The following is a 113,685-nucleotide window of genomic DNA, read 5'->3' on the forward strand; positions in this document are numbered from 1 at the left end:
CAGATCGGCGAGGGCCTTTATGCCTTTACCGCCGAGGGAGACCCGAACACCGGCGTGATCATCGGCGATGACAGCGTGATGATCGTCGAGGCACAGGCCACCCCGCGCCTTGCACGCAAGGTGATCGAATGCGTGCGCTCGGTCACGGACAAACCGATCAGCCACGTCGTTCTGACCCATTATCACGCGGTGCGCGTTCTGGGGGCCTCGGCCTATGGCGCGCGGGAAATCATCATGTCCGACACCGCCGCCGCCATGGTCGAAGAGCGCGGCCAAGAAGATTGGGACAGCGAATTCGGTCGTTTCCCGCGCCTGTTCGAAGGGCATGAGGAAATCCCCGGCCTGACCCGCCCGACCACGACATTTAGCGACAGCATGACCGTCTACCTTGGTAAACGGCGCGTCGACATCATGAAACTGGGCCGTGCGCATACCGCCGGTGACGCGGTGATCTGGGTGCCGGACCAAGAGGTCATGTTCACCGGCGACATCGTCGAATACCACTCGGCCTGTTATTGCGGCGACGGGCATTTTGGCGACTGGGGGGAGACGCTGGCCAATATCGCGGCGTTTGAACCCAAATCAATCGCGCCCGGTCGCGGTGACGCGCTGGTCGGCGAAGAGATGGTCGCCGCCGCCATCGCCAACACCGCCGATTTCGTCGAGAGCACCTATAAACCCGTGGCCCGCATCGTCGCACGCGGCGGCACCTTGAAAGAGGCATGGGATGCGGTGCGCGCCGAGTGCGACCCGAAATTCGCCGACTATGCGATCTATGAACACTGTTTGCCGTTCAACGTCGCCCGCGCCTTTGACGAGGCCCGCGGCATCGACACACCGCGCGTTTGGACGGCTGAGCGGGATCAGGACATGTGGGCCGCCCTACAGGGCTAGCCACAGAACAAACGATTGGGAGGAGGACCCGCCGTGTTTCAGGACCGTTACACGTTGGCTTTCAAGCTGTACCCCTATGCCAAGAGCACGGATCAGGACGCGGACACCCCCGTCCACCATCCCGTGGTCGTTGTTGGCGGTGGCCCGATTGGTCTGGCGACGGCGCTGGACCTCGGGCGGCAGGGCATTCCGGTGGTCTTGCTGGACGATCACGAAGGTGTCGGCGTCGGCAGTCGCGCCATCTGTTTTTCCAAGCGCACGCTGGAAATCGCGGACCGCTACGGATGCGGCGCGCCGATGCTGGACAAGGGCGTGGTCTGGAACGTGGGCAAGGTGTTTCACGACGACCGACAGGTCTATGAGTTCAACCTCTTGCCCGAGGATGGCCACCGCAACCCGGCGTTTATCAACCTGCAACAGCCCTATTTCGAACGGTTCCTGTTTGAACAGATCTTGGCCGAGCAGAAGAACGGCGCGCCCATCGACATTCGCGGCAAGAACCGCGTGGATGCGATGGAGGATCAAGGCGATCATGTCACCCTGAACATCACCACGCCCGACGGCCCCTATACGATCACGGCGGATTGGCTGATTGCCTGCGACGGGGCCTCGTCGCCCCTGCGCGCGATGATGGGGTTGGATTTTGACGGGCGGGTGTTTCAGGACAGCTTCCTGATTGCCGACATCCGAATGACGTCGCAAAACTTTCCGACCGAGCGCTGGTTCTGGTTTGAGCCGTGGTTCAAATCCGGTGCCTCGACCCTTCTGCATAAACAGCCCGACGATGTGTGGCGCATCGATTTTCAAATCGGCTGGGATGTGGATCGCAAGGAGGAGTTGAAAGAGGACAACATCCGCGCGCGCATCGACGCGATGCTGGGCGATGACGTGGAATACGACATCGTCTGGTCCTCCATCTACACGTTCCAATGCCGCCGGATGAAAGAGTTCCGCCATGGCCGCGTGATCTTTGCCGGTGACGCCGCGCATCAGGTATCGCCCTTTGGCGCGCGGGGGGCGAATTCGGGGATGCAGGACGTGGATAACCTTGGTTGGAAACTGGGCCTTGTTCTGAAAGGCAAGGCACCCGAGACCTTGCTGGACAGCTATCACGAGGAACGGTCTTACGGCGCGGATGAAAACATCCTGAACTCGACCCGTTCAACCGATTTTATCACGCCCAAATCCAAGATCAGCCACATCTTTCGCAACGCGGTTCTGGATCTGGCCGAGCATCACGCCTTTGCCCGCCCGATCGTAAATTCGGGTCGTCTATCCCTGCCCTGCACCTATGACGGGTTGTCGTTGAACGGCGCGGATGACCTGACCGGCGGTCCCGCGCGCACCCGTCCGGGCAGTCCCTGCCCCGATGCACCGTTGGGCGACGGGTTCTTGCTGGATCATCTCGGGAACGACTTTGTTCTGTTGGCGATCAATGCCGACGTGCCGGCGCAGATCACCGAGGACGGCATCCCCATCCGTCGCGTGACCCTGTCAACACAGGACGACGCGACCGGTGCCTTGGCCGAACGCTATCTCGGTGCGGTGGCGTCTGCGGTTTACTTGATCCGGCCGGATCAGCACGTCGCGGCGCGCTGGGACCACTTTGACGAAACGACGGTGCGGCGCGCCCTGCGCACAGCGTGTGGAAAGGACTGATCCATGGCAGAGCTGAACCTCTCTCCGAACCTGACAGAACCAGATGAGTTCTACGCCGCCCTGATCGAGTCCCACACGGGCCTATCCGAGGACGAAAGCATGGCGCAAAACGCGCGCCTGATCCTGCTACTGGCCAATCACATCGGGGATTGCGACACGCTCAAACAGGCGATCACCCTAGCCCGCGCGCAGGCGAACGAGAACAGTTGATCAGGGAACCGCGCCCCGAACGCCCGAGGCGCAACCGGCGCCCTAAATCCCCTTTTCCATACGCTCGCGGCGGGGTGAGCTCAGCTTCATCTCCGGCTCACACAGGCGCTCCTTGGAGCCGGTCCACGCATAGGCCAACAGACAGGGCGTCAATTCCCCTGTGGTGATCCGATGCTCTAGCCCCGGTCGGTTCAGGATCAACGACCCCGGCGCATGGACCGCCGCGTCATTCTCGGACCACGCGCCCGCGACCGAGATATAGCTCTCCTCGATTTCGCGATGGCTGTGTTGGGGATAGGTCGTGCTGGGCGCGAACAAGACAAACCCCAGAACCAGCTTTTCAGACGGCACCGGCCCGCGCGGTCCGACAACCTCGCAATAGGCGTATTTCTTGATCAGGGCCTTTGGCACCTTTTCATAGCCGTATTCCCATGTGAGTTGGTCCGCCACACGCGACAGGGCCTGCGACATCCCCTGCACCGCACCACGTACGCCAAGGTCCAGAGCACGGCCCAAATGGACAGTCACCGGCTTTGGCTGTGGCGCGCGCGGAGTGATCGCGGGGTTGGCATAGATGATCGACGACAGGGCCTCGCGCACCCGTTTGCGATGCGCGCGGATCGGGCGACTGCCCCCAGCGGTGCCATGACGGTAGAGCGTATCGAATTCACGCAGCAGATAGAGCCAGTCGGGGCGATCATAGAGGCGGGTCTGCTCAAGAGGTTCGGACATCTGGTTCATTGCGATTTCACTCACACTGGATAGGGCGGCAGAGGGCCGCCAGACCAAGGAGCATAGCAAAACGCGCGCCAACCGTCATCGCTGGAAAACCGACACATCGGGGCACGACCAGCCGCGTCTGAGCACGGTTCGCGGGGCAGCCCTAGCCCGTGACCTCCTGCCCGCGCGCATAGTCATCCTCATAGCGGACGATGTCGTCCTCCCCCACGTAGGCGCCCGTCTGAACCTCGATCAGGACCATGGGAACCTTGCCGGGGTTTTCCATCCGGTGCCGAGAGCCAAGCGGCACATAGATCGACTGGTTCTCGGCGACGAGGGACACCTTGTCATCCACCGTTACCTTGGCGGTGCCTTCGACAACGATCCAGTGCTCGGATCGATGGAAATGGCTCTGCAGGCTTAGCGAGGCCCCGGGGTGGACGTGGATGCGTTTGACCTGAAACCGGTCCCCGAGGACAAGGCTCTCGAACCAGCCCCAAGGCCGGTGTTCAATCGGAAAATGGGTCGCCTGAACCGCCTCTTTGGACTTTAGCGCGCTGACCGCAAGTTTGACGTCCTGTGCGCGCGACATATCGGCGACCAGAACTGCATCGTTCATGGCAATGGCCATCACATTCTTCAGACCGATCCCCACCAGTTCCAACGCGCCGTTCTCTGAGCGCAACAGGCTGTTCTCGCATTCAATCGCGGTCGCCTCACCGCTTGTGACCGTGCCCGTGGCATCCGGCCCCGCCTCGCGCCAGACCGCGTCCCAGCCCCCAAGGTCAGACCATGCACCGCGAAAGGGCACGACGCTGAGGTTGCTGGCCTTTTCCATCACCGCATAGTCGATTGAGATATCCGCCGCATCGCACCACGGCGCGGGCGCAAGGCGCAAAAATCCGAGGTCCGGTTGCGCGTCATCGACGGCCTTGGACACGGGGTCCATTAGGTCAGGCGCGTGGGCCGAAAACGCTTCAATAATGTCCTTGGCGCGGAACAGGAAAATGCCCGCGTTCCACATGAAATTCCCTGCCGCCAGCATCTCTGTTGCGCGGGCCAGTTCGGGTTTCTCGACAAACCGGCGCAGGGCGACCGCGTGTCCGTCTTCGTCTGGCACCGCGCCAAGTTCCAGATAGCCATAGGCCGTTTCAGGATGTGTCGGCGCGATCCCAAAGGTCACCAATTGCCCGTCTTGCACGGACTCTAGGCCTGCGTTGATCGCCGCATGAAAGGCCCCCGTGTCGGGGATCAGCTGATCGGACGGCGCGACCAGCATGACCGCCTCGGGATCGGTTTTCGCCAGACAAAGCGCCGCCGCAAGAACCGCAGGACCGGTATTGCGCCCCTCGGGCTCAATCACGACCGCGCCGGGATCAATGCCGATGGCGGCCAGTTGCTCGGTCACAATAAACCGGAAATCCGAGTTGGTCAGAACAATCGGCGCGGCAAAATCCAGAACGCCGCCCGTCATCCGCAGGGCCGAGGATTGAAACAGGGTTTGCTCCCCAACCAGCGGCACGAACTGCTTGGGATAGGACTTGCGGCTAAGCGGCCAAAGCCGCGTCCCAGACCCGCCGCACAGGATCACCGGATGAATTTTCATGGGTTTGCGCCCTTGGTACTGCAAAGGCGAACATCGAAAAAAATAAACAAATCGGCCTCGCTTAACTTCAAAAAAATAAATGAAAAAATGCACCCCTATGGGCGCTTTAAAATGTTAATTGCCCCACTCGTTCCCGCAAAATTGCCAGCCCACGATCAAGCGCCTGCGCCGCTTCAGCGCGCCCACCCGCCTCGACATAGAGACGAAGTTCCGGCGCATTCCCCGAGGGACGCACATGAAACACGCGCCCGTCCCGCGTCCGCATTCTGACCCCGTCCGTCAGATCGCATTCGGCCTCTTTCGCCCCAAGATGTTCAAGGAAGGCCGCGCGCGCAGAGGCGTCCGCGCCAAGTTCGGCCACCAATGCGCGCATGGCCTCTTCGGGCAGGTTCTGCAACCGGTCCGCCGCGGTGAACCGCGCGGGTTCCTCTGCGACGCGGGTTGATACTTTGCCTGCACCTGCCTCGGCGAGGACGGCCAAGATCGGCAACACGGCATCACGGGTCACAAGGGGCGCAATCCTGCCCCGTGGCCCCTTGGCGTCAAAGCCCAACAGGAACCCGCCATTCGCCTCATAGCCGCAGACCTTGCCGCCCGCCTGTTCCATCGCGGCGATCACATAGGGCGATCCAATGCGGGTGCGCATCACTGTCGCAAAGCCCTTTTCCATCACCGCACTGTTGGACGAAATCGGCGTCACAACTGCCTCGGCACCAAGGGCGTCCGAGGTGATCTGGCCCAACACATCGCCCGGCACCACCTGCCCCGCTTCATCGGCCAATAGGGGCCGGTCGGCGTCCCCGTCTGTCGAAACAATCGCGTGCAGATCATGCTCTTTCGACCACGCCTTGAGCATCTCGCGCATCTCATCGCTGACCGCTTCGGTATCGACCGGAATAAACGTGTCAGACCGGCCCAGTTCGACGACCGACGCCCCGCAGCCCCGCAAAATCGCCATCAACGGGTCCCGTCCGACGGAACTATGGGCGTAGAGCCCGATGCGCCGCCCCGTCAACGTGCCCGCATAGGCCATCACATACCGCGCGATATACTCTGCCCCGACCCGCTCATTCCGCTGCACCGTGCCACGTGGCACCGCCGGAACAGTTTGCCCTAGCGCGGCGGTGATCTGCATCTCGTCCGCTTTGGAGATTTCGCCTTGGGGTGTGTAAAATTTCAGGCCATTGCGGTCGGACGGTATGTGGCTGCCGGTGATCATGATCGCACCCGCCTGTGCCGCCTGTGCACCAAGCGCAAGGGCCGGTGTCGGCACGGCGCCGACGCGCACCACGTCCTGACCGACGTCTAGGGCAGCGGCCTCAACCATCGCGGCGATGCTGGGCGACGACGGGCGCAGGTCCTCGCCAATCCACAGCGCGTGCCCCAGATCGCAACTGGCAGCAAAGGCTTGGACATGGGCGGTTACGACATCCTCGGTCAACTCAACCACCAGCCCGCGCAAGCCGCTGGTCCCGAACCTAGGCGGCATTCAAATCTCGGAAATTATACATTTGCGGCAAAGCCTTACGTTTCAATCTAAAAAATAAATTTCAATTCAACCGCGCCACGCCCCGGCAATATTTCGCGTCACGCAGATGGGCGATGAACCAGAATGGTGAACCCCTCCTCCTTGCTCGGGGGGACGAAATGTTTGGCAAATCGGTGGAACGTGTCGTCGGTGACCTGAAACGGGTGATCGCCCAATGCGTTGCGTGCATGCAGACGTTCCAGACAGACCGCATCCGGCGTCTCCAGAACGTGCATGATGTGATCGGCGCCCGTCTCTTCGATCAGACCACGCATCCACCTGCGGCTGTCGATCGTGTTGGCCTGAAAATCCAGAACCACGGTCACGCCCGCCTCCAACAAGGCCACGATATGCGGCCCCATGGCCATGCGCAGACGCCCCGAATAGTGCAGGAAATCCGCACCCGTCCGCATCTGATCGCCAAACAGCGGTTGCAGCCAGTCATCCTCAACCACCAGAACCGCGCCGTGTTCGGCCACCAATTGCCCAGCCAGCGTCGATTTCCCCGACGCGATCTTGCCACAGAGCATATGCAACGTGCCGCGTTTTACAGACATCCGATCCCCGCTGTTCCTTTGCTGCGCCCCATAAGGTGCAATCGACGCCAATCACTATGGTCAAAGATTGACTCACCCCACGCAGATTGCAACCTATAGGCGTAGATTGTGAGATTAAGGAAATTCGAATGCGCTTGTTGTTTACTCTTCCCGCTATGGGTTTGCTTGCGGGATGCCTCAACACCGGACTGAGCGATCAACAAGAAACCGATCTGGTCGACCTTTGCCTGATCTTAGAAGAAGTAACGGGGCAATATTGGATCGACCACAGCATCAACACCTCTAGCGATCCCGAACTCAACACCCCAAGCGTCCGCCCCATTACCCAGCTTGGCGGTACCCAACGCGGCGCAGACAAGATCAACGCCTGTATCGAACGTCAAATCGTGGCCGGTACGACGGCGTTCTTGCCTTGATAAATCCTGACTAACCGGTCAAAAAGAACGCAGTTCAAATTGATCTGTGTATTTCTATGTCTGACCCCACAATTGCGGCCGGGTTTGCGGCCGCGTTTTTCGATTATGCCATTGAAAAAGGCGCGCCGCGCGACGTCCTGTTGTCGGCTTCGGGCCTGACGCCCGAGGACCTTGGCGATCAGGATAACCGCATCCCCGTAACCGCCTATCAAACCATGATCGGCGCGGGGATTGCGGCCACGGGGGACACGGCCCTGTTGCTGCGTCACACGCTGGACACGAAACTGGAAATGATCAGCGTCGTTGGCCAGATCGTACACAGTTCGGCCTCGCTGCCCCATTCGATTGAACAGCTGAACCGCTATCTGCACCTGATGGCAGAGAGCGAGGCGATGGCGGGCCGTGACCGGTTCGAGTTGCTGCAACAGGACGGACAGGTCTGGATCGTCGATCATATGCCCGTCTCCGGTCCCGACTATATCGGGATTGAAGCGTCTTTCGCGCGGTTCATCAGTGAATTCCGCCGCTCCTTCCCTGATCAGGTGTTCGGGATCGAAATGCAGGTCACCTATCCCGCCCCGCCCCATGTGGACGAATACCCCGACCTGTTCCAATTGCCCGTGACGTTCAACGCCACCCGCAATGCCCTGCGCATCGATCCGGTCTGGATCAGCGTGGATACGGAATTCGAACCGGGCAACGAATATGTCTTTGGGGTGTTCACCCGTCACGCGGATGAACTGCTAGCGAAACTGGGGCGCAGTGACAGCATCCGCGCGCGGATTGAGGCCCTGATCCTGCCCGACCTGCATCAGGGGTCGCTGTCGATGGACAAGGTCGCCCGTGATTTGGGTATGAGCCGACAGACCCTCTATCGTCGCCTCAAGGACGAGGGCGCGACATTCGCCGAAATCCACGACGACCTGCGCCACAAGATGGCGTTGGACTATCTGACCGCGCGCAAGGTGACGGTGAACGAGGCGGCCTATCTCTTGGGCTTTTCCGAGGCCTCCTCATTCGTGCGCGCCTTTAAACGCTGGACCGGTCAAAGCCCCAGCGCCTTTCGCGACGGCGCGCGGTGACAAAACCGACCGCAGGTTTCATTTGGCACCAGATGTCAATTCAATGAAACCTGTGGTCATCCCGATCCGCGCCGCCACTGTCTATGTCCCTGTGCAAGAACAACACGCACAAAGGACCATAGAAATGAAACGTTCCGCATTTGCCCTGATCGCCTCTGCCGCTCTGGTGGCGGCCTGTGCCGATAGCGGCGCCAACTACACCCCGATCGTGGACGGCACCAAGAACGCCACCTTTAACAGCGACCTCAGCGCCTGCCGCACCCTTGCCAAGCACGAACTGGCCAATGGCGATGCGGCCATGGGCGGGGCCATCGTGGGCGCAGGGGCCGGCGCGGTTCTGGGCGGTCTAGACAAAGACACCACCGCCGGTGCGGGGGCGCTGGTCGGCGCGGTGACCGGTGCGATTGCCGGTTCGGTCGAGAACCAAGAGGCGCAACAGGCCGTCGTCATCAAATGCATGCAAGGTCGCGGCCACGCCGTGGTCGGCTAACCCATCTGCCAAAGGACACGTCATGACCGACATCCTGACCTACCGCCGCCACCGGTTCGACGCGCTCTATGCGCTGTTGACCGGCGAAGGCATGGGCACCCGCCCTCACCGTCCCCAGACCGAGGGCCGCCTGCGCCCATCCACATTTGCGCCTGCCGCATTTGTGTTCAAATATCGGACCTAGGAACGAGGTGCCCCCATGTCCCATGCCCAATACGCCCTGATCTATGCGACCCTTTGCGGCCTGCCTGTCATCATGCACATCGGGTTGATCGCGGGGCGGGCATGGGGCCGGTACACGATGGGCGGGCGGTATTCCGGCCGTCTGCCCGCACGGTTGCGCGTCGCCTCTGGCGCGCAGGCCGTGGTGCTGATCACGATGGCGATTGTGGTGCTGGACCATGGCGGGGTGATCGCCCTGCCCCTGCCCGCGCCCGCGTTCTGGGTCGTCTTGGCCCTGACCATCGTGACAAACGTCTTGAACATCATCACCCCGTCCGCGCCGGAACGCCGCCTATGGGGTCCCGTCACCACAGGGATGAGCGCGGCGATCCTCGCCCTCGCCCTGCTCTGACCCGTGAAAGGAGCCGCCATGAACACCGTCTTTATCGCCGGAGCCACGGGGTATCTGGGCCGTCACCTCTGCGCGGAATACAGCCGCCGCGGGTGGTACGTCACCGCGCTTGTGCGTGATAGATCCCGCGCGCGCGATCTGGCCGCCGACAGTCTGGTTGAGGCGCAGGCGACCGATCCAAACACCCTGCGCGGGGTGATGGCGGGCGCGGATCTGGTGGTCTCGGCCCTTGGGATCACGAAACAGAACGACGGCCTGAGCTATCGCGACGTCGATTATCAGGCGAACCTGAACCTGCTGCATGAGGCCCTGCGCGCCCATGTGCCCCAATTCGCCTATGCCCATGTCCTGAACGCCGCCGCGATGCGCGACGTGCCCTTGGTCGCTGCGAAATGCGATTTCGTGGACGCCCTGTTGGCCGCCGATATCGCGCATACGATCATGGCCCCGTCGGGGTATTTTTCAGACATGGGGGATTTCCTGAGCATGGCGCGCGGCGGGCGGGTCTGGCTGTTCGGGGACGGGCAGAACCGGATCAACCCGATCCACGGCTCGGACCTTGCCGCCGCCACCGTCGACGCGACCGAGGCCCGCCGCCCATGGGTCGATATCGGCGGCCCGGACGTGTTTACCCACAACGAACTGGCCGCCTTGGCCTTTGACGTTTTGGGACGTCCGGCACGGGTGACACACCTGCCCGACGCGGTCCGGCGCGGTGCGATCCAGATGCTGCGCCTTGGCATCCCGCGTCAGATCGCAGGCCCCGCGCGGTTCTTTCTGACGGCGATGGGCATGGACATGATCGGCGAATGCCATGGGAACCACCAGCTGCGAAATCACTTTCAAAACGCCGTATAGAGCGCTCAATTTATTCGTAATTATCAAAATGACACTCTCCCGCGCGGGTGGCATGGCCGCCCTCATTTGTGCCCTGACATATGTGATCGGAATGGCGGTTCTGCTGCTGATCCTTGTGCCTTTGGGCTATGTCGATACGCCGCTGGGCGAATTGCCTTTGGCGGTCCAAACCGTGCCTGGCGTTATGATCGCGTGGAACACGGTGATCTATATCGTGAACGCCTTGGCTCTGCTCGTTTTGGTCACCGCCCTGTCCGCGCGGATGCGTGAAGGGGCGCCCGCGATGGCCGCCGTGGCGCAGGGCGCGGGCCTGATCTGGGCCGCGCTGGTCCTTGGCGCGGGGATGATCGCCAACGTCGCCGTGGAAATGGCGACCGCCCACCCCGACACCGCCGCGCCCCTGTGGCATGTGTTGCACGCGGTTGAGCTTGGCCTTGGCGGGGGCAACGAAATCGCGGGCGGGTTTTGGATCACTCTGGTCAGTCTCGGCGCAGGACATTTCGGACGCGGCATCCGTTGGGTCGGTGCCTTAACGGGCCTGTCCTGCGTCGCAACGATCATCCCCGCCGCGGGCGATCCGGCGGGCGCAATCTTTGGCCTCGGGGCAATCCTATGGTTCCTTCTGATCGCGGTACGCCTATGGCGCGATGCACCTATCAGTGCGCCGATCAAATAACCCATCAAAACCCATGGCGCGTTGTTGAAATCGAAACGCTCTTCTTTAGGTTGATTTTCAAAAGCAGCGAGTCTGCCCGAAATATCGCGAAAATTCACACATCCGCCCGCGTTTTAGAAATCGGCGTTCGTGGTCAGAGCATACTCGCCACCCGCTGGCAGATACGCGGCGATCCAGGCCATAAAGACATCGTTAAACGCGGTCAGCAACGCCGCGCGGTCGGCGCGATCCCGCATCCATGTGATCACCGTCCCCGACCCACGCGTGCCCAGATCGGGATAGACATAGGCGCAGCCCAGATAAGTCCCGTGACCATCACGGGTCACCCACGCAAACGACCGCGAAGAGGTAAATTCCCGCTCATGCCACGCCAGATCAATTGCGTTTTCCGACAGGGTCAAACCGACCGGCCAATCATCCCCGAACAGCCCCTTCAAAACGGCGCTCGATCCCGTCACGACCGCGAAATCCTCGTCCACGACGGACGGGTCCAGCGGGGTCAGATGAAATGTCCCCAAGACCGCCGAACGCGGCGGACTTGAGGTCGCAAAATCGGGATGCGGATCCACGGGTTATTCCCCGGGCATCTTGGCTTCGCGCTTGAACGGGTTCTCTTCTGGCACCTCATAATCGGGCGTGAACAGGCCCTTATCCCGCGCCTCGGCCATATAGCGGAAGGCATGCAGAGACATGCGCATCAGGTGATCACCGGCCTTGGTCGGCGGATATTTTTCGATTGCCTCAGGGGTGCGGAATTTCTCAAGCGGCTCAATGATCGCGTGATAATCCAACCCAAAGAATAGCGGCGCCGAATACCGTTCTTTCCCAATATTAACAACGCGATGCTGGGTGGACTTAAAGCGCCCACCGGACCACGTTTCGAACACGTCCCCGATGTTCACCACGAAACATCCCTCTAGCGGCGGGGCCTCGATCCAGACGTCCTCGGCGTTCATCACCTGCAACCCCGGACCGCCTTGCAACAGGATGGTAAAGCATTCGAAATCGGAATGCGCGTCGATGCCGACGACCTCATCCGACTTGGGCATGTCATTCTCGATATAGCGCAACAGGCGCAGTTGAGAGGTCGGACAGGTGATGTGCTGGGTCAGTTCCTCGGTCGGAACACCCAGTTCCAGCGCCAGCGCATCCAGCATCCGCAAACCAAGGTTAAACACCGCGTCGTAATAGGTCGACACCGTGTCCTTCCACCCCGGAATGTCGGGCCAGACATTGGGGCCTGTCATCCGCCAGCCGGCAAGGTAATCGGGATGATCGGCGGGCGCCTCATAGGACATATCCCACGCCTCGTTAAAGTTAATCTTCTTGGGGAACTTGGTGCCGTTCTCCTCAAACGGAACATAGCCGCGATGGTTGGTCGTGAACCCGCACCAGTTCTTCATCTTGATACTGCGGGGTTGCTCGTGGAACTGCTTGGAAGCTGCGAACAGCGCGTCAATCAGGTCCTGTGGAATGCCATGGTTGCGGATATAAAAGAACCCCGAGGTGCGCGCAGCCGCGCCCAATTCGGACGCCACGCGGGCCTTGTCCTCATCCGATCCGGTAAACAGTCCGGACAAATCGATAACCGGTAGGGTGGCCTCTTCGACCGACAGGGCCGTTTGCGAGGGCGAGTCGCCGTGCAGCATGTCACTTCTCCTTTAGGTTGCGCATAAATCCTGCCCAGCGACAGCCCCCAAGTCACGCACGGGATGAAAAAGGGCGCATGGTCCGACCTAGGTGATTGAATTTTAATCATCCGATCAGGGCTGTGCCTTTTATTACGTCCACCGGCGGAACTGGGATTTGACCAAACGGCCCAATGGTCGGGACGCTGAGCAAATAACACCAACAACCGAACATACGACCGACTATGGGAGATCGTCACATGTCCACACTCAACCGACGCAGCCTACTAAAATCCGCCACCGGAATCGCGGGCCTTGGCCTAGGGGCAAGCGTCATCGGCACCCCGTTGATCGCCCAGACCCGCAGCCTGAAAATCGGCTCGTACGGCGGCTATTTCGAAGACAGCTTCAAGACCCACATCTACCCCGCCTTTACCGAGGCCACGGGGATCGCGGTCGAAAGCGTGACCCAGCCGAACTCGTCCGACTGGCTGATCACCATGCAGCAGGCGACCGCCGCCGGGTCCGTGCCCGCCGACATCTCCCTTTACGCGCGCGACACCATGATCAAGGCCAGCCGCATCGGCGGTCTGATTGCGCCGCTGGACCTGACCAAGATGCCCGCGACATCGAACCTGGACGAATATTTCGTCTTCCAAGGGGCCGAGGGTCCGCTTGGCGTCGGTGCCATGTCGTGGTTCACCTCGATGGTCATCAACCCTGATGAGGTTGAGGCCCCTGCCTCGTGGGCGGAATTCTGGGACACGGACAAGTTCGAGGCCAGCCTCGGCATCGCCCAGCGCTTTAACGCGCAATTCCTCGACATCACCGCCGCGACCTTCTTTGACGGCGAAGAGACCTTCAAAACCAAAGAGGGCATTCTGGCGATCATCGACAAGGTGGCCGAGTTGAAACCCAACGTCGCCCTGTGGTGGTCCGCCGAAAGCCAGATGGAACAGGCGATGAAGAACGGCGACGTGATCGGCGGTCAGTATTACCTTGATGTGTCGAACCTGATGGCGGCCGACGGTTTCCCGATCAAGCCGATCTTCCCCAAAGAGGGCAACCCGCAGGACTACGGCTCGTGGTGCCTGTCGTCGCTGTCCGAAAAGGGCGATGAGGCGGCTGAGTTCATGAACTTTACCTCTGATCCGGCCATTCAGGCCCTGATGTCGCGCATGATCGGCACCGCGCCCTTGGTCGACAAATCCAAGACCGACCTGACGGACGATGAATTCGCCTTTGTGTCGGGCACGCCCGCGATCAAACCCGCCTATGAGGCCTATCTGGATAACGAGACCTTTATCCAAGAGAACTGGAACAAGATGCTGGCAGGTGGGGCATAAGCCTCGTGGCCGGTTTACACCTAGAGGCCATCAGCAAAACCTTTGGCACCCAAACCGCGGTCGAGCGGATGGACCTCAGCTTTGGTGATGGCGAACTGACGGCCCTGTTGGGGCCGTCAGGATGCGGCAAAACCACCCTGTTGCGCATGATTGCGGGGCTGGAAACGCCATCGACGGGGCGCATCATGCTGGGCGACACGGACGTGACCGCCCACCCCGCGCACAAGCGCAAATTCGGCATGGTGTTTCAGAACTTTGCCCTGTTTCCGCATCTGAACGTGCGCGAAAACGTGGGCTATGCCCTGACCATTGCGGGCGTGTCGAAATCCGAGGCGGGCACGCGCGCGGATCGTCTGTTGGACCTTGTGCAACTGACCGGATTTGCCGACCGGCGCATCGGGCAACTGTCCGGTGGCCAGCGGCAGCGCGTCGCCATCGCCCGCGCCCTTGCGCAGGAACCGGATATCTTTTTGCTGGACGAACCGATGTCCGCGCTGGACGCCAAACTGCGCGAAGAGATGCAGGTCGAACTGCGCCTTCTGCAACAACGCCTTGGGATCACCACCATCGTCGTGACCCATGACCAGCGTGAGGCGATGACCATGGCCGATCAGATCGTGGTCATGTCCAAGGGCCGTCTGGAACAGGTCGCCCCGCCCGATCGGATTTACAACACCCCGGCCAACAGCTTTGTGGCCGAGTTCATCGGCAAGGCCAATTTCCTGCGCGGTACGGTGCGCGATGCGGGCGTCGTGATCGGCGACAGCTATCTGCCGATCTCGCCCCCGCCACGGTTCATCAACGGATCACCGGTTCAGGTCGTCTGCCGCCCCGAACAAATCACCCTGACCGACGCCGGTCCCCTGATGGGCGAGGTTGTCTTTGTCCGCGATTTGGGGGCCAGCCGCGAAATCCACCTGAACACGCCGATTGGCACTCTGGTGGCCGAACTTGCCGCGACGATGGCCCCGACCACCCTGAAAAAGGGCGACCGCGTGGGCGTGCATTTGCCGGTTGGGGCGCTGCAACTGTTTCCCGACGGCACCGCGCCAGACCAGACCGCGATGGCCGCCGAATGACGACGATAGACGACACCGCCTTTGCCGCCCCACCCGCGCGCAGCCGCCCCACTTGGGCCAGCGGCACGAACCTGATCCTGATGGCCATCGGGGTCGTTTTGGTCGTGTTCTGCATCGTGCCCTTTGGATTGGTCATCGCGATTTCCTTTGGCCAAAAAATCGAAGGCGCGGCGTGGGAATGGGCGTTTACGTTCGAGAATTACCAACGGTTTTTTGTCGGCGCGGAATGGCCAGACACGGTGACGTTTCTGTATCTGCAACGCCTTGGCTATGCCCTGTGGTATGCGGTGATCGCGTCGGTTCTGGCGGTGGCAAGCGCGCTGCCCTTTACCTATCTGATGACCCGCCTGTCGCGCGCGGCACAGGCGCGGTGGCTGGTGTTTCTGCTGGCCTCGCTGTCGCTGTCCGAAGTGTTCATCGTCATGGGCTGGGACATCCTGTTGTCCAACCGCTCGGGCCTGCCTGCGTTGTTCAAGGCGACGGGCCTGACCGCGTGGCTGAAGGACGTTGGGTGGTTCGACGTGTTGCGCGACTGGGGTCTTGCGAACCCGCGCAACGTCAAATTCAAACCGTCGCAATTCGCGACGATCCTGACCATGTCCTATCTGGTCTGGCCCTATGCGGTGATCCTGCTCTACCCCGCGCTATCGCGGCTGGATACGTCCCTGATCGAGGCCGCCCGCACGATGGGCGCGCGGCCATTTACGGTGGCGCGCACGGTGATCCTGCCCTCGGTGCGTCTGCCAGTAATCGGATCGACGTTTCTGTTGTTCGTCTTTCTATTGGGCACCTATGTGGCGATCACGGTTTTCGCCAATCCGGACAAGCACACCACAGCCGTCTCTATCTATCAAAGCGTCCGTGGCGCGTCCTTGAACGCCCCCTTTGGCGCCACGCAGGCGGTGATCCTGTTGATCACGGCGGCGGTGTTCCTTGGCCTTGGTCAGGCGCTGAACCGCGCCTCGGGGGGGGCACGGTGATGTTGCGGATCGTTGGACATCTGTTCATGGCCCTGTCGGCGGTTGTGCTGGCCCTGCCGATTGTGGTGGTGGCGGCCTCCGCGTTGAACAGCGGGCGCACCATGCTGTTCCCGCCCGAAGACCCGACACTAGACCGGTTCTGGGAATTCTTTGTGACCGAAACCGTCTGGACCACGGCCTTGCTGAACTCGATGATCATCGCGGTGGGCGCGGCGGTTCTGGCGGTGGTTCTGGCGTGGCCCTTGGCCTATGTCCTGTGGTCCTCCGGGTCCAAGGCGTCCAAGACCCTTGCCGCGCTGGGGTCCATGCCCTTTGCCCTGCCACCCATCGTGTTTGGCGTGGGCCTTGGGTTTTTCTGGGCATTTCTCGGCGCGCTTGGCACGATCGCGGCGGGGATTATCAGCCACGGCATCCTGTTTCTGGCCCTGCCTCTGGTGACGATTTCCATCGGCCTGCAATCCATCGACCGCGCCAATATCGAGGCCGCCGCGACCATGGGCGCGACCGAGGCGATGATCTTTCGCACCGTGATCCTGCCCCAGACCCTACCGTATACGATCTCGGGGTTCTTTTTCGCGCTGGTGCTGTCGTTCAACGAATTCATCGTGATGTTCTTCGTCTCGGCCTCAGCCTATGCGACGGTCACGCTGCAAATCTTCAACTCGCTGCGCAACGGCTATACGCCCACGATGGCCGTCGGCGCGATCACGTTCATCACAGTCTCTGTTCTGGTGTTTTCGGCGGTGGCCCGTTGGGGTGACCTGCCGCGCCTGATGGGGGCCGATCAATCCAAAACCTAAGGAGCACCCCCATGGCACGCCAACCCACTCTTGTCGGTCAACCGGTTCTGATGGTCATCGACATCCAGAAATCCGCCTTTATGGAGCACAAGGCCGGCATCCCCTGTATGCCCAAATACCGCGAGAACATGGAGCGCGCCCGCACCGTCATCGACGCCGCCCATGACGCGGGCATTCCGGTGATCTTTTTTCAGGAAATCCACCGCCGCAATCAGGTCGATTACGGGCGCGAACTGGACGGGAGCGAGGACATCCATTGCATGGAGGGCGAACCGGGCACGCCCGTCGCCGCCGAGGAAATGGACATGCGCGACACGGACTATTTCGTGCACAAGCGCCGCTATTCCTGTTTCTTCGGGACCGAGACCGAAATCCTGCTCAAGGGGCTCAAGGCGCAGACGCTGATCCTGATCGGGGGGATGACGGATGTCTGTGTGCATTACACATTCGCCGACGGGCATCAGCACGATTACTATTGCCGTGTGATTGGCGACTGCGTTGGCGGCACCTCGCCCGAGGCGCATCAGGCGTCCCTGAACGCGATGGAGTATCTGCAAGAGGGCGCCGTCCTAAGCGCATCTGACATCATCGCCGAATTGCAATCGACAAAAATGGCCGCCGAGTGAGCAGCGTGATCACCGCATCCGACCTACGCGGACATTGGCGGCGCGACTGGATCAAGACGCCCGACCGGTTCGATGACACCACCCGTGTGCATTGGCTACAGGGCGACGGGATCTATGCCGACATCCGTGTGCCGTTGCACCGCCCCGACCTTGGCGATGCGACCTGTCTGGCCGAGTTGCCCTCGCCCGTGCTGGCCGATCTGATGCAGGCCGAGGGGTTCGCGGGCGACATCACCGTTTCGGGCGGCGTCTGCACATGGGCGCGTCATATCAACCTGCACGGCCTGCCCGCGCCGGTGGATGCGGGCGCGATGTGGTTTCAGGACGATGGCGCGCTGATTGAGGACGGGGTGCATGCCACCTATCGCGAACGCTGGCACGGGGTGGCGACGCCGCCCCTGAACGCCTTGTCGGTTGAGATCGACGGGTTGCGCATCATCACCGTCTGGAACGCGCATGTGTTTCAGGTGGCCAGCGGTCCACTCCGCCACGCCGCCGACCCGCATCTGATCGACGTGCTGCGCGCAGGCACCGACGATCCCGCCACCCGTGCCGCCGGTTTCGCCGCGCAATATACCCTTGGCACATGGCAGGACGGGGTGGGCATGGCGACCCTTTCAACCAACCCCTTTGTCGAAAACGCCCCCGCCCTGCGCCACACCTCAAACGCCCTGATCTGGACGCGCACCGGATTTGACGGCACGCGCACCGACATCCCCTTGCCCGCCCCGCTACAGGAGCTTTCCGCATGACCCTACCCGTCGCAGACCACTGGTTCACCGCCACCAAGATCGACGCCGACACCACCCTGATCCTAGAGCCGCATATTCACGTTCTGGAACAGGCCAACATGTTTCTGGTTGAGGGCACGGAAAAGGACATGATCCTTGACACCGGCATGGGCGTGATCCCGTTCAAACCCTATCTGGACAGCCTGCGCAAAGACCCGTCCAAGCCGATCATCTGTGTCTCGTCCCACACCCATATCGACCACATCGGCGCGGTGCATGAATTCGACATCCGCCTTGTCCACCCCGCCGAGGCCGATGAGATGGCCGCGCCGTCGGGCCTGACAACCCTGTTTCGCCGCGACATGCCCGAGACCCTGTTGCAGACGTTTCTGGACGCGGGCTATCCCCCGATTGGCGAGCTGTTGATCGAGGCCCTGCCGTTCGCGGGCTATGACCCCGAGACCTATCGCCTGCAGGGTGCGCCGGCGACCGGACTGTTGAACCACGGGGATACGGTTGATCTGGGCAATCACGTTTATGAGGTGCTGCACCTGCCGGGCCATTCGCCGGGCGGGATCGGGCTATTTGAACGGGAAACTGGCGTCCTGTTCGGGGCCGATGCGATCTATGACGGCCCCCTGATTTTTGAAGGCCCGGGGATGAGCGTCGAGGACTACCGCGCCACCTTTGCCCTGCTGAAGACCCTGCCTGTCACCATCGTGCACGGCGGCCACGACCCCAGCTTTGATCGCGCGCGGATGCTAGAAATCATCGCCCATTATGAGGGTCTTTGGGATCAGCAAGACCGCGCGGATCAACGCCAATCGGGGTAAACTCCACGCGGACCTTGCCAATCCATCAAAGATGACGCCAAATGACGTTAAAACGTCAAAGGCATCACCATGGCAAACCGCCCGACAATCAAAGACGTCGCCCGCGCCGCAGGGGTTAGCGTGACCACCGTCGACCGTGCGATCAACGGTCGCCTGACGGTGCGCGAAGAGACCTTGCGCAAGATTGCCGAAGCCGCCCATCGCGTCGGCTATCACGGCAAGGGTGTTCTCAACCACAAGCTGGACGCCTCCGTCCCGAAACGACGCTTGGGTCTGGTGCTGGTCAAACGGCGGCAAGAGTTTTACCGCAATTTTGCGCGTGAGATCGAATTGGCCATGGCCGCACGCCGTGACTTTCGCGGCGAGGTGGTGATCCGGTTCGCGGCCTCGCAATCACCCGACGATTTCGCGCATGAAATTCGGACGCTCGGGGCCGAGGTTGACGCGCTGGCCTGTGTGGCGGTGAACCACCGCAAGGTGGATGAGGCCGTGAGCGAGCTGCAAGACAACGGCGTGCCGGTGTTCGCCCTGTTGAACGACACGGCACAAGGCATCCGCAAAACCTATTTGGGCCTTAATAATATGAAGGTTGGGCGCAGTGCCGCGTGGTTCATGACCCGCATCTCCCGCACGCCAGGCAAGCTGGCGGTGTTCGTTGGCGGCAACCGCTGGCATGGGCATGACCTGCGTGAGGTGGGATTTCGGTCCTTTATCCGCGCCGAGGCACCGGCGTTCACGGTGCTGGACACCTTGGTCAATCTGGAAACGCGCCAAGTGACTTATGAGGCGACGCTGGACCTGTTGACGCGGCACAGTGATCTGGCGGGGATTTATGTTGCGGGCGGCGGGATGGAGGGCGCGATTGCCGCCCTGCGCGAGGCGCGCCCGCCCAACAAGGTTACCCTGATTGTCAACGAACTGACCGATGAAAGCCGCGCCGCGCTGGCCGATGGCTATGTGCAGATGGTGAATTCCACCCCCCTGCCCGAACTGTGCCGCGACTTGGTCGACACGCTGGCCGCCGCCCTGTCCGAGGATGGCCTTTCAGATGCGGGACAGCGGTTTCTGGACCCCAAGGTCTATCTGCCCGAGATGCTGTAATGACGTTTTTCCGTCATTTTGCACCCACAGAAAAACGTCATAATTGACGCGAAACGCCTGCGGTCAAATTGACGGACACGGGTCTTTGCGCGCAACGTCCGGCCGACACATGGCCCCGAAGGCGCGGGCGACGGGGAGCATGATGAAAAAAGCGTTGAACCAGATGACCACCCCGCACCTCAGCTTTGCGGCATTTCTGGACCTTGCGCGCGCCTTGGGCTGTGTCGGGGTGGAGGCGCGCAATGATATGGATGCGCTGGGGCGTCCGTTGTTTGACGGGATGGACCCCACCGAGGCCGGTCAGATGATCCGCGATCACGGCCTGCGCCTTGTCGGCCTGTCACAGGTCTATCCGTTCAACGCGTGGGACGCGGCGCGCAAGGAGGAGGTCGCCGCCCTGATCGCCACGGCCAAGGCCGCAGGGGCCGAAACCATCAGTCTGATCCCCCGCAACGACGGCACCGGCGCGGGCAATGGCGAACGTCAGGCCAACCTGCGGATTGCTCTCAAGGACATCTACCCCATGCTGGTCGCGGCGGATATGGTCGCACTGGTGGAACCGCTGGGCTTTGGCCGGTCGTCCCTGCGCTCCAAGACAGAACTGGTCGACACGATTGTGGCCCTCGACATCGCGGATCGGGTCAAGCTGGTCCATGACACGTTCCATCACGCGCTGGCCGGTGGTGGGGATTTTTACCCCGCGCATACCGGCATCGTGCATATTTCGGCGGTGACCGACCCGTCACTGACCTTTGATGAAATGCAAGACGCGCACCGCGTTCTGGTCGGGCCGGACGATCGCCTTGGCACGGTCGACCAGATCGCCGCATTGCGGGCCGCGGGCTATGACGGGCCGGTGTCCTATGAATGCTTTTCGCCCGAGACACAGGCCCTGCGCGATCCGCTGCACGACATCGGTGCGTCCTTTGCCTACATTGAGGCGCAAATCGAGGCGTTTGTTTAAGCTATGACAACCATTCCCCATCACGACACATCGGCCCTGATCATTGGTGGCACCGAAGGTTTGGGCGCGGCGATTGCCGAGCAACTGATCGCAGGCGGCTGTACCCGCATGGTCATTGCCGGTCGCGACACCGCCAAGGGCGAGGCCGCCGCCGCCAAAATTGGCGCGACCTTTATGCCCGTCGATCTGGCCGACACAGAGGCCGTGGTCGCGCTGGTCGATGCAGCAGACGCGCATTTGGGCGGGCTGAACGCCTTGGCCGTGGCCGGTGCCACGACCGAGCGGGGCTCAATCCTGAACACCACGCCCGAGAGTTTTGATCGGGTGTTCACGATCAACACACGCTCGCCCTATTTCGCGCTGCAACGGTTTGCGCAGAACGCCGTGGCAGCGGGTCGGCCCGCGTCGGTGGTCAATATCCTGACCGTGTCGGCCTATGTCGGGCAGAGCTTTCTGTCCCCCTATGCCGCGTCCAAGGCCGCCCTGACCAACATCACGCGCAACGCCGCGCAGGCCCTGCGCAGCGACCATATCCGTGTGAACGGGATCAACTGCGGCTGGATGGACACGCCCGGTGAGGACCGCGTGCAACGCGCCTATCACGGGGCGGGCGACGATTGGCTGGCCCTTGCCGAAGCGGATCAGCCCATGGGCACCCTTGTAAAACCCGACAGCGTGGCGCGCCAAGCGTCGCTGATGCTGTCGCCTGTGTCGGGCGTGATGACGGGGGCGATCGTCGATTTCGATCAGCACGTCATCGGCGCCCTTCCCGAATGATTGGAGAGACGATGAAGCTTGGACTGGTTGGATATGGCCTTGGGGGGCGGGTGTTTCACGCGCCCTTCATTGAGGCCGCCGAGGGGGTCGAACTGGTGGGCGTCGTTGCGCGTTCGCCGGACAAGATCGCGGAACTTGCCCGCGACCTGCCCGGTGTCGCGGTGTTCCCCAGCCTGAGCGACATGATCGCGGCGGGCGGCATCGACATGGTGACCATCACCACCCCGCCCGAGACGCATAAACCGCTGGTGCTTGAGGCGATTGCCGCCGGTCTGCATGTGGTCTGTGACAAGCCGTTTGCGCCGAACTTGGCGGACTCGCTGGAAATGGTTGCGGCGGCCAAGGCCAAGGGCGTCTTGCTCAACGTGTTTCACAACCGCCGCTGGGACACCGATTTCCAGACGTTGAGAACCGTGATCGACGACGGCCACCTCGGCAAGGTTCAGCGCGCCTATAACCGCATGGACCTGAACGAACCGGACACCGTTGCCACGGGGCCCGGGGGCGGATTGCTGCGCGATTTGGGCAGTCACGTCCTTGATCAGATGCTGCTCTTGTTTGGCCCTGCCGTCGCGGTGGACGCGCAGATGAATTATGTCGATCTGCCCGAGGGTCGCACGGATGCAAGCTTTGCCGTTCATATCCAGCACGCATCGGGCACGCAGTCCTATTCCTCGGCGTCCAAGATCAATTTCTGCGAGGGTCGTGAATTCCGCATTTACGGCGACAAGGGGACATATGTGGCCAATGGTACCGATGTTCAGACGCGCCGCATCTTTGACGGCGACCACCCCAAGGATGATCCGGGTGGATGGGCCGTTGAACCCGAATACGCGTGGGGCACGCTGCATACCAAGGACGGCACGGTGACGATCCCCTCGGTACGATCCAACATCTCGGACCTCTACACGGCCTTTGCCGCCGCCGCGCGTTCGGGCGACATCGGCCCTGTCCCGCCCGTCGGCGCATTGCACACGATGCGGGTGCTGGACGCCGCGCGCGAGGCCGCTGAAACCGGTCACACCGTTGATATCACAGACTAACACGGGCCCCGCCCACCTATCCAAGAGACCAAGAGCATGATCCAATTCGGCACCAACCCCATCGCATGGGCCAATGACGACGACCAAACCATCGGGGCCAATATCCCGACCGCGCGCATTCTGGATGAGGCCGGTCGCCAGATCGGGTTCGACGGGATTGAGAACGGCCACCGCTGGCCCGAAGACCCTGTTGAGCTGCGCGAGATGTTGGGCAGCTATGGCCTAGCCTTCATCTCGGGGTGGTACTCGACCGAACTTTTGACCCGCTCGGTCGAGGACGAGATCAAGGCGTTCCAACCCCATCTGGCCAAGCTGCGCGAAAACGGGTGCAAGGTCTGTGTGACGTGCGAAACCTCGAACGCGATCCATTCGATGACGGACGTGCCGGTCAACGACAAGCCGTCCCTGTCACCCGAAGGCATGGCCGAATTCGGGGCCAAGATCGAAGAATTCGCCGCCTATATGGCGTCCCAAGGCATCCATTTGGCCTATCACCACCACATGGGAACGATTGTCGAAAGCGCCGAGGAAATCGATGCGTTTATGGCCGCGACCGGTCCGGCGACCAAGCTGCTGTTTGATGCGGGGCATTGTTTCTTTGGCGGCGGCGATCCGGCGACGGTTCTGGCGCGCCACATCGACCGCGTTGTCCATTTCCACGCGAAAAACGTGCGCCCCGAGGTGGCCAAGCGTGTGCGGGATGAGCGTCTGTCGTTCATTCAGGGCGTTCTGGCCGGTGCATTCACCGTGCCCGGTGACCAAGAGGGGGCCGTGGATTTCGCGCCTCTGCTGAAACAACTGGCCGATCATGGCTATGACGGCTGGATCGTCATTGAGGCCGAGCAAGACCCTGACGTGCGCAACCCGCTGCTCTATCAGACGCTTGGCCTTGCCACGTTGAAACGTCAGGCCCGCGAGGTCGGCCTGATCTAGGCCACAGGGCCGGCGGTGCCAGACGTGCGCCGCCGGTCATCCGGCAATCATGCTGACCCCGATCACGGCAACCGCCAACAACCAAACCGACAGCCCGCCCATCACGGCAAATGTCGGCCCGCAGGTGCGCAACAGTTTTCGCGGCGCACTACCAAGGCCAAGCGCCGCAACCGCCGTGATCAGCAACGCACCCGACACCGTGCGTGATGTGTCCGTCAGGGCGCTCGGCAGGGCCACGAACTGGTTCACCAGCATCAGCACCACAAACGCCACCACAAACCATGGCAGGTGGATGCGCCGCCCCGTCCCCGCCGCGCCGCCCGTGGGCACCATCAACAGGACCAAGGGCAACATCGACACCCGCGCCATTTTCGACAGGGTTGCGGTTTCGCCCGCCTCTTCGGACACGGAAAAGCCCGCGCCGATCACTTGGGCCACGTCATGGATGGATGCGCCTAGGATTAGCCCCTCCCGCGTGTGATCAAACCCCATCGCCCCAAGGATCAGCGGATAGAAAATCATCGCAATCGTCGACAGGGCGGTGGCGGACATGATGACGACCAATGTGTGATCCTCTTTGCCCTTGAAGGTCCGCGTGACCGAGGCAAGGGCCAGAGCCGCCGACGCCCCGCAAATCGCGACGGCCCCTGCGGCGATCACCGCGCGCGACCCGCCCCAGCCCATGGCGCGCCCGATCAACAGACCGATCAGAATGGTCGATCCACTGCCCAGAACCAGCACGACCAAAACGCCCGCCCCCAGATCGGCCAGAACGTCAAAGGACACCCGCAGCCCCATCAGGGCAACGCCCAGTTTCAAACCCGTGGACGCCATCACGCGGACCCCTTGGGCGATGCGGTCGTCCTCGGTCAGGAAGGACATCGCCATCCCCAGCAACAGCGCGAACAACATCACCGGCGCCTGATAGCGCGCCCCAATCGCATAGGCGGCCAAGCTGACCACAACCGCGACCGCGATGCCCGGCGCATAGGGATCAACCCGCTCGCGCAGACGGCGGGCCGTTGGGGGCACGTCGGCGGGTGTCATTCCTCGAGGCTTTCCAGATTGCGGATGACGATTTCGGTGCGGGTGATCTCCAGAACCCCCGCCGATTTCAACTTGTCCAGCGACTGTGTCACCCATTGCCGCGTGGCCCCGACCATCGCGGCGATCTGTTCATAGGTCAGGCTGCGGTCGATGACGATCGTGTCGCCCTCTTCGCGGCCATGGGCGTCGGCCAGAATGACCAGCAATTGGCGCAACCGTTCGGACACTGTCCGCGTGCCTAGCATCTGGATCAGCGCGCTATAGCTCTTGCCCTTGGCGACGAGGCCCTCGATCACGGCCAGCGCGACCTCGGGCACCTGTTGGACCAGCGTGCGCAGGCTACTGCCCGACAGGAACAACATCTGACAATCCTCCAGCGCATCGCCCGACCAGACATGCCGCCCCTTGCCAAAGACCTCGGGACCGCCGACGAAATGTCCTTGGCTCCAATAGGCCAGCGTAATCTCGCGCCCAGACGGGCCGGTGTAAAAGGTGCGCACGCGCCCCTCTTCGATGATCCAGACACCGGTGTGCGCGGCCCCTTGGTGAAAGATGCTCTCGCCCTTGGAAAAGGTGCAACGTTTGCCGTGTTTGCGCACGGTCTTGCGGTCCTCGTCCGACAGCGCGGCCAAAAACCCCGCGCCCTCATTCAGTTCAAGGAAATATTCGGACAGGTAGATCGCGCCGGGGCCGTCAAAATGCAGGTCGCTGTCGGTCATGATGGTCATTGTCGGGGCACCGTTGATAGGTAGGCGGCAATCGCCGCGATTTCATCGTCTTGGTCGGGCATCAGGGCGGCATGGGGCAGACATCCGTCGTGTGTGTCCCGCGCGCCGTCGCGGAAATCGCGCATCTGTTTTTCAAGGTATCCGGCGTGCTGGGACGTTAGGTGGGGCACGCCCAGATAATCCGCCGTGTCATCGTGACAGGTGCCACAGCCACGCGCGTCAAACGCGGCCTGACCGGTGGCGATATCGCCCTCGGGCACTGCGGGGGCTGGCGGGTCTTGGGTGGAAAACCATTCGACCACGACGGGGATTTCCTCGGGCAGGAGTTCGGACACAATCGCCACCATCTGTCCGCCGTCGTTATGGCGCGTACCGGCCAGAAAGGCGCGGATTTGCGCGTCGATATAGGTCGGGTCCTGCCCCGCGAGGTTGGGGAATTTCGCATTGGCCGAGACGCCGAACAACCCGTGACACAGGGCGCAGCGTTCATAGGGCGGATAGGCGGTCGCGTCGAAATCGGCCCGCGCTGTGACGCCGGTTGCGGCCCACAGGGCCAAGGCGATCAGACCCGCCCTAGGACCCATAGCCCAGCCGTTTCACCGGCGCGGTGACCTCGACCGTCTCACCATTGGCGAATTGCAGGGTCAGGGCGACCTCTTCCCCCTCGGTCAGGGGCGCGGCGGGATGCATCAGCATGATGTGCGTGCCGCCCTGTTCCAAGGTCACAGTCTGGCCCGCGCCGATCTCTAGCCCGTGCAGCACCGACATGGTGGCCACGCCGTTCTTCTCCTCGGAACTGTGCAGATGGGCCATGGCATAGCCGTCGGCCTGAACACCGATCAGGGTGCGGCTGCCCTGCCCCGTGTTGTGTAGCGTCAGATAGGCCGCATGCGTCATCACACCCGGCGGGGCCAAGGGCACGACGGCCTCTGTCGCGGTGATGTCTTGGGCCCAAAGGGCGGCGGGAAAACAGGCGGCCACAAGGCCCATCAGAACGTGTTTCATCACGATGCCTCACGCCGGTATTGGATTTGCAGCTGGCTCAGGAATTCGGCGGTTAGACCGGGATCGAACGGCGGCTGTAGCTTGGCGCGCAGGGTGCCATCGGGTGCGATCACGGACACGGATGAGCTGTGCTGCACCTCATAGTATCCATCCTCATCAGGGGCCATCAGGCGATAGAAACTGTCCGTCGCCTCAATCAAGGCATCAATGTCGGTGCGCGCGCCGGTAAAGCTCTGGAAATCGGGGTGAAAGAACTTGGCATAGGTGCTGATCAATTCGGCGTCGCGGTCGGGATCGACGGACAGGAACACCACCTTGGGCACGTTGTCGGGACGCACCCGCAGACCCATTTCGGCGATCGTGGCCTCAAGGTTGCCCATGGTAAACGGGCACACATCGGGGCAGGACAAAAAGCCGAACATCACGATGGTCCATTGATCCTGAAGCGTATCGGGATTGAACGTCTCACCAATCCCGTTTTCAAACGCAAAGGCGGGCAGTTCGACAGGTTCATCCAGTTTCACCCCCTGCACCTGTGCGGTGACGGGGGCGGCGGCGATCATCCAGAGCAGAAAGGCGACAAGCTGTTTCATGTGTTCTGGTTCTCGAATGCTTTGCGGCTTTCGGCCTTGATGATGTCGAGGCAGAATTGGCGCGCTTTGACGTATTCGGGGGTCGAGGCCATGTCGGTCGAGCGCGGACGCGGCAGATCGATGCGCACGTCCTCAATGATGCGCCCGGGGGCGGCGGACATGATCAGAACGCGGTCGGCAAGGAACACCGCCTCATCCACGTCATGGGTGACAAAGACCACGGTTGTGCCGAACTTGCGCCAGATCTCCAGCAGGCTTTCCTGCATCATCAGGCGGGTCTGGGCATCCAGCGCGCCAAACGGTTCATCCATCAGCAAGACCGACGGGTAATTGGCCAGTGCGCGGGCAATCCCCACCCGTTGCTGCATCCCGCCCGACAGTTCCGCCGGATAGCGATCCCCGAACTTCTTGAGCCCCACCAGTTCCAGAAACGTATTGGCGATAGAGCCCGATTCCGTGCGGCTGTGTCCTGCCATTTTGGGGCCAAAGGCGACGTTCTCATACACCGTCTTCCACGGCAGCAGCGAATACTGCTGAAACACCATCCCACGGTCGGGACCAGGTTTTTGAACGGTTTCGCCATCCACCGTCACCGCGCCCTCGGACGGTTTGACATATCCCGCGATGGCGTTCAGCAGGGTCGATTTCCCGCATCCCGACGGGCCAAGGATGCAGACGAATTCGCCCGCCTCGATCGTAACCTCGGTCTTGTCCACCGCCAGATGCGTATCCGCGCCCTTGCCGAACCGGATGACCACATCGTTGACGTCAATCCGGCCCTTGCCTTTGCCGGTGTCCTTGGTCGGGGATTTGAATTTCAGAACATCAAGCATTGCTGAGCGCTCCTTTGGGTTCGGCGGTCTGACGCGCGCGGCGCCATGCGAGGGTGAAAATCATCGCCACCAACAGGGCAAAACCGAAAATGGAAAACACGGGCCCAACCCGTTCGAGGGCAAGCGAGGACGACACCCCAAGGCCCAGCATCGCCAGACCGACGACCCATGTCGGCGTGGCGCAACAGACGACCCAGCTCATCGTGGCGTTGGTCATGGCGATCAACAACGCGCCCAATCCCGTGGCCGCGCGCATGGACCCCGATGCGGTGCGCGAACAGGTGTCCCCGCGCATCAATCCCAGACACAGGGCCATCATCGCCCCAAGGATGAACAGGACAAACAGGCGGGACGGGATGACGTTCAGCGACCATTCCGAAATGCCCGCGCCGTAGTCATAATTCATATGACCCACTTCCAGCAGCCACTCTTCCCAGATGATCGGGCCCATGTCCGACAAGGACGGGGTGGACCGGATGATGTGGATGACATTCCCGAACCAGTCATAGCCCGTCACGTAATTCGGCAGGGCCTGAAACCGGGCAATCAGCGCGACAAGCATGAACAGTTGAAACAGGGCCGCGACCAGAACACCGTTCAGGACCATCCGCGGCCAGCTCTGGCGGATCTCCGCCCCAATGACGCCCAGACCCCCCATCACCGCGTCCTCTTTTGCCACGCCAGCATCGGGCGGGTCATTAGACGCACAGCGGCGGTCGATCCGGTGCCAAGAAACCCGATCACCAACATGCCGACGACAATGTCCTGATAGTTGATCAGGCTATAGGCATCCCACGTGAAATAGCCGATCCCGTATTGGCCCGAGATGATCTCCCCCGCCAAGAGCGAGAACCAGCTGACCCCCATCCCGATGGCCAGACCTGCGGCGATGGACGGCAATGCCGCGGGAATAACGACCTGTGTGAACACGGCCGTGCGCGACGCCCCAAGGGACTGTGCGGCGCGCACCAGAACCTCGGGCGTTTGTTGCACCCCGTGCAGCGTGTTCAGAACAATGGGAAACAGCGCGCCCAGAAAGGTGATGTAGATGATCGAGCTTTCCTCGGTCGGCCACATCAAAATGGCCAACGGGATCCACGCAACCGCCGGAATGGGGCGCACGACCTCGATATAGGGCATGATAAACGCCCGCGCGATTTTGGACCGCCCCATCATCAATCCGATCCCGATGCCCAGCGCCGTCGAGATGGAAAAACTGATCAGGATTCGGCGCATCGACACGCCGATGTGGGTCCAGAAAATGCTGGTCTGGATATGACCGATAAAGGCCATAAACACCTTGGCAGGCGACGGGACATTTTCGAAATTGATAAAGAAATTCAGGTTGATCGCGGTCACGATATGCCAAAGCAAAACCCCGATCCCCAGAGATGCCGCGACGATCCCCAGATGTCCCCAATCCAAGGCCCGCAGGTGATGCGCCATCGTCGGGCGCGGGGGCGGTGTCATCGGGGGGCGCGGGGCCTCGGGCGCGGCTTTGGCGGCCTTGGGCGCAGGCGCGGCGGGTTTCACGGCGGTGGACATGGCGTGCCTCATCTTGGCTGGCGTGAACCGGGGCGCGGGTTGCGCGCGCCCCGGAGATTGGCATCAGAGAGGGTGATCAGCCTTCGACGACAAAGTCGGCGATCGCTTCGTCAAAGGTGATGACCGAGCCGCCATTGGCTGCGGCATAATCCTCGGCCTCGCCCTTGCGCAGGAAGGTGGCGTAGTCTTCGCCCGCTTTGACCCAGAACGCGGTCTTGCCGAACAGTTTCAGACCGGTTTCGATGTCGTAGACATAGGTGGCGTTCAGTTTCGCACCGGTGCCCTGCATCGCCGCAACAGCGGTCAGGAATTCGGGCATCGAGGGGTACGAGCTTACGCCATCACGCGCATGCCAGATTTCCATCGGCAGACCGGCGTTGGCCGTGGCGGGATCGACGATGGATGCCTTGTCGGCCTCATAGTCCAGCCCCATGTCGGCATAGGCGGTTTTGATGTAGTCCTCGGTGATCCATGCGTCGAAATCCAGCGGCGGGATCGCCTTTTCCTTGACCAGAACGCCGTGGTTAAACTTGAGCGCGTCAACCCATGTGTCCTTGATGGTCGGTTCCAGCGTCAGGTGACCGCCTTCGGAGAAGTAGAGATACAGAACCTCTTTTTCCACGCCGGTCCAGCCTTCCATCTCGGTCACGGCACGCATCGGGTCCTCACGGATCCAATCACCGGCCTCGATCACGGCCTTCAGGAAGGCGTTGACCACCTCGGGGTATTCTTCGGCAAAGTCCTGACGGACCACAACGCCGTGCAGGTACGGAACGCCGGTTTCCGAGCCGTCATAGATTTTGCGGCCCGTACCACGGAATTCCATGATTTCCGACCAAGGGCAGAAATCCGAGTGCGCGTCGATCTTACCGGCCGCGATATTGGCGGCGCCCACAGCGGGGCTTTGGTTTTTCAGGGCGTATTCGGCGGTCGGGATATCGTTGTCCTGCATCGCCTTCAGCAGCATCCCCCATGCGGCCGAGCCGACGGGCGTGGACACGTCTTTGCCCTTGAGCTGATCAATCGAATAGATGTCGCTCTCGACCGGAACAACAATCGCGTTGCCCGAGCCCTTTAGGTTATAGCCCGTACCCGCGACATAGATCGAACGCAGGCTGTCGGTTTCCTGAAACTTGGCGCCGTTCACGATCAGCGGGTAATCCCCCATTACCCCGATGTTCAACTTGTTCGCCAGCATCTGGTTGGTGATCGGACCGCCCGAGCTGTAGTCGGCCCAGACGACGTCATATTCGGCGTCAGCATATTTGCCTTCGGTCGGCAGATACTTTTCCAAAAGACCCAGTTCCTTGATCACGATACCTGCGGTGTAGGTGTCGGTGCACATGGACTGGTGTCCCACTGCGACGGTGATTTTTTCTGCGAACGCCGCTGAGGCCAGCGGCATCAGCGCGCTTGCCAGTACGGCGGTTTTTAGTAGTTGCTTCATAGCTCTTCTCCTGTCGGTTCGGGCGATTAGCTGTGTGACCCAAAGACAGTATCCCGCCTGAAAACCGCCCCTGTAAAAGGTCGTGACACAGGAAAAGGTGCAGATTCTCGACATGCGTAAAATTTGCGCGGCTTTCGGGGGGAATGTGTAAGTCCGCGCCATGATCCAGATCAAAAACCACCCGAATCGGATGATTTTTTATTATTTATTTTCAATGGCTTATGTGGTTTTTGCTGGACGCAAAATTGTCCCCCCGGCGAAATCCCAGGGAGACAATTCAAACTTTGTCACGGCCGGTTGAACGGCGTTCAGGCGGCGATACGGTCCATCGCCCAGCGCACGTTTTTACGCACATCAGGGTCGGTATCGTCGGCGTATTTTTCGAGGAATGGCAGCGTCTCTTTGACGGCCAGCTCGCCTAGAACGGCGGCGCATTCCTTGCGCAGATTGGGCACAGGAATGTCCATCATCGGCGCGATTTGCAGTGCCGCCTCGGTCGCGCCAAGCTTGCCCAGCGAGCGGACAGATTTCAGGCGCACCTGCCAGAAATCATCGTCCAGAACCGCGCGCAATGCGGGGATGCTGGAGGCATCACCGGATTTGGCAAGGGTCTCCGCCCCGGCCTCACGCACCATCCATTCGGGATCTTTCAACGCGGCCATGAGGGCCGTGCGCGCCGCATCCGATTTGGAAAAGCCCAGCGCGGCCACGGCGGTGCGCCGCACCTGTGTGTCGGGATCGGTCGCGGCCTTTTGCAAGGCGTCCAAAGACGTCTCATCCTGAAGCCAGCCGATAACGCCGACCGCCTGCATCCGCACGGCGGGCGCCGCATGCGACAGGGCCGCGATTGCGGGTTCCATCGCCTCGGGGCGGCGCAATTCCTTGATCCCCGCCAAGAGCGCGGTCAGACGGATTTCGTCCTGATCACCCAAATGGGGCAGGATCGCGTCGCCCGCTTCGGGCAGCTTCAACTCGGTCAGACTGATCGCTGCGGCCTCAATCACGGCCATATCGGTATCAGACAATGCCTGAACCAGCGCGGCCGCCGTTTCCGGACCGTCAAAATCGGTCAGGGCCTGCGCCGCCTGTTTGCGCACGCCCGCGTCGGGGTCCGCAATCGCGCGGGCCAGATAGGGGATCGCGGCGGGATCGGCGCTATCGGCCAGATCAATCACCGCCATGATGCGGGCACCGGCGGACGGGTCATCCAACCCCTCGGCCAGATCCGCGATATCGTCGAATTCTTCGAAAAGCGCACTCATACCGGCCTCACTTCAACAGATAGGGCAGATTGACGGTGACAGCGCCGGTGGGGCAGTCGGCCTCACACGGCATGCAATACCAGCATTCGTCGTATTTCATATACGCGGTTTTACTACCGTCCGCGGCCTCGGCGATGCGCAGGACGTCCAAGGGACAGACGTCGACGCAGACGGTACAGCCCTTGTCGGCGATGCACAGGTCATCGTTGACGGTGACGGGAACAGTTGTGGCGGTTTGGGCCAAAGGCATTTTGCGGCTCCGTTCTTATTCTGCTGCGACCGAGGGTTCGACGCGCTGTTTGTAGTAGGCGTCCTTTTCGTCCTCGGCGATTTCGACGACATAGGGTTTCACGTCCTGTTTGCGGTGGGCGGGTTTACCGTCCTCGCCTTTGGTCAGGATCGTGTGGCAGAACCAGTTCTCGTCGTCGCGTTCGTATTCGACGCGGTTGTGGTACAGGCCCCAGCGGCTCTCGGTCCGGTAAAGGGACGCGGCGGCGGCCATGTCGGCGCAATCAAGGATGGTCGAGGCCTCTAGCGCGCGCATCAATTCATGGCTGTCGCGGACATACATGCCCTGCTCCATGTCCTCGCGGACCTCTTCGAACCGTTTCTGGGCCAGCTCCATTTTGGCGGTGACCTTGGGCGGCTGCAGATAGTCGTTCACCAGACGGCGGGTTTTGTATTCGATCTGGTTGGGCGGAATGCCATCATCGCGCTTGGTCGGGGCCATTACGCGGGTGCGTTCGGCATCCACCGTGCCCATGTCGAAATCGGCAAAGTCCACATCCGCGATGAAATCGGCGGCATCCATGCCCGCAAAGGCCCCGTTGGTAAAGGCGCCCAGCATGTAGTTATGCGGCACGTTCGCCATGTCGCCCGCCGCATAGAGGCCGGGAATGGTGGTGCGCGCATGTTCGTCGACGAATACCCCGCTGGCCGAGTGGCCGGAACAGAACCCGATTTCCGAGATATGCATCTCGATCATCTGCTTGCGGTAATCGGTGCCGCGACCGGCGTGGAAATGACCACGGGTCGGACGTTCGACGATATGCAAAACGCGTTCGATCTCGGCAACGGTTTCTTCGGCAAGGTGGTTCAGCTTGAGGTAAACCGGACCTTTGCCGCCCTGCAGTTCGTCATAGAATTCCTGCATCATCTGACCCGACCAATAGTCGCATTCGATGAACCGCTCGCCCTTGGCGTTGGCGGTATAGCCGCCCATGGGACCGGCCACATAGGCACAGGCGGGACCGTTATAGTCCTTGATCAGCGGGTTGATCTGATAGCATTCGAGGTTCGCTAGACCCGCGCCTGCGTGATACGCCATCGCGTACCCCTCGCCCGAGTTCGAGGCGTTTTCATAGGTGCCGTAGAGATAGCCACTGGTCGGTAGGCCCAGACGCCCCGCCGCCCCAAGACCCATGATGACCGCCTTTGCGCGCACGACCAGAAACTCGGCCGTGCGGGTATTGACGCAGACCGCACCGGCAACACGGCCCTCGCCGGTCAACAGGCGGGTCGCCATATAGCGGTTGATGATGTTGATGCGCGCCTTGCGCAATTGGCGATACAGCGCCTTTTTCACCGTGTCCCCGTTGGGCATCGGCAGAACATAGGTCCCGATGTGGTGGACCTTTTTGACGTCATATTCGCCGTTCTGGTCCTTTTGGAACCGGATGCCGAAATCGTCGAGTTCGCGGATGATGCCATAGCATTCTTCGGCATAGCGCAGGACGGCTGCCTGATCGCAGATGCCGTCGTTGGCGATGGTGATTTCCTTGGTGTATTGTTCGGGCGTGGCATAACCCGGAATGACCGAGTTGTTCAGCCCGTCCATCCCCATCGAGATCGCACCGGACCGTTTGACGTTGGCCTTGTCCAACAAAACGACATTGGCCTTGGGGTTCTTTTTCTTGGCCTTTAGCGCGGCCATGGGGCCCGCGGTTCCCCCACCGATCACAAGGATATCGCAATCGATCTGTGTCAAACCGTCTAATATTTCGTCCATCGCTCGACTCCCATCTGGCTGCTGAATCTCAGTCTGTGCTGCGGCGCAGCAGACCAATGTCAATTAATTGTCGTGGCTCTCAGAAAGTTCGCGCAGATAGGGAAACGGGTAGATCGCCCTATCGTTGCCGTCCGAGAATTGGATGTTCACGCCGTTCGACCCGACCTGCACCAAGGCGGTGATCATCAGGTCTGCGGCGACGTCCACATCGCCCGTCGTTGCCCGTTGATATACAGACCCCGCATCGCGCGCGGCACGGCGCAACGTGGCCGCCGACAGCGTGCTCTGGCCCCCATCGGACCATTCTACGGTCAGGTGGGCCTGTGCGGTGTCGGTCGAAAGGGCGGTGATCATGGCGGGCTCCGTTGGTTGCTGGGTCGATCCAACCAAGGGGGCGAAAATGCCGATAGCAATTAATTGACGGACAGGGTGCGCTGCACTGCGGCAAGCAGACAGAAACGCGAACAAGGAGCCCTTTATGACCTATGTTGTCACCGAGAACTGTATCGCCTGCAAATACACCGATTGTGTGGATGTCTGCCCCGTGGATTGCTTTTACGAAGGCGAGAACATGTTGGTGATCCATCCCGATGAATGCATTGATTGCGGCGTGTGCGAACCCGAATGCCCCGCCGATGCGATCCGTGCGGACACCGAGGACAACATGCAGGAATGGGTCGAATTCAACCGCAAATATTCCGAAGCCTGGCCGGTGATTCTGTCGGCCAAGGATCCCCTACCCGAGGCGGATGAGATGGACGGCAAGTCGGATAAACTGACCACCGCCTTTTCCGAATCCCCCGCCATCCAAGCGGCATAAGGCGGAGCGCGACCATGACAGCCACCGCCAAAATCATGCCCGACGCCCAGACCGTCACCACGGTCAAGCATTGGACCGACAGCCTGTTTTCATTCCGCGTGACGCGCCCGCAATCCTTGCGGTTCCGGTCGGGGGAATTCGTGATGATCGGATTGCTCAAGGAGGACGGCAAACCACTGTTGCGCGCCTATTCGATCGCCAGCCCCTCGTGGGACGATGAGTTGGAGTTCTATTCGATCAAAGTGCAGGACGGCCCCCTGACCTCGCGCCTGCAAAAGATTACGGCGGGCGATCAGATCATCCTGCGCCCCAAACCGGTGGGAACGCTGGTTCTGGATGCGCTCTTGCCCGGAAAACGGTTGTGGATGATTTGCACGGGCACAGGCATTGCACCCTTTGCCGCGTTGCTGCGCGATCCCGAAACATGGGAGGCCTATGATCAGGTCATCGTCGCGCACACCTGCCGCACGCGCGATGAACTGCAATACGGGGCCGAAATCGTCGCCGCCCTGCCCGAAGATCCGCTGATCGGGGAGTTGGTTGGGGATAAGCTCCACTATTACCCGACCACGACCCGTGACCCCTCACCGATTGAGGGCCGGATCAGCGACCATATCCGCGACGGGCGCGTGTTTGACGCCCTTGGCCTGCCGGTCTGGAATGCGGATGAGGACCGCGTGATGGTCTGCGGGAACATGGCGTTGAACAAGGACATCATGGCCCTGTGTGCCGATCACGGGTTGCAAGAGGGCGCGAATTCCGACCCCAAGCATTTCGTCGTCGAAAAGGCGTTTATTGACTAAGCCACAGCTCGGCCAGTTCAGAGATATCGGACTGGCCGAACCGTACGCTGGTCGGGGTGATGAACGCAGGCGTGCCAAGCACCTGCAGGGCAATCGCCACATCGCGGTTATAGTCGATCCGCGCGGTGATTTCGGGCGCGTCCATCATCGCCGAAACCGCGTCGTAATCCACATCCGCCACCTTGGCGACCCGCGCAAAGACACCACCGTTCAACGCGCCCTTTACCTGCCACAACTGATCATGCACCCGTTCATAGGCCGCATCGCCCGCCACCATCCGCGTGGCCAGCGCAAAGCGTGCCGCGCGCTCGGATCCCGGCGACAGGATCGGCAAATGGCGCATCTCGATCCGCAAATCCGGCTGTTCGGCGGTCAGCGCCTTTAGGCCCGGATGCATCGCCTTGCAGGGCGCGCATTTGTAATCGAAAAACTCAACCACACGCACCGACGCATCCGCCGCGCCCATGCCGTGAACGGGCGGATCGGTGAACAGGTCGGGAAAGCCCGCGATGGTGCCCGCGACCGCCGCCTCGGCCTCTTTCGCGGCCAGCCGTTCAAGCGCCTCAAGAATGATTTCGGGGTTGTTCAGGATATAATCTCGCACGCGGGCGTCGAATTCGTCGACCTCGGCCGCTGCGCCGGTCGCAATTCCCATGGCGGCCACTGCCGCGCCGATCCAATGTCGCATGATGTTCGTCCCCGCGTTGCCTGCCCCAATCAAACCGCGCCCTGTTCACGCGGCACAAGCCGCCGCCCCACGCCAATCATCACACCCGCTTGAGATGCGCAAAATTCCGGCATTTTCCCCGCAGATGCCGGTTTCGCGGACATTGACCCGTCGCATCGGGCCGTTAGGCTGCGTGTGTTGAGCTAAGGGTTTTTAGGAGGTCAGACATGGTAGATATCACAGGCAGATGCGAATGCGGCAAAGTCCGGTTTTCCGTCGACGGCGCGCGCGACACGGTCACCGTGTGCCATTGCAGCCAATGCCGCCGCAACAGCGGCCACCTCTGGGCCTCGACCCAAGCGCCGTTTGACGCGGTGACGTTTGAAACGGATGAGGGCCTGACGTGGTTCGCGTCCTCGGCTTGGGCCAAGCGCGGGTTCTGCAGCGGCTGTGGTAGCACCCTGTTCTACCGTCTGAACGACGAAGACGGGATCGCCATCGCCGCCGGCTGTATCGACGATGCCAGCGCCCTGAAGGTCAGCAAACATATCTTTGTCGGCTCCAAGGGGCCCTATTACGAAATCGCCGACGGCCTACCCCAAATCGAGACGTTCTAAGGGACGAACCGATTCTCAGGCGCGGGGTGATTGTCCCGCGCCATCGCACAACCTCAGGGCATTCAGGACGGCACCGCCCCCCGTTGATGCGAATAAAAACACCGTCATGCCCCCACGGCGCCGGTTCGGAACAACGTTCCACATATTCACAAAACGCAAAACGTCGATTGGACCGCGCCGCATATGGGGCGAATTGCGGTTTGCGCGCGATCACGCCCGCGTGAGGTCGCGATCTTGATCCAAATCCGTCCCGTCCCCAAAACAAGGTCAAACGGATTAAGGATATTCACATGTTTGAATCTCTCGGCTTTGAAAACCTGACCGCGCCACAGGCGGCGGTGTGGTTTGGTGCCCTTTTGGGCCTCGCGTTCGGTGTTCTGGCGGAACTCAGCCGCTTTTGCTTTCGCCAATCGGTGATCGGCACGGGCGAAACGCGCAGCAACGCGCGCGGCACGTGGGCCATCGCCTTGGCCGTGGCAATCGTCGGCACACAGGCCGCCGTCTGGGCCGGTCTGGTGGATTTCGGCGATCATCGCCTGTTGACCGCCGACATTCCGGTGGTCTCCCTGATCGTGGGCGGCGTCCTGTTCGGGGTCGGTATGGTTCTGACCCGCGGCTGTGCCTCGCGCCTGTTGGTGCTGGGGGCAAGCGGCAACCTGCGCGCCCTGATCGTCATGGGCGTGTTTGCCGTGGTAGCGCATGCCGCGCTCAAGGGCGTTCTGGCCCCTGTGCGCCTGTGGCTGGGTTCGGCCACTGTTCCGGCGGCAAGCGGCGATCTGGCCGCCCTGCCCGGCGGTGCGGCGGTCTGGGGTGGTCTGTTGGTTCTGGCGGCCCTGTGGGTTGCGGTATCAAACCGTGCACGCCCCAGCCTGTTGATCGCAGGCGCGTTAATCGGCGCGCTGGTCCCACTGGGTTGGGTCGGGACGGGCTTTGTCCTTTATGACGACTTTGACCCCATTGCGCTGGAAACCCTGTCGTTCACCGCGCCCGTTGCCGACACCCTGTTCTGGGGGATCGCGTCGACCTCGATCTCGGCCAAGTTCGGCACGGGTCTGATCGGTGGCGTTCTGGCCGGTGCGTTCCTGTCGTCCCTGATCGGGCGCCGGTTCACCCTCGTCAGCTTCGAGAGCCCCGCGCAAACCCGTCGCTATGTCCTTGGTGGGGCGTTGATGGGCGCGGGCGGCGTGTTCGCGGGCGGCTGCACCATCGGGGCGGGCCTGTCGGGCATTCCGACCCTTGGCGTGTCGGGCCTGATCGCGCTGGCGGCCATTGCGGGGGGCGCGATTGTCGCCAACCGCGCCCTTGGGGTCATTCCATCGCGCGCCGTATCCGGTGCAGCCCAAGCCACACCCCAAGCACAACAAGCGGCGTAAGGATCGCCGTCATCATCCCCTTGGACAGGTCCAGCGCGCTGGCCACGGGATAGGCCATATAGGCCACAAGGTTGAGGGCATAGTAGCTGATCGCGACGACACTCAGGCCCTCAACCGTGCGCTGAAGTTGCAGTTGCAGGTCCGCGCGCCGGTCCATGCTTTCCAACAAGGCCTGGTTCTGGGCGGATCGGGACACATCCACCTGTGTCCGCAGCAATTCGCCCGCCCGCGTCGCGCGCATGGTCATGTCGTTCAACCGCCGCTCGGTCGCCTTGACCGTCCGCATCGCGGGATCAAAGCGGCGCATCATGAACTCGCGAAAGGTCTGACGTCCGCCAAACCGTTCCTCGCGCAGAACCTCGATCCGCTGATGCACGATCGCCTCATAGGCCCCCGTCGCGGAAAAGCGGAACGTGCCCTCGGTCAGCATGTTTTCCAACTCGGCCGAAATGCCCAACAACCCGTGCAACGTGTCCTCTGGGTTATGGCCCGGGCTGTTCAGGCTGCGCACCAGTTCGGACAGATCGGCGTCGATTTCGCCCATCCGCCCCGACAGGGTTTGCGAGCGCGGCAGACCCAGCATCGACATGGTTTTGTACATCTCGATTTCGGTCATACGCTGAACAATGCGGCCCACACGGCGCGCGCCGATCTCGGGACGGGCAAACAGGGCAAAGCGCAGGTGCCCCGCGCTATCGATGCGGAAATCGGTCGCCATCACCGCGCTGCGATCAAGGACGTGCGAACAGGCAAGGCTCTCGGGGACGAACCAATCGGCCATCTTGTCCTTGACCAAGGTCTCATCGCCCTCCCACAGCTCAACCCGGATCAGGGCCGAGGTGATGCGCACACCCGGCACCTCTTGTAGCCAGTCCTCGGGGAACACATCGAACGCCGCCGGATCGAACGGGCGCGCGGCCACGCCTTGGGAAAAGATCGTGTAGGTCACGAACTCCGTGTGGCTTTCCCATTTGATTTTGTGCCGCCCCAGATCGCCGAAATAATGCGTGGCACCGGGTTTGGGGTGCTGTGCCCCGAACCGGTCCAAGAGGTTCAACAGATGCGCGCGGTCCAAGGCCCGATCACGGTTGGCCGCGTCCTTGGGCTGTTTGATCGCCAGAAAAGCCGCATGACACGGCACCGTCAGCGCAGGGAACGGACGGGCATGCAGTTCATTGGCCAATTGATAGCGCAACGGGTGGTCTTGGATGTCGCTCATGTCGGGACCTTTGGGTGATTTGAACCTTGGTAGCCGAATTCGCGCGATGATCCAAAAGAAAAATTCAACGATTATATGGGGTTAGCTGCATACCATTGTGCACGAAGCGACCAGATCTGCAAAGTTCGTGACCACGTCCCCGCCCAAAGGCCCGAAATGAAAAACGCCCCGACACAGGGCGGGGCGTTTCAAACAGACAGGCAAAGGTGATCAAATCACTGAATTTTAACGACCTTCACCCAACGGTCCTTGGACCCCGTTGTCCATTTCTCCTCGACGATCAGGTTGTATTTGCCGAACACAACGGTCTTGTCGAAGGTTTCCGAGTCCGACGGGGTGTTCACCCGCGAGAGGTAGGTCTTACCGCCCTTCTGGGTTTGCTTGTAGTTGTAGACACCGTTGTATTTCGGGTTGCCGTTATAACGGTGTGCGCAGGTGCCGATCACCTGTTCACAGTTGAAGGGGGTATAGCGGACCGTGAAGCCGGAATAGCGGCGACGCTCCAGATGCCCTTCCTCGTTATAGTAGAGCTTGTAGTTGAAGTTATCGCCGACGATCTTGCGTTCGAGGACGTGGAACTTGCCCTTTTTGCCGATGTAGGTGTCCACCCATTCGTCACCGTCATAGGCCTCATAATAGATTTTCGTACCCACCGGCATCTGGCCGAATTGAACACCGAGGCTCTGTGCCGCCGCCATGACGGGGGCCAGAGCCAACACCAGCCCCAAAAGAAGTTTTTTCATTACGCTAATCCCAATTCCATTTCTCAACCCTAGGGTGACAAATCTGTGATCGGGATAAAAGGGTGAAGGGGCCTGATTGGCAAACTTGGTGACGCAAATGTAACTTGCACGACACTTAATTTTGAGCGCGCGCACCGAACAGTGCGGGCAAAAGAAAAACCCCGCACACTGGCGGGGTTTTCCGTGTCTATCGAGACGAAGATCAGGAGATCTTGGTCAGCAGATCGTCCAGCGACTTTTTCGCGTCGCCATAGAACATGCGGGTGTTCTCTTTGTAGAACAGCGGGTTTTCGATGCCCGAGTAACCGGTACCTTGGCCACGCTTGGACACGAACACCTGTTTCGCCTTCCACACTTCGAGAACCGGCATACCCGCGATGGGGCTGTTGGGGTCCTCTTGTGCGGCGGGGTTCACGATGTCGTTCGAGCCGATGACGATCACGACGTCCGTATCGGGGAAGTCGTCGTTGATCTCTTCCATCTCCAGCACGATGTCGTAAGGCACTTTGGCCTCGGCCAGCAGCACGTTCATGTGGCCCGGCAGACGACCCGCAACGGGGTGGATCGCAAAGCGGATGTTCTTGCCTTTGGCGCGCAGACGGCGGGTCAGTTCCGCCACGTTCTGCTGTGCCTGAGCAACCGCCATACCGTAACCCGGTACGATCACGACGCTGTCGGCCTCGTCCAGAGCGTTGGCAACACCGTCGGCGTCGATTGCGATCTGCTCACCCTCGACTTCCATCGCGGGACCGGAGGTGCCACCAAAGCCGCCAAGGATCACCGAGATGAACGAACGGTTCATCGCCTTACACATGATGTAGGACAGGATCGCACCCGACGAACCCACCAGAGCACCAACCACGATCAACAGGTCGTTGCCCAGCGAGAAACCAATCGCCGCAGCCGCCCAGCCCGAGTAGCTGTTCAGCATCGACACAACCACCGGCATGTCAGCGCCGCCGATGCCCATGATCAGGTGATAGCCGATGAACAGAGCAAACAGCGTCATCAGGAACAGCGGGAAGAACCCACCGGTGTTGAAGTACCAGATCAGACACAGCACCGACAGAACCGCCGCGCCCGCGTTCAGCATGTGACCGCCAGGCAGCTTGGTTGCCTTGGAGTTCACTTTGCCCGCCAGCTTGCCATAGGCGATGACCGAACCGGTAAAGGTCACGGCACCGATGAACACGCCAAGGAACAGTTCGACTTTGAGGATCGCCAGTTCAACCGAGGACTTGTGCGCCACCAGATCGGCGAATGCACCCTCGGCCCCACCGTTGGCCACAGCGGCCATGGTGAAATGCGCGTTATAGCCCACAAACACAGCCGCCAGACCGACCAGCGAGTGCATCGCGGCGACCAGTTCGGGCATTTGCGTCATCTGGACCTTGTTGGCCAGAACATAGCCGATCGCGCCGCCGCCAGCGATCAGGATGATCGACAGCCACCACAGACCCGAGCCCGGGCCGATCAGCGTTGCCAGCACCGCCAAGGCCATACCCGCGATGCCATACCAAACAGCGCGTTTCGCGCTTTCCTGACCGGACAGACCGCCCAGAGACAGGATGAACAGAACAGCCGCAACCACGTATGCGGCAATGGTAAATCCGAATTCCATTGTCCTGACCCCTTACGATTTCTGGAACATGGCGAGCATGCGCCGAGTAACAAGGAAGCCGCCAAAGATGTTGATGCCCGCCATAAAGACAGACAGCGCGGCCAGAAGGATCACGATGAACGAGCTCGACCCGATTTGCATCACGGCGCCCAGAATAATGATCGACGAAATCGCGTTGGTCACAGCCATCAGCGGCGTGTGCAGCGAGTGCGACACGTTCCAGATCACCTGGAAGCCGATGAAGACGGACAGAACGAACACGATAAAGTGCTGCATAAAGCTGGCCGGAGCAACAAGGCCCACACCCAGCAACAGAACGGCACCAACAACCAGCAAGGTCACTTGCTGTTTGGTCTGTGCCTTGAACGCCGCAACTTCGTTCGCACGAATTTCTTCGGGCGTCAGTTCCTTGGGCTTTTCTTTGGTCTGGGCCGCGATAGCCGCCACTTTGGGCGGGGGCGGCGGGAAGGTGATCTCACCCTCATAGGTGACCGTAGCACCACGGATGACGTCGTCTTCCATGTTGTGGTTGATCTGACCGTCTTTCTCGGGGGTCAGGTCGGTCATCATGTGACGGATGTTGGTCGCATAGAGCGACGACGACTGCGACGCCATGCGCGACGGGAAGTCGGTGTAGCCAACAATCGTCACGCCGTTCGGGGTCACGATTTTCTCGTCCTTGACGGTCAGCTTACAGTTGCCGCCCTTTTCGGCCGCAAGGTCAACAATGACCGAGCCCGGCTTCATGGCCTGCACCATGTCCTCGGTCCACAGTTCCGGCGCTTCGCGGTTGGGGATCAGGGCCGTGGTGATCACGATGTCCACTTCGGGCGCCAGTTCGCGGAACTTGGCCAGCTGGGCCTCGCGGAACTCGGGGCTGGACACAGAGGCGTAACCGCCGGTCGCTGCACCGTCCTGCTGTTCTTCTTCGAAGTCCAGATAGACGAATTCGGCGCCCATGGATTCGACCTGTTCTGCCACTTCGGGGCGCACGTCGAACGCATAGGTGATCGCACCCAGCGAGGTCGAGGTCCCGATGGCGGCGAGACCGGCCACACCGGCACCCACGACCAGAACCTTGGCGGGGGGCACTTTACCAGCAGCAGTCACCTGACCGGTGAAGAAGCGGCCAAAGTTGTTACCGGCCTCGATCACCGCACGGTAACCGGCGATGTTTGCCATGGACGACAGGGCGTCCATCTTCTGGGCGCGCGAGATACGCGGGACCATTTCCATGGCGATGACGTTTGCACCGCTGGCCTTGGCCTTTTCCATGCCCTCTTCGTTCCCGCCGGGATTGAAGAACGAAATCAGCGTCTGGCCCTTGCGCAGGCGCTTCATCTCGGTGTCGTTGGGCTGACGGACTTTGGCGACGATGTCGCACTCTTTCCACAGCGCGGCAGCGGTCTTGATGATTTCCACACCAGCAGCTTCGTACAGCGCGTCGGCAAAACCGGCGTTCACACCGGCCCCGCTCTCGATCGCGCACTCATACCCCAGCTTTTGCAGCTGAAGGGCAGACTCAGGGGTCATCGCGACGCGCGCTTCCCCTTCGTAAATTTCCTTCGGTGCCCCGATTTTCACGATTTCGTTTCCCTCTCTCTCGGCCCGCATATCTTCCCACTACGGGCGCGGACGTCATATCACTGAGCAATATTATTTCACAAGAACCCGCAAGACATTTCCAAATGGTGCAATGTCGCAGCCCCTACCAATGCCTATACCCATCTTCGGACCCGACCGGCGTATTCGGCATATCCCGTCTTGAATAGGTCTTTGTTCTTTTCCTCCTCAGGCAGGATGAACCTGCGTTGTATCACTGCCATGAACAGCGGAACCAGAAAAAGAGCCAGAACCGCATCCCATTTCAAGGCAAAACCGGTCAGAACCAACACATCCCCCAGATAGATGGGGTTGCGGGTCAGACCGAAAATACCCCCTGTTAACAGGGTGTTGGGCGTGTCGCGCGGGATCGGCGACGTGCGGGCGCGAAAAAATGCAAAAAGCGCCGCAAAGATGATGACCAGACCGGCACCAATAAGGAAAACACCTATCCACCGCAGAACGACGCCAACCTCGGGACCCGGCAGAACCGTCCCGATGATCCACGTCAGGCACAGCGCCCCAAACAGCCAAACGGGAGGCATATCAATCCAGTCTCGCAGGCTACGGTATGGCATTGTGAATTTTTCCCCTTTGACCAAAGTCTGATGCCAATTGCATATCGGTATGGCGTGTTTTGCACGCAATCACCGCCCCCAAAACAGTTCGTGAGCAGGATCGCGGCCCAAGTTACGCACATTTCGCACCAAAGGACGACAGATGTCTCAGAAAATCCGCATTCGTCCCGGACGCCCCCGTGATGCGGCGGCCTGTCTGGCGATTTTTCGCGCTGCGGTGCATGTCACGGCGGCGGCGACCTATACCAAAGAGGAACGCGACGCATGGGCCCCCGATGGCCCCCTGCCCGGCTGGTCCGAACGTCTGTTGGCGGGCACCTGTCTGGTCGCCACGACGTGGTGGGGGCGCCCCGTTGGGTTCATGACCATGGGGCGCGACGGACATATTGATTTCGCCTATGTACATCCTGACTACACCGGTCGCGGCGTGGCCAGCACCCTGTATCATCGCATCGAGAATATCGCGCAGGAACAGGGCATTAGCACACTTACAACCCAAAGCAGCCTCTCCGCCCTGTCCTTTTTTACGCGCCACGGCTGGACCCGCGAGGCACGCCAGAGCGTGATCCGTCACGGCGTAGCCCTGACCAACTACCGGATGTCCAAAAACCTGCGATAATTGAGCAACGGTGAACACTGTCCAATTTTTTTCACATTTTAAACACTTCCCGACCTAAAGTAGACAAAACCCCGCCTCATTCAAAAATTATAAACTAAAGGTGAGGCAACATATCCGCAGGCATAGCGCGACCACCACCGCGCGCCGTGGATTCGGGTAGACGGGCAGTACAGGTACATGGCGAATTACGACCTACGGTTTTACGACTACAATCCGGTTGGGGTGATTCCGACAGGAACGAACGATACGTTCACGTGGAATGGTCCCGAAAACCCGACGGGGACCGCATCCGTCACGGACGACGGCGTCGGCGCAGACGGCTACACGCTTGATGATAACATCCGCGACGAAAATGCCGTTGCAGACGTATCCATCAACGGTGTGACCTCTTCAGGGGCCGCCGTTGAAGCAGAACGCGCATGGTCCCTTTATGATCCGGTCACTGGTCAGACGTTTGAGGTTATCGAGTTTGAGGTCAACGGCGGTGCCGCCGGTGGCAGCTATACCGTTTCCGAAATCCCTCTTGTCCCCGGTCGTGAATATACCGTTGTGGACTATGACACCTCGCCGAACTTCAGTGCGGGCGAGGCGACATTCTCGGCACAGGACTATGAATCCGCAGACAACATCGTCAGCGGCGACGACACCGCCAACACGATCAACGCCTCGTACACCGGCGACCCCGACGGCGATCAGGTCGATGGCGGCTTTGGCACCGGTGCGGATGGCATGGGCGACGTAATCGACGCCGGTGGCGGCAATGACACCATTGCCGCAGGCGCGGGCGACGACCTGATCTATGGCGGAACGGGTGCCGATAGCATCTCGGGCGGCGGTGGCAATGACACCATCCTCGGCGATCAGGACCTGACCACGACGACCGAGTCGTTGAACTGGAGCGCACAGGGCGGCGACGAGGCGGACCTTGCCTCTGGCTTTACCCAGACCACCGGCGACATGAATGTCTCCGTGTCCTTTGCCAGCGACGGCAATAACGCCCCCACCTATCAGGTCGAAACCAGCGACGCGAACTACACCACTGGCGAAGATCCCTTTGCCACGAACTCAAGCGTTGAGCTGTTCGGTACAGGCGACGGCGCGACCTCGACCACGACGATTGATTTCTCGGCCGCCAACGGATCGGTCGGCGATGAGGTGACCGATGTCACCTTCCGCATCAACGACATCGACATGTCAGCGGGCAACCACATCGACCAACTGACCGTCACCGCCTATGACGCCGAAGGGAACGAGGTTCCCGTCACGCTCAGCACGACGGGCAATGACACGATCAACGGCAACACGGTCACGGCTGGCAACACGCTGGACACCTCTGCGGATGCGAACGGTTCGGTTCTGGTCGACATCGCGGGACCGGTTGCGCGGATCGAAATCAGCTACTCGAACGTCGAAACCAACATCACGGCGGCGGGCACCCACGGCGTCACCGTCACCGACATCTATTTCGACACCATGGCCGTGGGTGAGGCCGACACGATCGACGGCGGCGCAGGCAATGACCTGATCGACGCGGGCGATGGCGACGACCTGATCCAGTTCACCGACGGGTTCGGCAATGACACGGTCACGGGCGGCGAGACCGGCGAAAGTATCGGCGACATTCTGGATTTCTCCGCGCTCAGCGCGCCCGTCGATGGCGTCTACACCGGCGATGAGGCCGGCACCTTTACCAGCGGCACCAACTCGGTCGAGTTCAGCGAAATCGAGAACGCCATCCTGACCAGCGGCAATGACACGCTCGACGCATCGGCCAGCAATAGCGCGATTGGCATTGATGCCGGTGCGGGTGACGACAGTATCACGGGCGGTGCGGGCGACGATTATGTGATCGGCGGCACGGGCGATGATACGCTGACCGGCGGCGACGGCGCAAACTATCTGGAAGGCGGCGCAGGGGACGACACATTTGTCGCGGGCACCGGCGCGGACACGTTCGACGGCGGCTCTGGTCAGGACAACATCGACTACTCGGCCTCAAGTGGCGCGGTGAACGTCGAACTGGGTGCCTTCGGGAACGGCACCGCCGCCCTTAGCGGTGGCGACGCTGAAAATGACTCGGTCGCGGGCGGCGTGGATGGTGTTATCGGCTCGGCCTTTGACGACACGCTGATCGGTCACGACTTTTCAGGCACCGGCCCTGACGCCTATACCAACGAAATCTTTGGCGGCGACGGCAACGACTATATCGACGGCGCGGGCGCGGCGGATAGCCTTGCGGGTGATGCGGGCAACGACACGATCATTGGCGGCACCGGCGCGGATACAATCGACGGCGGCACGGGCGATGACACGATTTACGTGGCCCAAGGCGACACCGTCACCGGCGGCGACGGCGATGATACCTTCCTGCTGACCGACCTGAATGAGGCGGGTAGCGGCAACATCACCATCACCGGTGGCGAAGGTAGCGAGAGCGCGGGCGACACGCTGGATTTCCAAGGCCTGATCGGCTTTAAGGATATCACCTATACCAACACCGATGACGCGAACGGCGGGAACTCCGGTTTCGCGACCATGGCCGACGGCTCGGTCGTGAACTTTTCGGAAATCGAAAACGTCATCATCTGTTTCACTGCAGGCACCCGCGTTCTGACCCCGCAGGGTCAGCGCGATGTGGCCGACCTGCGCCCGGGCGATCCGGTTCTGACCGCCGACAATGGCGTGCAATCGGTCCGTTGGGTCGGGCGTCGCACGGTTCCGGCCATCGGCAACCTTGCCCCTGTGCGCATTGGCGCGGGTCTGTTCGGGAATGAACGTGAATTGCTGGTCTCGCCCCAGCACCGGATGCTGTTGACGGGTTGGCGCGCGCAACTCTTGTTCGGTGAGAGCGAGGTCCTGTCACCCGCAACCCATCTGGTCGATGACAGTCAGATCATCCGCCAAACGGGGGGTGAGGTGACCTATGTGCATATTGCATTCGACCGGCATGAAATCGTCTTTGCCGAAGGCGCGCCGAGCGAGAGCTTCCACCCCGGTCACGTGGGTCTGAAGGGGATCCTTGATCCCTGCCGCGAAGAGCTGTTCCGCATCTTCCCCGAGCTGCGCAGCAACATCGGCGCCTTTGGCCCGACGACGCGCCGCAGCCTGAAAAAGCATGAGGTTCACGCGCTGCGCGCTGCGTGAACCATAGCCGAAATCACATAGAAATCAGGCGTCGATCAGGCCCGCGCGGGCCTTGCGCCCCTCGGCCCAATCGGCCACCGCAACCCCGAATGCCTCAAACAAGGGGCGGGACACCGGATCACAGGCCGCGCGATATTCGGGATGCCATTGCACCGACATGGTGAACCCCGGTGCGTCCTTGATATAGATCGCCTCGGGCGTGCCATCGGGGGCCAGACCGTCCACGACGACCCGCTCGCCCGGTTCCTTGATCCCCTGCCCGTGTAGCGTGTTGGTCATCACCTCATCCGCGCCGAACAGACGGGCGAACGGCCCGTCCGGCGTGAATGTCACGGGATGGCGCAGGGCGAATTTTTCCTCAATCGTACCATCGGGCGGCATGCGGTGGTTCATCCGCCCCGGCAGATCGCGAATTTCGGGATACAGGGATCCACCCATCGCGACATTGACCTCTTGGAACCCGCGACAAATGCCCAAAAACGGCTGACCGCGTTCGACCAGCGCGCGGATCAGGGGTAGCGTAATCGCATCGCGCGCACGGTCGAAATCGCCGTGTGCCTCGGTTGCGGGTTCACCATATTCCTCGGGATGGACGTTGGGACGCCCGCCGGTGAACAGGAACCCGTCGCAGGTGTCCATCAATTCCTGAATATCGACATAGCGCGGATCAGAGGGCACCAGCAGGGGCAAGGCACCAGATACAAGCGCGACCGCCTCAGAGTTCATCGCGCCGCCGGCGTGCACCTCATAGGTGTCGTTGATAAAATGCTGATTGCCGATGATGCCGACGATGGGCCGTGCCATGAGTGTCCTCTTTGCGCTGTTCGGCTGACTATAGGCAAAGATTTTCTGTAGAAAAAGCGCCCCCGCACACAGTTAATGTGCGGAGGGCACCAAAGTATGAGGACGCGCCGCGCCCTGCCTTAGATTTCGGCAACCAGATTAGCCGCTTCAATCCCTGCTTGTCCGGCGATGGCGTCGTTGTCAGAGGTGTCGCCCGTGACACCGACCGCGCCCATGACGTTGCCACGCGCGTCTTTGACCAGAATGCCACCGGGCACGGGGATCATGGTACCCCCAAAGGCCGAGCGCGCCGCGTCGATGAAATAGGCCTGGGTTTCCGCGCGCGCCATTTGCGCCGTCCCCGCCATGCCCAGCATGACACAGCCATAGGCCTTGCCATGGGCAATCGCGAACCGGCCCGGTGCCGCGTTGTCGGCGCGTTCAAACGCGATGACGTTACCGCCCGCATCCAGAACCACAACCGACAAGGGTTTCAGGTCCATCTCACGGCCTTTTTCCATGGTTTTGCGAATGATGGTGCGCGCCTTGCGCAGGCTGATCGTGGCCATGTTCACTTATCCTTGTTGCGAAGCTTTGAGTTCCAGACGGCGCGCGTGCAGCACCGGTTCGGTATAGCCGGACGGCTGAACCGTGCCCTTGAACACCAGATCACAGGCCGCTTGGAACGCGATGCTGGTGAAATCGGGGGCCATCGGGATATAGGCGGGATCGTCCGCGTTCTGGCGGTCGACGACGGCGGCCATGCGCTGCATCGCGGCCATGACCTGTTCATCGGACACGACACCGTGGTGCAGCCAGTTCGCCATCGCCTGACTGGAAATCCGACAGGTCGCGCGGTCCTCCATCAGGCCGACATCGTGGATATCGGGCACCTTGGAGCAGCCGACCCCCTGATCGACCCAACGCACAACGTAACCCAAAATCCCTTGGGCGTTGTTGTTCAGTTCCTGCTCGATCTCATCCGCATTCCAGTTGACGCCCTTGGCCACCGGAATGGTCAAAAGGTCCTCAAGGCTACCACGGCGGCCCATCGCCTTGATCTCGTCCTGACGGGCAAGGACATCGACCTGATGGTAATGCGTTGCGTGCAGGGTTGCGGCGGTGGGGCTGGGCACCCATGCACAGGTCGCGCCGGATTTCGGGTGGCCGATCTTGGCCGACAGCATATCCGCCATCCGGTCGGGCATGGCCCACATGCCCTTGCCGATCTGCGCGCGCCCTTTCAGGCCGCATTCCAGACCGATATCGACGTTGCGGTCCTCATAGGACGCAATCCACGCGGCGTTTTTCATATCGCCCTTGCGGATCATCGGACCCGCTTCCATCGAGGTGTGAATCTCATCGCCCGTACGGTCAAGGAAACCGGTGTTGATGAAGGCCACGCGGTGCTTGGCGGCGCGGATACATTCCTTGAGGTTCGCACTTGTGCGGCGTTCCTCATCCATGATGCCCAGTTTAACCGTGTATTGCGGCAGGCCCAGCGCGCGCTCGACAAAGGTAAACACCTCATCGGCAAAGGCGACCTCTTCGGGGCCATGCATTTTGGGTTTCACCACATAGACCGAACCGGTGACCGAATTGCGCGCGCCATCGGTTTTTTGGAGGTCGTGCATCGCGATCATCGTGGTGACCATCGCGTCCATCAGACCCTCAAACGCCTCATCACCGTTCTTGTCCAGAATGGCGGGGTTGCGCATCAGGTGGCCAACATTGCGCACCAGCATCAGCGCGCGCCCCTTGAGCGAGGCAGGCGCCCCGTCCATCGCAGTGTAATCAAAATCGGGGTTCAGGCGACGCTCAACCGTGCGATCGCCCTTGGTCAGGGTTTCGACCAGATCACCGCGCATCAGGCCCAGCCAGTTGTAATAGGCCAGCGTCTTGTCCTCGCCATCCACGGCGGCGACCGAATCCTCACAGTCCATGATCGACGACAGCGCGGATTCAAGGATCACATCGGAAATGCCCGCCGGATCGGCCTGACCCACGGGGGTCGAGGCGTCGATTACCAGACGGATGTGCAGGTTGTTGTGTTTGAGAACGATTTGCGACGGCGCGGACGCATCGCCCACATAGCCAATACAGGCCGCCGGATCGGCCAGCGCGGGCACAAGCGAGCCATTCAGAATGCCGACCACATCGACATCGGCCCACGATCCCACCGCCAGAGGCACGGCGGTATCAAGGAACGATTTCGCCCATGCAATCACGCGCGCACCCCGCGCCGCGTCATAACCACCACCGGCGGGCAGATCGCCCATCGCGTCGGTGCCGTAAAGGGCGTCATAGAGGCTGCCCCAACGGGCGTTGGCCGCGTTCAGCGCATAGCGCGCGTTCATGATCGGAACCACCAATTGCGGCCCCGGTTGTTTCGCGAATTCGGGGTCGGTCGCGCCGGTCTCGATTTCAAACGCCTCGCCCTCGGGCAGGAGATAGCCGATCTCGGAGAGAAAATCGCGATAGGCCGCATCGTCGATGTCCGAGCCGCGGTTGGCCACATGCCATGCATCGATTTTCGATTGGATTTCGTCACGTTTGGCCAACAGCGCAGCGTTGCGCGGGCCGAAATCGTGGATCAACTCGGACAGAGACGCCCAAAACGCATCCACCGACACACCCGTCCCCGGCAGGGCTTGGGTCTCAATAAAATTGGCCAACTTGGCGTCGACCTGCAATCCGTTGCGGATTTCACGTGTCATGGCATCCCTCGTCTGTATCGCGCGCCATCGCGCAAAGGCAAACGAGAGATAGCCCCAAGTCCGGTCAGATGCAATATTTTGGTAAGTTAATTACACCAATTGTCGCGACTGACTTATTGTACGGCGCATTTTCCCTTGGCGCCGTTGGTGGTTTGGTAACCGGCCTGACCGTCAAGGTTCGAACTATACGTTCCGTTGCTGGTAAAGAAAACTGTCCTCAAGGACCAGCCGCTATCGAATTCAAAGTACAGCTTTACCTTTTTGCCGTCACGCACGACCTTGCCGGGACCATAGGTGCTGTCGACCACCTCATCGCCCTCGATGATATAGACCGTTTCTACGGGAAATGTCTGTTCGGCGTAAACCTTGTTCCGGAAGCCATTTCCGCTGAGATAATCACGCTCGCACACAAGCACCTCAGCAGAGGCCCCAGTGGCCGTCAGAACAGTTGCGATAGCGGCAATCGCCAATTTTTTCATACCCGTTTTCCCTATTGAACCCGCAAACACATTTTCGGCTTGCACGAAATTGTTAACAAGTACATCGCGCGCAATACAACCCATAATTGAGTTTGCTTCGATCACATTTTCGGCCCCCAGTCGCTTGCAGGACACCCGCGTTCGCGCCACATTGATCAAAAGAACAATGGAAGCCTTCATGCCCGACACCCCCAAAAGCGCCGCCGCCGAAACTATATACCTGCGGGATTATACCGCGTTCGGATGGACGGTGACGTCGGTCCACCTGACCTTTGACCTCGCCCCGAACGCCACGCGGGTCACGACGAAAATCGCCTTTGCCCCGAACCCCGATGCGCCCGCACAGCCCTTTACCCTGATGGGCGAGGACCTGACCCTGATCTCGGCGCGGATCGACGGGGTTACGGTGACGCCAACCCTGCACCCCGGCGGGTTGACCGTGGATGTGCCCGATGCCCCGTTCATCTGGGAGGCCGAGGTCGAAATCGACCCCGCCAGCAACACCGCGCTTGAAGGGCTCTATATGTCGAATGGCATGTATTGCACCCAATGCGAGGCCGAGGGGTTTCGCAAGATCACCTACTACCCCGACCGTCCCGATGTGATGGCACCCTATAGCGTGCGGGTGAATAGCGACCTGCCGGTGCTGCTGTCGAACGGCAACCCCGTGGCGCAGGGTGACGGGTTCGCCGAATGGGACGACCCATGGCCGAAACCGTCCTACCTGTTCGCGCTGGTCGCGGGTGATCTGGTCGCGCATTCGGACCGGATCACCACCATGTCGGGCCGCGAGGTCGCCCTGAACATCTGGGTCCGTCCAGGGGATGAGGACAAATGCGCCTATGCGATGGACGCGCTGAAACGGTCGATGATCTGGGACGAACAGGTCTATGGCCGCGAATACGACTTGGACGTTTTCAACATTGTGGCTGTAGATGACTTCAATATGGGCGCGATGGAGAACAAGGGCTTGAACATTTTCAACTCCAAGTTCGTTTTGGCCAGTGCCGAGACCGCGACCGACGCGGACTTTGCGCGGATCGAGTCAATCATCGCACACGAGTATTTCCACAACTGGACCGGCAACCGGATCACCTGTCGCGATTGGTTTCAGCTGTGCCTGAAAGAGGGCCTGACGGTCTATCGCGACCAACAGTTCTCGGGCGACATGCGCAGCCACGCGGTTCAGCGGATTGAGGATGTTCTGATGCTGCGCGCGCGTCAGTTCCGTGAGGACAACGGCCCGCTGGCTCATCCTGTGCGACCTGACCACTATGTTGAAATCAATAACTTTTACACCGCCACGGTCTATGAAAAAGGGGCCGAGGTAATCGGCATGCTGCGCACCCTTGTGGGCGAGGACGGGTATCGCGACGCGCTGAACCTGTACTTTGATCGCCATGACGGGGATGCGTCCACGATCGAGGATTGGTTGAAGGTGTTCGAGGACGCGACTGGCCGCGACCTTGGCCAGTTCAAACGCTGGTACACGCAATCGGGCACGCCGCGTCTGACGCTCAATGAACGCTTTAACGATGGCACATATGAAATTGATATAAAACAGGAAGTTCCTGAAACGAAAAACCAAGCCGATCCGCAACCGTTGCACATTCCGGTGGCGATTGGCCTGTTGTCCCCGAACGGGGATGAGGTGGTTCCGACGCAGATTCTGGAACTGACCGAGACGCAACAGACGTTCCGGTTCGATGGCTTGGGCGCCGCGCCGGTTGCATCGGTGTTGCGCAATTTCTCGGCCCCTGTGATCGTCAACCGCGCGGGTGGCGCGGATCAGAATGCGTTCCTGTTGGCCCATGACACCGACCCCTTCAACAAATGGGAGGCCGGTCGCGCCCTGTCGAAATCGGTTCTGCTGGACCTGTTGAACGGGGATGACGCGGGCGTCGCGGGCTATGTCGATGCCATGGCGCAGGTCATCACCGACGACGCGCTGGACCCGGCGTTCCGCGCGCTGACCCTTGGCCTGCCGTCCGAGGATGATCTGGCGCAATCCGTGTTCGACGGCGGCTGCACCCCCGATCCGATGGCGATCTACGACGCGCTTGGCATCTTGCGGGGCGCGATGGCGGCGGGGTTGGAAACACCCCTGCGCGCGATATACGCCGAGATGCACACGCCGGGCGCCTATTCGCCGGACGCGGGTCCCGCAGGGCGGCGGGCGCTGCGCGGGGCGGCTCTGGGCCTGTTGAGCCGCATTGATGGCGGCGCTTTGGCCCGCGCGCATTACGATGGTGCGGACAATATGACCGACAGTCTGGCCGCGCTGTCTGCCCTGTTGCGCATCGGTCAGGGGCAGGATCAGATCGACGCCTTCTATGCGAAATGGGCGGATGACCGGTTGGTTCTGGACAAGTGGTTCATGATGCAGGTCGCCCTTGCCCCGCCCGAAACCGCCGCCAAGATCGCGGAAAACCTGTCCCGACATCCGGCGTTCGACTGGAAAAACCCCAACCGGTTCCGGTCGCTGATCGGGGGGCTGACGTCGAACGCGGCGGGGTTCCATGCGGCGGACGGCGCGGGATACCGGTTTGTGGCGGAATGGCTGATGCGGCTCGACCCGAAAAACCCGCAGACGGCGGCGCGCATGTCGACCGCGTTTGAAACCTGGCGGCGATACGATGCGGATCGTCAGGACCTGATCCGTGAACAGTTGAACCGCATCGCCGCCATGACCCCGATCAGCCGCGATATGGGCGAAATGGTGGGTCGGATGTTAAACGCCTAGACCGCTTGTCATGGGAACGTCACCGAACTGTGGTGACGTTCCCCCATGAAGGACAGAATCGACCCCCTGATTGCGGAACGTGCGCCGTGGCTGTTTGGTGACGGCGCGCCGACCAAGCTTGCCCATGCCGCGCTGACGCGGATGTTGGGCTATGGCAAGACCGTCGCGATCGGCGAGGCGATTGAGCACCACCCAGCCCCCATGATCATGGACGAAATGGCCACGCTCCTGGCCAAGGACCTAAGCGTGACGGGGCTGGACAATATCCCGCGTCAGGGGCCCGCGTTGATCGTGGCGAACCACCCGACGGGCATTGCCGACGGGATCATGATGTGGTCGGCCCTATCCGCGATCCGGCCCGACCTGTTTTTCTATGCAAATAGCGACATCATCCGCGTCCTGCCCCAGATGGCGCAGATCATCGCCCCCGTCGAATGGCGTCCCGAAAAGCGCAGCCATGGCAAGACCCGCGAAACCATGGCCTATACGCGCAAGGCGATTTCCGAGGACCGTCTTGGGGTGATCTTTCCGTCCGGACGTCTGGCGAAACGGCGCGGGCTGCGCCTGTACGAACGGCCATGGATGTCCTCGGCGGCGATGATCGCGCGCAAGTTCGAGTTGCCCGTGATCCCCGTGAACATCCGCGCGCGCAACTCGGTCCTGTTTTACCTGTTCGACCTGATGCACCCGACGCTGCGCGACATCACCCTGTTTCACGAGACGCTGAACAAGGGGCGTCAGCCCTATGAGATCACGTTCGGCCCCGCCATTTCGCCCAGCGCCCTGCCCGCGAAATCGGACGACGGCATTGCCATGCTGCGCGAGGCGACGCTGGCCCTTGGCGGGCGGCACGCGCCGACGGTTAGCCTGTTGGACAGCACACGCAAACCCAAATGGGTGCGTGCGGCGCAACTGGGTTAACCCTATCGGTTCATCCTATGGTCGCAGGCACCGGTTGCGCAAACGGTCTTGCCCCGCCCAAATCCCGCCCGCATAAGGCCGCCCCGTGGGACCATGGGAGGCACAGATGAAGAAATTCGTAGCGGCAAAACTGCACGGTATCACCGTGACCGAGGCGGACCTGAACTATCACGGGTCGATCACGCTGGACCCCGACCATTGTGAGGCCGCGGGCATCCTGCCGATGGAATTCGTCGACATCTGGAACAAACAATCCGGCGCGCGGATTTCGACCTATGTGATCTATGGCACCCGCGGCGAACGTCAGTGCATCCTGAACGGGGCGGCGGCGCGCACCTGTCAGGTGGGGGATCAGTTGATCATCTGTTCCAACGATTTTCTGGACGCGGGTGCGGTCACCGAGATTGCGCCGACGGTTCTGACGTTCACGCCCGAGAACGAGGTGGACGAGATCCTGACCTACAAGGCGCAGCGCGATGAGGCAGGCAAACTGACCTTCGACATCCTGAAAGACGATCAGGCCCAGCCGATCCCCTATCGCGCCAAAACCGCCTGATTACTTCTGGCAATAGGGCTGAGTCCGGACCCAAGTGCGAATGTCCTCGCGCTTGGCCGAACTGTGGAACGGGCCCCAATCGGCGGCAAAGCCACGGCCACCTGCGGCCACAACCCCGTCGCGCGGTACCGTATGCGCGGCGATGCGGATCGCGCAGGACAGGTTCGCCGATCCGTCCTTCAGGGCATCGCCCGTCGTCGCCGCACATCCATATCCGCGCGCGGTGGCCGGTGCGATCTGGACCAGACCGAACCATTTGCCACCACCACCGACGGCCTGCGGGTTCCATGTGCTTTCGTGTTTGGCCAAGGACGACAGCATCCCCGCCCAGAACGCATCGCGTTGCGATTTGGGGGCGTCGGGATAGGCGGGGCACCATGCCTCAATATCCTCGGGGACCAGATCCGACAGGGCCTGACCATGCGCATCCAGCGCGGCCAGCGTCGCGCGGGTCCAGCGCGCCGCCTGTTCAGGTGCCCGCACCGTGTCCCAGCGCATCACCGGCAATGCTCCGAAATTCGCCCGTTCAACCGTTTCGGGCGCGCCGCCTGAACATCCTGCCAAAACAACGACCGCCGAAATCGCGGCCCACTTGCGCCAACCCATGGCCCAGAATCCTTGTGGTTTCACCGTCGGTCACGTTTTCCAGAAACACCGGATCGGGCAAGTCAATCGCGCGCCACCCGTCCAAATCGGCAATTCCCCGCCGCGGATCGGCGCGAAGTGACCGGAAATCGCGCCGATGGGGGTCGGCAACACTTGCCCCTAGGCCGCCCCTGTCCTAGAACGCAGGACGATCTTAGATGCACGCGGAATTGCTATGCTTGACCTCACCTATGAATCCCCGAAACCCAAAGTCATTGCCGGCGCCAAGCACGACTGGGAACTGGTCATTGGCCTTGAGGTGCACGCACAGGTGGCCAGCAAGGCCAAACTGTTTTCCGGTGCCTCGACCAAATTCGGTGCCGAACCCAACGCCAACGTGGCGTTTGTGGACGCGGCCATGCCCGGCATGTTGCCGGTGATTAACGAATTCTGTGTCGAACAGGCCGTGCGCACCGGTCTGGGTCTCAAGGCCGAGATTAATCTGGTCTCCGCCTTTGACCGTAAGAACTATTTCTACCCCGACTTGCCGCAGGGCTATCAGATTTCGCAGCTGTATCACCCCATCGTGGGCGAAGGCGAAGTCATCGTCGATATGGGACCCGGCGTGGCGCGCCGCGTGCGCATCGAACGCATCCACATCGAACAGGACGCCGGTAAATCCATCCACGACATGGACCCGCATATGTCCTTTGTCGACCTGAACCGGACCGGCGTTGCCCTGATGGAAATCGTCAGCCGCCCCGACATCCGTGGCCCCGAAGAGGCCGCCGCCTATGTCGGCAAACTGCGTCAGATCATGCGCTATCTGGGCACCTGTGACGGCAACATGCAAAACGGCAACCTGCGCGCCGACGTGAACGTGTCGATCTGCCGTCCGGGCGATTACGAGAAATTCATCGAAACCGGTGATTTCGGCGTTCTGGGCACGCGCTGCGAGATCAAGAACATGAACTCGATGCGCTTTATCCAGCAGGCCATCGAGTATGAGGCCCGCCGCCAGATCGCGATCGTCGAGGACGGTGGCAAGGTCGATCAGGAAACCCGCCTCTATGATCCGGACAAGGGCGAAACGCGCTCGATGCGGTCCAAGGAAGAGGCGCATGATTACCGCTACTTCCCCTGCCCCGATCTGTTGCCGCTGGAAATCGAGCAGGCATGGGTCGATGACATCGCCGCCAACCTGCCCGAACTGCCGGACGAGAAAAAGGCGCGCTTTGTCACCGAATTCGGCCTGACCGAATATGACGCCAACGTCCTGACCGCCGACACCGAGAACGCCGCGTTTTTTGAGGCCGTGGCCGAGGGCCGCGACGGCAAGCTGGCCGCGAACTGGGTCATCAACGAGTTGTTCGGTCGTCTGAAAAAGGACGACAAGGACATCGGTGACAGCCCCGTTTCGCCCGAGCAACTGGGCAAGATCATCGGCCTGATTTCGTCCGACGCCATCAGCGGCAAAATCGCCAAGGACCTGTTTGAAATCGTCTACACCGAAGGCGGCGACCCCGAGGCCATCGTCGAAGAACGTGGCATGAAGCAGGTCACCGACACCGGCGCGATTGAGGCGGCTGTGGATCAGATCATCGCGGACAACCCCGCGCAGGTTGAAAAGGCGAAACAGAACCCGAAACTGGCGGGCTGGTTTGTCGGTCAGGTGATGAAGGCCACGGGCGGCAAGGCCAACCCCAAGGCCGTAAACGAGATCATCTCGGCCAAGCTGGGCCTCTAAGGTCCGGCGCGTCGATCACAACTTTGGGGGTTGCCCCGTCCGGCCTTGGTCGGGGCGCCCGTATCTGGTACCTCCACCCCGCAAGGGACCCCTACCCACTAAGGGACGGTGAATGCACGTGAATTACGAATACAAAGTTGTACCCGCCCCCCATCGCGGGGAACGCGCCAAGGGCGTCAAAGGCACCGAGGCGCGGTTCGCCCTCAGCCTTGGCAACACGATCAACGCGCAGGCCGCCGAGGGTTGGGAATACGTGCGCGCCGAGACGTTACCCTGCGAAGAGCGCAGCGGCCTTACGGGCAAAACAACGACGTTCATGAACATGTTGGTGTTCCGCCGCGCGGTTGAAGTAGCCGCCCCTGCTGAGGTTCCGGTCGAAACGCCCGTAGTCGTCTCTGACGATGCGGAGACGGTCGAAGAACCGGTTATGAACGGCAGCGCGGACACCGAAACGCCCGCCGACACCGACCGCGCCAGCGCCTAAGCAAGCCCGAAACACCCGAAAATTGTGATGTGAAATTCACGGGTTTTTTGCCCGTGACCTCTTCTATCTGCGGCGTAAAACACTACAATCGTCGCTCCGAGTCGAAATGGTGGCAGATCATGCGAAAAAGCGATCCCTTCGGATTCGATATTTCTGTGTCCGCGGACAAGAAAAAACGCACGCGCGGCAAGCGCGGCATGTCCGGTGCGTTCGAGACATCCAAGCGGGTGTGCGAGCATCCGGGCTGTCAAGAGTCCGGACAATACCGCGCGCCCCGTTCGCCCGATCATCTGGATGAATACCTGTGGTTCTGTAAGGACCACGTGCGCGAATATAACCTCAAGTGGAACTTCTTTAACGGCACCACCGAAGAGGAAATGAACGCGCAGATCGACAAGGATCGCGTCTGGGAACGAGAAACAAAACCGTTCTCGCGCAGCACCGAGGAACAGCGCGCTTGGGCCCGTCTGGGTGTTGATGACCCGCATCAGGTGCTGGGCGACAATGCGACGCGCAACCCCGGCAAAACCGATCCCGGTGCGGCGACCCGCCGCCTGCCCCCCAAGGAACGCAAGGCGCTGGAAATTCTGGACGCGCGCGACCATTGGACCAAGGCCGAGATCCGCAAACAGTATAAATCGCTGGTCAAGGACCTGCACCCCGACATGAATGGCGGCAACCGCGCGGACGAGGATCGCCTGCAAGAGGTCGTCTGGGCATGGGATCAGATTAAGGACAGCCGCAGCTTTGCATAAGGGATGATCTGTTTGGTGTCGCTGCGTGATTTGACGCGGCTTCCCCTTGCACCCCCGCGCGATATGCTCCACTAAATCCACATGGCCTGCGCAATACTGCGCGGGAGAGGTTTGAATATGGCGGACGGACGTATGGAATTTAATGCGAAACCCACCGAAGAAGTTTCGGTTCGCGAGGTCTTTGGCATCGACAGTGACATGACTGTCAAAGGGTTTGCAGAAGGTTCGGACCGTGTGCCGGATCTGGATTCGACCTATAAATTCGATCCCGACACCACGCTGGCCATCCTCGCAGGCTTTAACCACAACCGTCGCGTGATGGTTCAGGGCTATCACGGGACAGGCAAATCGACCCACATCGAACAGGTCGCCGCGCGTCTCAACTGGCCCTGTGTGCGCGTCAACCTCGACAGCCACATCAGCCGGATCGACCTGATCGGTAAGGACGCGATCAAGCTGCGCGATGGCAAACAGGTCACCGAATTCCACGAAGGCATCCTGCCGTGGGCGCTGCGCAATCCGGTTGCGATTGTGTTCGACGAATACGATGCGGGCCGCGCGGACGTGATGTTCGTGATCCAGCGCGTTCTGGAACATGACGGCAAACTGACCCTGCTGGATCAGAACGAGATCATCACGCCGAACCCCTATTTCCGTCTGTTCGCGACGGCAAACACCGTGGGTCTGGGAGATACGACCGGCCTTTATCACGGCACCCAGCAGATCAACCAAGCCCAAATGGACCGCTGGTCGCTGGTGGCGACGTTGAACTATCTGTCGCATGACGCCGAGACGGCGATCGTGATTGCCAAGAACCCGACCTACAACACCGAAAAGGGCCGCAAGATCATCAGCCAGATGGTCACCGTTGCCGACCTGACCCGAACCGCGTTCATGAACGGCGATCTGTCGACGGTGATGAGCCCGCGGACCGTGATCGGCTGGGCCCAGAACGCGTCGATCTTCCGCGATGTGGGCTATGCGTTCCGCCTGACCTTCCTCAACAAATGTGATGAGCTTGAGCGTCAGACCGTCGCCGAGTTCTATCAACGTTGTTTCGACGAGGAACTGCCCGAAAGCGCGGCAAGCATGAGCCTCGGCTAAGATACTCCACCATAGAGAGCATGATTTAGCGGCGCCTTTGGGCGCCGTTTTTTGTTGCGTTAACGGGGCGTTACCGCACCGACGCAACGCAAAAAAAACTATCTTAACAATATTTTTTCAATATCTTTTGTATATACATTATTGACTGTAAACTTTTCTGTCATAGGATTGTTACATGACCAGAGTGTTTCGCATTTCCCTTTGCGGCGCGGCAGTTTCTGTTCTTATGGCTGCCTCGGCCCCGCCCTTTCCTGTAAGCGCGCATGCCCGCGCTGAGGTGTTTGCAACCTGCGCCGGACGTTTGGCGGCGCTGGCCACCAATCAGGCCTCTCTTGGCAATCCCGATCACAAACGCACCTCGCAGGCCCGCGATCTGTTCGACACCATGCTTGAGGCAACGATTCCCGCCGCGCTGGATGACGGGGTGCCGGATAACGTGCCCGGCCTGTGGCGATCAGCCGGATGGGCGGAAATCGCCAGCCTGCTGAACGACATGCACTACAGTCTGGACAACGGGCGATCCAACCGCGCGAAAAGCGCGATCGAGGCGCGGATCACCGATTGTGAGCGTCTGGTTCTGTAACTATTTTCAAAACGCCCTATAGATAATCGATAAATTCGCCGTAATGTTCATATTATGAGCGTTTTTAAAACACTGATCCTGTCAGCTGCGCTTGTCCTCGGTGTGACACCGGCGTTCGGCGCGTTTCCGTCCTCTCCCAGCGAACAGTTGCGGGTTTTCGCAACCTGTGCGGGCCGATTATCGGCGCTTGAGGAACATCAGCGCCTGTTCGATGGCCCAGCGTCGGAAAAGACGGCGGCGCAAAAACGGCTGTTTGATGATGTGATCAGCGCGCTGATCGACGACGCGGTGGCCTATGGCATGCCCCGCCCCCAAGCGTTGAACTGGCAGGTGCAGGCCAAGATGGCGCATGCCATGCTGCGTCAGCAGGTGACCTTTGGCACATCTCCCACACGTACCGAGGCCGCCGAGCGGGTGTTGCGCGTCGAGATTGAGGCCTGTAACGGATTGCTTCTGGGCGCTTGAGTTTCGCCGCAGTGCATGGTCATTTCCTGTGTAAGGGCCTATCAAGGTTCTGAAACAGAAATGATCCGGTTAAAGACGCGCAATGGCCTCTAACGACAACCCCGCCGATCCGTTCAAAAAAGCGCTGGCCGAAGCCACGCGCGTTCTGGCCGACGACCCCGATCTGGGCGTGACCTATTCGGTCGACCCGCCGGGCATGAACAACGATTCCGTGCGCCTGCCCCAGATCAGCCGCCGCATGACCCGCGATGAGGTCCTGATGGCGCGCGGCACGGCGGATGCCTATGCGCTGCGCCACCGGTTCCATGATGCGGCGATGCACAACCGCTATATGCCGCAGGGCGCGATGGCGCGTGATCTATACGACGCGATGGAGACCGCGCGGTGTGAGGCCGTCGGCGCCCGCGCCATGCCCGGCACTGCGGGCAATATCGACGCGATGATCGGGGCCGAGGCCACGCGCCGCGGCTATAAGGGCATCACAAACGCCGCCGATGCGCCGCTTGCGACGGCGGCGTCCTATCTGGTGCGCCATCTGGCCACCGGTCGCGACCTGCCGCCCGGTGCGCAGAACGTGATGGAACTCTGGCGCGGGTTCATCGAGGAACAGGCGGGCGACACCCTGAACGGTCTGGACGATGTTCTGGCCGATCAGGCGGCATTCGCCAAATTCGCGCGTCAGGTGATTTCCGATCTGGGTTACGGCGATCAGTTGGGCGATGACCCCGATCAGCCGGAAGAGGATCAGGACGACGAGAGCGTCGAGCAGGAAGAACAGGACGATCAGCCCGAAAGCACAGGGCAGGATGAGGATCAGTCCCAAGACGAAAACGAGGCCAGCCCCGAGCAATCCCAAGAGCAGACCCAAGAGGCAGCCGAGGCACAGGTCAGCATGGATGATCTCGCCGATATGGAGCTGTCCGAGGACACGGAACTGCCCGATGGCGATGCCCCTCTGGAGCCGCCGCCCCCGCCGCCCCATTCGGACGCGGACCCGAATTATTCGGTCTTCAGCACCGATTTCGACGAAGAAATCACCGCCGAGGAACTGGCCGACCCCGCCGAACTGGAACGGTTGCGCGCCTATCTGGATCAGCAACTGGAGCCCCTGAAAGGCGCGGTTAGCCGTCTGGCCAACAAGCTGCAGCGCCGGTTGCAGGCGCAACAAAACCGCAGTTGGGAGTTCGACCGCGAGGAGGGTATCCTTGACGCCGGTCGTCTGGCCCGTGTGGTGGCGAACCCGACGACGCCTCTGTCGTTCAAGGTCGAGAAAGACACCGAATTCCGCGACACGGTTGTGACGCTGTTGCTGGACAACTCGGGGTCCATGCGCGGGCGTCCGATTTCGATTGCCGCGATCTGTGCCGATGTTTTGGCCCGCACGTTGGAGCGGTGCAGCGTCAAGGTCGAGATTCTGGGCTTTACCACCCGTGCGTGGAAGGGCGGCCAGTCGCGTGAGCGGTGGCTGGGCGAAGGCCGCGCGCAACAGCCCGGTCGCCTGAACGATCTGCGCCACATCATCTATAAACACGCCGATGCCCCCATGCGCCGGACCCGTAACAATCTGGGTCTGATGATGAAAGAGGGGTTGTTGAAGGAAAACATCGACGGTGAGGCGCTTGAATGGGCGCATCGCCGGATGGCCGGTCGTCCCGAGGCGCGTAAGATCCTGATGGTGATTTCCGATGGTGCACCGGTGGATGACAGCACCCTATCGGTGAACCCCGCGAATTATCTGGAAAAGCACCTGCGCGACGTGATCGAGATGGTCGAGCGGCGTAAGTTGGTCGAGTTGATCGCAATCGGGATCGGCCATGATGTGACGCGCTATTACCAGCACGCGGTGACGATCACGGATGCCGAACAATTGGCCGGCGCCATGACCGAACAATTGGCCGGTCTGTTTGATCACGACCCGCGGGCACGTGCCCGTTTGCTTGGCCTGCGCAAGGCCGGTTGAGCCGTCAGGGGGCGCGAATTTTCCTCCGAAAATTCGCGGCGCCCTTGGCGGTGTTTGAAAGGACCCTTGGATGTTTCAGACCTTTGAAACGGTGAGTCAGCCCGAGACCGGCGCGGCGCGTTTGGCCGACTTGCGCGGGGCATTAGCGGACGCGGGCCTGTCGGGGTTTCTGGTGCCGCGTGCCGATATGTATCGCGGCGAATATGTGGCCTCGCATGACGACCGTCTGGCGTGGCTGACGGGGTTTACCGGATCGGCGGGGTTTTGCGCCGTTCTGCCCGAGCGCGCGGGGGTCTTCATCGACGGGCGCTATCGCGTTCAGGTGAAATCGCAAATCGATCTGGCCGTGTACGATCCCGTGCCGTGGCCCGAGACCAAGTTGCAGGATTGGCTGATCGAGAACCTGCCCGACGGAGGTGAGGTCGGGTTTGATCCGTGGCTGCACAGTTTTGCCGAGGTCGATACGATGGTTGCCCCCCTGCGCGAGGCGGGTATCCGGTTGGTGTCGGGGCCGAATTTCGTCGATCGCATCTGGGCCGACCAACCCGCGCCGCCCATGGGCCTGATCACCGCGCATCCCGATGATCTCGCCGGGGAGAGCAGCGCGTCCAAACGCGCCCGTCTGGCCGAGGTCCTGAGCCACGCGGGACAGTCGAGCACCGTGATCACCCTGCCCGATTCCATTGCGTGGCTGTTGAACATCCGTGGGCGCGATATTGCGCGCAATCCTGTGCCCCATTGTCTGGCCATTCTGCACGCGGATGAAACGGTCGATCTGTTCGCCCATCCGGGCAAAATCGACGATGACCTGCGCGCCCATCTGGGTGAGGACATCCGGATTGCCCCCATGGACGCCTTTGACAGCGCCCTGCGCGCGCTGAACGGGCCCGTCCGTCTGGACCGCGACAATGCGCCGTTCCGGTTAACCGAGATCCTGAACGAGGCGGGCATCGCGTTTGAATGGGGCGCCGATCCCTGCATCCTGCCCAAGGCGCAAAAGACCGCCGCCGAGATTGAGGGAGCGCGCACCGCCCATATCCGTGACGGGGCGGCGATGGTGGAATTCCTGACGTGGCTGGACGCCACCGCGCCCAGCGGGACCCTGACCGAGATCGACGTTGTGACCGAGCTTGAGTGCTGTCGCCGCGCCACGAACCGCCTGAAAGACATCAGTTTCGAGACCATCGCGGGCAGTGGCCCCAATGGCGCGATTGTCCATTACCGCGTGACGCGCGACACCAACCGCCCCGTGAAGACCGGCGAATTGCTGTTGGTCGACAGCGGCGGGCAATACGTCGACGGCACCACCGACATCACCCGCACGGTTGCCGTGGGGGATGTGGGGGCGGACGAGCGGCGCTGTTTCACGCGGGTGTTGCAGGGGATGATCGGGATTTCGCGTCTGCAATGGCCCGTGGGTCTGGCCGGTCGCGATCTGGACGCGATTGCGCGTGCGCCTCTGTGGATGGATGGTCTGGATTACAACCACGGCACCGGCCACGGGGTCGGGTCCTATCTGTGCGTGCATGAGGGGCCCCAGCGCCTGTCGCGGATCAGTGAACAGCCCCTGTTGACCGGTATGATCCTGTCAAACGAACCGGGGTATTACCGCGAAGGCGCGTTCGGCATCCGGATCGAGAACCTGATCGTTGTGACCCCAGCGCCTGAGGGCGCGGTTGAGGCCGGGCGCAGCATGCTGTGCTTTGAAACACTGACCTATGTGCCCATCGACCGGCGCCTGATTGAGGTGGATTTGCTGTCCAAGGCCGAGATCGCGTGGATCGATTCCTATCACGCCGAAGTCCTGTCGCGCATCGGTTCGCACGTCTCTGGACCCGCGCGCACATGGTTGCAGGCGGCCTGTGCGCCCCTGTGACAGTCTGGTGTCTGGCTTTCCTGTCGGGAAACTGTCATGAAGCCATGGCAGATAAGATGAGATGAGATGAGACATTAGGGGGGCGTTCGTACATGACGAGCCAAATTACTATCCACAAAGCCGGCGGAAAATGGGTTGTCCGCGCGGGCGGTGCTGTTCTGGCCGAGAGCGGAAACGCACTTGAGGTCATCACCACCGACGGCAAGGCCACGATCTATTTCCCGCGTGCAGATGTCGCCATGGCGTTTCTGGACCAATCCGATAATGGCAGCACCTGCCCCGACCGCGGTGCGGCCACGCATTACGCGATCGAAACCAAAAGCCAGACCATCGGCGACGCCGCATGGTCCTATGAAGCGCCCAAAGCGGGCTTTGAACAGATCGCCGGTTTTCTGGCGTTCCATAACTCCGACAAAGTCGCGGTTGAACAGCTGTAATTCTTCTGCAGCGTGACCGCTATGCGTGCTCTTCGGCGGCGGTGGCCGCCAAGGCACGGTTATAGGCCCCCAAAGCATCGACATGGAACAGCGCGCCCAACAGGGTCGGGTTCTGGCTATCGGCGGCGGGGGCAACGACCGGAATAAACGCGTGTCCGGTATCCTCAAACACCGGCAGGGCCTGTTCCAGCGTCGCCTCGGGGTCCAGAAACACCCCTTGCTCCATCAACGCCTGACAGGCCTCAATCGAGGCGGCACCGGGGCTGTCTTTGGCGCGCATGACCACCACCGCCTTATAGAGCGACAGCAAATAGGCCTGCGGACCGGCGGCCACGTGTTTTCCCGCGCGCTCTAGCTGGGTCAAAAAGAACGACCGATCCACAAGGCGCGAGGCTAGCGCGGTCGACAGAGACACCGCCACCATCACCGCCAGACCGGTTTGCCAGTCGCCGGTCAGTTCGAACACGATCAATGTCGTGGAAATCGGCGCGCCCAAAACGGCCGCCGCCACCGCGCCCATACCGGCCAGCGCATACAGGGTTTCAGACCCCGAAATATCGGGAAAGACCGAGGTCGCGACCATCCCGAACGCCAATCCGGTCAGCGCGCCCATCATCAAGGCGGGCGAAAACACCCCGCCCCCCATGCGCCCCGCCATGGTGATCGACACGGCCACGGCCTTGATGATCGCGAAAATCACCACGTCACGAAACACCATCTGCCCCGTCAGCGCGGCCGAGGTCGTTTCATACCCGACCCCGATGATATGCGGGAAAAAGATCGCGATCCCGCCCAGCAACGCCCCCGCAAACGCGGGCCGCAACACCCGTGGCAGGCGCAGCATCTGTTGCACCGCGTTGCCCACGTCATCGGCCAAAAAGATCGCCCGCATGAACGCCGTGGCGACCAGACCCGACACAATCCCCAACAACAAAAACGCCGGCAGTTCGACGTAAAACACCAGATCATTGCCCGAGAGCGAGAATTCGGTCACGTCCCCGAAGTTCCAGCGGCTGATGATGGTGCCCGTCACACTGGCGATCACAATCGGGGCGAAGGCGTGCACGGCGAAATGGCGCAACACGACCTCTAGTGCGAACAGGGCCCCCGCAATCGGCGCGTTGAACGAGGCCGACACCGCCGCCGCCACCGCACAGCCCAGCAATTCGCGCCCCGTGATTCCGTTGGCGTTGATCCGTTCGCTGACCCATGTGGCGATCAGCCCGCACAGGTGCACCACCGGTCCCTCCCGGCCTGTGGAGCCACCGGTGCTGAGCGTAATCAAACTGGCCAGACCCGAGGCCAGACCGGCGCGCCGTTCCACCCGCCCATCGTGCAGGGCCGCGCCCTCAATCACATCGGCGACCGAGCGCACGCGCCCGTCATCGGTAAACCGGTTCAGGATGATCCCCACCACCAGACCGCCGATGATCGGAAAAGTCAGGATGAAATACCACGGCAGGGTCTCGGCAAAGCTATGGAGCAGGCGCGGATCATCGACACCGTAGACTGTCGTTTGCAAAAAGTTGATCGCGTGGCGAAACGAGACCGTCACCAGACCGGCGGCAATCCCCACGGCCAACGCGATGAACCAGAACTGAACCTGCGACGGCCCTTTGCGCCGTAATACAGACCAACCGCTGCGCCATCCTTCACTCAGGTCTTGGCGGTACTTCTGCACCAATTGCTGCAGTGGTTTGTTCACGTCGGGCCGGTCCCTGTTCCTGACACGCGTCACATCCGTCGGGGGCTTTCCTGTGCCGCGCGTCTGGCATAGGAAAGGTCAACCTTCGCAATCGGACGGACAAAAACCATGCCACATGACACCGCACTGAACGCCCTTTCCCAACTATTAGGCGAACGGTTCTCCCTGTCCAAGTCCGATCTGGCCGCGCATGGCCAGAATGAAACCTATTTCGCGGATTGCCCACCCGAGGGCGTTGCCTATCCCGAAACCACCGCCGAGGTGTCCGAGATCGTCAAAATCTGCGCCGCCAACGATTGCCCCGTTGTGGCATGGGGTGCGGGCACGTCGCTTGAGGGGCACGCGCTTGCGATCAAGGGGGGGATCGTTCTGGATTTTTCACGCATGAACAAGGTTCTTAGCATTAACGCCGAGGACATGGATGCAGTCGTCCAACCGGGCATCACGCGTGAGGACCTGAATACCGAGTTGCGCACCACCGGCCTGTTCTTTCCGGTCGATCCGGGTGCGAATGCCTCGATCGGCGGGATGGCCGCCACGCGGGCCAGTGGCACCACCGCCGTGCGCTATGGCACGATGCGCGAAAACGTTCTGGCGCTTGAGGCGGTGTTGGCGGACGGAACCATCATCCGCACCGGCACCCGCGCGCGCAAATCCAGCGCGGGCTATGACCTGACGCATCTGTTGGTCGGGTCCGAGGGGACGCTGGCGATCATCACCGAACTGACTGTCCGCCTGCAGGGCCAGCCGGAATCGATTTCGGCCGCCGTCTGTGCCTTTGACGACATGGACACCGCCGTGAACACCGTTATGGCGACGATCCAGATGGGCATCCCCATTGCGCGGATCGAATTTCTGGACGCGGCCAGCGTCGCCGCCGTCAACGCCTATTCCAAGACCGATATGCCGGTGCAGCCGCATTTGATGGTGGAATTCCACGGCTCGGAAATGGGGGCCAAGGAACAAGTCGAACGGTTTGGCGAGTTGGTCGAAGATTTCGGCGGCCACGGGTTCAAATGGTCCGCCAAGACCGAGGAACGCAATGCCCTGTGGGACGCGCGGCACAAGGCCTATTGGGCGATCCTCGCCTCCCGCCCCGGATACAAGGCCGTGGTGACCGACATGTGCGTGCCGATCTCGCATCTGGCCGAGGCGGTCGCGGAGACCCAAAAGGACATCGCGGATGCGGGCCTGCAGGGGCCGATCTTGGGCCATGTGGGCGACGGGAATTTCCACGCGATCCTGTTGCTTGATCCCGCGAACCCCGATGACCTGACCCGCGCGAAAGAGGTCTCGCACCGGATGGCGGAACGCGCGCTGGCCCTTGGGGGCACGATCACGGGCGAACATGGGGTGGGCATGGGCAAACTGTCCTTGATGCCCGCCGAACATGGGGACGCGTGGGACGTGATGGGCGCGATCAAAACGGCGATGGACCCCAAGGGCATCCTGAACCCCGGTAAGGTCGTGCGCCCCGCCTAATCGTCCAGCAGGGCGCGCGCGGCTGCACGGGCCGGATCGGTGATCGTGTCGCCCGACACCATGCGGGCGATTTCGTCCACGCGCTCTTCGTCCGACAGGGGCACAACCCGCGACAGGGTCACGCCATCGGTGACGTTCTTTTCGACGCGCCAATGATGGGCCCCGCGCGCGGCAACCTGCGGCGAATGCGTCACGACCAAGACCTGACCGCCCTTGGCCAGCTCTTCTAACCGGCGCCCCACCGCATCGGCGGTCGCCCCGCCCACACCGCGGTCGATCTCGTCAAAGATCATCGTCAGGCCGCTGTCGTCCTTGGTCAAACAGACCTTCAGCGCCAACAGGAACCGGCTCAGCTCACCACCCGAGGCGATCTTGTTCAGCGGTCCCGCCGGTGCACCGGGGTTTGTCGCGACGCGGAATTGAACGGCGTCCACGCCCTCGGGCCCCGGATCGGCGGAGGTGATGTCGGTGGCGAACACCGCGCGCTCCATCTTGAGCGGGGCCAGTTCGGCGGCCATGGCGCGGTCCAGATCGGCGGCGGCCTGTTTGCGGCGCGCGGACAGATCACCGGCGGCGGCCTCATAGGCGGTCCACGCGCGGGCCTTTTCCTGTTTCAGCGCGGCAAGGTCCCCTGCCCCCGCATCCAGGCGGTTCAGGCGGGTGCGCAGACCTTCGGCAAATTCACCCAGATCATCGGGCAGGACACCGTGCTTGCGCGCCAGACCACGGATCGCAAACAGGCGCTCCTCGACCCGTTCCAATTCCGCCGGATCGAAATCCAGACGGTCCAGAAACGCCTCAACCCCTTGATGGGCGGCGGCCAGTTCATGCAACGCGCGGGTCAGCGTGTCGATGGTGTCGTCCAACCCGCCCTCGGATTGATCCGCAGCCCCTTCGAGCCAGCGCAGGGCGTTGCCCACCATGCCCTCGGCCCCGTCATAGGACAGCGCGTTCAGGGCCTTGGCCACGTCTTCGCGGATACGGTCGGCGGCCTGCATCATGCGGCGGCGGGTGTCTAACACCTGCTCCTCACCCGGTTCGGGGTTCAGCGCGTCCAATTCCCCAACGGCGTGGCGCAGAAATTCCTCTTCGGCCTGCATGGCCTGCAATTCGGCCTCGGCGGTTTCCAGTGCTTTGGTCGTGCGGGAAAACGCGGTCCATGCGGCACGGGTTGCGGTCAAACCGTCTGTAACACCCGCGAAATCGTCCAACATCGCGCGGTGCGCCCGCGGGTTCAGCAGGCCCTTGTCATCCTGTTGGCCGTGCAGTTCGACCAGCGTATCGGATAGCGCGCGCAGGACCTCGCCACTGACACGGCGATCGTTGACCCATGCGGTTTTGCGCCCGTCCACGGTGTTCACACGGCGCAGGATCAGTTCGTCGCCAGACGGCAAACCCGCGTCCGCCAGAACCTGATGCGCGGCATGCCCGTCGCGCAGATCAAAGACCGCTGTGACCTCGCCCTGATCGGCACCGGTACGGACCAATTCCGCCCGCCCGCGCCAGCCAAGGACGAACCCCAGCGAATCCAGCAAAATGGATTTCCCCGCGCCCGTTTCACCGGTCAGCACGTTCAAGCCGGGCTGAAGGCCCAGATCGAGATGGTCGATAATCAACAGATCCCGGATATCGAGACTGCGCAGCATCGCCTAAGCCCCCAAGCCCGCGAAAATCAGAGCCATTGCCCCTGAATCATCTGACGGTACACCGTCGCCAACCACCCCGTGCCAATCGCATCGGGTTCAAGGCCGCGACCCTGCAACAGGTTATAGCCGTCCTCGTACCAGTCGGTCGATTGGAAGTTATAGCCAAGGATTGCACCGGCAGTCTGGGCCTCTTGGTTCAGGCCCAGCGACAGGTAGGCCTCAATCAAACGATAAAGCGCCTCGGCGGTGTGGGTCGTGGTCTGGAAATCCTCGACCACAACACGGAACCGGTTGATCGCGGCGGTAAAGTTATCGCGGCGCAGGTAGTAACGCCCGATTTCCATTTCCTTGGCGGCCAGATGGTTGAACGCAAGATCGAACTTCAGAATCGACGAACGGGCGTATTCGCTATCAGGATAGCGTTCGATCACCGTGCGCAGGGCCTGTAGCGCCTGAAACGTCAGGCCCTGATCGCGGCCCACGAGGTCGATCTGGTCATAATAGCTGAGCGCCAGCAGATATTGCGCATAGGCCGCATCTTCGTCCGCAGGGTAGAAATCAATGTACCGCTGGGCGGCAGAACGGGCGGCCTCATAATCCTTGTCACGGTGATAGGCAAAGGCCTGCATGATCAAGGCGCGTTTGGCGAATTCCGAATAGGGGTACAGACGTTCAACATCCGCGAATTTGCGGGCGGCGTCATCGGCGCGGCGAGATGTCTCTAGTTCAAACTCAGCCTGTTTGAACAATTCCTCGGCGGTATAGCTTTCCAACGGGGGTTCTGTGTTCCCTCCGCAAGATGCCAGCACCATCACCGCAACAAGCGCCGAAACCAGCTGTGCGCGCGACCCGTATCCGACCATGAAAGCCCCACCTCGTCTTCTGCTGATGCGTCGGTTTTCCGACGACAGGCTTGTCCTAGCACAGAAAAATCCGGTGCAAAACGGCTTTGGTGCAAAATGCGCAGATCAGGCGACGGCGCGCAGGTCCGCAACCTTGACACCAACCCCCGGCAGATGCGCCGAAAGGGCCTGATCACAGGTCACCATGCGGAAGGCGTCGGGCGTATCAAACAGCGCCCGCAACAGTTTGTTGGTGATCGCATGGCCCGCGCGGTTACCCACGTAACGGCCCAGAATCGGTGCACCGGCAAGGTAAAGATCCCCCAGCGCGTCCAACATTTTATGGCGCACGGGTTCATCGCTGTGGCGCAGACCGCCGCGCGACAGAACCTGATCGCCGTCAAACACAACGGCGTTCACCTTGTTCACGATGTCCCCACCCAGGGCGAGGCCACGTTCCTGCATCACGTCGATATCAACCTTGCGACAGAAGGTGCGGCTGTCACACAATTCACGCACAAAGCTGCCGTTCGCCATGTTCAGATGCTTTTCCTGATGGCCGATTGCGGCATCGGGAAAGTCGATCTCGAACTGGATTTCCAGCGATTGCGCGGGCATCAAGGTCGCCTCGGCCTCGCCATCACGGAACGTCACAGGTTTCAGAATTTCAATCGCACGCACCGGCGCGTCCAGTTCCTGAAAACCGCGGTTGATGAACGCGCGGACATATTGCGCCGAACTGCCGTCCAATGCCGGAACCTCAGGCCCGTCGATTTCGACCAGAGCGTTGTGAATGCCACAGCCCGCCAGAGCAGCCATCAGGTGCTCAATGGTGGCCACGGTCACACCGTCGGCGTTTTCGATTTGCGTGCACAGAGTGGTAAAGCCAACCGCGTCCCAACGTGCGGGGATCATGTTGTCGCGGTCGTTGATATCCGTGCGTTGAAACCAGATGCCGTATTCGGCGGATGCGGGGCGGACCGTCATCGTGACAGGTTTGCCACTGTGCAGGCCTACACCGGTAAAGGTAACATGTGATTTCAACGTCGTTTGCAAAGTTCACCCGATTAGCAGAACCGGACATCCCCTATCCGGCACGAAACAGGTACGAACTGCTTAACGCAATCTCAACTCAATCTTTGCAACGTTATGAAACATACATGTAACGGTGATAGGCGGGATTCTGCCAACGCGATGCTGCGCCGCCGCAAGTCCATGTTTTGCAAAACAAAAAGGCCGGGCGAACCCGGCCTTTTCTTGCAAGATTTACGTCGGGTTAATTGGCCTGACGACGCAAAAATGCGGGAATTTCGATGCGCTCTTGTTCGGCATCCATCTCTTCGTCTTCGGCGTAACCTTGGACTTGAGGCTGTTGGCGGGTGCCCTGAGGCGCGCCGCGTGCGGGCTCTGCGCCCTGCCCCGACATCCGGTTGATCAGCGAGCCGATCCCGAAACGACCCTTATCAGCCGCAGCCGGACGGGCGGCGGGTTGGGGTGCCTCGGCCTGACGGCGGGGGGCCTTGCTGACTGCGGCCTGCAGACGGGCCATCGCCTCGGGCGAGGGCGTGCCGGGCTGACGCGGTTTGGGGGCGACAAACGCCTCATCCTGCGCCTCTTGCTCCAGCATGTGGGGCGCGGGTGCAGGGGCGGGTTCGGCAGGGCGATAGGCCGGCGGCGGCAGATCGTCCATCTCCGGTTCCATCGCGGTTTCGGCGGCCAGTTCTGCCTCAAACCCCGGGAACAGCGCGGGCTCTTCCGCGGTCGGGGCCTCGGCCACGACGGGTTCGGGGGTCGGCTCGGGCGCGGCTTCGGCGACCGGTGCGGGCTGCTCCACAGCGGGGGCCAGCGGCTCGGCCAGACGGCGGCGCGCAACGGGCACCTCGATCTCGGTTTCAACGGCGTCGATACCGGTGGCGACAACCGACACACGCATGTTGCCTTCCATGTCGGGGTCAAGCGTCGAACCAACGATGATGTTGGCGTCGGGATCGACCTCTTCGCGGATCCGGTTCGCGGCCTCGTCCAGTTCGAACAGGGTCAGATCGTAACCGCCGGTGATGTTGATCAGAACACCCTTGGCGCCGCGCAGGCTGATCTCATCCAGCAGCGGGTTCGCGATGGCCTTTTCGGCGGCTTGGATCGCGCGATCCTCGCCCTCGGCCTCGCCCGTGCCCATCATCGCCTTACCCATTTCGTCCATCACGGCGCGAACGTCGGCAAAGTCGAGGTTGATCAGGCCCGGACGAACCATCAGGTCGGTCACGCCTTTGACGCCTTGGTACAGAACGTCGTCGGCCATGCTGAACGCCTCGGTAAAGGTCGTGCGCTCGTTGGCCAGACGGAACAGGTTCTGGTTCGGGATGATGATCAGCGTATCAACAACCTTTTGCAGGGCTTCGACGCCTGCTTCGGCCTGACGCATACGCTTGGAGCCCTCGAACTGGAACGGCTTGGTCACGACCCCAACGGTCAGAACGCCCAGTTCACGTGCGGCCTGTGCGATGATCGGAGCAGCACCCGTCCCCGTGCCACCGCCCATACCAGCGGTGATAAAGCACATATGCGCACCGGCCAGATGGTCGACGATCTGCTCGATGCTTTCTTCGGCGGCTGCGGCACCGACAGAGGCACGCGCGCCTGCGCCCAGACCTTCGGTGACTTTGACACCCATCTGGATTTTCGCCGGAGCATCCGACTGCTGCAGGGCCTGTGCGTCGGTGTTCGCCGTAACGAATTCGACCCCCTCCAGCTGTTTTTCAATCATGTTGTTTACAGCGTTACCGCCAGCACCACCGACACCAAATACGGTAATCCGCGGCTTCAACTCTTCATGCTCGGGCATGGTGAGGTTCAATGTCATTGATCTGTCCGCCTGCTTTTGTTTGTTGGGTGGCGTCATGCGCCATCGCGACCATATTTCCACCGATTCTAACCCCAGCGCAGGCCGGGGTCATTAAAAAAACGCAAAAAACCCACAAAATCTGGATCAAATTTGATCCAGACCAGCGGTATTTCGCCAATTTCACAGGATATAGCGGTTACCAGTTATCCTTGAACCACCGGATCGCCCGTTTCAGGGACCGCGCGGGGTAACGTTCGGCGGGAATTTCAAAGTCCCACCATTCGTCTTGGGGGTGCGCCGCGAACAGGGACAGCCCAACAGCCGAGGCAAACGCAGGCCCCGTTGCCGCCTGTGGCAGGCCCTGAACGCGCAGGGGACGGCCCAGACGGACCTGTTGGCCCAGGATGCGACTGGCCAGCCCGTCAAGGCCGGGGATCTGGCTGCCGCCACCGGTCAGGACGATCTTCTGGCTGGGCAGATGGTCGAACCCAGCGGCGTCCAGACGCGCGCGGATTTCTTCCAGAATTTCTTCGACGCGGGGGCGCATGATACCGATCAACTCGGCGCGGCTAACGGTGCGGCGGTCGTGTTCGTAATCACCAGTGTCGCCCCCGATCTCGATCATCTCGCGGTCATCCATGCCGGTCGCGACCAGACCGCCGAACAGGGTCTTGATCCGTTCGGCGGTGGACAGGGACACTTGCAGGCCCTTGGAGATGTCCGAGGTCACGTGATCGCCACCCAGACGGACGCTGTCGGCATAGATCATGTGCTTTTTGATAAAGATCGACAGGCTGGTCGTGCCACCGCCCAGATCGACACAGGCCGCGCCCAGTTCCTGTTCGTCCTCAACCAAGGACGACACGCCCGACACATAAGGCGCGCTGGCCAGACCGGCCAGTTCAAGGTCGCAGCGTTTGATACAATAAAGCAGGTTCTGGATCACATGCGCATCAACGGTCAGCAGGTGCATATCACAGGCCAGCTTGTTCCCGATCTGACCACGCGGATCGGACAGGCCCGAGCGGTTGTCGAGCGCAAAGTTCACCGGCTGGGCATGCAGCACCTCGCGCCCTGCCCCGAAATCGGGCACGTCACAGGCGGCCAGAACGCGGGCGACGTCGTCTTCGCTGACGAAGTTTTCCTCCAGCTCGATCATCCCGTCCAGACCATAGGAACGCGGCTGGGCCCCGCTAAAGGCGGCAATAACGTGATCCACACGGACGTTCGCCATTTTCTGGGCGGCCTGCACGGCGGTGCGAATGGCGCGCTCGGTCTCTTGCATGGCGTCGATTTCACCGAACCGCACCCCGCGCGAACGGGTGGTCGCGGCGCCAATCACGCGAAAGCTGGACTGACCGGCCAAGGAGGTGATGCCCTCGGACGCCGAGAACTGTTCCGGCCCGTCAAAGCGCAGAACCAGACAGGCGATTTTCGAGGTCCCCACATCCAGAATGGCGACAACGCCCCGATCCATGGCCTGTTTCCGCATGCGCCGCATTGCGCGCTGAGACTGATACAGATCGGTCATCGGCTAAGCACTCCTGCCTCGATAATTTTTATTTGTTTATACTGTTCAAATGCGCCGTCGCTCATGCGCAGGGTCGGTCGGTCGCTTTGGCGCAGATCGACGGTCACCAGATCGCGGGCCAGCATTTCCTCGGCCTTGTCCATCGCGATCACGCGTTCCATCGCGCGCACGGCACCGGTTTCGGGCAGCATCACGCGCTGCCCACGATCCAGAACAACGTCCCAGCGGCGCGCGCCCACGCGGACCAAACCGCGAATGCGGTCTTCAATCGGGCTGGCGGCGGCAAGGATATCCAGTGCCTCAGGCACGCTTTCATAGGCGCCCTCGCCCGCGATCAACGGCAGATCGGGCCGGTCCGAGCGCGCCCCAAGGGCCGACACCCGCAACCCGTTCACGTCCAGCAACTCCAACCCGTCGCGCCCACGCCAGACAACGGCGGGCAGGCGTTCATCAATCGTAATCTGCAGCACGCCACCGGCGCGGATGTGCAGCTCGGCCCGCGCAACCGCGTCCAGACCGGAAATCGTGCGGCGCATGTCCTCTAGGTTCAGATCAAAGGAACTGATCGGGAAATCCAACGGCAGGATTTCGCGGATGTCATCGCCGACCTCTTGCGAGGCCCCGTCGATCGCCATCATCTCGACCATGAATTCGGGACGTTCCTGCAGGGTGCGGCGCACATCTTGGGCGAATGTCACCAGACCATCGCGGCGTCCCTCATCGGCCAGATACAGGCCCGTGCAAAAGATGATCAGAAACACCGGCAGACCGACATGCAGCATCGCGCGAAACAACGGCGTCAGCCACAGCCGGTTCATCCGATAGGCCAAACGCGTCGGCGCGGGATCGCGGCGCGGCGGGGTGTCGACGTCGGTGCGGCGTTCAATCCGCGGGGCGCGGCGGGTCATCTGTTGCATGACGCGTCCTCCACCATCCAGCGGCACAGCTGCGGGAATGTCTTGCCCACCTCGGCCGCGTGTTCGGGCGTCAGAGAGGTCGCGGTCATACCGGGTTGGGTGTTGGTTTCAAGGATGATCAACCCATCCAACCCCTTACGGTCGTCCCAACGGAAATCGGTCCGGCTGACCCCGCGACAGCCCAGTGCGTTGTGCGCGCGCAGGGCATACTCCAGACAGGCATCGAAAATCTCGGCCGGGACTTGGGCGGGCACCACATGGCGCGACCCACCGGGTTTGTATTTGGCGTCGTAGTCGTACCAGCCATCGGTCAGTATTTCGGTGACCGACATCGCGCGGTCCCCCATCACCGAACAGGTCAGTTCACGACCGGGCACAAATGCCTCAACCATCACGCGCGCGGGCATGTCGTCCGACACTTGGGGCGGCGCATCATCGGGCGACATCACAAGGTACACACCCACGGACGAGCCCTCGTTGTAGGGTTTCACGACATAGGGGGGCGTCATCACGTGACGCGCGCGCACCTCATCGGTGTCAAACAGGCCGCTGTCGGCAACGGGCAGACCGGCGGCGCGATAGGCGGCCTTGCTGCGTTCCTTGTCCATCGCCAAGGCCGAGGCCAGAACGCCCGAATGCGTATAGGGCAGACCCATCCATTCCAGAATGCCCTGCACACAGCCGTCTTCGCCCCACCGCCCGTGCAGCGCGTTAAAGACCACATCCGGTGCGGCCGCGTTCAACTGGTTATATAGGTCGGGGCCGGCGTCAATCATGACGACCTCATAGCCCTCTTCCCCAAGTGCGGTTGCGCATTCTTGACCAGACGCCAGAGACACTTCGCGCTCGGACGAAGGGCCACCATATATCACCGCCACTTTGGGGTTTGCCCTGCTCGACATACCCACCATCAGTGCCTCGTTACCGGGCCTTATTTTTGACCCTTGGACTTATTATTCTTCTGCGGCCGGTTCACCGACGCGCATGATTTCCCATACTAGTTCTATTCCGCTGTTTTGGAAAACCCTTTTTCGAACTTCTTCGCCAAGTGATTCCAGATCATGCGCCGTTGCGCCGCCGGTGTTGATCATAAAGTTCGAATGCATCTCCGACATCTGCGCGCCACCGATGGAAAAGCCGCGCAAACCCGCATCATCAATGACCTTCCACGCCTTTAGATCATGGACATCATCCGCGCGCCCTGTGGAACTGAACCCCGCCGGATTGCGAAAGGTCGATCCCGCACTGCGATCCTTGGTCGGTTGGGTCGCGTCGCGTTTATCAAGCTGTTCCTGCATCCGCGCGGCCAAGGCGTCGGGATCACCCGTTCCGCCCTGCAAGGTGACGTCGATAATCACCGCGCCCTCTGGGATGTTGGTCTGACGATAGGCAAACTCGATGTCATCGGCGGTGAGGGTCATCAACTCGCCCGTCCGCGTCACGATCCGCGCCGACACGAACACATCGCGCAGGTACGTCCCATAGCACCCCGCGTTCATCCGCAAGGCCCCGCCGAGACTGCCGGGAATTGTCCGCAGGAATGTCAGATCGACGCCCGCCTCGGCGGCCTTGCGCGCGACCATCGCGTCCAGCAATGCCGCACCGGCGGTCACGGTCGTGCCGTCAATGTCGACCCCGTTAAACCCGCGCCCCAGACGGATCACCACGCCGCGCACGCCCCCGTCCCGCACGATCAGGTTGCTGCCAACCCCCATCGGGAACACGGGCACATCGGCGGGCAATGCCGCCAGAAACGCCTGCAAATCCGCAACATCCGCCGGTTGGAACAGCCAATCCGCAGGTCCCCCAACCCGCAGCCACGTCAGATCGTTCAGCGGTCGATCCGCCGTCAGGGTTCCGCGTACGCTTGGCATCTCACCGGTCATCTGTTCCCGCCTTTGTTCCCACAAAATACATCAGGGCCACGATGCATCCACCCAAGACCCAAGGGATCGCCAGGCCCGTGCGGCTGATCACGCCCTCTCCGTTCAGCGCGATACCTGTCACAAATGTGACCAGAGAATAAAGAGAAAACAGGCCGATGGGCGCCATTATCCGCCTCTCAACCCCTGCCATCAGGGCGACATAGGCCAGAACCGGCAACACGCCCCACAACCCGTATGCGATCAGGACGCCCATCCCCGCCTAGCCGAACTGACGCCGCACCCAGCGCAGCGCGAAAACCAAGGGCCAGCGCAGAACCGACGCCGCCAGCGCCATGAACAACAGTGCCCACCAGATGCCTTCGGCCCAGATGACATAGGCGACCAGAGGCAGGCCAGCGCTCATCAACGCATAGGCGGCGGGCCAATGTTTCCGGCGGCTTGGGAACATCGCGATCACATTCGCCACGATCAGCCAAAGACAGCATAGAACGAATGCCAAATTCATAGGGTCCCCCAGACAAACGACAAAACCAACGCCCCCGCCGCGACCACCGCGCCGATGAGCGGCACAAAGGTTGGCACGCGGAACGGGGCCTCGGGCGTCACCCGTTTTAGACGCAGCAGCGCGAGGTTGATAATGACAAAAACGCCAAGAAGGACTGTCGACGTCACACTGGCCAAGGCCGACACCGGCAGGGCCAATGCCGCCCCGATCACCGCCGTGCCCACGACGATTGTGCCCGTGACCGGCGTGCCGAACCGCGCGGATGTATGTGCGAACAGGGTCAGTCCGGCCGTATCTCGCCCCATCCCGAACAACACACGCGACGCCATGACGATTTGCGCCAGCACCCCGTTCAACGCTGCCGCCACCGCAATCGCGGACAAAAACGCGGCCGATCCGCCGGTGCGTGCGCGCCAGACATCGACCAGCGGCTGGGTGCTGTGCGACAAATCAAACGGCGCAACCGCCCGCACCGCCGCCATCGACACCAGCGCATAGATCACCGAGGTCACGATCAGCGACAATATAATCGCGCGCGGCAGGGTCTTGGTGGGATTGCGCACTTCTTCGGCCATGTTGACGATGTCCTCAAACCCGATGAAGGCGAAAAACGCCAAAACCGCGCCGATGCCCAAACCGGTGATCGACACCGGCACGGGGGCCTGCCATGGCAGGGACGGCTCGGCGCTGAGCCCCGCCCAGATCACAAGGATCAGACCGGTTAGTTCGACCACCGTGAACAGGGCCGCGATGGCGAGGCTCTCCAACACACCGATCAAGGCCACACCGATCAGGAACACGCCCAACACCGCAATCAGAACCGGCTGTCCCAGCGGCACCAATCCGCCCAGATATCCCGCCCCGCCGCGCAACACGGCGGCGGCGGAAATCGTGCCCGCAACCACGATCCCGAACCCGATCACCAGCGCCAGCCACCGCAGGCCGAACGCCTGTTCGACATAGGCGGCCTCACCCGCGGCCTTGGGGATGCGGGTGGACAGTTCGGCATAGCTCAGGGCCGAGGGCGCGGCGATCAGACCGGCAATCAAAAAGGACAGAGGTGCCCAGACGCCCGCCGATCCCGCGACCGCACCGACAAGGACGTATATCCCCGCCCCCACCATGACGCCGACACCGTAGGCGGTCAGCAATCCCAGACCGATGCGGCGTTTCAGCGTCTCTGCCATGGCGGCACCTTTTTAGCTGTTGGACAACCGTGCGGGCAGACCGTTGGCCCAAGCGCTGATCGTGCCGGCCCCGAGGCAGACAACGATATCGCCCGGACGGGCCTGTTCACGCACCAGACGTTCCAGATCGTCCTCGGACGTGACGGCGCGGGCGTGGCGATGGCCGTGACGGATCAGACCCGCCACCAGATCGTCGCGCGTTGCGCCCTCGATCACCTGTTCACCTGCGGCGTAGACCTCGCCGATGCCGACCACATCCGCGTCGTTGAAACAGGTGCAAAAATCGTCAAACAGCGAATGCAGGCGGGTATAGCGGTGCGGCTGATGCACGGCGATCACGCGCCCCTCACTCGCCTGACGGGCGGCGCGCAGAACGGCGGCGATTTCGACGGGATGGTGGCCGTAATCGTCGATGATGGTGACGCCGTTCACCTCACCCACTTTGGTAAAGCGACGGTTCACGCCCCCGAACGCGGCAAGCGCGTCGCGGATCTGATCGCCCGTCATCCCGAGATGCAGCGACACCGCCACAGCGGCCAGCGCGTTGGACACGTTATGATCGCCCGGCATCGGTAGGACACAACCCTCAATCACACGATCATCGGCCTGTAGCGCGATGTCGAAATGGGCCTTACCGGCCTTATAATGCAGGTTGATCGCGCGCACGTCGGCCTGTGCGTTGAACCCGAAGGTCGTGATCCGGCGGTCGGTCACGCGACCGACCAGCGCCTGAACCTCGGGGTGATCGGTACAACAGACGGCCAGACCGTAGAACGGGATGTTGGACACGAAATCAAGAAAGCCCTGACGCAGGTTTTCGATCGTGCCCCAGTGCTCCATATGCTCGGGGTCGATGTTGGTGACGATGGCGATGGTGGCGGGCAGACGGTTAAAGGTGCCGTCGCTCTCATCGGCCTCGACGACCATCCACTCGCCCTCGCCCATGCGGGCGTTGGACCCATAGGCGTGAATGATGCCGCCGTTGATCACGGTCGGGTCGATCCCGCCCGCATCCAGCAGGGTCGCAACCATCGTGGTCGTGGTGGTTTTGCCATGGGTGCCCGCAACCGCGATGTTCGATTTCAGGCGCATCAGTTCGGCCAGCATTTCGGCCCGGCGCACAACCGGCATGCCTGTGGCGCGGGCGGCGTCCAGTTCGGGGTTGCCCGGTTTAATCGCGCTGGAAATCACGACGACCTCGGCCCCGTCAAGGTTCTCGGCGCGCTGGCCCTCAAACACGGTGGCGCCCAACTCCTCGAGCCGTTTGGTGATCTTGCTGGCCTTCAGGTCGCTGCCCTGCACGCGATAGCCAAGGTTCAACAGCACCTCGGCAATGCCCGACATCCCGATCCCGCCAATCCCGACAAAATGGATCGGCCCGACATCGGTGGGCAGTTTCGTGACAGCAGCAGCATTCATCAGGCGGTCCCCTCTTGGGCCAGATTTTCGACCATATCGGCCAGTTCGCGCGCGGCGTCCGGTTTGCCACAGGACAAGGCGGACATCGCCATCTGGATCGCCGCGGCGGGCTGTTCCAGAACCGTGCCTATTTGCGCGCAAAGGGATTGGGGATCAAGACGGGATTCGGGCACCATGATCGCCGCGCCCGCCTCGACCAGCCCGCGCGCATTGGCGGTCTGGTGATCACCGGCGGCGGCGGCAAAGGGGATCAGGATCGAGGGACGCCCGATCACCGAAATATCGGCAACCGAGGACGCGCCCGAGCGGCTGATGACCAATTGGGCCTCGCTGAGGCGACCGGGGATGTCGGCAAAGAACGGTTTGACCTCGGCGGCGATACCGGCGTTGGCATAGGCCGTAACGACGCGGTCGTGATCCTCGGGGCGGGCCTGATGGGCGACGCGCAACAGCGGGCGGATGTGATCGGGCATCATGCCCAGTGCGGCAGGCACCATATCGGACAGGATGCGCGCCCCTTGGGAGCCGCCGATGACCAGAATGCTCATCGGGTAGTCGCCCGGCGCGATATAGGGCGATGCGGCGCGGTCCAGAACGGCCCCGCGCACGGGATTGCCGATATGCGTGCCGGTCGCACCGTCGGGCAGGTCTGTGGGCCAGATACCGCAGGCAACCGCACTGACGCGTTTGGCAAAGACCTTGTTCACCTTGCCCAGAACGCCGTTTTGTTCGTGGATCATGCGCGGGCGGCGCAGGAGCGTCGCCGCCGCAATTGCCGGAAAGGACGGATAGCCGCCGAACCCCGCCACAACGGCGGGCTTGTCGCGCATCAGCTTGACGCTTGCGCCCATCACACCGGCCAACAGGCGGAACGGCACAACCAGTTTCGCCAAGACCCCGCCACGGGCAAAGGTCGCGCTGGAAATCTGTTCAATCTCAACCGCATCGGGGAAATTCCCCGCATAGCGCGCGCCCCGCGCATCGGTCGACAGTTTCACCCGCCAACCGCGTGCGATCATCTCTTCGGCCAAGGCCTGTGCCGGAAACATATGGCCGCCGGTCCCACCGGCCGCAATCACCAAAAGGGGGGCCATCAACGACCTCTTCGCATCAAAATATCACCGATTTCACCCTGCGGACGGGTGCGCGTCAGGGCCAACAACATGCCCATTAAAATACCGCCCGCGATGATGGAGGAACCGCCATAGCTGACAAACGGCAGGGTCATGCCCTTGGCGGGCAGCAAACGCACCGCCACGCCCATGTTGATAAAGGCCTGAACGCCGAAAATGCACGCCAGACCCGTGCCCGCCAGACGGATGAACGGGTCACGTTCGCGCATCAAGCGGTACAGGGACCGCACAACCACCACCGCATAGAGCGCGATAATCACAAGGACGAGGGCAAGGCCATATTCCTCGGCCGCGACGGCGATGATGAAATCCGTATGCGCATCCGGCAGGGATTGTTTCACCGTCCCCTCGCCCACGCCGACGCCGAAAAACCCGCCCTCGCGGATGGCGTTCGTGGCATAGCCAAGCTGGGTCCGCGGGTCGATTTCGGGCGACAGGAATCCGTCGATCCGACGCGCAAAATGTTCGGAATTATAATAGGCCACCGTGCCCGCCATCATGGTCAGACCCGCCATCCCGATCAACAGGATGAATGGCGCACCGGCGACGAAATACATCACGCCCCATGCAAACAGGATCAGGGCCGATTGGCCGAAATCGGGCTGCATCGCCAGAAAGGCCACGATGACCACGGCGATGGCGAAACTAAAGGATTTACCCGGCGGGCCACCGATTTCCTGACTGGCGGCCATCAGCCACGCGGCCAGAATGATGAACCCCGGCTTGAGGAACTCGGACGGCTGCACCGAGGCGAACCCAAGGCTGTACCAGCGCACCGCGCCCTTGCCGAAATCCGTGCCCAGCACCGGCAACAGGGCCAGCGCCACAAAGGCCGCAAAGAAACCCAGCACGCCCAGACGCCGGATCAGATCAGGCGAAAACATCGACGTGACCATCATCACACCCAGCGCGACAAAGCCGAAAAACGCTTGGCGTTCAACATAATGGAAAGGATCAAGCCCGTTGCGCGCGGCCAAGGGCGGTGAGGACGCAAGGCCCAGCAACAGGCCAATGCTAAACAGCAACAGAACGCTGGACAGGGTCCATTTGTCGATCGTGCGCCACCACCGAGGTAGAACAGGATCCCCCACGCGCATAGGCGCGGCGCCGTACACCATTTCCGTCATATTACCGCCTCGACTGCCTTTATCGTCCGGTTTGTCCGGATCTGATTTGCCCAGTCTAGCAAGGCCAAACGAATCACGCCAGCGTTAAGGCGAATCGCGCCTGCTCATCGGCGGAAAAAAGCACGCCCGCCCCGAGTGAACGGGACGGGCGTGCGGCATTACAAAGGGCGGTGCGATCAGATCGCGATCACATCCAGCGGCGGGAAACCGTTGAACCCGACCGACGCATAGGTCGAGGTATAGGCCCCACAGGCGCGGATGATGATCCGATCACCGGCACGCAGACCGACGGGCAGCTGCACAGGACGCTTTTCGTACAGAACATCAGCGCTATCGCAAGACGGACCGGCCAGAATGCAGGCACCGGTGTCTTCGTGGTCGCGGTCGGTGATGAACTGATAGCGGATGGCCTCATCCATGGTTTCGGCCAGACCCGAGAATTTACCGATGTCCAGATAGACCCAGCGATAGGTGTCCAGATCGGATTTCTTGGACACCAACAGAACCTCGGCGGCGATCATACCGGCCTCGGCCACCAGACCACGACCCGGCTCGGCCATGATGTGGGGGACGTCGCCAAAACGCTCGGCCACCAGTTCCATCACGCGGCGCGCATAGGTCGTGGGGTGGTCGATGTCTTCGCCATAGAACGCGGGGAAGCCACCGCCGATGTTCAGCAGGGTCAGTTCGATACCGGCCTCACGCACGGCGGCCCAAACGGCAGCCACCTGATCCAGAACGGGGGTCCACATCTCGGCGCGGCGGGTCTGGCTGCCGACGTGAAAGGACAGACCGATCGGGTTCAGGCCCAGTTCCACCGCCATTTTCGCCAGCGCGACCGCCTTGTCACGACCACAGCCGAACTTACGCGACAGCGGCCAGTCGGCCTCGGTCGCATCGACGATGATGCGGATATAGACGTTGGCACCGGGCGCGTGCTCGGCCAGCTTTTCAAGCTCTTCCTCGGCGTCGGCTGCAAACAGACGCACACCGGCGCGGTAGGCAAAGGCGATGTCGCTGGGGCGTTTGATGGTGTTGCCGAACGACACGGTTTCCGGTGCCGCACCCAGACCAAGGCAGAGTTCGATTTCGGCGCGCGATGCGGCGTCAAAGTGACCGCCCAGCGCGATCAGGGTCTCGATGACCTCGGGCGCGGGGTTTGCTTTGACGGCATAGTGGATGTCGGCGCGGCCCAGACCGGCGCGCAGGGCGCGGTACTGATGTGCGACCGCTTGGGTATCGATGACCAGCGTCGGGCGATCGAACGTGTTCGCGCGGATATAGTCCTCAACGCGGGAAACAGTGTTTACAGAGAATTCTCCGACGAAATCGGTAATCGTAGCGTTCATGGTCATCTCCAATAGACCCGGCCATATATGACCGCTCACTTCCAAGGGAGACGTTACCGTCGCTACGTAAACACGGAGTCAGGGACTCGGCCAGAGGCGCGTGCGTTGGCGTCTTGCGGGGGCACATAAAAGCACGTCTGAGTCGTTTCAAGAAAAATTCATCACAGACCCACATTTTTTTATCCGCCGATTTTTTCCACCCAAACGGGTGGCGGTGCTAGGGTGGGAATACGGGGGGATTGCAGTTGTAAATAAGGGGTTCGGGATGAAGGTTGCTATTATCGGAGCGGGCATGGTCGGCAGCGCGGCAGGGTTTTCCATCGCCAGCGCGGGCATCGCCCAAGAGATTGTATTCGTGGACAAATCCCCCGCCCTCGCCCGTGCGCAGGCCGAGGACATCGCCCATGCCGTACCGTTCGGGCCTGCCTGTGTGTTGCGCCACGGGGGTTATGATCAGGTGGCGGGGGCCGATCTGATCGTGATTGCGGCGGGTGTGGCCCAACAGCCCGGCGAAACGCGTCTGAACCTGCTGGCGCGCAATCGCGCGGTGTTTGCCGATGTCTGTGGCCAGATCACCCGATATGCGCCTGATGCGGTTCTGTTGGTGGCGACGAACCCCGTCGATATCATGACCCAGATCACACAGGACCTGACCGGATTTCCGGCACGCCGCGTGATCGGGTCGGGCACCATTCTGGACACCGCGCGGTTCCGCGCCCTGCTGGGAACGCATTTCGGCATCTCGCCGCAATCGGTGCATGCCTATGTGTTGGGCGAGCATGGCGACAGCGAGGTTCTGGCATGGTCCTCGGCGCGGGCGGGGTCCCTGCCCCTGACGACCTTTGCCGCCCAGATCGCCGCGCCCATCACCGCCACCGTGCGTGGCGAGGTCGACAGCGCGGTGCGCAACGCCGCCTATTCGATCATCAACGGCAAGGGTGCGACGTGGTTCGGGATCGGCGCGGGTCTGGCCGCGATTGCGCGCGCGGTGTTGCGCGATGAACAGACGGTGCTGTCCGTGTCCATGGTGACGCCCGACGTGGTGGGGGTGCGCGACGTGGCCCTGTCCCTGCCCCGCATCGTGGGGGCGGGCGGCATCCACGCCGATCTGATGCCGGACCTGTCACCGGATGAGGACCGCGCGCTGCATCACAGCGCGACGATCCTGCGCCGCACATGGGACGACTTAGGTAAGGCGACCGCTTAGGTGCGGTCGGCGTCTTCGGGGATGGAATAGGTCTGGATCACTTTGCCCTGCGCCATGAAGAACGCGAAGATCGCGATGGTCAGGCCAAAGGTTTTAAAGTTGACCCACGCATCCGTCGACATGGTGCGCCAGATGATTTCATTGAGCACCGCAAGGCCCGCGAAAAACAGCGCCAAGCGGCGGGTCAGGATCATCCAGCCCTCATGCTGGAGGGGCATCATTTCCTCCATCACAAAGCGCAGATAGGATTGCCCCCGCAACAGGCCATAGCCCAGCACACCGGCAAACAGGGTGTAGATCATCGTCGGCTTCATCTTGAAAAACCGGTCATCGTTCAGCCAGACCGACAACCCGCCGAACACCACGACCAGAACCACCGTGGCGATCTGCATCTTGGACAGGTGGCCGGTCAGTTTCCACAGGATCAGGGTCGTCACCACGATCAACGGGATGAACAGCGCGGTTGCGACGATAAACCCGTCATAGGCCTGACCGCCGATGTCAAATGTCCGGTCGCGCAGACGGGTGTAGGCGAGAAAGAACAGGACGATCGGCCCCAGTTCCAGCGCCATTTTCAGCATCGGGTTGATCTTTTTCTGTTCGGCCATGGGGGTTCCGTTTCGGTTAGGCGTCGAGACCGGCAAGGGCCTTGGCGAAATCTTCGGGGTCGAAGGGGGACAGATCGTCAATCTGTTCGCCCACGCCAATCGCGTGGATCGGCAGACCGAATTTATCGGCCAGCGCGACCAGAACACCGCCCTTGGCCGTGCCGTCGAGTTTCGTCATCACAAGGCCCGAGACATCGGCCAGTTTCTGAAACGTCTCGACCTGATTGATCGCGTTCTGACCCGTCGTCGCGTCCAGAACCAACAGGGTGTTATGCGGGGCCTCGGGGTCTTTTTTGCGGATGACGCGCACGATTTTGGCCAGCTCTTCCATCAGGTCCTGACGATTTTGCAGACGGCCCGCCGTGTCGATCATCAACAGGTCTGCGCCGTCCTCTTGCGCCTTGGTCATCGCGTCATAGGCCAAAGAGGCCGGATCGCTGCCCTCGGGTGCGGTCAGGACGGGGACGCCCGCGCGGGTGCCCCAGACCTGAAGCTGTTCAACAGCCGCCGCGCGGAAGGTATCGCCAGCGGCAATCACCACGGATTTGCCCGCGGCGCGAAATTGGCTGGCCAGTTTGCCGATGGTCGTGGTTTTGCCCGAGCCATTGACGCCCACGACCAGAACCACCTGCGGGCGGGACGGGTAAAGGGGCATCGGCTTGGCGACCGGTTCCATGATGCGGGCGATTTCCGAGGCCAGCAGGGATTTGATTTCCTCAACGCTGAGACGTTTGCCAAAGCGGCCTTCGGCCATATTGGCGGTCACGCGCAGGGCCGTATCGACGCCCATATCGGCGGTGATGAGCAGCTCTTCGAGTTGCTCAAGCATGTCGTCATCGAGCGTGCGGCGTTTGACCGGCGCGGCCTCACCGCGGCCCATGATCCGGCCAAGGATGCCGGTTTTCGCGGGTTCGGGCGTCTCATCGGGGGAACTGTCGCCGCCCCCCGCATCGAGCGGGGCGGCGTCGACCGCGCCCAGATCGACCGGCGTCACAGGCGGCAGCGGTTCGGCAACGGGCGCGGGTTCGGGTGTCGTTTCGGGTGCCTCTGCGCCCTCATCCACGATGGCCTCAAGCCCCTCTTCGATCTTGGTCGAAGATTTGAACAGCCGATCCTTGAGCTTTTTGAAAATTGCCATGTGTGCCTCCGGTTAGAGATCACTTAATGGCAATTGGCCAGTGATGGAAGGCCCCGTTGCCGCAGGCGGTGCAATCGGCACTAGAACCCGTGCGGGGGATGGGTCATCTTGGGCACGCAATGGACACAACAGCCGCGCCCAAAGGCCCCTCAATGGCCCTGTTTTCCGCGATCACCCTGATGCCTGTGGGGTTGATCGTTCTGGGGGCATGGGCCGGTGGGATCTGGGTCTGGGCCGCGTTGATCTATCTGACCTTGCTGACCTTTCTGATGGATCAGTTGATCGCCTATGTCACCCCGAACGCGCCAGAGGGGGCCGAGTTTCCCGGCGCGGACCCGTTGTCCGTGGCGCTTGCCCTCGGGCATTTTGCCGTTCTGATCAGCGCGGTCGCGGGCGTATCGGGGCATGGCCCCCTAAGCGCGCCCGAGCGTATCGCCCTGTTCTTTGCCGCCGGTCTGTTCATGGGACAGGTCAGCAACGCCAATGCGCATGAGTTGATCCACCGGTCGCGGCGCGGTTTGTTCCGGTTGGGGATGTGGGTCTATATTTCGCTGTTCTACGGGCATCACACCTCGGCGCATCGCCTAATCCACCACCGGTTTGTCGCCACCCCCGATGATCCAAACAGCGCGCCCTTGGGCCAGAGCTATTACCGCTTTGCACCGCGTGCATGGATCGGGTCGTTTCGCGCAGGCCTGAGCGCCGAGCGCGCACGGGCGGCGGCGTGGTGGCGCAACCCCTATGTCCTCTACGTGGGAGGCGCGGCGGGGTGCTTGTTGGCCAGCGGTCTGATCTTTGGCGTGGCGGGCGCGATTGCGCATATCGCCCTTGCGACCTATGCCACCGCGCAATTGATCCTGTCGGATTATGTGCAACATTATGGCCTACGCCGCGCGACGGTTAATGGACGGCCCGAGCCGGTGGATCAGCGCCATTCGTGGGACGCGCCGCAATGGTTCACCAGCTATCTGATGTTGAACGCGCCGCGCCATTCCGACCACCACGCCCATCCCGCGCGCCCCTACCCCGCGTTGCGCCTTGGTGAGCGGGGCAGCGGCCCGCGCCTGCCCCTCAGCCTGCCCGCGATGGCGACCGTCGCCCTGTTCCCGACCCTGTGGCGGCGGGTGATGGACAAACGCGTGGCGCGCTGGATGCCCGAGGAAACCGGCGCAGAGTAACGCGACTGTCACCTCGACCTGTAAACATTCCGTGCTAGGGTTGCCTCATGCGCCTGATACATCTGATCCTTGCCCTATGCCTCTCTGCGCCGATGGCCATGGCCGTCCCGATTGATGACGGCGAGATTTTCGATGCCCTGACCCAAGGCAAAACGATCTACTTCCGATCCGAGGGGGAACTTTACGGGGCCGAACAATACCTGCCGGATCATCGCGTCATCTGGAGCTTTATGGACGGGGAATGCAGCGAGGGACGGTGGTTTGCCCGCGCCGGTCGCATCTGTTTTGTCTATGAGCACGATCCGTTGAACCAACAATGCTGGATCTTTGATCAGGGGGCCAGCGGTCTGCGCGCGGAATTTGACGCCCCCGACGGTCAGGGTCGGGTTCTGGAACAGATGGGCGTTAGCGAAAAACCCTTGACCTGTGGCACGCCTTGGACGGGCGTATAACGGCGCGGTTTAGAACAGGCTACCCTGTTCGGGCGTGTCCGGTTTGGGCTTTGGTTTCGCCTTGGGCTTGGGTTTGGGGGCCGGTTTCGGGGCCGCAGGCGCGGGGGGCACAGGCGCGCCGCCCTCACCCACCGACATCTTGCCATCCGCGAACTGGATCTGCAGATCGGACGCCTCAGCCGCGCGTGCGGCGGTGGTGACGACCGCGTCGCCATCCCACACCACGGCATAGCCGCGCTTCAACGTTTCCTCATACCCCAGACTGTTGCGCATCCGGTTCAGCGTCTCCAGACGCGCGCGCAGGCGGTCGTTGTTCACCGTGCCCACGCGCGTCAACCGGTCGCTGAGACGGTTCAGATCTGTGCGCTTGCGCGTGACGTCACGGGTGATGACCTCGGGCGTCAGGCGTGTCTTGAGACGGTCCTGACGTTGGCGCGCTTCGGCCACATTTCGACGCAGCGAGGCGGGGCGCAAACTGCCCGATAGGGTCGACAGATGCACGCGGCGTTTCTGGGTCACACCGATCAACGCGGGGGCCAAGCGGTGGCCGACAAAATCCAGCCGTTGCCGCGCGGGGTCCAGCAACTGTTCCGGTCGGGGCAGCGCACGAGACAGATCGCGCAGCCGCTGGGCGCGGCGCGTCACCCCCTGGGTCAGGGCATGGGTCAACCGCCCGCCCTGTTGATCCACCCAGGACAATAGTTCCAATCGCACCGGCACGGCCAGTTCCGCCGCCGCCGTCGGCGTGGGTGCGCGTTTGTCCGAGACAAAGTCGATCAGCGTCGTGTCCGTTTCGTGCCCCACGGCGGAAATCAGCGGAATGTCGGATGCCGCCACCGCGCGGGCGACGATTTCCTCGTTAAAGCCCCACAGATCCTCAATCGAGCCACCGCCGCGCGCCACGATAATCAGATCGGGACGGGGCAGCGCGCCACCGGGCGTCAAGGCATTGAACCCACGGATCGCATTGGCGACCTCGGGCGCACAGTTCTGCCCCTGAACCGCCACGGGCCAGATCAGAACCTTGCGCGGGAACCGGTCGCGCAGCCGGTGCAAAATATCGCGGATCACCGCGCCCGAAGGCGAGGTCACAACGCCGATGATTTCCGGCAGATAGGGGATCGGACGTTTGCGCGCCTCGTCAAACAGACCCTCAGCCGCCAGCGCCTTTTTGCGTTTTTCCAGCATGGCCATCAAGGCACCCTCGCCCGCGACGACCACTTCTTCGACGTTCATGTTGTATTTCGACTGAGCCCCGAACGCGGTCAGCTTGCCGGTGACAATCACCTCCATCCCCTCTTCGGGGAGAACGGAGAGGCGCGCGGCCTGTCCCTTCCACGTGGTGCAGGACAACACGTTATTGTCGTCCTTGATGTCGTAATAAAGATGCCCCGAACGCGCACGGAACACGCGCCCCACCTCACCGCGCACCCGAATCCGGTCAAACGCGCCCTCAATCGTGCGTTTGACCGCGCCCGAGATCTCGGAAACGGTGAATTCTGGCGCGTTTGCCCCCGGGATCGGGTCATCAATCAGGTCGGACATCTCTGCTCGCTTGTCATGGCACGGCTCTCAGCTTAGAACGCCGCAAACCGAAGGCCAAGCGGGGGCACCATGAATATTCTGATTTTGGGAAGTGGCGGGCGTGAACATGCGCTGGCATGGGCGATTCAACAAAACCCGAAATGCGACCGCCTGATCGCGGCCCCGGGCAATGCGGGCATGGCCGAGATCGCCGAATGCGCGGCATTGAACATCGAGGACGGCGCGGCCGTTGTCACCTTTGCCGAGGAAAACGCGATTTCCTTTGTGGTGATCGGCCCCGAGGCCCCCTTGGCCGCCGGTGTGGCCGATGATCTGCGCGCCGCCGGTATCCCCGTGTTCGGCCCGTCCAAGGCCGCTGCGCGTCTGGAGGCCAGCAAAGGCTTTACCAAAGAAATCTGCGACGCCTGTGGCGCACCGACCGCCGGTTACGCGCGGTTTGACAATGCCGCCGACGCCCGCGCCTATGTGACCGAGCAAGGCGCGCCGATTGTGGTCAAGGCCGACGGTCTGGCCGCCGGTAAAGGCGTGATCGTGGCGATGGACGTGGACACCGCCCTGTCGGCGATCGACGACATGTTCGGCGGCGAATTCGGGGCCGCGGGCGCCGAGGTCGTGATCGAGGAATTCATGGAGGGCGAAGAGGCCAGCTTCTTCATCCTGTGCGATGGCGAAAACGTTCTGCCCGTCGGCACCGCCCAAGACCACAAGCGCGTGGGCGATGGCGACACCGGCCCCAACACCGGCGGCATGGGCGCCTACAGCCCCGCGCCGATCATGACCGATACGGTCACGGAAAAGGCCCTGAACGAGATCGTCAAACCGACCGTCGCCGAAATGGCCAAACGCGGCACCCCCTATCAGGGCGTTCTCTATGCCGGCTTCATGATCAAGGACGGCCAGCCCCGTCTGGTCGAATACAACGTCCGCTTTGGCGATCCCGAATGTCAGGCCCTGATGATGCGTCTGGGTGCTCAGGTTCTGGACATCCTGCTGGCCTGTGCCGAGGGGCGTCTGGATGAGGTTCAGGTGAACTGGGCTGACGATCACGCGATGACCGTTGTGATGGCCGCGAACGGCTATCCGGGCAGCTATGCCAAGGGCACCGAGATCAAGGGGCTTGCCGATCTGCCGTCCGACAGCAAGAACATGGTGTTCCACGCGGGCACCAAGGCCGACGGGGACAAGGTTCTGGCCAATGGCGGGCGCGTTCTGAACGTCACCGCGCGGGGCGCAACCCTGCAAGAGGCCCGCGATCGCGCCTATGAGATGGCCGCGAAAATCGACTGGCCCGACGGGTTCTATCGCAAGGACATCGGCTGGCGCGCACTCTGATCGCCGCCGGTTTGACCGGATCGGGGGACGGCCACGCGCCGTCCCTTTTCTTTTGGCCTAGTCGCAGATCAGGGCGTTCGCCAAGCTCTCTGCCCCGCGATAGGGATCGCCGCGTTTGGTGCGCAATGCGCCATCCTCCAGCGTCGTGAATTGAACGAACGACCAATTCGCATCCGCCGTGACGATCTGGGGCACCTCACCCGGACAGGACCGGATGCCGCCCTCAATCACCTCATCCCCAATGCGGTGGTTCGTCAGCCCCGCCAGTTCAGCCACGGGCGACAACGCCCCCACCCCGTCATAGCGCCACACGCGCAGGGTCTTGGCCAGATGCGGCCGGTCGATATAGGCCAGTTCCACCACGCCATCCCCGTCCAGATCCGCCGCGCCAATCCGCGACAACCACCGGAACCGCGTACCGATAAACGGGGTCGCCACGTCCAGACGAACAACCTCCCCATCGACGCGGTAGATGGCCATACGCGCCCCCTGACGCGCGTGGCTTTCGGTCACGATGATTTCCGGCGCGCCGCCCCCGTCCACATCGGCCAACAGGGGAACGGTATCTTCAAACACCACGTCCCGCGCCCAGTGGACCGACACTTCGGTGCCGCTGTCCATCGTCACGGTCAGGGTGGTGAATTCAACGTCATCGCCCAAGGCGCCATGGGGATAACGGGTGGTCGGCCCGTCGAAACGGGCGGCGACCGCAACGGGCTCGGCTACGGCAGGCATCCCCGCCCCCACAAGCACCGCCATAACCGCCGCGCCGCGTGCGGTACGCCCCCATGGGCGCAACCGGTGACGCGGCGCTTGGCGCGACATTAGATCTGTTTCTCGGGCAGATTGACGACCAGACCGTCCATCTCGTCCGTGACCTTCAACTGACAGGTCAGGCGCGAGCGGGCCGGATCGGGCTGATAGGCAAAGTCCAGCATGTCTTCTTCCATCGCTTCCATCGCGGGCAGCTTTTCGACCCAATCGGGTGCGATATAGGCGTGGCAAGTCGAACAGGCACAAGCGCCCCCGCAATCGGCGTCGATGCCGGGAATGTTGTTGTCGCGTGCACCTTCCATCACGGTCAGGCCACTGGCCACGTCTACGGTGTGTTCGGTGCCGTTGTGTTCGACATAGGTGATCTTCGCCATCTCATACTCTCATTCTAAAACCCTGTGCCCCAGTGACATAAGGCAGGCGCGTGATTTTTGCCAGCCCCTCGCGCAGGGCTTGTCGCTGCGTCACACTGTTCTATATTTGTTCTCACCATGACGCTTGATCTGTCCACCTTTCAGGGGCCGCGCTGTACCCCCAATGACCGCCTGCCCTATACGCCAGTTGGCGGACGGGTGACGATTGCCGGTCTGGTTCTGGTGCGCCAACGTCCCGGCACGGCCAAGGGCGTGGTCTTCCTGACGCTTGAGGATGAAACCGGCACCGCGAATGTGGTCGTCTGGGCCAAGATGTTCGAACAATACCGCCGCGCGGTGATCTCGGGGCGGCTGTTGCGGGTGACGGGGCGGTTGCAACGGGACTCGGGCGTGAACCATGTGGTGGCCGAGCGGATTGAGGACATATCGCCCATGCTGGATCTGCTCTTGCACCCTGAGTTCGACAGGCTGGTGGCGCAACAGGCCCAAACGCGCTAAACTGTGCCCAACAAGGGCCCAAGCCCGTCCTAGTCGAGCAGACCAACCGATGAAACCATTCCTTGGGATATTGCCCGTTGTGGCGATCTGTGCGGCGTGCAGCACGACCGCGCCCGGTGCCGATGTGACCCGCGTCTCGGCCGATGGCCAGACGCCCGCGCCGCCGGGTGCCGCACCAGGCACGTGTTGGTCCAAACGCACCGAACCCGCCGTGATCGAAACCGTGACACAACAGAACCTTGTGCAACCGGCCGAAATTCTGGACGACGGCACGGTGATCTCGCCCGCCCTTTACCGGACCGAAACGTTACAGAGGATCGTGCGCGAGCGGCGCGAGACGTGGTTCGAAACCCCCTGCCCCGAGGTTCAGGATAGCGAATTCCTTGCCTCGCTCCAACGCGCGCTCAAGGCGCGGGGATATCATGTGGGGCCGGTGACGGGGACCTATGATTGGCTGACGCGGCGCGCGGTGCAGACCTATCAAAAGGAACAGGGGCTGGACAGCGCGACCCTATCGCTGGCGGCGGCGCGGCAATTGGGTCTGGTCGCCTATGATCCCAGTTTGATCCCGCCCACACCTGACATTTGATCCGCCCTTTGGCGGGCGACTGACCTAAATGAAAAACGCCCCGGCCTGCGGCACGGGGCGTTTTAGGTTTTTTGGTATGTTCGCCTTATTCCAGCGTCAGCGCCACAAAGCGCGGGTCGCCCCCACGGCGCAGCAGCAGCAGGATGGATTTGCGACCGGCCTCTGTGGCCTCATCAAGACGGGCCTGCAGATCGGCGGGTTCCAGTACCTTTTTCTGGCCCGCCTCGGTGATCACGTCACCGGCGCGCAGGCCTTTTTCATAGGCCTCGGACGCCTCATCCACGTTGGTGACGACCAGACCTTCGACCGTGCCGCCAAGGCCCAGCTCATCGCGCATCTCATCGCCAAGCGGCATCACCGTCAGACCCAGCACGATCATCTCGGCGGGTTCTTCGGGGGCGGCTTGTTCGGCGACCGCAGGTACGGCGTTTTCAGCGGTCTCACGACGACCCAGAACGACCTTGAGCGTCTGGGTCGCGCCATCGCGGAACACCACCACGCGGACGGTTGCACCGACCGGTGCGTTGCCGACCATACGGACCAGTTCGCGAGTATCCACGACGTCCTTGCCGTCAAACGAGATGATCACGTCACCGGCCTCAATCCCGGCCTCGGACGACGGACCCTCGGGCACATCGGTGACCAGTGCACCGGCAGCGGCCTCAAGACCAATCGCCTCGGCCACATCGGGGCCAACGTCCTGAATACGGACACCCAGCCAGCCACGGCGGGTTTCGCCGAATTCCTGCAACTGACCCACGACGTTCGTGACAACGTTCGAGGCCATTGAGAAGCCAATCCCGATCGAGCCGCCGTTGGGCGACAGGATTGCGGTGTTCACGCCAATCACCTGACCGTCCATATTGAACAGGGGACCACCCGAGTTACCGCGGTTAATCGCGGCATCGGTTTGGATATAGTCGTCATAGGTGCCGGTCAGGGCGCGATTGCGGGCCGAGACGATACCGGCGGAGACCGAGAAGCCTTGGCCAAGCGGGTTGCCCACGGCCATGACCCAGTCGCCAACGCGCATCGCGTCACTGTCACCAAAGGGCACAAACGGCAGGGCCTCGTCGCTCTCGACCTTCAGAAGGGCGATGTCGGTGTTCGGATCGGTCCCGATAACGATGGCATCCAGCGTCTTGCCCGAGAAGAATTCGATCTCGATCTCATCGGCCTGTTCGATGACGTGGTTATTGGTAACGATGAACCCGTCCTCGGAAATCACAAAGCCCGAGCCCAGCGCCTGACCACGGCGTTGACGCGGGGCGCCATCGCCATTGGGATTGCCGAATTCACGAAAGAAATCTTCAAACGGGGAACCCTCGGGGACCACGGGACCGGGGCCAGTGTTGGCCTCAATCGTGGTCGAGGTGGTGATGTTCACCACGGCCGGACTGACCTGATCGGCCAGATCGGCGAAACTTTCAGGGGCGCCGCGCGCCTCGGCGGCGATGGTTTGCGCCATCACCAAAGCCAACCCCATGATCAGGGCCATCACGGCCTGTGCGGCGCGATTGGGGGCTGTTCTGGTTGCTACGATTGCCTGTCGCTTCACGTGACATCCTCCACAGATGATCTGTTCGATTTGGGAAACGGTGTCGTCTGCCCGGTTCCATTACTATTTAGATAGGTAGGCAATTGGGCAACACCAACAATAAAAACCTGCGTCACGGCCACGTGACCCCTTGAACGGATCAACCGGCAAAAACCCGCGCAAGCCAGATCAAACCGACGCCAAGTGCCAGTGTACTTAGGCCAAGGGTGCGCCGCGTGCCCACGGGCAATTCCGCCAGTTGGCGCAACAGGTCCTGAAAACGCGAAGGGGCCAGTGCGAACACCAGCCCCTCAATTACGCAGACAAGTCCGATTGCCAGTAGCAGGTCGGACATTATTGGGCGTCCGCCCCGCGCAGATAGTCAAAGAATTCCCCCTCGGGCGTCAGAACCATCGTCGAGGTCTGACCGGTCAGGGCGCGTTCATAGGCCTGAAGCGACCGGTAGAAGGCAAAGAATTCCGCATCCGCACCGTATGCATCGGCATAGATTTCGTTGGCGCGCGCATCGGCCTCACCACGAATGATCTGCGCCTCACGCTCGGCCTCGGACAAGGTTTCAACCACGGTACGGTCGGCCAGAGCGCGCACACGCTGGGCGGCCTCGTTACCACGGGCGATTTCGTCGGCGGCTTCGCGTTCACGCTCGGCTTTCATCCGTTCAAACGTCGCGTTCAAGTTCTGCGACGGCAGGTTGGTCTGTTTCAGACGCACGTCGACCACGTCGATGCCCAGTGCGGCCGCACTGATCCGGGCTTGATCACGGATACGCAGCATCAGATCGCCGCGTTCCTCGGACAGGATCGTGTCCGAGGTCACCTGATCGGCACCCAGAACTTCGCGGATACGCGAGTTCAGGATCGCGCCCAGACGGTCCTCGGCGGCACGCACACCGCCCGCACCTACGGCCTGACGGAAGCGCACCACATCGGCAATCCGGTAACGGGCAAACGCGTCCACCACCAGACGGCGGTCATCGGACGGGGTCACCTCAATCTCGGTGGTGTCCAGCGACAGGATACGGTCGTCATAGCGCACGACCTCTTGGATCAGCGGAATTTTGAACGCCAGACCGGGTTCTTCCTTCACGGCCTTGATCTGACCAAATTGCAGCACCAGCGCCTTTTCGCGTTCATCCACAACGAACAGCGAGGACAGCGCCAGCACAACGGCGACCACCAGAACCGGCAGAATATAAGTCGTCTTTTTCATGGCTTAGTTCCCCCCGTTCGAGCGCGTCAGTTCGTTCAGCGGCAGATAGGGCACAACGCCCCCTGCCCCGTCCGAACCCGTCAGCGACGGATCAAGGATCATCTTGTCCACGTCGCCCAGAACGCGTTCCATCGTTTCAAGGTAGAGACGTTTGCGGATCACGTCCGGCGCTTGGGAATATTCCTCGAGCACAGCGCTAAAGCGGCTGGCCTCACCCAAGGCTTCGTTCACGACCTGCGCGCGGTAACCTTCGGCCTCTTCCAAGGTCTGTGCGGATTCACCACGGGCACGGGCCAGTTCGCGGTTCGCATAGGCGTCTGCCGTACGTTCCAGACGGTCACGTTCCTGTTCGGCGGCCTGCACCTGACGGAAGCTGTCGATGACCTCGGCGGGCGGGTCAGCCTTCAAGAGGTTCACACGAACGATGCTGATACCAGCCTCGTATTCGTTAAGGGTCGCCTGAATACGTTCCTGTGCGTCGATCGCGATGGCCTCACGGTCACGGTTCAGGATCGGCGCAAGGTTGCTGGCCGCGATGATCTCACGCATGACCGATTCCGACACGGCCTGAACCGTCAGACGGGCGTCGGCCACGTTGAAAAGATAGTTCGCGGGGTTGTTGATGTTCCAGACCACTTGGAAATCGATATCAACGATGTTCGCATCCGTGGTCAGCATCAGACCGGTTTGCGAGCGCGAGTTCGTCGCGACACCGATGTCTTCGGTGCGTTCCGTCGTCACCGGAATCACGTCGACGGTCACAAAGGGCCACCACGCAAAGTGCGGGCCGTTGTCCGTCGTACGGAAATATTCCCCAAGCAGCAGTTCAACGCCCTGCTCTTCGGGTTTGACGGTGTAAAAGGACGAGAACAGGTAAAGGCCAACCGCCGCAATCGCGCCCAGACCAACCATGCCTTTGGTGATACCGGGGCCGCCATCGCCGCCACCGCCACCGGGACGTCCGCCGCCATTGCGACCGCCGCGTCCGCCCATCAGGACCTTGAGTTGTTCCTGACCTTTGCGCATCAGGTCGTCAATCTCGGGAATTTGGGGACCGTCGTTAGGACCAGCGGGGCGCCGATCGTCATCGCGATTGCCGCCCCCTTTGTTCGAACCACCGCTCCCCCACGGGCCGCCATTATTTCCAGACATCTAGGTTGTCATCCCTTTCATAATCACTGGTGCACATAAGGTGGTGGTGCGCTTGGAGAAATCAAGCGCTGCGCACGGGTGCTTTCATTGTCACCAATTCTTCGGACATTGTGGGGTGAACCGCAACCGTCCGGTCGAAATCTTCTTTGGTGGCGCCCATTTTGACCGCGATGGCGGCCATCTGGATCAACTCGCCCGCGCCCTCGGACACGATGTGCACGCCCAGAACCTTGCGGGTTTCCTGACTGACGATCAGTTTCATCATCACACGGTCCGGACGACCGGCGAACAGCGACTGCATCGGACGGAAGGAGGTCGCGTAGACCTCAATCGGCTCTTGCTCGCGCGCTTGTTCTTCGGTCAGGCCGACACAGCCCAGTTCGGGCTGGGTGAAGACGGCGCTTGCGACCAGTTCGTGATCGGGCTTGGTCGGGCGACCGTGGAACACGGTTTCGACAAAAGCCGCTCCTTCGCGGATCGCGACCGGGGTCAGGTTGATACGGTCGGTCACATCGCCCACCGCATAGATCGACGGGACCGAGGTCTGCGAATACTCATCCACGATGATTTCGCCGTTGCGACCGGTTTTCACGCCCGCCTTGTCCAGACCAAGGTTCGCGGTGTTGGGACGACGACCAGTGGCATACATCACCTTTTCATAGACGCCTTCCTTGCCGTCTGCGGATTTGACCCACAGACCGCCGTCGACCTTTTTCATCTCCAGAACATCGGTGCCGACATGCAGGTTCACCCCGCCTTCGCGCATCAGTTCGGCAACATGGCCGCGGGCCTCCCCGTCGAAACCGCGCAGGATCTGTTCGCCACGGTAATATTGGGTCACCTCAACGCCCATCCCGTTCAGGATGCAGGCGAATTCACAGGCGATAAACCCGCCACCCACAATCAGGATGTTCTTGGGCAGTTTTTCCAGATGGAAGATTTCGTTCGAGGTCAGGATCTCATCCGCGACGTCGAATTCCGGCACATAGGGCCAGCCGCCCACGGCCACCAAGATGTGCTTGGCGGTAAAGGTGCGCCCGTCGCCCAGACGCACGGTATGGGCGTCCTCAAGCGTGGCGCGGGCATCAAACACCTCAACGCCCGCGTTGTTCAGGGTGTTGCCATAAAGGCCCTCAAGGCGGTCCAGTTCGGCGTGCAGCTTCGGCTTGAACGTGTTCCAGTCGAACGACCCGATCTGCGCCTCCCAGCCATAGGCCTGTGCATCCTCAACCAGACGCGGATAGCCCGATGCGAACACCATCAGTTTCTTGGGCACACAGCCACGGATCACACAGGTGCCGCCCAGACGGTATTCCTCGGCTAGGCCGACTTTGGCCCCTGCCTCACCTGCGGCCAGACGCGCGGCGCGCACCCCACCAGAACCGCCACCGATGACGAAAAGATCAAAGTCAAAAGCCATGTTTCTTCCAATATCCTCAGAGGTCGACGAAGAGATTATCGTTTTCCAAGAAATCGATTTTGTCTTCCTCGACAGTGCCCGCGTTGATGTCGCGTACCTCGACCTTGCCATCGCCGTGGCCGATCACGACGACATCGCAGATATCGATGAATAGACCGTTTTCAACCACCCCGGGGATCTGGTTGACCACAAGGGCCAGTTGGCGCGCATTGCCGATCCGGCCCAGATGCATGTCCACGATATAGTTGCCTTCGTCCGTGACAAAGGGTGCATCGCCGTTCATGCGCAGGGTGGTATCCTGCCCCAAAACATCAAGATTAATAAGGGTTTCCTCAATCAGACCCTTGGTCGTTTGCCAACCGAACGGGATCACCTCAACCGGCAGCGGGAAGGCCCCCAGTTGGCCGACGCCCTTGGCCGCGTCGGCGATCACAATCATCTGATCAGAGGCGGTCGCGACGATCTTTTCCTGCAACAGGGCACCACCGCCCCCTTTGATCAGGTTCAGATCGGCGTCGAATTCATCGGCCCCGTCGATGGTCAGGTCCAGCCACTTGGCCTCATCCAGAGAGATCACTTCGATGCCGCATTCACGGGCCAGCTCGGCTGTGCGGGTCGAGGTCGGCACGCCGCGCACCTTGATCCCGTCGTTGCGCACCATTTCACCCAGACAGCGCACCATCCATGCCGCCGTAGACCCGGTCCCCAGACCCACGCGCATACCGTCTTCGATATAGTCCACCGCGCGTTTGGCGGCTGCGAATTTTGCCTTGTCGATTGGCGAAAGCTGTCCACTCATCCGGGTCTCTCCTGTGTCGCTTGGGGACCTTATAGGGAATGCGGACCATCTCTGCGAGACGAAATCGGCCATAACCTTGCGCCAAAGCAGCGCAATGTTACCTAAGCGCCCAGTTGCGCAACAAAGCGGCGCCATTCGCCGGGCCGGATCAGGGTGCGGGCGGGGGCGGGCGTTGCGTCCGCGCCAAAGGCATCGGGCATCAACCGGCGCACCTCGGCGCGCTGATGCGGGCGCAGTGCCTTTAGGGCCATGGGGCCGGGATACATGGTTTCGCTGCGAATGCCGTTGGCGAACACCACGTCATGCTGTTCCAGCAGGATATGATAATAGGCCACATGCAACCGCGGCGCAGAGCGGATACCGCGTTGGCCGATCAGGGCCTTGGCCGGCAGCAGGATTTCGTCGCGCGCGGGCGTCTGAAACCCCATCGACGGCGTCACCAACATCCGGTGCTGGGACGAGACCCAGAGGTCCGCCTCATTTCCCAGACTGCCCGCAGGGATGTGAACCGGTGCATGGCCACGGATGCCGGTGCGATGCTGGCACCCGACCCACAGGATTTGCCGCACGCCGTTGTCCGATGTCAGAACCAGATCACCGGCACGCAGGGTTTCAATCGGGCGCGCGCCAGATGGCGTCGCAATCATCGTCCTCGCCGCGAAACAGATGGTCAGGTCGGCATAGGCCACGGTCGGATCGTCCGAGCCACCGGGGATGATTTCGTATTCCTGCCCCTGAACAATCTTGCCGTCAGAGGCGATCGCAACGGCATTGCCCGCGACTTCGACCACATAGATCGTAAAGTTATCGGCAGGGTCCAAAGACCCCTTTGGCCGGATCACATAGCTGTATTCGGTTTCAACAGAGGTCCATTCCCCATAAGACGAGCCGTTGATCGTGGTCAGGGCATCGCCCAGAACCTGACCGCTGTCTGCGTCCTCATAGGTGGGGTCATCGTCGCGAATGGTGATCGCAATAGGAGTAGAGCCCTCGGCCACGGTAATCGTCGCGGTGCCGATGGCATTGTCGTTTTGCAGGTTGTTCGACTGAAACGGGTCCTCGGTCCCCGTAAACGACACATCGTCGAACTGGTATATATAAACAACGTTATCAGCCAAGGACGCCCTCGCAGATCACTCGCACCACCACCACAGAACAGGTAACGGCGCGCCCTTTCTGCAATTTAGGGACCACCCCATAGACCCATGTCCCAAATGGTGATTAGAGTGTCGCTCTGTGCATTCGAATTCCCTTTGTCTGGGGCACGATACCCCAGACCAGCGAAGGACCCCTGACATGTCGAACACGACCGACCGCGTGCTTTTGGGCATTGCCTTGATGATCGGATTCAGCCTGTTGGCACCGGTGATGGATGCCTTTGCCAAGGCGTCATCGGCCTATGTGCCGGTCGGCGAAACCATCGCGTTCCGGTTCGGCATACAGACGGTTCTGTTGTTGCCACTGGTTCTGCGGATAACCGTTTTGCGCCGCCCCACTTTGGGGGAATGGGCGTTGCACCTGTTGCGCGCGTCGATGATCCTGTTTGCGACAGCCGCGTTTTTCACCGCGCTTAGCGTTATGCCCATGGCCGATAGTATCGCGATCTTCTTTGTCGAGCCGTTCATCCTGACCCTGCTGGGCGCGCTGTTTCTGGGCGAGAGCATCGGCTGGCGGCGCCTTGTGGCCTGTGCGGTGGGATTTGGCGGGGCGCTGTTGATTATCCGCCCCAGCTTTAGCGACTTTGGACCTGTCGCGTTTCTGCCGCTGCTGACCGCGCTGTTCTTTGCGCTTTACATGGTGCTGACGCGCAAGATGGCCCCGCGCCAGCATCCCGTCGCCCTGCAATTCTGGACGGCGGTTGCGGCCTGCGTCTGGATTTTCCCCGCCTTGGCGATCTTTAACGGCACCGGCTTTGCGCCGCTTGATCCGGTGATACCGCCGGGGCCGAGTTGGTGGTTGCTTGTCGGTGTGGGTGTCGCCGCGACCGTGTCGCACCTGTTCATTACTTATGCGCTGCGCTTTGCGCCAGCGGCGGTGATTGCGCCACTACAGTATATCGAAATCATCTCGGCGGTCGGGATTGGATATCTGGTGTTCAACGACATCCCCGATTTCCAGTCGTTCATCGGCATCGCGATTATCGTCGGCTCGGGCCTCTATGTGTTTATCCGCGAGCGGTCCCTGACGCGGCACAAACTGCCCCAGCCGCCCGCCTGATCACAACACGGCCAGAACCGCATCCAGATGTTTGCGCGGCAGGATCAACAGGGCATGCCCGCGCTCGACCTCAACCCGCACAGTTGGCGCGGTTGTGATGTTCGACGTCCCGACCATCCCGCCAGGTGATAGGGGCAGCCCGTCCAGCGGCCAGTTCAAACCATCTGACCGCGCCGCGACCTCGGACATGGGAAAGACCGAAAACCGCGTCCCGACCGGCAGGGTCAGGGTGATCGCGTCCGGCGCGCGCAGGATCACGTCCTCCGCACCCAATAGGATCACCGGCATCGCGGCGCGCTGGACCAGAACCGAAAACACCGCCAGTTCGTGGTCAATCCGCCCGCCGGTGAACCCCACCCCGATGACAAAGGGGGCGGAGATATTGCGCAGGGCCTTGTCGAAATCCGTGCTGTCCTGATCGGCGACGGGATGAATGCGGTCTGCGGGGATCTGCGCCCGCGCATCGTCCGACAAGGAGTCCAGATCGCCGATCACCCGATCCGGCACCACCCCCGCCGCCAGCGCCCGCTCCGCGCCCCCATCGGCGGCCACCAAAACCGGCGCGATGGTTAATGCGTGAATCACATCGGCAGCATTTACCGAACCACCACCGATTAGGGTCACTGCGCGCTCAGATTGTAGAAACAAGGCCGAATTCCCCGAAAAAACTGCTCAAAAGGGCAAAAAACCACATTCTGGCCATGATTAATCCCCCCAATTTTCCCAGTTCTGTTCGAGAACGGGAAACAGCCTATGGTAAAAATGGCATCGTGAGATCGAGAGAAGTGAGCAGAACATGGTTGGTGCGAGTAAGATCCTAACAGTCTCTTATGGCACATTTTCGTGCACATTGGAGGGTTTTGACGATTCTTTCGGAACGATGAAAGCCATCGCCGAGTATTTCCGCGACCTTGCGGCGGACGACCGGTATTTCGGGGCGGAACCCCCGACGCCGGACGCCGATATGCTGCAACGGATTGCGGAACGCGAAATCCGCCGTCGTGTGGATGCGCATGTGGATGGGGAAAAGGTTGTGCTGCGCGCCGATGCCGGTGCCGACACTGCGCCCGAACCCACCGCCCTGCGCGCGCCGGAGCCGACACCTGAACCCGCCCCCGAACCGCAGGCCCCTGCCGCCCCTGCGCCGGTCGCGGCGGAACCAGAGGTCGAACCGGCCCCGCAACCCGCGCCCCTTGCGGAGCCTGAGCCCGAACCCGAACTGCACGCCGAACCCGAGGCCCCTGCCCCCGTATCCGACCCTGCGCCCGCTGCTCCGGCCGCATCGGATGAGGACAGCGTCGCCGCGAAACTGGCCCGCATTCGTGCCGTGGTTCAGACCGCCCGTTCGGCCCCTGCCGAAGAGGATGAGGGCGACAGTTCCTTTATCGAGGATGAGCACGCCGCCGCACCTGCCAGTGCGCCGGAGGCCCAGCCCGCCGACCTGCCAGTCGACGAGATGGAGGATGCTGTCGAGGTTGCGGAAGATGTGACCGAGACCGACGAGCCCCCCGTTGAGCAAGAGGTCGCCGCCGAGATCGAAGAGACCGAAGAACCTGTCGAAGACGGTGTTGATGACAGTGTCGACGACACCGCAGAAGAGGTCGACGAGATTGAAGCCTCTGCCGATGAGGACATCCAAGACGACTATGTCGAGGACACAGCCGAGGTTGAGGATGATCAGCCGCTGGACATCTCTGCCCTCGCCGCCCGTCTGAGCGCCGAGAAAGAAGCCCTGCGCGCCGAAGCCGAGGCCGAAGTTGAGCCTGAGGCGGAAGAGATCGAAGAGCCCGTCGAGGTCGCCTTTGACGAGACCGCACAGGACGAAATCACCGAAGAAACCGCCGATTTCACCGAGCAGGAGATGCTTGAGGAAATCCAAGAGGTTCCCGAAGAACACCCCGTTGCCGTTCTGGATGAGGTCGCGCCGGAAGAGGTGGCCGAGGCCGACGCAGACGAGACCGAAGAGGTCGATCCCGCGCAGGCCCGCCGCGCCGAACGCCGCGCCCGTCGTGCCGCACGCCGCGCACAACAGGAACGCCAGCCGCGCAATGAGGGCGACGCGCGTGACGCCGCCGCCCGCGCCCGTGCCCGCGTCATGAAGGTCAAGCGCGACGAGCTTGAGGATATGCGCGCCAGCCTGATCGAAAGCGACCTTATCCCCGGTGCCAAAGCGGACGCCGAAGACGCGCCCAAGGCCGAGGCCGAACCCGTCACTGAGGACGCCCCGACCGAGGAACCCGCCCGCATCCGCCCGCTGCGCGTTTTGAAACGGGCCCGCAAGGACGTCGAACCCGAGGGTGAACCTGAGGCAGAGGCCGACATCGAGGCCGACCTGCAGGACGAGATTACCGATGAACTCGACGACACGCAGATCATGGCCGACGCCGAGGATAATCTGGACGGCGACGATTTGGACGGCGACGAAGCTCTGGGCCTCAGCCCCGAAGACGAGGCCGACCTAATGGCCGAACTGGCCGAGGTTGAACGCGACACCGCACCCGCAACGCCGGTCGCACCTACCGAGGACACCAAGGCCAAAGCGCCCGCCGGTGGCGTGACCGACGTGTCGCGCCTGGTCGACGAAGTGAACACCAAAATGGAAGGCACCGAGCACAAGCGCCGCCGCTCGGCCATCGCGCATCTCAAGGCCGCCGTTGCCGCCACCGTGGCCGAGCGTGGTCTGGGCCGCAACCGTGACCGCGAAACCGAGGCCGAGGTGCAACGCACCCCCTATCGCGCCGACCTAAGCGCCGTTGTTCGTCCCGCCGCCAAGCCCGAAACCAAGGCGAAAATGCCGCCGCTGATGCTGGTGTCTGAACAGCGTATCGACCGCCCCAAGGCCCAAGCCACGCAACGCAGCACCGGCAATCTGGCCCTGCGCGCGGTGGAAAACGACACGCTGGACGATGACGATCAGGACCAGACGGACGATCAGGGCAACATCTTTGCCGATGACGATACCTTTGCCGATTTCGCAGAACGCCACGGCGCGCATGCCCTGCCCGATATCCTTGAATGCGCCGCCGCCTATCTGGCGCGGGTCGAGGGGCAGGACAGCTTTACCCGCCCCGAGGTCATGAACACCGTCGCCGAGTTCATGGGCGCCGACAAGTTCCAGCGCGAAGACGGTCTGCGGGCGTTCGGCCAGTTGCTACGCGAGGGACCGCTGGAACGTCAGGGCCGCGGTGCCTTTACCATCGCCGCCACATCTCGATTTATGAGTGCCTGATCCCGCCGCAAAAACCGGTCGGGATGAACGGTTTTGGTGATCAGTAATCAAAAAAGGGCCCTCTCGCGGGGCCGTTTTTTTTTTAATCGCGGTGTAGATAATCAGACGCAAGGCAAATACGTCGACGACCGCTGTGTCCCCAATCCCCGAACCGGCGCCTTGCCGCAATGGTATCTTTTTTACACTGTAAAACAGGACCTTACTTGTCGGAAAAGTCGTGAGGGGTGCCAAGACCAAGCCCAAGTCGGCAATATACATTTAAGCACGGTTGATATAGAAACTGTTGAATAAGCCGATCATGAGAAGTCAATGCTAAAAACCGTCCTTGGAATCACCGGCGCAATAACGCTTGGCGTAATCAGTGTGGCTATACTCTTACAAGAATATCCGAAACAGCTTGCGTGTGAGGTCATTCAGAATGGCGTCTGGGCACCCAACGGTGCGGTGTGCATTACCGAAAGCTGCTATGAAACCGGGACATGCAGAGTACACACTTTCCCCGCCGCAAGTTGCGGGGATGTCAGAATAGGGGATCGAGTATCTCGGGTCGTTTTGCATCTGGGTGAGCCGATGCATTCGGAAGAGAACCGGCTTTACTGGCATTGGGACAAGACCTCACCCAGCGTCGGTGTTGAAGCGCTTTTTAAGGATGACTATCTGATCTCACTAGATTGCAAGGCTTTCCCATTTACAAACCAGTGACATTTACGCACTTGTCTCAGTGCCTCAAATGTCAGCTCTTCACGACGCTTTGAAAGTGGTCATTCGCGCGCTGCGGCGAAAGTTCAAATTGTACGCTAGGCCGGCCATCGGGCTGGATAGCTTTAGAAAATTGAACAATCCGAGTTCAAGCCATGATGCAGCTGGGCCAAGGCGCTCAGATCCCCCGAAATGAAAAGGGCCCTACGAGGGGCCCTTTCGCGCATCGCGGCATAGACGAATAAAGTTAAGCCAGTTTTTTCACGACGACCTTGCGCTCTTCACACCTATTGTGCGTTGAAGGCTGCCATTGGCTATGCCAGCTTTGGTTTCATGATGGACTTGTATTTGACCGAGCCTGATTTTGAGGCCGAGATCACGATCCTAACCGCAGAACAAAAAGGGCGCGAGACGCCTGTGTTCAACTATATTCGCTGGGATTTCGGCTATGCCGAGGACAACCCTCTCGAGCCAGAGCGTAATCTGAATGCGACCCTCTACATGATCTGGCCCAATTTCTTGGATGACGAAGACGTGCCTATTGCGAAGGGCATTCCGCTTGTCGGGACATATAAGGCTCGGATGCATATCCTCGTCCGAGAAATGGTGGCCTACCACCAGAAACGGTTATCAGTCGGCCTGCATTTCAATTGTCATGAAGGGGCGCGGATCGTGGCGAGAGGCGTCGTGACAAAGCTTCGAGCCATTTCGCACGGCCGCAGCTAGGTCCCCAAGCCGACCTGCCGAATGCTGCACTACGCCTGGACCGCCACAAGCGAACCGTAGCCAAAGCTTCGGGTGCAGCCTCTTCCGGGATGAGTGGCACCATCAGGAAGATTTCTACACTGCATGATGCTTTGCATGCATCTCAGGTCCGCTAAGGCACTTATTGCACAACGGAATTTACTGACGCGCAAACCAGGTCCATGCATCTTCGGCGATCTTCGGCCCGGCGTCATAAAACCAATGCGTATGGTTTGGGATGAGATGAAGCTCCACTGGGTGCCCATTTGCCGCCAGCGCATGCGCAACAGACCGCGCGGGATCCGTGTGGAAAATATGGTCACGCGTTCCCAAGTATAAACGAAACGGCTTTGGATGTTCTGGAATAATCGCTGAATCCGCAACACCGAACCCCGCATGAACAGCTGCGGCACGCCAAGGGCCTTTCGCTCTATTTAGCAGGTTCTGCACATATCTCGCGCCGTTCGAATGCCCGAACAGGAAAATGCGTTCCCGGTCAATAGGTGCAACCTCTTCCGCCTCTGAAAGGATGTCGTGTAGTATTGTCGGAAAAATCGCTTCTGTAGGCCAATTTTGATCTTTGCCATCCAGAGCGATCAGAAATAGCCCATACCGATCTGCCGTGTCGCGCCACATATCAATCATTGAAAGACCATTACGGCCAGCGCCATGGAACAACATGATCACGGGAGACGGGCCATGTTTCGCGTCAGGGTGATAGGAATACCACCGACGCTCGCCGATCCAGTGGATCGTCGCCTCTCGGGCAGTATGTTCAGGCACAGAGTATTCGAATTTTCCGCTATGTGGCACGAAGAGATCGTCTCGCCTCTCTTCAATCAGGGTACCGACATGCGTGGGTGCCTCCAGTGCAGGCATGCGAAACTGATCGTCCTCTGAAACAGAAACGCCAGACTTTCAAAATAAAGGTATCCAATACCCAAAAGGACAAAACAGAAAAGTACATTTCTCATCGCTGCGGCTCCGTGAGGACCTGTATCCTTGGTCTTGACTGGATCAGACCAAGGAAAGCAGCGATCTATAACAATTACGAAGTCAGCAGTATTCTCGGCAGACTGGTTTAACAGGGCTCCCGGGCAAGGGACCGCGGGCCCCTGAGCCCACAAATTTCACCGGGTTGTCTGCTTTTTCCGTTGCGATCTTTCTGGCTAAGTTTGCCTCCGATACCCGGTCCATTTGGCTGGTGCCGAGTATGCCCTTGGCGCTTGAGAATGCCTTGGTCCGGGTATCGGTGGCTGGTATCCGTCGGTCTATGCCGTGAGCAGCACCTTCAGCGCACCCTCTTCGGCTGCATTGCCGAAGACTTCGTAAGCTTGCAGGATTTCACTCAGATCAAAACGATGGGTGATAAGGCGAGACGGGTCGATCTGGCCGGCCTCCACCGAGCGCATGAGCTGTTGCATGGTATCCGTGTTCACGAGACCAGTGGAAATCGTAATGTTCTGTATCCAGAGCCGCTCTAGCGCGAGATCCACCTTCGTGCCATGCACGCCGATATTGGCGATACGTCCCCCTGGCGCGATGATGTCCTGGCACATCTCGAAGGTTTTGGGGATGCCAACCGCCTCCATAGCCACATCGACGCCAACGCCATCCGTCATCTCCATGATCTCCTCTGCGGCATTGCCCTCAGAAACGTCGATGGCGTCCGTCGCGCCGAACTGGCGCGCCAGTGCGAGACGTTTCTTGTCCATGTCGACCATGATGATCTTGGAAGGTGAATAGAAGCCAGCAGTCAAAAGCGCTGCCATGCCGACGGGTCCCGCCCCAACGATCGCCACAGTATCGCCGGGGGAAACCTTGCCGGAGAGCACGCCGATCTCGAAACCGGTGGGCAGGATATCGGACAGCATCACAAGCGCTTCTTCGTCCATGCCTTCTGGAATGCGGTGAAGGCTGAAATCGCCATGCGGGATGCGGACGTATTCCGCCTGTGTACCGTCGATAAGGTGACCCAATTGCCAGCCACCTTCGTTTAGGCAATGCGAATGCATACCCTTGCGGCAATTCCGGCACGACCCGCAGGCCGTGATGCAGGCGATGAGAACGCGGTCACCGGGCTTAAACCCTTGGATGCCGGCACCAACGTCTTCGACAATGCCAACGCCTTCATGACCCAGCGTGATCCCTGGCGCGACGGTCGGCACATCGCCCTTGAGAATATGCAGATCAGTGCCGCAGATCGTCGTTGCGGTGACCTTTACGATCACGTCTGTGGGTGCCTCGATCGTGGGCATAGGCTTGTCGACCCATTCCTTCTGACCGACACCGTTGTAAATCAAAGCCTTCATAGTCCCGTCCTCCCTTGAATGCGGTTCAGGCAGGCTAAAAGGCCCACTGCGCCTTGGTCTTGAACGTTTCTACGGGCCCTTTTGAAGGTTTCTGCACCCTGCCTGTTTTGTTCAAAGCTCTGTGCTGGATCGTTCAATACCTACGCGCCGAGCCCCCGTTAGCCTCAATCCCCAGCACCGGCCCCGCGACGGAGGAGGTCGCGCCCGGTTGCAATTGAAACCGAAAGGGAGAGAGACATGACCCAGAAGATTGATGCCCTCGTGATCGGCGCAGGGGTGGCGGGGCTCTATCAGCTTCACCAACTGCGCGAGATGGGAATGAACGCGCATGGCGTCGAGGCGGGCACAGATGTGGGCGGGACGTGGTACTGGAACCGCTATCCGGGCGCCAAGTTCGACAGCGAGAGCTACATCTACCAATATTTGTTCGACGAGAAGCTCTACAAGGACTGGACGTGGTCCGAGCGTTTTCCGGCACAGCCCGAGATCGAACGCTGGATGCATTACGTGGTGGACCGGCTGGACCTGCGCAAAGACATCACCTTTTCGTCCAAGGTGACGCAGGCGGTGTTCGATGAGGCCACGGGGCGCTGGACGGTCGAGACCGACAATGGCGACACCTATGACACGCAGTTTCTGATCGGCTGTACGGGTATGCTTTCTGCGCCGCTGACCGATCGCTTTAACGGACAGGAGACCTTCAAGGGGCAGATCGTGCATACGGGCCGCTATCCCAAGGGTGGGCTGGACCTTGAGGGCAAACGCGTCGGCGTGATCGGCATTGGCGCGACGGGTATTCAGGTCATTCAGACCATCGCGCCCGTCGTCGGCTCCATGACGGTTTTCGTGCGCACACCGCAATACGTGCTGCCGATGAAAAACCCGAAATACGGACCCAGTGAGGCCGCCGCCTATAAGGCGCGTTGGGACGAACTGACCAGCAACCTGCCGCACACATTCACCGGTTTCGAGTATGATTTTGAGCACACATGGGCGGGCTGCACCCCCGAACAGCGCCGCGCGATCCTCGAAGAAATCCACGCCGACGGGTCGTTGAAGCTCTGGCTGGCGTCCTTTGCGGAAATGTTCTTTGACGAGGCGGTGTCCGAAGAGATCAGCCAGTTCGTGCGCGAAAAGATGACGGCCCGCCTGAAGGACCCCAAGCTGATCGACATCCTTGTGCCCAAGAAAGGCGATTACGGTTTTGGCACCCATCGCGTACCCTTGGAGACGAACTATCTTGAGGTCTATCTGCAGGACAATGTCGAGGCCGTTTCCGTCAAAGAGAACCCGATTGCGGAAATCGTTGCCGAGGGCGTGAAGCTTGCGGATGGGACGGTCTATCCGTTGGACGTAATTATCATGGCTGTGGGTTTCGATGCGGGCAGTGGCGCCTTGTCGCGGATCGACATTCGTGGCCGCGATGGCATGACGTTGAAGGGCGAGTGGGAAAAGGATATCCGCACAACACTCGGCCTGCAGAAATACGGTTTCCCGAACTTGTTCATGACCGGCGCGCCGCTGGCCCCGTCGGCGGCGCTATGTAACATGACCACCTGCCTGCAACAGCAGACCGAGTGGATCACCGAATGCATCAAGGCCATGCGCGACAAGGGCGCGACCGTCTGTGAACCCACCGCCGAGGGCGAAGACGCATGGGTCAAGCATCACGACGAGACGGCGAATGCCACCCTGATTGCCAAAACGAACAGTTGGTACACCGGCTCGAACGTGCCGGGCAAACCGCGGCGTGTCCTGTCCTACACCGGTGGCGTAGGCACCTATCGCGCCAAATGTCAGGAGATCGCCGACAATGGCTATGAGGGCTTTGCAATGACCGGTGCGCCTGAACTGGCGGAACCCGCGGAATAACGACTTAGATCAAGTGCGTTACTGTGCGACCCAGCTGAGGTCGTGAGAAAAACCTACTGCGCCTGCCGTCGAAAGACGGCTGGCGTTTCCTCAAAGGCCGCGCGGAACATGCGCGTCAAATGCGCCTGATCTGAAAAACCACAATCCAAGGCGATGCCTTTGATCGGTTCCGAGGTGGTCGCAAGAAGCTTGCGCGCGCGCTCCAGCCGCTGTGCCGTGACATAGGCGTAAGGTGGTCTGCCGAAACTGCGCCGGAACTGTCGGGCAAAGAGGCAGGGCGTCAGGCCGAGCACATCCGCCATGCATTTAAGGTCCATTTGGCTGGCCAGATTGGCGTCGATAAACTCGGTAATGATACGTTCTTGGGCACGTGTCAAAGCGCCCTCGTTGCGGGCCTCTGGCGCGCGGATTTCTGCATAGCGGCGCAGGAGATGGATGATAAGGCCGCGCGCAATACTGTCGACATAGAGCGCCCCGCCAAGGCCAGCCGCCCGCGCCTCGTTCGAAATCATCTCCATGGCCTGGGTCATGACCGGATCATCGGTGCGCAGTACATCGGCCAAGGCCACGTCCGACACGCTGCAATCCAGCACCTCGCTTGCCACCTCGGCCACTAACGCGCCGGTAA

114 protein-coding genes (2 of these 114 cut by a window edge) are annotated in these 113,685 nt (G+C 61.3%); 52 read left to right on the top strand and 62 right to left on the bottom strand.

The features are described from left to right. The 3 genes in view from R1W00_RS01640 to R1W00_RS01650 are tightly spaced (at most 33 nt apart) and all read left to right on the top strand, a layout consistent with a single transcriptional unit that may run on beyond the window. Positions 1 to 894 carry the 3' portion of an MBL fold metallo-hydrolase gene (locus tag R1W00_RS01640; RefSeq protein WP_317260968.1) on the top strand. 57 nt of this gene lie to the left of the window's left edge, so 894 of the gene's 951 nt are visible here — the last part of the coding sequence; its start codon lies beyond the left edge, outside the window; its stop codon occupies positions 892 to 894. Positions 895 to 927: 33 nt separating this feature from the next. Then, entirely contained in the window at positions 928 to 2,553 is a 1,626-nt protein-coding gene (locus R1W00_RS01645) for an FAD-dependent oxidoreductase (RefSeq protein WP_317260969.1), read from the top strand. Positions 2,554 to 2,556: 3 nt separating this feature from the next. Next, positions 2,557 to 2,763, top strand: coding sequence for a DUF2783 domain-containing protein (locus R1W00_RS01650; RefSeq protein WP_317260970.1), 207 nt, complete (start codon positions 2,557 to 2,559; stop codon positions 2,761 to 2,763). A 42-nt stretch (positions 2,764 to 2,805) separates the two neighbouring features. Here the strand turns inward: R1W00_RS01650 and R1W00_RS01655 are convergent, their stop codons facing one another. From R1W00_RS01655 to R1W00_RS01670, 4 genes are all read right to left on the bottom strand, one after another. Next, a complete protein-coding gene (locus tag R1W00_RS01655; RefSeq protein WP_317260971.1) occupies positions 2,806 to 3,504 on the bottom strand; it encodes a dimethylsulfonioproprionate lyase family protein in 699 nt (232 codons plus the stop codon). A 142-nt stretch (positions 3,505 to 3,646) separates the two neighbouring features. Further along, positions 3,647 to 5,089 carry a mannose-1-phosphate guanylyltransferase/mannose-6-phosphate isomerase gene (locus R1W00_RS01660; protein ID WP_317260972.1) on the bottom strand — a complete coding sequence of 481 codons (1,443 nt, stop codon included), beginning with the start codon at positions 5,087 to 5,089 and terminating at the stop codon, positions 3,647 to 3,649. Positions 5,090 to 5,195: 106 nt separating this feature from the next. After that, on the bottom strand, positions 5,196 to 6,578 hold the full coding sequence (locus R1W00_RS01665; protein ID WP_317260973.1) for a phosphomannomutase: 1,383 nt from the start codon (positions 6,576 to 6,578) through the stop codon (positions 5,196 to 5,198). A gap of 98 nt (positions 6,579 to 6,676) precedes the next feature. Beyond that, a complete protein-coding gene (locus R1W00_RS01670; RefSeq protein ID WP_317260974.1) occupies positions 6,677 to 7,174 on the bottom strand; it encodes an ATP-binding protein in 498 nt (165 codons plus the stop codon). Positions 7,175 to 7,302: 128 nt separating this feature from the next. Here R1W00_RS01670 and R1W00_RS01675 point away from each other — a divergent pair, with 128 nt between their 5' ends. The 7 genes from R1W00_RS01675 to R1W00_RS01705 all read left to right on the top strand — a co-directional run bounded on the left by R1W00_RS01675 (position 7,303) and on the right by R1W00_RS01705 (position 11,270). Then, on the top strand, positions 7,303 to 7,590 hold the full coding sequence (locus tag R1W00_RS01675) for a hypothetical protein (RefSeq protein WP_317260975.1): 288 nt from the start codon (positions 7,303 to 7,305) through the stop codon (positions 7,588 to 7,590). 56 nt (positions 7,591 to 7,646) lie between these two features. Then, positions 7,647 to 8,672: an AraC family transcriptional regulator gene (locus R1W00_RS01680; RefSeq protein WP_317260976.1), complete on the top strand. Its 1,026-nt coding sequence runs from the start codon at positions 7,647 to 7,649 to the stop codon at positions 8,670 to 8,672. Positions 8,673 to 8,796: 124 nt separating this feature from the next. Next, entirely contained in the window at positions 8,797 to 9,162 is a 366-nt protein-coding gene (locus tag R1W00_RS01685; protein ID WP_317260977.1) for a glycine zipper family protein, read from the top strand. Between the two features lie 22 nt (positions 9,163 to 9,184). Next, entirely contained in the window at positions 9,185 to 9,346 is a 162-nt protein-coding gene (locus R1W00_RS01690) for a hypothetical protein (RefSeq protein WP_317260978.1), read from the top strand. A gap of 15 nt (positions 9,347 to 9,361) precedes the next feature. Continuing rightward, positions 9,362 to 9,736, top strand: coding sequence for a hypothetical protein (locus R1W00_RS01695; protein WP_317260979.1), 375 nt, complete (start codon positions 9,362 to 9,364; stop codon positions 9,734 to 9,736). 18 nt (positions 9,737 to 9,754) lie between these two features. Beyond that, on the top strand, positions 9,755 to 10,594 hold the full coding sequence (locus R1W00_RS01700; protein ID WP_317260980.1) for an SDR family oxidoreductase: 840 nt from the start codon (positions 9,755 to 9,757) through the stop codon (positions 10,592 to 10,594). Positions 10,595 to 10,646: 52 nt separating this feature from the next. After that, positions 10,647 to 11,270 carry a hypothetical protein gene (locus tag R1W00_RS01705; RefSeq protein WP_317260981.1) on the top strand — a complete coding sequence of 208 codons (624 nt, stop codon included), beginning with the start codon at positions 10,647 to 10,649 and terminating at the stop codon, positions 11,268 to 11,270. A gap of 113 nt (positions 11,271 to 11,383) precedes the next feature. Here the strand turns inward: R1W00_RS01705 and R1W00_RS01710 are convergent, their stop codons facing one another. Next, entirely contained in the window at positions 11,384 to 11,839 is a 456-nt protein-coding gene (locus R1W00_RS01710) for a hypothetical protein (protein ID WP_317260982.1), read from the bottom strand. 3 nt (positions 11,840 to 11,842) lie between these two features. After that, complete coding sequence (locus tag R1W00_RS01715; protein ID WP_317260983.1) at positions 11,843 to 12,919, bottom strand: isopenicillin N synthase family dioxygenase; 1,077 nt, start codon at positions 12,917 to 12,919, stop codon at positions 11,843 to 11,845. A 239-nt stretch (positions 12,920 to 13,158) separates the two neighbouring features. Here R1W00_RS01715 and R1W00_RS01720 point away from each other — a divergent pair, with 239 nt between their 5' ends. The 12 genes from R1W00_RS01720 (at position 13,159) to iolE (ending at position 24,111) form a co-directional block, all read left to right on the top strand. After that, on the top strand, positions 13,159 to 14,244 hold the full coding sequence (locus tag R1W00_RS01720; protein ID WP_317260984.1) for a PotD/PotF family extracellular solute-binding protein: 1,086 nt from the start codon (positions 13,159 to 13,161) through the stop codon (positions 14,242 to 14,244). A gap of 5 nt (positions 14,245 to 14,249) precedes the next feature. Beyond that, positions 14,250 to 15,323 (top strand): ABC transporter ATP-binding protein, encoded by a 1,074-nt coding sequence (locus R1W00_RS01725; protein WP_317260985.1) that lies wholly within the window; start codon positions 14,250 to 14,252, stop codon positions 15,321 to 15,323. Beyond that, positions 15,320 to 16,303: a hypothetical protein gene (locus R1W00_RS01730; protein ID WP_317260986.1), complete on the top strand. Its 984-nt coding sequence runs from the start codon at positions 15,320 to 15,322 to the stop codon at positions 16,301 to 16,303. The genes R1W00_RS01725 and R1W00_RS01730 overlap by 4 nt, the downstream gene beginning before the upstream one ends. Then, positions 16,303 to 17,103 (top strand): ABC transporter permease, encoded by an 801-nt coding sequence (locus R1W00_RS01735; RefSeq protein WP_317260987.1) that lies wholly within the window; start codon positions 16,303 to 16,305, stop codon positions 17,101 to 17,103. The genes R1W00_RS01730 and R1W00_RS01735 overlap by 1 nt, the downstream gene beginning before the upstream one ends. Before the next feature lie 11 nt (positions 17,104 to 17,114). After that, positions 17,115 to 17,729 (top strand): cysteine hydrolase, encoded by a 615-nt coding sequence (locus R1W00_RS01740; protein WP_317260988.1) that lies wholly within the window; start codon positions 17,115 to 17,117, stop codon positions 17,727 to 17,729. Then, positions 17,726 to 18,481, top strand: a complete 756-nt coding sequence (locus R1W00_RS01745) for a hypothetical protein (RefSeq protein ID WP_317260989.1) — start codon at positions 17,726 to 17,728, stop codon at positions 18,479 to 18,481. The genes R1W00_RS01740 and R1W00_RS01745 overlap by 4 nt, the downstream gene beginning before the upstream one ends. After that, positions 18,478 to 19,293 carry an MBL fold metallo-hydrolase gene (locus R1W00_RS01750; protein ID WP_317260990.1) on the top strand — a complete coding sequence of 272 codons (816 nt, stop codon included), beginning with the start codon at positions 18,478 to 18,480 and terminating at the stop codon, positions 19,291 to 19,293. The genes R1W00_RS01745 and R1W00_RS01750 overlap by 4 nt, the downstream gene beginning before the upstream one ends. Before the next feature lie 69 nt (positions 19,294 to 19,362). Further along, positions 19,363 to 20,394: a LacI family DNA-binding transcriptional regulator gene (locus R1W00_RS01755; protein WP_317260991.1), complete on the top strand. Its 1,032-nt coding sequence runs from the start codon at positions 19,363 to 19,365 to the stop codon at positions 20,392 to 20,394. A 142-nt stretch (positions 20,395 to 20,536) separates the two neighbouring features. Next, the gene (locus R1W00_RS01760; RefSeq protein ID WP_317260992.1) at positions 20,537 to 21,358 is read left to right on the top strand and encodes a TIM barrel protein; all 822 of its coding nucleotides are present in this window, start codon (positions 20,537 to 20,539) and stop codon (positions 21,356 to 21,358) included. A gap of 3 nt (positions 21,359 to 21,361) precedes the next feature. After that, positions 21,362 to 22,135 (top strand): SDR family oxidoreductase, encoded by a 774-nt coding sequence (locus R1W00_RS01765; protein WP_317260993.1) that lies wholly within the window; start codon positions 21,362 to 21,364, stop codon positions 22,133 to 22,135. A gap of 11 nt (positions 22,136 to 22,146) precedes the next feature. Continuing rightward, positions 22,147 to 23,178: a Gfo/Idh/MocA family oxidoreductase gene (locus tag R1W00_RS01770; protein ID WP_317260994.1), complete on the top strand. Its 1,032-nt coding sequence runs from the start codon at positions 22,147 to 22,149 to the stop codon at positions 23,176 to 23,178. Between the two features lie 36 nt (positions 23,179 to 23,214). Continuing rightward, entirely contained in the window at positions 23,215 to 24,111 is an 897-nt protein-coding gene (gene iolE / locus R1W00_RS01775) for a myo-inosose-2 dehydratase (RefSeq protein WP_317260995.1), read from the top strand. Positions 24,112 to 24,147: 36 nt separating this feature from the next. Here iolE and R1W00_RS01780 read toward each other — a convergent pair whose 3' ends face one another. The 13 genes from R1W00_RS01780 to R1W00_RS01840 form a co-directional block, all read right to left on the bottom strand. After that, positions 24,148 to 25,158 (bottom strand): YeiH family protein, encoded by a 1,011-nt coding sequence (locus R1W00_RS01780; protein WP_317260996.1) that lies wholly within the window; start codon positions 25,156 to 25,158, stop codon positions 24,148 to 24,150. After that, complete coding sequence (locus R1W00_RS01785; protein ID WP_317260997.1) at positions 25,155 to 25,886, bottom strand: Crp/Fnr family transcriptional regulator; 732 nt, start codon at positions 25,884 to 25,886, stop codon at positions 25,155 to 25,157. The genes R1W00_RS01780 and R1W00_RS01785 overlap by 4 nt, the downstream gene beginning before the upstream one ends. Beyond that, the gene (locus tag R1W00_RS01790) at positions 25,883 to 26,470 is read right to left on the bottom strand and encodes a c-type cytochrome (protein WP_317260998.1); all 588 of its coding nucleotides are present in this window, start codon (positions 26,468 to 26,470) and stop codon (positions 25,883 to 25,885) included. Before R1W00_RS01790 ends, R1W00_RS01785 begins: the two co-directional genes overlap by 4 nt. Then, complete coding sequence (locus R1W00_RS01795; RefSeq protein ID WP_317260999.1) at positions 26,460 to 26,891, bottom strand: copper chaperone PCu(A)C; 432 nt, start codon at positions 26,889 to 26,891, stop codon at positions 26,460 to 26,462. The genes R1W00_RS01790 and R1W00_RS01795 overlap by 11 nt, the downstream gene beginning before the upstream one ends. Continuing rightward, a complete protein-coding gene (locus R1W00_RS01800; protein ID WP_317261000.1) occupies positions 26,891 to 27,484 on the bottom strand; it encodes an SCO family protein in 594 nt (197 codons plus the stop codon). The genes R1W00_RS01795 and R1W00_RS01800 overlap by 1 nt, the downstream gene beginning before the upstream one ends. Beyond that, a complete protein-coding gene (locus R1W00_RS01805) occupies positions 27,481 to 28,317 on the bottom strand; it encodes an ABC transporter ATP-binding protein (RefSeq protein ID WP_317261001.1) in 837 nt (278 codons plus the stop codon). The genes R1W00_RS01800 and R1W00_RS01805 overlap by 4 nt, the downstream gene beginning before the upstream one ends. Next, positions 28,310 to 28,975: a hypothetical protein gene (locus tag R1W00_RS01810; protein ID WP_317261002.1), complete on the bottom strand. Its 666-nt coding sequence runs from the start codon at positions 28,973 to 28,975 to the stop codon at positions 28,310 to 28,312. The genes R1W00_RS01805 and R1W00_RS01810 overlap by 8 nt, the downstream gene beginning before the upstream one ends. Then, a complete protein-coding gene (locus R1W00_RS01815) occupies positions 28,975 to 29,862 on the bottom strand; it encodes an ABC transporter permease (RefSeq protein WP_317261003.1) in 888 nt (295 codons plus the stop codon). The genes R1W00_RS01810 and R1W00_RS01815 overlap by 1 nt, the downstream gene beginning before the upstream one ends. 76 nt (positions 29,863 to 29,938) lie before the next feature. Then, the gene (locus tag R1W00_RS01820; RefSeq protein ID WP_317261004.1) at positions 29,939 to 31,309 is read right to left on the bottom strand and encodes an ABC transporter substrate-binding protein; all 1,371 of its coding nucleotides are present in this window, start codon (positions 31,307 to 31,309) and stop codon (positions 29,939 to 29,941) included. Between the two features lie 308 nt (positions 31,310 to 31,617). Next, positions 31,618 to 32,571, bottom strand: coding sequence for a HEAT repeat domain-containing protein (locus tag R1W00_RS01825; RefSeq protein WP_317261005.1), 954 nt, complete (start codon positions 32,569 to 32,571; stop codon positions 31,618 to 31,620). A gap of 7 nt (positions 32,572 to 32,578) precedes the next feature. Continuing rightward, positions 32,579 to 32,821: a ferredoxin family protein gene (locus tag R1W00_RS01830; RefSeq protein ID WP_317261006.1), complete on the bottom strand. Its 243-nt coding sequence runs from the start codon at positions 32,819 to 32,821 to the stop codon at positions 32,579 to 32,581. 15 nt (positions 32,822 to 32,836) lie between these two features. Continuing rightward, positions 32,837 to 34,579 carry a fumarate reductase/succinate dehydrogenase flavoprotein subunit gene (locus R1W00_RS01835; protein ID WP_317261007.1) on the bottom strand — a complete coding sequence of 581 codons (1,743 nt, stop codon included), beginning with the start codon at positions 34,577 to 34,579 and terminating at the stop codon, positions 32,837 to 32,839. Positions 34,580 to 34,642: 63 nt separating this feature from the next. Next, a complete protein-coding gene (locus tag R1W00_RS01840) occupies positions 34,643 to 34,933 on the bottom strand; it encodes a DUF971 domain-containing protein (RefSeq protein WP_317261008.1) in 291 nt (96 codons plus the stop codon). Between the two features lie 124 nt (positions 34,934 to 35,057). On the opposite strand from R1W00_RS01840, the gene fdxA reads away from it, so the two are divergent. Next, positions 35,058 to 35,399, top strand: coding sequence for a ferredoxin FdxA (fdxA, locus tag R1W00_RS01845; RefSeq protein ID WP_317261009.1), 342 nt, complete (start codon positions 35,058 to 35,060; stop codon positions 35,397 to 35,399). 14 nt (positions 35,400 to 35,413) lie between these two features. Continuing rightward, a complete protein-coding gene (locus R1W00_RS01850; RefSeq protein WP_317261010.1) occupies positions 35,414 to 36,202 on the top strand; it encodes a ferredoxin--NADP reductase in 789 nt (262 codons plus the stop codon). Here the strand turns inward: R1W00_RS01850 and R1W00_RS01855 are convergent. Continuing rightward, the gene (locus R1W00_RS01855) at positions 36,192 to 36,890 is read right to left on the bottom strand and encodes a DsbA family protein (RefSeq protein ID WP_317261011.1); all 699 of its coding nucleotides are present in this window, start codon (positions 36,888 to 36,890) and stop codon (positions 36,192 to 36,194) included. The two genes, R1W00_RS01850 and R1W00_RS01855, sit on opposite strands and share 11 nt — an antisense overlap. Positions 36,891 to 37,096: 206 nt before the next feature. Here R1W00_RS01855 and R1W00_RS01860 point away from each other — a divergent pair, with 206 nt between their 5' ends. Both R1W00_RS01860 and R1W00_RS01865 read left to right on the top strand, forming a co-directional pair. After that, positions 37,097 to 37,486 carry a GFA family protein gene (locus R1W00_RS01860; protein WP_317261012.1) on the top strand — a complete coding sequence of 130 codons (390 nt, stop codon included), beginning with the start codon at positions 37,097 to 37,099 and terminating at the stop codon, positions 37,484 to 37,486. A 290-nt stretch (positions 37,487 to 37,776) separates the two neighbouring features. Continuing rightward, positions 37,777 to 38,859 (top strand): YeeE/YedE family protein, encoded by a 1,083-nt coding sequence (locus tag R1W00_RS01865; protein ID WP_317261013.1) that lies wholly within the window; start codon positions 37,777 to 37,779, stop codon positions 38,857 to 38,859. Here the strand turns inward: R1W00_RS01865 and R1W00_RS01870 are convergent. The 5 genes from R1W00_RS01870 to R1W00_RS01890 form a co-directional block, all read right to left on the bottom strand. Next, positions 38,795 to 40,078 (bottom strand): DUF3422 domain-containing protein, encoded by a 1,284-nt coding sequence (locus tag R1W00_RS01870; RefSeq protein ID WP_317261014.1) that lies wholly within the window; start codon positions 40,076 to 40,078, stop codon positions 38,795 to 38,797. The two genes, R1W00_RS01865 and R1W00_RS01870, sit on opposite strands and share 65 nt — an antisense overlap. A 215-nt stretch (positions 40,079 to 40,293) precedes the next feature. Beyond that, the gene (locus R1W00_RS01875) at positions 40,294 to 40,821 is read right to left on the bottom strand and encodes a hypothetical protein (protein ID WP_317261015.1); all 528 of its coding nucleotides are present in this window, start codon (positions 40,819 to 40,821) and stop codon (positions 40,294 to 40,296) included. A gap of 202 nt (positions 40,822 to 41,023) precedes the next feature. Continuing rightward, positions 41,024 to 42,442: an NAD(P)(+) transhydrogenase (Re/Si-specific) subunit beta gene (locus tag R1W00_RS01880; RefSeq protein ID WP_317261016.1), complete on the bottom strand. Its 1,419-nt coding sequence runs from the start codon at positions 42,440 to 42,442 to the stop codon at positions 41,024 to 41,026. Between the two features lie 12 nt (positions 42,443 to 42,454). Continuing rightward, positions 42,455 to 44,026 (bottom strand): Re/Si-specific NAD(P)(+) transhydrogenase subunit alpha, encoded by a 1,572-nt coding sequence (locus R1W00_RS01885; protein ID WP_317261017.1) that lies wholly within the window; start codon positions 44,024 to 44,026, stop codon positions 42,455 to 42,457. 134 nt (positions 44,027 to 44,160) lie between these two features. After that, positions 44,161 to 44,622, bottom strand: a complete 462-nt coding sequence (locus tag R1W00_RS01890) for an isoprenylcysteine carboxylmethyltransferase family protein (RefSeq protein ID WP_317261018.1) — start codon at positions 44,620 to 44,622, stop codon at positions 44,161 to 44,163. Positions 44,623 to 44,764: 142 nt separating this feature from the next. On the opposite strand from R1W00_RS01890, the gene R1W00_RS01895 reads away from it, so the two are divergent. Together R1W00_RS01895 and R1W00_RS01900 are read left to right on the top strand one after the other, a co-directional pair. Further along, the gene (locus R1W00_RS01895) at positions 44,765 to 45,241 is read left to right on the top strand and encodes a GNAT family N-acetyltransferase (protein ID WP_317261019.1); all 477 of its coding nucleotides are present in this window, start codon (positions 44,765 to 44,767) and stop codon (positions 45,239 to 45,241) included. A 177-nt stretch (positions 45,242 to 45,418) separates the two neighbouring features. Beyond that, on the top strand, positions 45,419 to 48,385 hold the full coding sequence (locus R1W00_RS01900) for a Hint domain-containing protein (protein ID WP_317261020.1): 2,967 nt from the start codon (positions 45,419 to 45,421) through the stop codon (positions 48,383 to 48,385). Positions 48,386 to 48,409: 24 nt separating this feature from the next. Here the strand turns inward: R1W00_RS01900 and R1W00_RS01905 are convergent, their stop codons facing one another. From R1W00_RS01905 to R1W00_RS01920, 4 genes are all read right to left on the bottom strand, one after another. Beyond that, positions 48,410 to 49,189, bottom strand: coding sequence for a gamma-glutamyl-gamma-aminobutyrate hydrolase family protein (locus R1W00_RS01905; protein ID WP_317261021.1), 780 nt, complete (start codon positions 49,187 to 49,189; stop codon positions 48,410 to 48,412). Positions 49,190 to 49,308: 119 nt separating this feature from the next. Beyond that, positions 49,309 to 49,737: a GlcG/HbpS family heme-binding protein gene (locus tag R1W00_RS01910; RefSeq protein WP_317261022.1), complete on the bottom strand. Its 429-nt coding sequence runs from the start codon at positions 49,735 to 49,737 to the stop codon at positions 49,309 to 49,311. Between the two features lie 6 nt (positions 49,738 to 49,743). Next, positions 49,744 to 51,885 (bottom strand): malate synthase G, encoded by a 2,142-nt coding sequence (locus tag R1W00_RS01915; protein WP_317261023.1) that lies wholly within the window; start codon positions 51,883 to 51,885, stop codon positions 49,744 to 49,746. Between the two features lie 113 nt (positions 51,886 to 51,998). Continuing rightward, positions 51,999 to 52,544, bottom strand: a complete 546-nt coding sequence (locus R1W00_RS01920) for a hypothetical protein (protein ID WP_317261024.1) — start codon at positions 52,542 to 52,544, stop codon at positions 51,999 to 52,001. Here R1W00_RS01920 and pepN point away from each other — a divergent pair. From pepN to panD, 3 genes are all read left to right on the top strand, one after another. Next, a complete protein-coding gene (gene pepN / locus R1W00_RS01925; protein WP_317261025.1) occupies positions 52,543 to 55,107 on the top strand; it encodes an aminopeptidase N in 2,565 nt (854 codons plus the stop codon). The genes R1W00_RS01920 and pepN overlap by 2 nt on opposite strands. 45 nt (positions 55,108 to 55,152) lie before the next feature. Next, positions 55,153 to 56,028: a lysophospholipid acyltransferase family protein gene (locus R1W00_RS01930; protein WP_317261026.1), complete on the top strand. Its 876-nt coding sequence runs from the start codon at positions 55,153 to 55,155 to the stop codon at positions 56,026 to 56,028. A gap of 106 nt (positions 56,029 to 56,134) precedes the next feature. Continuing rightward, positions 56,135 to 56,584 (top strand): aspartate 1-decarboxylase, encoded by a 450-nt coding sequence (gene panD, locus R1W00_RS01935; protein WP_317261027.1) that lies wholly within the window; start codon positions 56,135 to 56,137, stop codon positions 56,582 to 56,584. Here panD and R1W00_RS01940 read toward each other — a convergent pair whose 3' ends face one another. Beyond that, on the bottom strand, positions 56,585 to 57,190 hold the full coding sequence (locus R1W00_RS01940; RefSeq protein ID WP_317261028.1) for a transglycosylase SLT domain-containing protein: 606 nt from the start codon (positions 57,188 to 57,190) through the stop codon (positions 56,585 to 56,587). A gap of 214 nt (positions 57,191 to 57,404) precedes the next feature. Between R1W00_RS01940 and gatB the strand changes: the two genes are divergently transcribed. The 9 genes from gatB to R1W00_RS01985 all read left to right on the top strand — a co-directional run bounded on the left by gatB (position 57,405) and on the right by R1W00_RS01985 (position 66,580). After that, positions 57,405 to 58,916 carry an Asp-tRNA(Asn)/Glu-tRNA(Gln) amidotransferase subunit GatB gene (gatB, locus tag R1W00_RS01945; protein ID WP_317261029.1) on the top strand — a complete coding sequence of 504 codons (1,512 nt, stop codon included), beginning with the start codon at positions 57,405 to 57,407 and terminating at the stop codon, positions 58,914 to 58,916. Positions 58,917 to 59,028: 112 nt separating this feature from the next. After that, complete coding sequence (locus R1W00_RS01950) at positions 59,029 to 59,400, top strand: DUF4177 domain-containing protein (RefSeq protein ID WP_317261030.1); 372 nt, start codon at positions 59,029 to 59,031, stop codon at positions 59,398 to 59,400. 119 nt (positions 59,401 to 59,519) lie between these two features. Beyond that, a complete protein-coding gene (locus tag R1W00_RS01955) occupies positions 59,520 to 60,155 on the top strand; it encodes a J domain-containing protein (RefSeq protein WP_317261031.1) in 636 nt (211 codons plus the stop codon). Positions 60,156 to 60,272: 117 nt separating this feature from the next. Then, positions 60,273 to 61,259, top strand: a complete 987-nt coding sequence (gene cobS / locus R1W00_RS01960; protein WP_317261032.1) for a cobaltochelatase subunit CobS — start codon at positions 60,273 to 60,275, stop codon at positions 61,257 to 61,259. Positions 61,260 to 61,434: 175 nt separating this feature from the next. After that, positions 61,435 to 61,842 carry a hypothetical protein gene (locus R1W00_RS01965; RefSeq protein ID WP_317261033.1) on the top strand — a complete coding sequence of 136 codons (408 nt, stop codon included), beginning with the start codon at positions 61,435 to 61,437 and terminating at the stop codon, positions 61,840 to 61,842. Positions 61,843 to 61,896: 54 nt separating this feature from the next. Continuing rightward, on the top strand, positions 61,897 to 62,307 hold the full coding sequence (locus R1W00_RS01970) for a hypothetical protein (RefSeq protein ID WP_317261034.1): 411 nt from the start codon (positions 61,897 to 61,899) through the stop codon (positions 62,305 to 62,307). A gap of 82 nt (positions 62,308 to 62,389) precedes the next feature. Further along, the gene (cobT, locus tag R1W00_RS01975) at positions 62,390 to 64,267 is read left to right on the top strand and encodes a cobaltochelatase subunit CobT (protein ID WP_317261035.1); all 1,878 of its coding nucleotides are present in this window, start codon (positions 62,390 to 62,392) and stop codon (positions 64,265 to 64,267) included. A 70-nt stretch (positions 64,268 to 64,337) separates the two neighbouring features. Continuing rightward, positions 64,338 to 66,143 carry an aminopeptidase P family protein gene (locus tag R1W00_RS01980; RefSeq protein WP_317261036.1) on the top strand — a complete coding sequence of 602 codons (1,806 nt, stop codon included), beginning with the start codon at positions 64,338 to 64,340 and terminating at the stop codon, positions 66,141 to 66,143. Between the two features lie 92 nt (positions 66,144 to 66,235). Beyond that, positions 66,236 to 66,580, top strand: a complete 345-nt coding sequence (locus R1W00_RS01985; RefSeq protein WP_317261037.1) for a DUF427 domain-containing protein — start codon at positions 66,236 to 66,238, stop codon at positions 66,578 to 66,580. Positions 66,581 to 66,599: 19 nt separating this feature from the next. Here R1W00_RS01985 and R1W00_RS01990 read toward each other — a convergent pair whose 3' ends face one another. Continuing rightward, the gene (locus R1W00_RS01990) at positions 66,600 to 68,285 is read right to left on the bottom strand and encodes a chloride channel protein (RefSeq protein ID WP_410901512.1); all 1,686 of its coding nucleotides are present in this window, start codon (positions 68,283 to 68,285) and stop codon (positions 66,600 to 66,602) included. A 108-nt stretch (positions 68,286 to 68,393) separates the two neighbouring features. Here R1W00_RS01990 and R1W00_RS01995 point away from each other — a divergent pair, with 108 nt between their 5' ends. Next, a complete protein-coding gene (locus tag R1W00_RS01995) occupies positions 68,394 to 69,767 on the top strand; it encodes an FAD-binding oxidoreductase (RefSeq protein WP_317261038.1) in 1,374 nt (457 codons plus the stop codon). Here R1W00_RS01995 and recN read toward each other — a convergent pair. The 15 genes from recN to R1W00_RS02070 form a co-directional block, all read right to left on the bottom strand. Further along, positions 69,764 to 71,413 carry a DNA repair protein RecN gene (gene recN, locus R1W00_RS02000; RefSeq protein WP_317261039.1) on the bottom strand — a complete coding sequence of 550 codons (1,650 nt, stop codon included), beginning with the start codon at positions 71,411 to 71,413 and terminating at the stop codon, positions 69,764 to 69,766. The genes R1W00_RS01995 and recN overlap by 4 nt on opposite strands. A gap of 26 nt (positions 71,414 to 71,439) precedes the next feature. Then, positions 71,440 to 72,276, bottom strand: a complete 837-nt coding sequence (locus R1W00_RS02005; RefSeq protein ID WP_317261040.1) for an outer membrane protein assembly factor BamD — start codon at positions 72,274 to 72,276, stop codon at positions 71,440 to 71,442. Positions 72,277 to 72,381: 105 nt separating this feature from the next. Next, on the bottom strand, positions 72,382 to 73,311 hold the full coding sequence (lpxC, locus tag R1W00_RS02010; protein ID WP_317261041.1) for a UDP-3-O-acyl-N-acetylglucosamine deacetylase: 930 nt from the start codon (positions 73,309 to 73,311) through the stop codon (positions 72,382 to 72,384). A gap of 220 nt (positions 73,312 to 73,531) precedes the next feature. Then, positions 73,532 to 75,115 (bottom strand): cell division protein FtsZ, encoded by a 1,584-nt coding sequence (gene ftsZ, locus R1W00_RS02015; RefSeq protein ID WP_317261042.1) that lies wholly within the window; start codon positions 75,113 to 75,115, stop codon positions 73,532 to 73,534. Between the two features lie 178 nt (positions 75,116 to 75,293). Beyond that, entirely contained in the window at positions 75,294 to 76,628 is a 1,335-nt protein-coding gene (gene ftsA / locus R1W00_RS02020; RefSeq protein ID WP_317261043.1) for a cell division protein FtsA, read from the bottom strand. Beyond that, entirely contained in the window at positions 76,625 to 77,545 is a 921-nt protein-coding gene (locus tag R1W00_RS02025) for a cell division protein FtsQ/DivIB (protein ID WP_317261044.1), read from the bottom strand. The genes ftsA and R1W00_RS02025 overlap by 4 nt, the downstream gene beginning before the upstream one ends. Next, on the bottom strand, positions 77,533 to 78,456 hold the full coding sequence (locus R1W00_RS02030; RefSeq protein WP_317261045.1) for a D-alanine--D-alanine ligase: 924 nt from the start codon (positions 78,454 to 78,456) through the stop codon (positions 77,533 to 77,535). Before R1W00_RS02030 ends, R1W00_RS02025 begins: the two co-directional genes overlap by 13 nt. Before the next feature lie 42 nt (positions 78,457 to 78,498). Next, a complete protein-coding gene (gene murB / locus R1W00_RS02035) occupies positions 78,499 to 79,431 on the bottom strand; it encodes a UDP-N-acetylmuramate dehydrogenase (protein ID WP_317261046.1) in 933 nt (310 codons plus the stop codon). Continuing rightward, entirely contained in the window at positions 79,421 to 79,597 is a 177-nt protein-coding gene (locus R1W00_RS02040) for a hypothetical protein (RefSeq protein ID WP_317261047.1), read from the bottom strand. Before R1W00_RS02040 ends, murB begins: the two co-directional genes overlap by 11 nt. 93 nt (positions 79,598 to 79,690) lie before the next feature. Then, on the bottom strand, positions 79,691 to 79,936 hold the full coding sequence (locus R1W00_RS02045) for a DUF2484 family protein (protein ID WP_317261048.1): 246 nt from the start codon (positions 79,934 to 79,936) through the stop codon (positions 79,691 to 79,693). Next, positions 79,933 to 81,123, bottom strand: coding sequence for an APC family permease (locus R1W00_RS02050; RefSeq protein WP_317261049.1), 1,191 nt, complete (start codon positions 81,121 to 81,123; stop codon positions 79,933 to 79,935). The genes R1W00_RS02045 and R1W00_RS02050 overlap by 4 nt, the downstream gene beginning before the upstream one ends. A gap of 12 nt (positions 81,124 to 81,135) precedes the next feature. After that, complete coding sequence (murC, locus tag R1W00_RS02055) at positions 81,136 to 82,542, bottom strand: UDP-N-acetylmuramate--L-alanine ligase (protein ID WP_317261050.1); 1,407 nt, start codon at positions 82,540 to 82,542, stop codon at positions 81,136 to 81,138. Continuing rightward, positions 82,542 to 83,639: a UDP-N-acetylglucosamine--N-acetylmuramyl-(pentapeptide) pyrophosphoryl-undecaprenol N-acetylglucosamine transferase gene (locus tag R1W00_RS02060; protein ID WP_317261051.1), complete on the bottom strand. Its 1,098-nt coding sequence runs from the start codon at positions 83,637 to 83,639 to the stop codon at positions 82,542 to 82,544. Before R1W00_RS02060 ends, murC begins: the two co-directional genes overlap by 1 nt. After that, the gene (ftsW, locus tag R1W00_RS02065) at positions 83,636 to 84,802 is read right to left on the bottom strand and encodes a putative lipid II flippase FtsW (RefSeq protein WP_317261052.1); all 1,167 of its coding nucleotides are present in this window, start codon (positions 84,800 to 84,802) and stop codon (positions 83,636 to 83,638) included. Before ftsW ends, R1W00_RS02060 begins: the two co-directional genes overlap by 4 nt. Before the next feature lie 176 nt (positions 84,803 to 84,978). Further along, positions 84,979 to 86,151, bottom strand: a complete 1,173-nt coding sequence (locus R1W00_RS02070; protein WP_317261053.1) for a type III PLP-dependent enzyme — start codon at positions 86,149 to 86,151, stop codon at positions 84,979 to 84,981. 265 nt (positions 86,152 to 86,416) lie between these two features. On the opposite strand from R1W00_RS02070, the gene R1W00_RS02075 reads away from it, so the two are divergent. Beyond that, complete coding sequence (locus R1W00_RS02075; RefSeq protein WP_317261054.1) at positions 86,417 to 87,358, top strand: L-lactate dehydrogenase; 942 nt, start codon at positions 86,417 to 86,419, stop codon at positions 87,356 to 87,358. Here R1W00_RS02075 and R1W00_RS02080 read toward each other — a convergent pair. Further along, positions 87,355 to 87,966, bottom strand: a complete 612-nt coding sequence (locus tag R1W00_RS02080; protein WP_317261055.1) for an inner membrane-spanning protein YciB — start codon at positions 87,964 to 87,966, stop codon at positions 87,355 to 87,357. The genes R1W00_RS02075 and R1W00_RS02080 overlap by 4 nt on opposite strands. A gap of 16 nt (positions 87,967 to 87,982) precedes the next feature. Further along, the gene (ftsY, locus tag R1W00_RS02085; protein ID WP_317261056.1) at positions 87,983 to 89,104 is read right to left on the bottom strand and encodes a signal recognition particle-docking protein FtsY; all 1,122 of its coding nucleotides are present in this window, start codon (positions 89,102 to 89,104) and stop codon (positions 87,983 to 87,985) included. A gap of 119 nt (positions 89,105 to 89,223) precedes the next feature. Here ftsY and R1W00_RS02090 point away from each other — a divergent pair, with 119 nt between their 5' ends. Both R1W00_RS02090 and R1W00_RS02095 read left to right on the top strand, forming a co-directional pair. Further along, positions 89,224 to 90,282, top strand: coding sequence for an alkane 1-monooxygenase (locus R1W00_RS02090; protein ID WP_317261057.1), 1,059 nt, complete (start codon positions 89,224 to 89,226; stop codon positions 90,280 to 90,282). A 47-nt stretch (positions 90,283 to 90,329) separates the two neighbouring features. Beyond that, positions 90,330 to 90,734, top strand: coding sequence for a hypothetical protein (locus tag R1W00_RS02095; protein ID WP_317261058.1), 405 nt, complete (start codon positions 90,330 to 90,332; stop codon positions 90,732 to 90,734). Between the two features lie 9 nt (positions 90,735 to 90,743). Here the strand turns inward: R1W00_RS02095 and xseA are convergent, their stop codons facing one another. Next, positions 90,744 to 92,279: an exodeoxyribonuclease VII large subunit gene (gene xseA, locus R1W00_RS02100; RefSeq protein WP_317261059.1), complete on the bottom strand. Its 1,536-nt coding sequence runs from the start codon at positions 92,277 to 92,279 to the stop codon at positions 90,744 to 90,746. Between the two features lie 69 nt (positions 92,280 to 92,348). On the opposite strand from xseA, the gene purD reads away from it, so the two are divergent. Continuing rightward, on the top strand, positions 92,349 to 93,611 hold the full coding sequence (gene purD / locus R1W00_RS02105) for a phosphoribosylamine--glycine ligase (RefSeq protein WP_317261060.1): 1,263 nt from the start codon (positions 92,349 to 92,351) through the stop codon (positions 93,609 to 93,611). 57 nt (positions 93,612 to 93,668) lie between these two features. On the opposite strand, the gene R1W00_RS02110 is transcribed toward purD, so the two are convergent. Both R1W00_RS02110 and R1W00_RS02115 read right to left on the bottom strand, forming a co-directional pair. Next, complete coding sequence (locus R1W00_RS02110; RefSeq protein WP_317261061.1) at positions 93,669 to 94,436, bottom strand: VCBS repeat-containing protein; 768 nt, start codon at positions 94,434 to 94,436, stop codon at positions 93,669 to 93,671. Continuing rightward, entirely contained in the window at positions 94,436 to 94,759 is a 324-nt protein-coding gene (locus R1W00_RS02115; RefSeq protein ID WP_317261062.1) for a 2Fe-2S iron-sulfur cluster-binding protein, read from the bottom strand. The genes R1W00_RS02110 and R1W00_RS02115 overlap by 1 nt, the downstream gene beginning before the upstream one ends. A gap of 117 nt (positions 94,760 to 94,876) precedes the next feature. Here R1W00_RS02115 and R1W00_RS02120 point away from each other — a divergent pair, with 117 nt between their 5' ends. After that, on the top strand, positions 94,877 to 95,257 hold the full coding sequence (locus R1W00_RS02120) for an OB-fold nucleic acid binding domain-containing protein (RefSeq protein ID WP_317261063.1): 381 nt from the start codon (positions 94,877 to 94,879) through the stop codon (positions 95,255 to 95,257). Between the two features lie 49 nt (positions 95,258 to 95,306). Then, on the top strand, positions 95,307 to 95,846 hold the full coding sequence (locus R1W00_RS02125) for a peptidoglycan-binding domain-containing protein (RefSeq protein ID WP_317261064.1): 540 nt from the start codon (positions 95,307 to 95,309) through the stop codon (positions 95,844 to 95,846). Between the two features lie 85 nt (positions 95,847 to 95,931). Here R1W00_RS02125 and R1W00_RS02130 read toward each other — a convergent pair whose 3' ends face one another. The 7 genes from R1W00_RS02130 to R1W00_RS02160 form a co-directional block, all read right to left on the bottom strand. Further along, positions 95,932 to 97,344, bottom strand: coding sequence for a Do family serine endopeptidase (locus R1W00_RS02130; RefSeq protein WP_317261592.1), 1,413 nt, complete (start codon positions 97,342 to 97,344; stop codon positions 95,932 to 95,934). A gap of 199 nt (positions 97,345 to 97,543) precedes the next feature. Further along, entirely contained in the window at positions 97,544 to 97,738 is a 195-nt protein-coding gene (locus R1W00_RS02135; RefSeq protein WP_317261065.1) for a DUF2065 domain-containing protein, read from the bottom strand. Then, positions 97,738 to 98,613 carry a protease modulator HflC gene (locus R1W00_RS02140; RefSeq protein WP_317261066.1) on the bottom strand — a complete coding sequence of 292 codons (876 nt, stop codon included), beginning with the start codon at positions 98,611 to 98,613 and terminating at the stop codon, positions 97,738 to 97,740. Before R1W00_RS02140 ends, R1W00_RS02135 begins: the two co-directional genes overlap by 1 nt. 3 nt (positions 98,614 to 98,616) lie before the next feature. After that, positions 98,617 to 99,765, bottom strand: a complete 1,149-nt coding sequence (hflK, locus tag R1W00_RS02145) for an FtsH protease activity modulator HflK (RefSeq protein ID WP_317261067.1) — start codon at positions 99,763 to 99,765, stop codon at positions 98,617 to 98,619. 61 nt (positions 99,766 to 99,826) lie between these two features. Further along, positions 99,827 to 101,185 (bottom strand): glutathione-disulfide reductase, encoded by a 1,359-nt coding sequence (gor, locus tag R1W00_RS02150; protein ID WP_317261068.1) that lies wholly within the window; start codon positions 101,183 to 101,185, stop codon positions 99,827 to 99,829. Between the two features lie 16 nt (positions 101,186 to 101,201). Further along, a complete protein-coding gene (gene rpiA / locus R1W00_RS02155; RefSeq protein WP_317261069.1) occupies positions 101,202 to 101,984 on the bottom strand; it encodes a ribose-5-phosphate isomerase RpiA in 783 nt (260 codons plus the stop codon). Between the two features lie 101 nt (positions 101,985 to 102,085). Further along, entirely contained in the window at positions 102,086 to 103,102 is a 1,017-nt protein-coding gene (locus tag R1W00_RS02160; RefSeq protein ID WP_317261070.1) for a Hint domain-containing protein, read from the bottom strand. A 178-nt stretch (positions 103,103 to 103,280) separates the two neighbouring features. On the opposite strand from R1W00_RS02160, the gene R1W00_RS02165 reads away from it, so the two are divergent. Next, on the top strand, positions 103,281 to 104,201 hold the full coding sequence (locus tag R1W00_RS02165) for a DMT family transporter (protein ID WP_317261071.1): 921 nt from the start codon (positions 103,281 to 103,283) through the stop codon (positions 104,199 to 104,201). Here R1W00_RS02165 and R1W00_RS02170 read toward each other — a convergent pair whose 3' ends face one another. Continuing rightward, positions 104,202 to 104,825: a thiamine diphosphokinase gene (locus tag R1W00_RS02170; RefSeq protein WP_317261072.1), complete on the bottom strand. Its 624-nt coding sequence runs from the start codon at positions 104,823 to 104,825 to the stop codon at positions 104,202 to 104,204. Positions 104,826 to 105,081: 256 nt separating this feature from the next. On the opposite strand from R1W00_RS02170, the gene R1W00_RS02175 reads away from it, so the two are divergent. The 3 genes from R1W00_RS02175 to R1W00_RS02185 all read left to right on the top strand — a co-directional run bounded on the left by R1W00_RS02175 (position 105,082) and on the right by R1W00_RS02185 (position 108,855). Next, positions 105,082 to 107,430: a hypothetical protein gene (locus R1W00_RS02175; RefSeq protein WP_317261073.1), complete on the top strand. Its 2,349-nt coding sequence runs from the start codon at positions 105,082 to 105,084 to the stop codon at positions 107,428 to 107,430. 309 nt (positions 107,431 to 107,739) lie between these two features. Next, complete coding sequence (locus R1W00_RS02180; RefSeq protein WP_317261074.1) at positions 107,740 to 108,132, top strand: hypothetical protein; 393 nt, start codon at positions 107,740 to 107,742, stop codon at positions 108,130 to 108,132. A 345-nt stretch (positions 108,133 to 108,477) separates the two neighbouring features. Continuing rightward, a complete protein-coding gene (locus R1W00_RS02185) occupies positions 108,478 to 108,855 on the top strand; it encodes a hypothetical protein (RefSeq protein ID WP_317261075.1) in 378 nt (125 codons plus the stop codon). 177 nt (positions 108,856 to 109,032) lie between these two features. Here R1W00_RS02185 and R1W00_RS02190 read toward each other — a convergent pair whose 3' ends face one another. Further along, complete coding sequence (locus tag R1W00_RS02190; protein ID WP_317261076.1) at positions 109,033 to 109,752, bottom strand: dienelactone hydrolase family protein; 720 nt, start codon at positions 109,750 to 109,752, stop codon at positions 109,033 to 109,035. Positions 109,753 to 110,144: 392 nt separating this feature from the next. Beyond that, the gene (locus tag R1W00_RS02195) at positions 110,145 to 111,185 is read right to left on the bottom strand and encodes a zinc-dependent alcohol dehydrogenase family protein (protein WP_317261077.1); all 1,041 of its coding nucleotides are present in this window, start codon (positions 111,183 to 111,185) and stop codon (positions 110,145 to 110,147) included. A gap of 237 nt (positions 111,186 to 111,422) precedes the next feature. On the opposite strand from R1W00_RS02195, the gene R1W00_RS02200 reads away from it, so the two are divergent. Next, positions 111,423 to 113,057 carry an NAD(P)/FAD-dependent oxidoreductase gene (locus R1W00_RS02200; protein ID WP_317261078.1) on the top strand — a complete coding sequence of 545 codons (1,635 nt, stop codon included), beginning with the start codon at positions 111,423 to 111,425 and terminating at the stop codon, positions 113,055 to 113,057. 53 nt (positions 113,058 to 113,110) lie between these two features. Here the strand turns inward: R1W00_RS02200 and R1W00_RS02205 are convergent, their stop codons facing one another. Further along, positions 113,111 to 113,685 carry the 3' portion of an AraC family transcriptional regulator gene (locus R1W00_RS02205; protein WP_317261079.1) on the bottom strand. 310 nt of this gene lie beyond the right edge of the window, so only the last 575 of its 885 coding nucleotides appear in the window; the start codon falls outside the window, past its right edge — the gene reads right to left on this strand; its stop codon occupies positions 113,111 to 113,113.

The organism is Rhodovulum sp. FJ3 (assembly GCF_032918305.1).
Classification (GTDB): domain Bacteria; phylum Pseudomonadota; class Alphaproteobacteria; order Rhodobacterales; family Rhodobacteraceae; genus SAT37.

Excerpts from the sequence above, each read along its gene's own strand:
- R1W00_RS01650 (WP_317260970.1), top strand. The coding sequence starts at position 2,557 with ATGGCAGAGCTGAACCTCTCTCCGAACCTGACAGAACCAGATGAGTTC.
- R1W00_RS01655 (WP_317260971.1), bottom strand. The coding sequence starts at position 3,504 with ATGAACCAGATGTCCGAACCTCTTGAGCAGACCCGCCTCTATGATCGC.
- R1W00_RS01660 (WP_317260972.1), bottom strand. The coding sequence starts at position 5,089 with ATGAAAATTCATCCGGTGATCCTGTGCGGCGGGTCTGGGACGCGGCTT.
- R1W00_RS01665 (WP_317260973.1), bottom strand. The coding sequence starts at position 6,578 with ATGCCGCCTAGGTTCGGGACCAGCGGCTTGCGCGGGCTGGTGGTTGAG.
- R1W00_RS01670 (WP_317260974.1), bottom strand. The coding sequence starts at position 7,174 with ATGTCTGTAAAACGCGGCACGTTGCATATGCTCTGTGGCAAGATCGCG.
- R1W00_RS01675 (WP_317260975.1), top strand. The coding sequence starts at position 7,303 with ATGCGCTTGTTGTTTACTCTTCCCGCTATGGGTTTGCTTGCGGGATGC.
- R1W00_RS01680 (WP_317260976.1), top strand. The coding sequence starts at position 7,647 with ATGTCTGACCCCACAATTGCGGCCGGGTTTGCGGCCGCGTTTTTCGAT.
- R1W00_RS01685 (WP_317260977.1), top strand. The coding sequence starts at position 8,797 with ATGAAACGTTCCGCATTTGCCCTGATCGCCTCTGCCGCTCTGGTGGCG.
- R1W00_RS01690 (WP_317260978.1), top strand. The coding sequence starts at position 9,185 with ATGACCGACATCCTGACCTACCGCCGCCACCGGTTCGACGCGCTCTAT.
- R1W00_RS01695 (WP_317260979.1), top strand. The coding sequence starts at position 9,362 with ATGTCCCATGCCCAATACGCCCTGATCTATGCGACCCTTTGCGGCCTG.
- R1W00_RS01700 (WP_317260980.1), top strand. The coding sequence starts at position 9,755 with ATGAACACCGTCTTTATCGCCGGAGCCACGGGGTATCTGGGCCGTCAC.
- R1W00_RS01705 (WP_317260981.1), top strand. The coding sequence starts at position 10,647 with ATGGCCGCCCTCATTTGTGCCCTGACATATGTGATCGGAATGGCGGTT.
- R1W00_RS01715 (WP_317260983.1), bottom strand. The coding sequence starts at position 12,919 with ATGCTGCACGGCGACTCGCCCTCGCAAACGGCCCTGTCGGTCGAAGAG.
- R1W00_RS01720 (WP_317260984.1), top strand. The coding sequence starts at position 13,159 with ATGTCCACACTCAACCGACGCAGCCTACTAAAATCCGCCACCGGAATC.
- R1W00_RS01730 (WP_317260986.1), top strand. The coding sequence starts at position 15,320 with ATGACGACGATAGACGACACCGCCTTTGCCGCCCCACCCGCGCGCAGC.
- R1W00_RS01735 (WP_317260987.1), top strand. The coding sequence starts at position 16,303 with ATGTTGCGGATCGTTGGACATCTGTTCATGGCCCTGTCGGCGGTTGTG.
- R1W00_RS01740 (WP_317260988.1), top strand. The coding sequence starts at position 17,115 with ATGGCACGCCAACCCACTCTTGTCGGTCAACCGGTTCTGATGGTCATC.
- R1W00_RS01750 (WP_317260990.1), top strand. The coding sequence starts at position 18,478 with ATGACCCTACCCGTCGCAGACCACTGGTTCACCGCCACCAAGATCGAC.
- R1W00_RS01755 (WP_317260991.1), top strand. The coding sequence starts at position 19,363 with ATGGCAAACCGCCCGACAATCAAAGACGTCGCCCGCGCCGCAGGGGTT.
- R1W00_RS01760 (WP_317260992.1), top strand. The coding sequence starts at position 20,537 with ATGAAAAAAGCGTTGAACCAGATGACCACCCCGCACCTCAGCTTTGCG.
- R1W00_RS01765 (WP_317260993.1), top strand. The coding sequence starts at position 21,362 with ATGACAACCATTCCCCATCACGACACATCGGCCCTGATCATTGGTGGC.
- R1W00_RS01770 (WP_317260994.1), top strand. The coding sequence starts at position 22,147 with ATGAAGCTTGGACTGGTTGGATATGGCCTTGGGGGGCGGGTGTTTCAC.
- iolE (WP_317260995.1), top strand. The coding sequence starts at position 23,215 with ATGATCCAATTCGGCACCAACCCCATCGCATGGGCCAATGACGACGAC.
- R1W00_RS01780 (WP_317260996.1), bottom strand. The coding sequence starts at position 25,158 with ATGACACCCGCCGACGTGCCCCCAACGGCCCGCCGTCTGCGCGAGCGG.
- R1W00_RS01785 (WP_317260997.1), bottom strand. The coding sequence starts at position 25,886 with ATGACCATCATGACCGACAGCGACCTGCATTTTGACGGCCCCGGCGCG.
- R1W00_RS01790 (WP_317260998.1), bottom strand. The coding sequence starts at position 26,470 with ATGGGTCCTAGGGCGGGTCTGATCGCCTTGGCCCTGTGGGCCGCAACC.
- R1W00_RS01795 (WP_317260999.1), bottom strand. The coding sequence starts at position 26,891 with ATGAAACACGTTCTGATGGGCCTTGTGGCCGCCTGTTTTCCCGCCGCC.
- R1W00_RS01800 (WP_317261000.1), bottom strand. The coding sequence starts at position 27,484 with ATGAAACAGCTTGTCGCCTTTCTGCTCTGGATGATCGCCGCCGCCCCC.
- R1W00_RS01805 (WP_317261001.1), bottom strand. The coding sequence starts at position 28,317 with ATGCTTGATGTTCTGAAATTCAAATCCCCGACCAAGGACACCGGCAAA.
- R1W00_RS01810 (WP_317261002.1), bottom strand. The coding sequence starts at position 28,975 with ATGGGGGGTCTGGGCGTCATTGGGGCGGAGATCCGCCAGAGCTGGCCG.
- R1W00_RS01815 (WP_317261003.1), bottom strand. The coding sequence starts at position 29,862 with ATGTCCACCGCCGTGAAACCCGCCGCGCCTGCGCCCAAGGCCGCCAAA.
- R1W00_RS01820 (WP_317261004.1), bottom strand. The coding sequence starts at position 31,309 with ATGAAGCAACTACTAAAAACCGCCGTACTGGCAAGCGCGCTGATGCCG.
- R1W00_RS01825 (WP_317261005.1), bottom strand. The coding sequence starts at position 32,571 with ATGAGTGCGCTTTTCGAAGAATTCGACGATATCGCGGATCTGGCCGAG.
- R1W00_RS01830 (WP_317261006.1), bottom strand. The coding sequence starts at position 32,821 with ATGCCTTTGGCCCAAACCGCCACAACTGTTCCCGTCACCGTCAACGAT.
- R1W00_RS01835 (WP_317261007.1), bottom strand. The coding sequence starts at position 34,579 with ATGGACGAAATATTAGACGGTTTGACACAGATCGATTGCGATATCCTT.
- R1W00_RS01840 (WP_317261008.1), bottom strand. The coding sequence starts at position 34,933 with ATGATCACCGCCCTTTCGACCGACACCGCACAGGCCCACCTGACCGTA.
- fdxA (WP_317261009.1), top strand. The coding sequence starts at position 35,058 with ATGACCTATGTTGTCACCGAGAACTGTATCGCCTGCAAATACACCGAT.
- R1W00_RS01850 (WP_317261010.1), top strand. The coding sequence starts at position 35,414 with ATGACAGCCACCGCCAAAATCATGCCCGACGCCCAGACCGTCACCACG.
- R1W00_RS01855 (WP_317261011.1), bottom strand. The coding sequence starts at position 36,890 with ATGCGACATTGGATCGGCGCGGCAGTGGCCGCCATGGGAATTGCGACC.
- R1W00_RS01860 (WP_317261012.1), top strand. The coding sequence starts at position 37,097 with ATGGTAGATATCACAGGCAGATGCGAATGCGGCAAAGTCCGGTTTTCC.
- R1W00_RS01865 (WP_317261013.1), top strand. The coding sequence starts at position 37,777 with ATGTTTGAATCTCTCGGCTTTGAAAACCTGACCGCGCCACAGGCGGCG.
- R1W00_RS01870 (WP_317261014.1), bottom strand. The coding sequence starts at position 40,078 with ATGAGCGACATCCAAGACCACCCGTTGCGCTATCAATTGGCCAATGAA.
- R1W00_RS01875 (WP_317261015.1), bottom strand. The coding sequence starts at position 40,821 with ATGAAAAAACTTCTTTTGGGGCTGGTGTTGGCTCTGGCCCCCGTCATG.
- R1W00_RS01880 (WP_317261016.1), bottom strand. The coding sequence starts at position 42,442 with ATGGAATTCGGATTTACCATTGCCGCATACGTGGTTGCGGCTGTTCTG.
- R1W00_RS01890 (WP_317261018.1), bottom strand. The coding sequence starts at position 44,622 with ATGCCATACCGTAGCCTGCGAGACTGGATTGATATGCCTCCCGTTTGG.
- R1W00_RS01895 (WP_317261019.1), top strand. The coding sequence starts at position 44,765 with ATGTCTCAGAAAATCCGCATTCGTCCCGGACGCCCCCGTGATGCGGCG.
- R1W00_RS01900 (WP_317261020.1), top strand. The coding sequence starts at position 45,419 with ATGGCGAATTACGACCTACGGTTTTACGACTACAATCCGGTTGGGGTG.
- R1W00_RS01905 (WP_317261021.1), bottom strand. The coding sequence starts at position 49,189 with ATGGCACGGCCCATCGTCGGCATCATCGGCAATCAGCATTTTATCAAC.
- R1W00_RS01910 (WP_317261022.1), bottom strand. The coding sequence starts at position 49,737 with ATGGCCACGATCAGCCTGCGCAAGGCGCGCACCATCATTCGCAAAACC.
- R1W00_RS01915 (WP_317261023.1), bottom strand. The coding sequence starts at position 51,885 with ATGACACGTGAAATCCGCAACGGATTGCAGGTCGACGCCAAGTTGGCC.
- pepN (WP_317261025.1), top strand. The coding sequence starts at position 52,543 with ATGCCCGACACCCCCAAAAGCGCCGCCGCCGAAACTATATACCTGCGG.
- R1W00_RS01920 (WP_317261024.1), bottom strand. The coding sequence starts at position 52,544 with ATGAAGGCTTCCATTGTTCTTTTGATCAATGTGGCGCGAACGCGGGTG.
- R1W00_RS01930 (WP_317261026.1), top strand. The coding sequence starts at position 55,153 with ATGAAGGACAGAATCGACCCCCTGATTGCGGAACGTGCGCCGTGGCTG.
- panD (WP_317261027.1), top strand. The coding sequence starts at position 56,135 with ATGAAGAAATTCGTAGCGGCAAAACTGCACGGTATCACCGTGACCGAG.
- R1W00_RS01940 (WP_317261028.1), bottom strand. The coding sequence starts at position 57,190 with ATGGGTTGGCGCAAGTGGGCCGCGATTTCGGCGGTCGTTGTTTTGGCA.
- gatB (WP_317261029.1), top strand. The coding sequence starts at position 57,405 with ATGCTTGACCTCACCTATGAATCCCCGAAACCCAAAGTCATTGCCGGC.
- R1W00_RS01950 (WP_317261030.1), top strand. The coding sequence starts at position 59,029 with ATGCACGTGAATTACGAATACAAAGTTGTACCCGCCCCCCATCGCGGG.
- R1W00_RS01955 (WP_317261031.1), top strand. The coding sequence starts at position 59,520 with ATGCGAAAAAGCGATCCCTTCGGATTCGATATTTCTGTGTCCGCGGAC.
- cobS (WP_317261032.1), top strand. The coding sequence starts at position 60,273 with ATGGCGGACGGACGTATGGAATTTAATGCGAAACCCACCGAAGAAGTT.
- R1W00_RS01965 (WP_317261033.1), top strand. The coding sequence starts at position 61,435 with ATGACCAGAGTGTTTCGCATTTCCCTTTGCGGCGCGGCAGTTTCTGTT.
- R1W00_RS01970 (WP_317261034.1), top strand. The coding sequence starts at position 61,897 with ATGAGCGTTTTTAAAACACTGATCCTGTCAGCTGCGCTTGTCCTCGGT.
- cobT (WP_317261035.1), top strand. The coding sequence starts at position 62,390 with ATGGCCTCTAACGACAACCCCGCCGATCCGTTCAAAAAAGCGCTGGCC.
- R1W00_RS01980 (WP_317261036.1), top strand. The coding sequence starts at position 64,338 with ATGTTTCAGACCTTTGAAACGGTGAGTCAGCCCGAGACCGGCGCGGCG.
- R1W00_RS01985 (WP_317261037.1), top strand. The coding sequence starts at position 66,236 with ATGACGAGCCAAATTACTATCCACAAAGCCGGCGGAAAATGGGTTGTC.
- R1W00_RS01995 (WP_317261038.1), top strand. The coding sequence starts at position 68,394 with ATGCCACATGACACCGCACTGAACGCCCTTTCCCAACTATTAGGCGAA.
- recN (WP_317261039.1), bottom strand. The coding sequence starts at position 71,413 with ATGCTGCGCAGTCTCGATATCCGGGATCTGTTGATTATCGACCATCTC.
- R1W00_RS02005 (WP_317261040.1), bottom strand. The coding sequence starts at position 72,276 with ATGGTCGGATACGGGTCGCGCGCACAGCTGGTTTCGGCGCTTGTTGCG.
- ftsZ (WP_317261042.1), bottom strand. The coding sequence starts at position 75,115 with ATGACATTGAACCTCACCATGCCCGAGCATGAAGAGTTGAAGCCGCGG.
- ftsA (WP_317261043.1), bottom strand. The coding sequence starts at position 76,628 with ATGACCGATCTGTATCAGTCTCAGCGCGCAATGCGGCGCATGCGGAAA.
- R1W00_RS02025 (WP_317261044.1), bottom strand. The coding sequence starts at position 77,545 with ATGCAACAGATGACCCGCCGCGCCCCGCGGATTGAACGCCGCACCGAC.
- R1W00_RS02030 (WP_317261045.1), bottom strand. The coding sequence starts at position 78,456 with ATGGTGGGTATGTCGAGCAGGGCAAACCCCAAAGTGGCGGTGATATAT.
- murB (WP_317261046.1), bottom strand. The coding sequence starts at position 79,431 with ATGACCGGTGAGATGCCAAGCGTACGCGGAACCCTGACGGCGGATCGA.
- R1W00_RS02040 (WP_317261047.1), bottom strand. The coding sequence starts at position 79,597 with ATGGCGCCCATCGGCCTGTTTTCTCTTTATTCTCTGGTCACATTTGTG.
- R1W00_RS02045 (WP_317261048.1), bottom strand. The coding sequence starts at position 79,936 with ATGAATTTGGCATTCGTTCTATGCTGTCTTTGGCTGATCGTGGCGAAT.
- R1W00_RS02050 (WP_317261049.1), bottom strand. The coding sequence starts at position 81,123 with ATGGCAGAGACGCTGAAACGCCGCATCGGTCTGGGATTGCTGACCGCC.
- murC (WP_317261050.1), bottom strand. The coding sequence starts at position 82,542 with ATGAATGCTGCTGCTGTCACGAAACTGCCCACCGATGTCGGGCCGATC.
- ftsW (WP_317261052.1), bottom strand. The coding sequence starts at position 84,802 with ATGACGGAAATGGTGTACGGCGCCGCGCCTATGCGCGTGGGGGATCCT.
- R1W00_RS02070 (WP_317261053.1), bottom strand. The coding sequence starts at position 86,151 with ATGAACGCTACGATTACCGATTTCGTCGGAGAATTCTCTGTAAACACT.
- R1W00_RS02075 (WP_317261054.1), top strand. The coding sequence starts at position 86,417 with ATGAAGGTTGCTATTATCGGAGCGGGCATGGTCGGCAGCGCGGCAGGG.
- R1W00_RS02080 (WP_317261055.1), bottom strand. The coding sequence starts at position 87,966 with ATGGCCGAACAGAAAAAGATCAACCCGATGCTGAAAATGGCGCTGGAA.
- ftsY (WP_317261056.1), bottom strand. The coding sequence starts at position 89,104 with ATGGCAATTTTCAAAAAGCTCAAGGATCGGCTGTTCAAATCTTCGACC.
- R1W00_RS02090 (WP_317261057.1), top strand. The coding sequence starts at position 89,224 with ATGGACACAACAGCCGCGCCCAAAGGCCCCTCAATGGCCCTGTTTTCC.
- R1W00_RS02095 (WP_317261058.1), top strand. The coding sequence starts at position 90,330 with ATGCGCCTGATACATCTGATCCTTGCCCTATGCCTCTCTGCGCCGATG.
- xseA (WP_317261059.1), bottom strand. The coding sequence starts at position 92,279 with ATGTCCGACCTGATTGATGACCCGATCCCGGGGGCAAACGCGCCAGAA.
- purD (WP_317261060.1), top strand. The coding sequence starts at position 92,349 with ATGAATATTCTGATTTTGGGAAGTGGCGGGCGTGAACATGCGCTGGCA.
- R1W00_RS02110 (WP_317261061.1), bottom strand. The coding sequence starts at position 94,436 with ATGTCGCGCCAAGCGCCGCGTCACCGGTTGCGCCCATGGGGGCGTACC.
- R1W00_RS02115 (WP_317261062.1), bottom strand. The coding sequence starts at position 94,759 with ATGGCGAAGATCACCTATGTCGAACACAACGGCACCGAACACACCGTA.
- R1W00_RS02120 (WP_317261063.1), top strand. The coding sequence starts at position 94,877 with ATGACGCTTGATCTGTCCACCTTTCAGGGGCCGCGCTGTACCCCCAAT.
- R1W00_RS02125 (WP_317261064.1), top strand. The coding sequence starts at position 95,307 with ATGAAACCATTCCTTGGGATATTGCCCGTTGTGGCGATCTGTGCGGCG.
- R1W00_RS02130 (WP_317261592.1), bottom strand. The coding sequence starts at position 97,344 with ATGGCCCTGATCATGGGGTTGGCTTTGGTGATGGCGCAAACCATCGCC.
- R1W00_RS02135 (WP_317261065.1), bottom strand. The coding sequence starts at position 97,738 with ATGTCCGACCTGCTACTGGCAATCGGACTTGTCTGCGTAATTGAGGGG.
- R1W00_RS02140 (WP_317261066.1), bottom strand. The coding sequence starts at position 98,613 with ATGAAAAAGACGACTTATATTCTGCCGGTTCTGGTGGTCGCCGTTGTG.
- hflK (WP_317261067.1), bottom strand. The coding sequence starts at position 99,765 with ATGTCTGGAAATAATGGCGGCCCGTGGGGGAGCGGTGGTTCGAACAAA.
- gor (WP_317261068.1), bottom strand. The coding sequence starts at position 101,185 with ATGGCTTTTGACTTTGATCTTTTCGTCATCGGTGGCGGTTCTGGTGGG.
- rpiA (WP_317261069.1), bottom strand. The coding sequence starts at position 101,984 with ATGAGTGGACAGCTTTCGCCAATCGACAAGGCAAAATTCGCAGCCGCC.
- R1W00_RS02165 (WP_317261071.1), top strand. The coding sequence starts at position 103,281 with ATGTCGAACACGACCGACCGCGTGCTTTTGGGCATTGCCTTGATGATC.
- R1W00_RS02175 (WP_317261073.1), top strand. The coding sequence starts at position 105,082 with ATGAAAGCCATCGCCGAGTATTTCCGCGACCTTGCGGCGGACGACCGG.
- R1W00_RS02180 (WP_317261074.1), top strand. The coding sequence starts at position 107,740 with ATGCTAAAAACCGTCCTTGGAATCACCGGCGCAATAACGCTTGGCGTA.
- R1W00_RS02190 (WP_317261076.1), bottom strand. The coding sequence starts at position 109,752 with ATGCCTGCACTGGAGGCACCCACGCATGTCGGTACCCTGATTGAAGAG.
- R1W00_RS02195 (WP_317261077.1), bottom strand. The coding sequence starts at position 111,185 with ATGAAGGCTTTGATTTACAACGGTGTCGGTCAGAAGGAATGGGTCGAC.
- R1W00_RS02200 (WP_317261078.1), top strand. The coding sequence starts at position 111,423 with ATGACCCAGAAGATTGATGCCCTCGTGATCGGCGCAGGGGTGGCGGGG.